The sequence below is a fragment of the Sulfitobacter sp. PR48 genome, assembly GCF_028807335.1.
Lineage (GTDB): Bacteria > Pseudomonadota > Alphaproteobacteria > Rhodobacterales > Rhodobacteraceae > Sulfitobacter.
Genome location: NZ_JARAMM010000004.1, coordinates 167,407 through 282,749, shown reverse-complemented (window position 1 = coordinate 282,749; position 115,343 = coordinate 167,407). Strand labels below are relative to the sequence as shown.

The following is a 115,343-nucleotide window of genomic DNA, read 5'->3' as shown; positions in this document are numbered from 1 at the left end:
GGGCGGCGGAGGAGAGGATAGAAAGTGCCGCTGCAATCGTATCGGGGCGGTGAAAAACCACATCTGTCTGGGTCATGCCGGCAATGTCCTGTTCAGGTTCCGGGTGCGGGGGATCAGGCGGCCCGGCAGGCGGGCCGCCCCGGTATCACGACCAGTGCGAGACCGAGCGTTTCTCGAAACTTTCGCGGAACTGCGCGGTGGATCTGGGCATCAGCTCTCCGGTGCCCCAATCCAGGATCACCGCGTATCTGCGCACCGCGTCCATCTCGTTGATCTTGCCCTTGCGGTACATCTGCGAGACCTCTTCGGGGTCCATCCGGGCCCAGCCGACCCGGTTGGCACGGATATGGGCACGGGCCTTTTCGGTGGCGGCATGGTCGATCTCGTAGTCGAGCATGTCGGCGTCATTGACCCTGATCACGACCCCATAGTCCAGTTCCGCGCGTTTGACGGAGACATATTCGTCGATCACATCGTTCAGGACATGTTCGGGGTCCCGTTCCATCGGGTCGCCGTAGCCGCCGCCGCCTGCGGTGGGGCGGGTGAACTTGTCGCCGCTCTTGATCTTGTAGTTGGAAAAGACCGAGCCCAGCCATTCTTCCTCGCCGGTGTCGACATGTTCGACCATCAACCCGTGCGGCATGGAGGGCAGGCCGCCTTCGACGCCCCAGACCACCGCGCGTTCGCGGTCGCAGATGTAGGACATGACGGTGTTTTCCGCCTCAAGCAGGGTCGAAGCCTTGATCACCCCTGCCCCGCCACGCCATTTGCCGGGGCCGGGGCTGTCCTGCTTGATCTGGAATTCATCCGCACGGGTCGGGTTGACCCTTTCGTTGCCTTCGGAGGGCTGGGACATCAGGCCGGTGCCGAAACAGGCGGTGGTCACGTCGCTGCCGTCCTTGCCGTTGCGCCCGCCCCAGCCGCCGGGGAGCCATTCGTAGAACATGTAGATCGGCTTGTCCGGTTTGCGCAGGTCGTTGCCGCCCGCCAGCAGGTATTCCAGGTTGAAGGCACAGGCGATGGCGCGTTCCGGCATGATCTGCGACCACATTTCGAAGATCGCGTTCATGATCTTTTCGAACGGCATCAGGAAGCCGGTCACCGCCACCGGCCACTGGGCGCTGACGACGCTGTTGGCGGGGGCCTTCACCTCTACCATCCGGTAGAAGCCGCTGTTCAGCGGCAGGTCGGGAAAGAAGGTCTTCATGCCCGCCACCACGGCGGAGAAGGTCGCGCCGGGGGCCGAGTTGTAGATCGAGGCGATGGTGGCGTGGCTGCCTTCGAAATCATAGGTGATCTCTTCGCCCTTGATGGTCATCTTGATGTGGATCGGGATCATCCCCTCGCCCGCACCCGGATCGCGGTCGATGTAATCCACGGCCTCCCAAGTGCCGTCCGGCAGGTCGCGGATGCGCTGGCGCACGGCACGTTCGACGTAATCCTGAACCGCATCCATGCCCTGGGTGACCTGATCGCGACCATATTTGCCCACCAGCCGCTGCAATTCGCGTTCGGCCACCTGGGTGGCCTGGGCCTGTGAATGAATGTCGCCGATGATCGAGGCCGGGTCGCGGGTGTTGGCGGCGATCATATTGGCCACGTCGGCGCAGAACCTGCCCTTGTGGAACAGCCGGATCGGGGTGATGCGCACCGCCTCGCCGAACATCTCGTGGGCGGTCACGTTGAACGACCCGGGGACGGAGCCGCCCAGATCGGACCAATGGCCGTTGGACTGCGAAAAGCCGATCAGTTCTTCCTCGTCGAAGATCGGCCGGATCAGGCGCACATCGCTGAAGTGGGTGCCGCCGGCATAGGGATCGTTGATGGCATAGACATCGCCGGGGTACATGTCCCCCTTGAAGAAGCGGATCACCTCCTTGCAGGTATGGTGCAGGGTGCCGACATGGACCGCGATGTCGGAATTGCCCTGGGCCACGCAATTGCCCTCGGCATCGTGCAGCCCGTTGGAGAAATCGCGGTTGTAGATCACGAAGGAATAGCAGGTCCGCAGCATCTGTTCGGCCATCTGGTCGACCGAAGTGATGAAGGAGTTCTTGAGCACCTCGAAGGTGACCGGGTCCAGTTCCTGTTTTGGCATCATGTTCATGTCTCAGTCCTTCACGCGGATCAGAATGTTCATATATTGGTCGATCTTCGCGGTGGCGCCGGGGGGGACCACCACGGTTGAATCGACCTGTTCGACGATGGCCGGGCCGGTGAATTCCGCGCCCGCCTTCATGGTGGCGCGGTCATAGACATCGGTGCGGCAGCTTTTCCCCTTGAACCAGACATCGCGCTGGCTGGCGGGGTCCGGCGCATGGGGCGTCACCTCGAAGGAGGGCAGCTCGGCCTTTTGCACCATGCCGGTGGCCTTGACGCCCACCCGGAATATGCTGACCGGCGCATCCTCGCGGCGGAAGTTGTATTCGCGTTCGTGTTCATCGTGGAAACCGCGCACGAGGTCTTCGGTGCTGGTGATCGTCGCGGGGGCGGAGACGGCGAGCGAGCGCCACTGGCCCTGATACATCATCTCTACCGTGCGCTGCAGGACGGTGTTTTCGGGGGCGACATCCTCGTGACGCAGCCGGTCGACGGCTTCCTTTTCGATCCGCGCAAAGGCGGCTTCGAGGTCTTCGGGCGCGGTTTGCGAGGCATCGGCCATGAAGCTGTCGGAAAAGTCGTGCTGGATGTCGACCAGCAGGCAGCCCATCGCCGAGGTCACGCCGGGGTTCGGCGGCACGATCACCACCGGGATGGAAAGCTCCTTGGCCACGGCGGCCCCGTGCAGGGCACCCGCGCCGCCAAAGGCCACCAGGGCAAAGTCGCGGGGATCGTGGCCGCGGCTGATCGAGAGCAGGCGCACGGCGTTGGCCATGTTCGCATTGGCCACGTCGATGACCGCCTCTGCGGCCTCGTGCAGTTCCATGTCGAAAGGCGCGGCCACGGTTTCGCGGATTGCCTTTTCGGCCAGACCCGCGTCCAGCGTGATGTCGCCCCCCGCCAGGCTGTGGCCCAGACGGCCCAGCACCACATTGGCATCGCTGTTGGTGGCGACCTCATTGCCGTTGGAATAGCAGGCGGGGCCGGGGAAGGCCCCTGCCGATTGCGGCCCGTTGCGCAGCGAGCCGCCTTCGTCCTTCCAGGCCAGCGAGCCGCCGCCGGCGCCGATGGTCAGCACTTCGATGGAGGGGAAGCGGATCGGGTAGCCGTATTCGATGTACCAATCCTTGGTCACCGTCGAATTGCCCTGAAAGCAAAGAGAGACATCGGTGGAGGTGCCGCCCATGTCGAAGCCGATGGAGTTTTCGTAGCCGCAGAGGTTGCCGATAAAGCGGCTGGCCAGCGCCCCCGCCGCAATGCCGGACCCGGCCAGACGCGCGGCAAAATCCTTGACGCTGGCCGGGGTCATCACGCCGCCGCCGGTGTGCAGCAGCAGCAGATCGCGGGTATAGCCGCCCTCGGCCAGCTTGTCGCCCAGCCGGGAGACGTAATCGACCACGACAGGCGAGACCACGGCATTCACCATGGTGGTTGAAAAACGCTCGTGTTCGAAGATTTCCGGCATGATCTGCGAGGAGATGGAGATATGCACATCCGGCATTTCCGCGCGCAGGATGTCGCGCATCCGGACCTCGTGGTCGCCGTTGACGTAGGAATTGATGAAGCAGACCGCGATGGCCTTTACGTCCCGCTTTTTGAGGATCCGGGCCACGCGGCGGGCCTCGGCCTCGTCCAGTTCGGTGATGACCTTGCCTGCCGCGTCGATCCGTTCCTTCACGGTCAACCGGTCGCGGCGCGGGATATAGGGTTTGGCGACATCCTTGTAGGTGTCCCAGAGATCCTCCTTGTTGGAGCGGCGGATCTCGACCACATCGCGGAAGCCTTCGGTGCAGACCATCGCCGCGCGGGGCAGTTTGCGGGTGATCAGCGCATTGGTGGCCACCGTGGTGCCATGGGAAAACATCGTGACATCCGCGAGGTCGATCCCGGCATCCGAAATGCCCGTCATGATGGCGCGCATCGGATCATCGGGGGTCGAAGGGGTCTTTTCGATCCGGATCTGGCCGGTGTCTTCGTCCATGATGCAGACATCGGTGAAGGTGCCCCCGACATCGACTGCGACTCTCGTTTTTGTCATCTCTGCTTTCCTACTTCGGTTGAGGCCACAGGTGCCGGCAAGCCGGTATCGGTCACCCGAAAGCACAGCTTTGGGTGGTGGCGCATTTTACTTTCGGGTGCGTCAGCTTCGGGCCATGGCCTCCAGCCGGGTCTGTTTTCGGGTGTCGGTCGGGGTGCAGCCGAACCGGGCTCTGTAGTGTTTGCAGAACTGCGCCTGGTCGTAGAACCCCCATTTATGGGCGATCTGGGCCATGGTGCTGGTGTTGTTCACCATGCGCAGCATCTCGTGGCAGCGGGTCAGCCGCTTGTCGCGGATGTAGCCAACGACGGAATGGTCATTCTCGGCAAAGAGCCGTTGCAGATAGCGCAGCGAGATGCCGCAGGATTCCGCCACGACCTGGGAGTTCAGGTTGGGGTTGGCGAGGTTGTCGCGGATGAATTGTTCGGCCCGCTGCAAATGCGCCGCGCGGATCGTCGAGGCGGTGCTGTCGAGGATGCGGTTGTCGCTGCGCATCGACAGGCACAGAAGGTCCAGCAGGTGCTGTCCGGCCATTTCCCGGGCGGCATCGCCGATCAGTTCAATGCTTTCGATGGTATTGCGCACCGACCCCAGGAAATAGGAACCCACCCCCGAGCTGGCGTCAAAGGTCAGCGCGCCAAGCCGGTCGGTGGCGCCCAGCCGCGAACGCACGCTGGCGGTGGGCACCTTGAGCACCCAGAGCTTGTTGGCCTGCCCATGGGAGAACTCATAAGGCAGGTCTCCGCGTTCCACCAGGAAGCTGCCGGGGCTGCAGCTGGTGTCGCGGGCCCCCTGCTGGAAGCAGACGTCCGATTTATGCGGGATGGTGATCAGCAGGCTGCTTTCCTGCTCGTTGGTGAAATGCGACCTGGTGCGGATGTATTTGACGCCGTCGCAGTTCATCTCGGACAGGCCGAGGTTGCCCAGCCGCCAGGACTGCAAGGAGCCCTTGAAGGTTTCGGGCCGGGCGCATTTTGCCGAGAGCGGGAAATAGGTGTCGGACAAGGTCCGGGTCCAGACTTCGTCCTTGTTCATTGTACCGCAATGGTCCGTCGAAAAATACATCGTCTTCTCCCCTGTCGGCCGTGTTCCGGCGTGAACCTGCCGACTCGTTGAATTCAACCTATCTTATCGCCATTCGAATACTTGGCGATTTGCGCATAAAGCTTTGCCCCGCGCCCGGCGCCCGGCAAAGCGCCATTCGGTCACGCGGGTCCGGTCGTTCCGGATAAGGACCTTGCCGACGGCGGCTCCGGCTGCGGCTGTGTCACACATGATCTGTCCTTTCCTTACCGTCCACGGGTTCGATAGGCGTCGAGTGCTGCGCCGAATATCAGGATTGCCCCGATCACCACCGGCTGCAAGGAGCCGTTGATCTGTTGCAGGTTCATCCCGATCGACAGGCAGGTGATCAGCAAGGCACCGTAGATCGGGGCGGAGATCGTCCCGGTGCCGCCGCGCAGGGATGCGCCGCCGATGACCGCCGCCGCGATGCTGCTGAGGACCAGCGAGGTGCCCAGGTTCGGTTCCCCCGATCCGGTCTGCGCGGTCATCAGCAAGCCGGCAATCGCGGCCAGGATGCCGCTGGTGACATAGGCAAAGAACAGGTGTTCGCGCACCCGCCGTCCGCCGACATGGGCGACCTCGTTGCTGTCGCCGAGCACATAGAGAACCCGGCCATGTACGGTGCGCGTCAGCATGAAATGCAGCGCCCAGGCCACCGCGCCCGCAATCACCAGCGGGATCGGCAGCGCCAGGATCTTCATCTGGTTCAGGGCAAAGCTGAACCCTTCGGGCAGGTTGAAGATCGGGAAGCCGCCCGAAACCGTTGTGGCGATGCCGGTGAAGATGCTCATCGTCGCAAGGGTGACGATGAAGGGGTTGATCCGCGCATAGGCGACAAGCGCCCCGTTGATCGCGCCCAGGGCCGCGCCGATGGCCAGGCCGGTACAGACCCCTGCAAAGACGCCGATCCCGGTGCCGAGACCGGGCAGCAGGCTGGTCATCACCATAGAGGACACCACCGACACCAGCGAGACATTGGCCCCCACCGACAGGTCAAAGCCCCGGGTGATGATGACAACAAGCTGTGCCGCCGCAACAAAGAAGAACAGCGAGGATTGCTTCATGATGTTGACGACATTGCCGCCGGAGATCATTGCGGGTTGCAGGGCGGCAAAGAACACCACCACCCCGATGATCGCCAGCGGCAAGAGCAGATGCGGGGCGATGGCGCGCATGTCCAGCGGGGTGCTTTGGGTCTGGTCAGCCATGTCCGGCCCTCCGGCGTTCGCGGTAGCTTTCGGCGGCCACCGCGATGACGATCACGATGCCGATGATGATGATGTGGTATTTGCTGTCGATGCGGATCAGGCTCATCCCGTTGCTGAGCACCGACAGGAACAGCGCGCTGAGGGCGACCATCGGGATGCGCCCCACCCCGCCTTTCAGGGCCACGCCGCCGATGACGGCCACGGAAATGCTTTCCAGCATCAGGTTGCTGCCAAGGGTCGCCTCGCCCGAGCCGACCCGCGCGGTCAGAAACAGCCCGACGATGCCCGCCAGCAGCGCGCTGAGGACATAGGCGGCCCAGATGTATTTGCGGGTGTTCAGCCCGGACAGCCGCGCCGCCTTTTCATTGCCGCCGACGGCATAGAAATAGCGGCCCAGCCGGGTCTGGGTCTGCATGTACCACAGCAGGCACAGCACAAGTGCCGCCGCATAGACGATATAGGGCAACCGGAACAGGCTGCCGCGCCCGATCTCGCGGGTGAAAAGTTCTGGCAGGTCATAGATCGGCGTTCCGCCGGTCACATATCCGGCAATGCCCGCCGCCATGGTCATCGTGCCGATGGTCACCATGAAGGGCGAGATTTTCATCACGCTGACGAAAAACCCGTTGGCGAAGCCGACCAGGATGCCGGGGATCAGCCCCAGCAGGCATCCGAGGGCGACGACCATCGCCGTGCTTGCGATGCCGAGGTCCGCCAGCCAGACGATGGACAGGGCCGAGCTGACCGAGGTCAGCGCCACGATGGCCCCGACCGAGATGTCGAAACCGCCGACGATGATCACCAGCATCTGCCCGGCAGAGATGATCGACAGGAAAGAGGCATTGCGCAGCACGTTGATCAGGTTCGAGCTGCGCAGGAACCGGGGTTCATAAAGGGCAAGCAGCCCGCAGGTCACGATCAGCACGATGGGCAGGATACCGATGGAGGCAAGTATGCGGTTGCGGCGCGCGGTGGTCCGGATGGTTTGAACGGTCATCTTAATTCACCTCCCCCGCCGCTTGCGCCGCAGGTTCTTCATGGGCGAAGAAATGCGACAGCAGGGCCTGTTCGGTCACCTCGTCGCCGTCCAGCTCTCCGACGATGGCGCCTTCGCGCATCACGATGACCCGGTGCGACATATGCATGACCTCTGCCAGTTCGGAGGAGGCGATCACCACCGCCTTGCCTGCTTCGGTCAGCGTCTTGATCACATCGTAGATTTCCAGCTTGGCCTGGATGTCGACGCCGACGGTCGGTTCATCGAAGAGAAAGATGTCGAATTCCCGAGACAGGCCGCGCGCGATCATCAGCTTTTGCTTGTTGCCGCCGGACAATTGATCGGCCCTGGCGTTCAGCCCCGGCGTGCGGATTTTCAGTTTCTCGATGATTTCTTTGGTAAAGGATCGTTCGGCGGGGCGTTTGAGCAACATGCCGCGGCGGGAGAATTTTTCGTCATCAAGGGCGGCGACCGTGCTGTTGCTGATCAGGTTCTGGCTCATCGCCAGACCTTCGGTCGCGCGGTCGGAGGGGAAATAGCAGATGCGGTTGCCCAGCGCCTTGCGGGGGGAGTGGCGTTCAAGCCTTGCGCTGCCGCAGGTGATCTGGCCGCTGGAAAGCGGCTCCAGCCCGAAGGCCGCGCGCAGGACTTCGGACTTGCCGCAGCCCGCCAGACCGGCAAAGCCCAGCACCTCGCCCCGGCGCACGCTGAAGCTCAGGTCGTGGGCCATGCCGCGCTGCAGGGTGACGCCCTCGAACTGCAAGAGCGTGTCGCCTGCAGAGCGGGTGATCTCGGGAAAGAATTCGTCGAAGGTTCGCCCGGTCATCAGTTGAACCAGTTCTTTCTCGCTTGTGTCGGCCATCTGGACAGTGTCGATGTATTTGCCGTCCCTGAGCACCGTGACGCGATCCGCCAGCCGCGAAATCTCGGGCATGCGGTGCGACACATAGACAATGCCCAGGCCATCGGCGCGCAATTGTTCGATGATGTCGAAAAGCTGGGCGGCTTCCTGATCGGTGAGCGAGGCGGTCGGCTCGTCCAGGATCAGCACCCGGCAGTCCCAGAGCAGGGCCTTTGCGATCTCCACCATCTGCTGGTGGGCGCGGCGCAGGTTGCGCACCCTGGCGCGCGGATCAAGGGCAAAGCCCAGACGGTCCAGCACCGCATGGACCTTGCGGCGCATTTCGGTTTTGGCAAGCCGCAGGCCCTGTACCATCTCGTGGCCCAGAAACAGGTTCTCCTCGACGGTCATTTCGGGGATCAGGCTGAATTCCTGAAACACGATGCTGACGCCCTTGTCATGGGCCAGCGCCGGGGTCATCACCGAGACCGGTTCGCCGAAAAGACGGTAGCTGCCGCTGTCAAACCCCTGCACGCCGCAGATGATCTGGATCAGCGTCGATTTCCCCGCCCCGTTCTCACCGAACAGGACGTGGACTTCACCGGCGCGAAGCTCGAACTGCATGCCCTGCAAGGCCTTGAAGGCGCCATAGGATTTGTCGAGGTCGCGCAGTTCGATCAATGTTTCCCCGGCCTTATGCGCGGGATGGCCGGACGCAAGTGCTGCGTCCGGTTCAATCATGTGTTCTGTCATGAGGGGTTACTCGACCGCGTAGACGGGTTCCCAATCCGCGGGGGCGAACGAGCGGCTCATGTCGAAGCTGTCGATGTTGTCCTTGGTCAGCACGGTCATCGAGGGGTTGAGTTCCACCAGGTGATCCTTGCCTTCCAGAATGCGCACGGCGAGGTCCATGGCGATGCGCGCTTCCATGACGGGGGATTCCGTCACCGTCGCGGTCACGACGCCGGATTTGACCAGATCGACCATCCCTTCGTTCGAGTAATAGGCCGCGATCAGGGCATCGTCGTTGCCGGCTTCTTCCAGGGCCTGTTTGGCCACTTCGGCGGTGACAGCCGTGCCATAGATGATGTTCACGTCGTCATAGGCCTGCAGGGCATCCTCGACCAGGCGCAGCTGGATGCTCTTGCCGGTGTCGCCGTATTTGGCTTCCAGCAGTTCGATGCCGCTGCCCTCGATGCCGCGCTCGACCCCTTCGGTCGATGCTTCGGCCCAGCCGGAGCCCTGCGGGCCGGGGAAGTGGACCATGCGCATGGGCTTGCCTTCGGTCATGTCCGCGAGGAATTTCGCGCCCGCCTCTGCGGCATCGTCGTAATTCGCAAAGATCCGCGCGCCTGCGACATCGCTCATCGGATTGATGACACCGACCTGCACGATGCCCTTTTCGTTGCCTTCCGCCATGCTCTTGGCCAGACCCGCTTCGGAGATTGCACCGATCACGATGGCATCGACGCCGAGCGCCACGCAGTCGTTGTACTGGGACACCTGTTTGGCCGCTTCGGTATAGCCGCCCGCTTCGAGGATGGTCGCCTTGACGCCCAGCTTGCGGGCCTGATCGACGATGCCGTAGTTCACACCGACCCAGTAGCTGTCTTTCATATGCGGAAAGAGCACGCAGATGTGCCAGGGTTTCTCAGCCTTCTCCAGCCCCTGATAAGAGACGATTTCGCTGCCGCCACCGGCAGAGTTGACCACGTCGAACGGCCAGATCGCATCCTGCGCGGCTGCCGTGGTGGTCAGACCCGCCGCAATGAGGGCGGCTGTCGAAATGCTGTTGAGTGTTTTCTTCATGTTGGACTCCCAGTCTTGTTGATGAACAGCGCGGGTTGCTTTTTCGCATTATAAGCGCCGATGTGGTGCGCCCGGCCCTCCGGCCCGGTTCGCCAAATTTGGTCGTTGGTTGTAGTTCGCAGTATGAAACGGGCAGCGGACTTATTATTGGTTATAAGCGGCCTTTCATGAAGAGATCAGCGAACATGCCCCTTTGGGCGTTGGGTCGCATTGACGCTTCAGGGCCGTCTGCCTGAGACTAGGCCTCTCCCCGTGATATTGTAAAATACGATTTTCATACTCTTAATATCGGAAAATCGGATATCTTGCCCTGTCGTTTTCCTCCTTCTCCAGATCTCTCGTTCCGGTTGTGGTCTGGTGGCGGTCCGTGAACCGCGCGGCACCTGGCATCTGCGTGATGGGTCGAGGGTGGCGCCGGGCCACCCTCGGTAGTTTCAGGCCAGATGCGCCCGGACCGCATCCAGGGCTTTGGCGCGGTCCCGGCGGGCGGACAGCGCAGTGTCCATGTCCACCTTGACGAAGCGGGTCGGCACATTGGGCTGCAACTGCCCGATCAGGTCCATATCGGCGGAAATCACCGTGCCGATCATGAAGTAGCCGCCGCCGGAGACCGCGTCGCGGTGCAGAATGATCGGTTCTGTCCCGCTGGGCACCTGGACCGAGCCATAGGGATAGCAGGCGTCGGTGATGTTGGAGGGGTCGGAGCCCGCGCCGAAGGGTGGTTCGCGGTCCACGAATTCCAGCGGCGTGCCGCCCTTGAAGCGATAGCCCATGCGGTCCGCTTCGGATGCGACCTTCCAGGTTTCCTCAAAGAACCGGGTGCCCGATGCCTCTGTGATGCGGTGCCAGTAGAGCCCGGGCAGGACCCTGAGTTCGGTTTCCCTTGCCGGCATGCGCCGCAGGTTTTCGGGGATATGCGCGCCGGTTTTCGCCGTGCCGTCAGCCGCCCCCAGAGGCAGCGTATCGCCGGGCTGCACCGCGCGCCCGTCGATCCCGCCGAGGGCACCGATGGGATAGGTGGAGCGGCTGCCCAGATCGAGCGGCGTGTCGATGCCCCCCGAAAAGGCGATATAGGCCCGTGCGCCGGAGCGCAGGTAATCGAACGACAGTTTCTGGCCCGCTTTCACGGGAATTGCTGTCCAGGATTCGAGCACTTCGCCATCCAGCTTGGGGGGCAGGTCGCCGCCGGTCACGGCAAAGGTGCAATCTTCGGTGAATTCCAGTTCCGGCCCCATGAAGACGCATTCCAGGCCTGCGGCACCTTCGTCATTGCCCACCAGCATATTGGCGCAGCGCAGGGCGAAACGGTCCATCGCGCCGCCCATGGGGATGCCGAGGTGATAGTACCCCGGACGCCCAAGATCCTGAATTGTGGTGGCGAAACCGGATGTTATGACATTAATCGGCATAAAGAGCCTCCTCCAGCCTGGCGTTGGTGCCGTTGATATCCGCGTTGAATTCATCAAGGGAAAACACCACCTCGCGGATGCGGGGCGCATAGGTGTTCGCCTCGACCGCGGCCAGGCAGCGGTCATATTCCGCGCGGTCGATCGGCTTCCATTTCACGATGTCGCCGGGTTTGAAGAAGACCATGAAGTCCTTGAGGTAGCCCGTCTTCTGTTCCGGGTCGTAGATCGGCATCGGCGTCACGCCGAACATCTGGTACCCCCCTGCCCCGCGCACGGAATAGATGCAGGAGAAGCAGCCGCCGTATCCCACGGTCAGCTTCGGGGTGTCGGTGCGCGGACGCAGGTATTTGGGCACCTGTATCTGCCGTTCCCGTTCCACCATCTGATAGAGGAAGGGCAGACCGGAGACAAAACCGACCATGGAGACGAACCAGGGCGCGCCGGAATGGGCCGCGATAAAGGCGTCAACGCTGTCGTAACCGTTGATCCGTGCCGCATATTCGATATCCGTCGCCTCCGGGTCCTGATGCCTTTCGCGGAACCGCATCAGGGTCTCGTGGGTCCAGGGATCCTGGTAATAGACCGGGATCTCGATGATCCGGGTTGTCAGCTTCGGCTCCTGTTTGGCGGCGGTTGCCTCCATCGACTTGAGCCTGTCCATCAGCGCATCGGGATGGATCACATCGGGGTCGAACTTGATCTGGAACGAGGCATTGGCCGGGCAGATTTCGGTCACCCCGTCGATTTTTGCGTCGCGCACGGCATTGGTCATCGAAAGCGTGGTGAAGAATGCCTCAAGCGACATTTCCTCGCTGACCTCGACGAACACATGTTCGTCGCCGCCAAAGGTATATCTGGATGTCATGTTATGTACCTTCCTCATCTGAAAATGTCCCGGCATGCTCTGCGAGCCATGGCTCAAGCCATTTTGTGTGGTAGTTCCCGGCCTGCACGTCGGCGTCCTCCGCCAGGGCGAGGAACAGGGGCGCGGTTGTCTTCAACCCGCCTGTGCGCAATTCGCCCACCGCACGTTTCAGCCGGGTGATGGCCGCCGGACGGTCATCTGCGGTGACGATCAGTTTGCCCAGCAGGGAATCGTAGAACGGCGGGATCTGGTAGCCGTCGTAGAGCATGTGATCGAAGCGCACGCCCGGCCCGCCGGGGGCGCGGAACCCATCGACGATGCCGGGGAAAGGCGCGAAATTATTGGCCGGATCCTCGGCGTTGATGCGCACTTCGATGGCATGGCCACGCAGTTGGATGTCCTCCTGACGCACGGAAAGCGGTTTGCCCCCGGCAATGGCAATCATCTCTGCCACAAGGTCCAGCCCGGTCACGCATTCGGTGACCGGATGTTCGACCTGGATGCGGGTGTTCATTTCGATGAAATAGAAGGCGCCGGTTTCATCGTCGTAAAGGTATTCGACCGTGCCTGCGCCGCGATACTTGACCGCCTGCGCCAGCGCCACCGCGCTCATGCAAAGATCGGCGCGCTGGGCGTCGGTCAGGGCCATCGACGGGGCCTCTTCCCAGACCTTCTGGCGGCGGCGCTGCAGGGAACATTCACGTTCGAAACAATGCACGAAGTTGGTGCCGTCGCCGAGAATCTGCACCTCGATATGGCGCGCCCTGGCGATCAGTTTTTCCAGATAGAGCCCGCCGTCGCCAAAGGCCGATTTCGCCTCTGCTGCGGCCTGGGGGGCAAGATTGGCGAAGTCCCGGGCGTTTTCGGCCACGCGGATGCCGCGCCCGCCACCGCCCGCTGTGGCCTTGATCATGACCGGATAGCCGATTTCATCGGCGCTACGGGCCGCCTCTGCCAGGTCGCCGATCACGCCGTCACTGCCGGGCACCGTGGGCACCCCGGCCTTTTGCGCGGCGCGGCGGGCCGAGGCCTTGTCCCCCATCGCGCGGATCATGTCGCCCGTCGGCCCGACAAAGGCGATGCCGGCGGCCTCGACCGCATCGGCGAAATCGGCATTCTCGGCCAGGAAACCATAGCCCGGATGGATACCGTCCGCGCCGCTTTGCCGGGCGGCATCCAGAATGGCGGCGATGTTCAGGTAGGATTTGGAGGCTGGCGGCGGCCCGATCTCGATCGCCTCATCAGCCATTTCGACGGCCAGCGACCCGGCATCCGCTGCACTGTGGACCTGCACGGTGCGGATGCCCATTTCCTTTGCCGCCCGGATGATCCTGACGGCAATTTCGCCGCGATTGGCAATCAGAAGCTTTGTGATCCCCATGATGCGCTCAGCTTTCCAGTTCGGCGATGACCTGGCCGGGCATGATCGCATCCTCGTCCTCGGCCAGGAAGGCGGTCAGCTTTCCATCCGCGTCGGATTTCACCTCGGTATAGGTCTTCATCACCTCGACCAGACCCACGACATCGCCCGCCTTCACGTCGTCGCCGACCTCCTTGTAGTTTTTCTCTTCCGGGGAAGGACGGCGGTAAAAGACACCGGGCAGCGGGGAGCGGATTTCAGATTTGGCCATGTTTTCTCTCCTGTCGGGTTGTTGGGTGTTCAGGCATCCGCGCGTGTCGCCAGCCGGTCGCCGAGGGCGGCGCGCACGGCTTGGGTGATTTCGACGGCACCGGGCGTATCGGAATGGACGCAGATGGTTTCGGCGCGCACATTGCTTGGCTTCTTGGCGGCGCTCAGAACGATGCCTTCGTCCACCGCGCGCAGCACCTTGGCGGCAACTTCCGCCGGGTCCTTGGCATCATGTTCGCGGGTGATGATCAGCTTGCCATTGTCGTCGTAATCGAGATCGGCAAAGAATTCGGCCCGGAAGCCCAGACCGCGTGCGGTATAGATTTCCTCGTGCAATGTCCCGGCAAGGCCGAAGATCGGCACGCCGAGATGTTCGGAGGCATCGCAGATCGCATGGGCAATGTGTTCGTGCCGCGCGGCCATGCCATAGAGCGCGCCATGCGGCTTGACGTGAGACAGGCTGAGCCCCTCGACCGCCAGAAATTCATTCAATGCGCCAATCTGGTAAAGCACGATATTGGCCATCTCGGCCCGGTCGATCACCATTTCGCGGCGGCCGAAGCCGGACAGGTCGGGCAGCGCGACATGGGCGCCGATCCGCACGCCATGCTGCTTGGCCGAGCGCACCGCGTGGCGCATGTGATTGGGGTCCGATCCGTGGAAACCGCAGGCGATATTCGCCTCCGTTATCAGGGGCATCAGAGCGTCATCGTCGCCCAGCCTGTAGAGCGCAAAGCTCTCTCCCATGTCACAATTGATGTCGACAGCCATTTCAGCCTCCCGGAAATGCCAAGGTAAATCACTGATGCGCCGCCAAATCCTGCTGGCCGATGCGTCGTTGCGCCAAGGCTACGCAGGGCATGACTTGATTGTAAAATATGATTTTTCAGGTAGTACATTCTGAAAAACAGATAATGCTATGCCTGCCTGCGGCGCCCGCTTTGGCCCTGCGTTGCGGCGCCGCCCCACAAGGAAACCTGCCATGACCCCAAGCCTGCGCCAGATCCGTTATTTCATCGCCGCTGCCGATGCGGGCCAGATTTCCAAGGCCGCAAGCGAGATCAACGTCTCGCAATCCGCGATCACCACGGCGATCAAGGCGCTGGAAGAGCTGATCGGCACATCGCTGTTCGACCGCCATGCCGGCGGGGTGACCCTGACCTATGAGGGCAGCCTGTTCCTCAACCATGCGCGGGGGATCATCGATTCCGTCGAGGAGGCGATTCGCATTCCCCGGCGGGTTCAGCGTGATGTGATCGGCACCTTCAACCTTGCCGTGACCTATACGGTGGGGGGGTATTTCCTGCCGCCGCTTCTGCTGCGCTTTCAGCAGGCGCTGCCGAACGTCCAGGTGACGCTTGTCGAAGCCGAACGGGTGGCCATCGAAGAGGGGCTGACCAACGGGCGGTTCGATGTGGCGGTCATGCTGACCTCGAACCTCAAGAACCGCAGCGCCATAGATCATACGGTGCTGCTGCGGTCGCGGCGCAGGCTGTGGCTGCAGGCAAACCACCCGCTGTTGTCGGCGAAATCCGTGTCGCTCAGCGATGTGGCCAGGGAACCCTATATCATGCTGACGGTGGATGAGGCATCAGAGACCGCGAAACACTATTGGGATCACCTGCCGACAAAGCCCAACATCATCTTCAAGACCTCTTCGGTTGAAGCGATCCGCAGCATGGTCGCGACCGGCATGGGGGTCTCCATCCTGTCGAACATGGTCTACCGGCCCTGGTCGCTGGATGGCAGCAAGGTCGATGTGATTGATATCACCGACACGCTGCCGACGATGGACGTCGGATTGGCTTGGCCCCGCGCCGCCGAGCTTTGCCCCGCCGCGCTGTCGTTTCTGGAATTCATGAAGCTGGCGGTGCAGGGGTCGGGCGGGCCCTTGTCCAAACCCGCCGAGTAATGCGCAAGCGGGCGTTGATCAGGAAGGGTGTTCCTGCTGACCTGCGCCCCCGGTCGGGCCGCGCTGCTGTTCCTGCGTGCATTCGACCTGCCGGGCGGTCTCGCGCGCAAGCGCCTGCAGCCAGGTGATAAAGACCTTTGCGGCAGGTTTGGCGCGGGAGGCGTGATTGGTGACGATGTAATATTGAAACCCCTCGATCTGCAGATCCCCCAGGCTTTGATGGGTGCCCGCCGAAAGCCGGTCTGCGGCGAGGATGTTGCTGCACAACAGCAGGCCCAGCCCCTGATCCAGCGCCTCGAAAGCCGCGGATTCATCGCTGCAGTTCAGGACGCCCGCCACCGCGAAACTCTGCGCGGAATCATGTGCCCAGCGGGCCCAGACAGGGCCGTCCAGATCTTTGTTGTTCCAGTAAAATCCGATCACCGGATAGGTGCCTGACCCGTTCTCGATCACGTCCTTTCGGCCAATCGGGCGATAGGCATCCGAAAACAGGATGCTGTCGGCGGCGTCTCTGGGGCTCTGGCCATAGCGGATCGCCACGTCGAGCCGGTCCGAAGACAGGTCACGCACCGCATCGTCGGTAACAAGCTCGACCTGAATCCCGGGGTTTTCGGCCAGAAAGCGCGACAGCCGGGGCAGCAGCCAGTTGTCGGCAAAAGCGCGGGTTGTGGTGACGCGCAACACGTTCTTTTCGATGTCCACATTCAGCACCGAAAAGGCCTCGGCCAGCAGGTCGAACCCTTCGCGCAGTTTCGGAAACATCTCTGCGCCCGCGGGGGTCAGCGCGATGTCGCGGGGGTTTCGCACGATCAGCTTGAAGCCCAGATAGCTTTCCAGATGCCGGATCTGGTGGCTGACCGCTGTCGTGGTCACGCCCAGTTCGTCGGCGGCGGCCGAGAAGCTGAGGCAGCGCGCAACCGCCTCAAAGGCGCGGATCGCATTCAGGGGCGGAAGCCGTCGCATCCTTTGTCCTTCGTGAAGTTTTGCTCAAGACCCCCTGAGATAAACGAATTTGTAGCAAATGGGGCGTTTCGCAGAAGGTGGCAGTCACAAAACAGGGAGAAAAACGATATGTCAAATTTTCAATATTCACGCCGCGCGCTGCTGAAAAGCGGTCTGGCTGCGGGTGCCGTGCTGGCCGCCCCATCGGTTGTGCGGGCGCAGGCGCAGCGCGAGCTGACCATGCTGACATGGGCAGGCCACGCCGACCCGGAGGTCGTTGGCCCCTTTGAGCAGGCCCATAACGTGCGCATCCGCGCCAAGGAATATGTCGGCGGTGATCAGATGCTGGCGCAGTTTGCCCAGTCGCCGGCCGGAACCTATGACGTCATCCTGGCCGACGCGGAATATGTCTCGCAGCTGTATCAGGCCGATTACATCGAACAGCTGGATCCGGCGGATTATCCGTTTGATGATTTCTTCCCCGAGTTCCAGAAGTTCGAGGGCCATTGGTACGATGACGGTCTTTACGCGGTGTTCCTGCGCTTTGGCTTTCTGGGGCTGTCGCATCATCTGGACGCGATCAGCCGCTCGGAGGCGCGCAGCTACAGGGCGATGTGGCAGGAAAACCTGCGCGGCAAGGTCGGGCAATTCGACTGGCATCTGCCCAACTTTGGCACCATCAGCCTGATCGAAGGCAATCCGGCCCCCTTTGACCTGGACACAGCCGCCTGGCAGCAGGTGCAGGAGGCGGCGCTGACGCTGCGGCCCCAGGTGCGGGGGTTTTATGACTACGGTGGCACGCTGTCTGCCCTGCGCTCGGGCGAGGTGGCGGCGATGCCGGGGATCGGTGACTGGATCACCGGCGTCCTGCAGCGCGACGGGGCCAATGTTGCCACCACCATTCCCGAACAGGGCGGGCTGCAATGGACCGAGTCGCTGTCCATCGGCAAGGGGTCGCGCAATCAGGATCTGGCCCGGGAATTCATCCGCTACATGATGAGTCCGCGCGGCCAGGTGGCGACAGCCACGCTCAGGGCGTACCCCGCGATGGTGCCGACACGGGCGGGCTGGGCGATGCTGAACGAAACCAACCCGAATGAGGCCGCGCGCCAGAACATGAGCCTGACCGGTGCCAACGCGCTGGATGAAATCCGCGCCGGGCGCATTCAGCTGCGCCGCCTGCCCGTCCAGCAATCGCTGGAAAGCTGGAACGACGCCTGGGTGCGCTACAAAAACGCCTGAGCCGCCCTCAAGGGTCCGTCCCCGCACCGCCATTGACAGGCGCGGGACGGGCCGCCCTTCATTCAAAGGAAATCCGATGTCTGTCTTATCCGCAAAGCTGCGCTTGCGCCGGCGTGGGTGGTTTGCCCTGTGGGCCGCCCCGCTGCCGGTCTGGTTCGCGCTGTTCTTTCTGGGCCCGATGCTGCTGCTGATCGCCATGTCGTTCTGGTCGGTGCAGAACTATCGCCTGACCCCCGACTTTTCGCTGTCGGCCTGGACTTATGTTCTGTCGCTCGATTTTCTGTGGTCCAGCTTCTGGCGCAGCTACGGGCTGTCCCTGCTCAGCGCTGTTCTGGTGTCATTGCTGGCCTTTCCGGCCTCTTACGCGATGGCGTTCCTGATCTCGCCTGCCAGAAGGCTGACCTTTCTGGGTCTTGCGCTGGCACCGTTTTTCACCAGCTATCTGGTCAGGATCTATTCGCTGCAGGTGTTTCTGGGCGAAGGCGGCGTGTTGCCGCAGATGTTCCACAGCGTCGGCCTGTCCGGGGCCAGCCTGCTGAACAGCTATACCGCGCTGTTTCTGGGGCATGCCACCCTGACCCTGCCCGTGGTGCTGGTGCTGCAAACCCTGGCGCTGGGCAATGTCGACCGCACCGAGATGTCGGCGGCGGTCAATCTGGGGGCGCGTCCGCTACAGGTCTTGCGGCATATCATCCTGCCCGCCGCCCGTCCGGGTCTGGCCCTTGGCGCGCTGTTTGCCTTTTTGCTGAGCTATGCCGAATTCGTCAGCGCCACCTATCTGGGCGGCGGCGTCTTCCAGACCCTGCCGATCCTGCTGACCGACCTGATCCGGGGCGGCCAGCAATGGCCCCGCGCGGCGGTGGTGTCGCTGCTGATGATGGCGGTGCTGCTGCTGACGTCGCTGGTCACCGTGGCCTGGGCCTATCGCCAGAAAGGAAACTGAGATGAACAGCCATCTGAAACACGCGCTGCCCGCATGTGTCTGGTTCACGGGGCTGATGCTGGTCTTTGTGATCCTCTATGCGCCGATCCTGTCTGCCCTGGTCTTTTCCTTCAGCGCCGACAGGTTTCCCAGCCTCGACATCACGCGGTTCAGCACGAAATGGTATGCCCAGGTCTTTGCAGATGCCCGCGTGCTGGAGGCGTTGAAAAACAGCCTGACCATCGCGCTGAGCACGGCATTGGTGGCCACCACGCTGGGCTTTGCCGCCGCCTATGCCGACTTCCGGTTCCGGTTCTTCGGGCAGCGCATGGTGCTGGCCTTGGCGCTGCTGCCGCCTACGGTGCCGATTGTGGTGCTGAGCCTTGCCATGCTGGCGTTCTTTTCGCGGATCGGGCTGTCGGGCACGGTGGGGTCGATCATCCTGGCCCATGTGGTTGTCGCCACCCCCTTTGCCATGGCGATCTGCCGTCTGCGGCTGGAACAGATGCCGCAGGAATATGAGACCGCCGCGCAAAACCTGGGCGCGACGCCGGGGCAGGCCCTGCGTCTGATCGTGCTGCCACATGCGGCACCTGCCATCGGGGCGGCGGCGCTGATCACCTTTGCCGTGTCGCTGGATGAATATGCCATCGCCTGGTTTGTCGGCGGGCTGGAACAGACCGTGCCGGTGACCGTACTGAACACATTGCAGGGACAGGTCGACCCGACCATCCACGTGATCGGCACGCTGGCCTTTGCCGCCACGCTCAGCCTGGTCTTTGCCGCGCAGCTGTTGCTGTTGCGCAGCACGAAATCCCACAAAAACAAGGAGGTGTCGCCATGACCCAACCGCTTCTGGAATTGCACAACCTGAACAAATCCTACGGCACCTTCGAGGCCGTCAAGGACATCGACCTGAGTGTGGATGCGGGCGAGTTTCTTGCCATCATGGGCCCCTCGGGCTGCGGCAAGACGACGACATTGCGCATGATGGCAGGGCTGGAGGACCCGACGCGCGGCGATATCCGGCTGGAGGGTCAGCAGATCAACGACCTGCCGGTCTGGCAGCGTGAAACCCCGCTGGTCTGGCAGAACCTGGCGCTGTTTCCCTATATGACCGTGCGGGAAAACGTCGAATTCGGCCTGCGCATGAAAAAGGTGCCCGCCCCCGAACGGCAACGGCGCTGTGCCGAATGGCTGGAGCGGCTGGGCATCGCGGGGTTCGCCGATCGCAATGTGGCCAAGCTGTCGGGCGGGCAGCGGCAGCGCGTGGCGCTGGCGCGGTCACTGGTGTTGCAGCCCAAGGTGCTGCTGCTGGATGAGCCGCTGTCGGCGCTGGATGCGCATATGTCGATCCGGATGCAGGGCGAGCTGAAACGGTTGCAGCGCGAGCTGGGCATCACCTTTGTCTATGTGACGCACAGCCATTCGGAGGCCTTTTCGCTGGCCGACCGCGTGGTGATCATGAACGCGGGCCGGATCGAGCAGCTGGGCACCCCGCAGGATATTTTCCTGCGGCCCCGGTCTCGGTTCGTTGCGCAGTTTGTCGGCGGTATCAGCCTGTTCAGCGGCATGCTGAAAACCACCAAAGAGGGCAAGATCGGGATCGACAGCGCGGACGGGCTGTTGCAGATCGCGGACCCTGCCAGCGCGCAGAGTGGCTCCAGATGCGACCTCGCGGTGCGCGCCGACCGGATCAATGTGACCACTCAGCCCGGCTGGGGCACCAACGAGGTGCCCTGCACCCTGATGTCGGAAGAATTTGCGGGCGCTGTCGTCAACCTGCATCTGGAAACGGCGGCGGGCACCGGGATTGTCGCCCAGCTTCAGCAGCGCGATCTTGAGCGGCTGTCGGCACGGGCGGGGCAACAGGTCTATGCCTCCTGGCACCCGGAGGACGGGGTGCTGCTGGGCGCCCCTGCGTTGAAGGCAGTGGCGTGATGGCCATGCCGCTTGACCGGGCGCTGGCGGCGGCGCGTGCCGCGCCCGATGTCTTTCTGACGGTCACCGGGGAGCGCGCAAGGCGCGAGGCTGACCGTCTTGCGCCAGCAAGCGGACAAGAGGCGCTTTATGGGGCCACCGTGTCATGGAAGGACATGATCGCACTGGAAGGTGTGGTGACCACGGCGGGGTCGAAAACCCGGCTGAACACGCCCGCCGCACCCGAGGATGCCGGGGTGGTGCGCCGCGCGGCGGCGGCGGGGTTGATCACCATCGGCACCACGAACCTGTCGGAATTCGCCTTCTCCGGCATCGGCCAGAACCCGCATTTCGGCACCCCCCTGATCGCGGGGCGGGTGCCGGGCGGGTCCTCTTCGGGGGCGGCGGCATCGGTGGCGCGTGGCATGGTGCGGCTGGCGGTGGGGACCGATACTGCCGGGTCCTGCCGCGTGCCGGCGGCGTTTCACGGGCTGTTCGGGTTTCGACCCACACGCGGGCGTTATCCGATGACGGGGGTGCTGCCACTGGCGCCGGATTATGACACCGTTGGGCTGATCACCTGCACTGCCCGTGATCTGCTTGATCTGGATGCGATCTTGAGCGGCGACGCGGATGAACCGGAAAGCGCGCCACGGATCTGGCTGGACCAATATGCGACGGCGCGGGCCAGATCGGAAGTTGCCGATGCGGTGCGCAGCGCAGTGGAAGCCGCGCACCGCCAAGGGTTTGCCATGGCACAAAAGCCGCGCAGCCTGCTCTCGGATGCGATGGACATGATTGCCCAACACGGCTGGCCCGGCGGGGCCGATGCCGCAGCGCTTTACGACGACCTACTCCAGTCGGAGGCCGTTGCACAGGTCGACCCGCTGGTGGCCGCGCGGCTGCAGAGGGCGGCGCGGCTGTCACCTGACGAAATGGCAAAGCTCCGCACCAGCGCGGCGGATCTGCGCGGGCGCTGGCCTGCCCCCGATACCCTCATCGCGCTGCCGACCGTGCCCTTTGGCGCACCACTGGCTGAACCCTTGCTCTCCGACCCCGAAACCTATGCGCGCATCAATCAGCAGGCGCTGAGCCTGACCATGCCCGCCAGCCTGCTGGACTTGCCCGCTGTCACGCTGCCGGTCGGGCAGACCGCTGCGGGGCAATGGATCGGCCTGCAACTGGTCGGCGCGCCCCATTGTGACCGTGCGCTGTTGATGGCCGCCTGCAAGCTGGAACGCGACCTTGAACTGAAAGGACTTTGCCCATGATCCGCAATCCGATCCCCTGGCCCAATGGCGCGCGCTGTGCCTGTGCCATCACCTTTGACGTCGATGCCGACAGCCTGATCCACATCGCGCGTCCCGCCGACAGCCACCGGCGGTTGTACCCCATCAGCATGGGCCGCTATGGCCCCAACGCCGGTGTGCCGCGGATTCTGGAAACCTATCGCCGGCTGGGGCTGAAGCAATCGTTCTTCATGCCCGGCTGGGTGATGGAAACCTATCCCGATACCGTCGAGGCAATTCTGAAAGACGGTCATGAAATCGGGCTGCACGGCTATCTGCACGAGGACCCTGCCGAGATGTCCGATGCCGAGCAGACCTGTTGGTTCGAACGCGCGCTGGAAGTTCACAAAGGCGCCACCGGCCAGACCCCGCGCGGCTACCGCGCGCCGGTCTACAACGTCACGCCAAAGGTCATCGACCTGGCCATCGCCCATGGGCTGACCTATGATTCATCCATGATGGCCGACGACCTGCCCTATGTCCTGTCCGCGGCCAAGGGGGATCTGATCGAAGTCCCCGTCCACTGGGGCAGCGACGACTGGCCCCCCTTCGCCCATTATGCCGAGATCGGCTATATGATGCCGGTGATGAGCCCCGCGCAGGGGCTGGAAGCCTCCTTTGCCGAGTTCGAGGCGCAATATGAAGCGGGCGGATTATGGGTCGGCATCTGGCACCCGTTCCTGACCGGGCGGCTGGCGCGCTGGCGGGTGGTGGAACGCTGGCTGGAGACCGTTCTGTCCCGCCCCGATGTCTGGTTCGCCCCGCTGGAAGACATCGCCGCACATGTCCGGCAGCAGCGCGACAGCGGCGCCTGGACACCGCATGTGGAACCGGCAGCGCCCTATCCCTCAGCCGTCTTTCAAGGAGTATCAAGATGAGCGATTTCCCCCTTCCCTTCGACCCCGCCCGCCCCGATGGCAGCAACCCTTCGGCCATTGAAACTGTGGGTGATCTGGGCCGGCCGCATCTGGATATTGCCTATGACGTGCCGGCACGTCAGGGCCGCGCCATCCGTGTGAAACAAGGGCAGATGCTGAAGGTCACCAACACCCACGGCAGTCAGGTGGCGGATTTCTGGGCCTTCAGCGCCGCCGACCCCGGTGAGCATCTGTCGATGGAACATATGCGCCCGAACCTGCGCAAACTCTGCCCCGCTGCCGGTGATGCGCTGGTGACCAACCGCAGGCGGGCGATCCTGACGCTGGTCTCTGACAGTTCCGAGGGGGTGCATGACACGCTTGTCGCCTCTTGCGACATTCACCGCTATCACGAGCTGGGTCATCAGGGGTATCATGACAATTGCACCGACAATCTGCGCATGGCCCTGGCGGCGATTGGCCTGGCCCTGCCGCAGGTGCCCTGCCCGTTCAACCTGTGGATGAACACGCCTGCCCGTCCCGGGGGCGAGATGGTCTGGCTGCCGCCGGTCTCGCGGGCCGGTGACGCGGTGATGTTTCGGGCCGAGATGGACCTGATTGCCGTGGTCTCCGCCTGTCCGATGGATCTGTTGCCGATCAATGGCGCAGATGCGGTGCCGCGCAGCCTGTCGGTGACCGTCTCGGCCGCCTGATTCAGCTTTGCCGGCGCAACCAGTCCAGCAGTTGCGCCAGCCGGGTCTGATCCGGATGAGTGGGCAGAAACACCGCCCAATAGGTCAGGCCGGGCAAGGCGATCTCGGAGAGCTGTACAAGCTGACCGGTGTTGAGCAGATCCGCCACCAGAAGCTGCGAGGCCAGCACTGCGCCCTGCCCCGACACCGCCGCGTCAATCGCGTGGATCTCTTCGGAGAAGGTCTGGGCCACAGCGGGCAGTGATGCCCTGACGCCTGCGCGGGCGTGCCAGCGCTGCCAGCTGGGCGCATTCTGCGAGGCGGATTTCCAGCGGTAGTCCAGCAAGGGCAGCGACAAAAGGTCATCCGGGGTCAGCGGCAGCTTCACCAGATCCGGCGCACAGACCGGAATGATCGCATCGTCAAACAGCCGGTGCCATTCCGCCCGGTCATCGGGCTGGCCCGCGTAGCGGATTGCCATGTCGATATCCGAGGCATGCAGATCGGCGGGCAGGTCGGCGGCTTCTACCGTGATCTTCAGCCCCGTCTCGGCACGCAGGCGCGGCAGGCGCGCCATCAGCCAGCGGCTGGCAAAGGCCATGGTCACCGAGAGGCGCAGCGGTGTTTCGGCGGTGGTAACGGCCAGTTGGTCGATTGTGCCTGCAATCTGGTCCAGCGCCTGGCGCAGCACCGGAAACAGCTTTTCCCCCGCCGCCGTCAGGCGCACGGGCCGGGGAAAGCGGTGGAACAATGTCACCCCCAGAATCTCTTCCAATTGGCGCACCTGATGGCTGATCGCGGTCGGCGTCAGGCCCAGTTCCTCTGCCGCATCGGCAAAATGCAGATGCCGGGCAGCAGCCTCAAAGGCGCGCAGGGCGTGTAGGGGTGGCAGTTTGCGCATGGTCGTCCCGCAGGGTGAATCTCATTCATCTTATGCCTGAAATATTCGCTTTGGCCAAAGGTTTTGGCCGCTGCTACCTCCTGCTGTGACGGGGCCACACCGGCCCCCACAAAGGAGAACACCATGACCACCCTGCTTCGTATCGACGCCAGCGCACAGCTGGAAGACCGCTCGCTGACCCGCATGCTGACCGGGCTGTTCACGAGCGAATTTCTGGCCGCCAATCCGCATGCCAGGGTGATCACCCGCGACATCGGGCAAGACCCGGTTCCGGCGATTGATCACCGGTTTATCCACGCGGCCTTCACCCCGCCTGAGGCCCGCGAAGACTGGATGGCCGAGCGGCTGGCCTTGTCGGACCGGCTGATCGACGAGGTCGAAGCCGCGGATATCATCCTGCTGGGCGCGCCGATGTACAACTACGGGATGCCTGCCGCGCTGAAGGGCTGGATTGATCACATCGCCCGGATCGGGCGGACCTTCTCTTTCGATCTGGCGCGGGGCGACGTGCCGATCGAGCCGATCCTGAAGGGCAAGCAACTGGTCGTCCTGTCATCGCGCGGTGAGTTCGGTTTTGAACCCGGCGGGCCACGGGCGCATCTGAACGCGCTGGACCCCGCGATTGCCGCCTGCGCGCATTATCTTGGGGTGAATGCGGCAGATATCGAGACAATCGCCATCGAGTACCAGGAATTCAAGGATGCCCGCCATGCGCGCTCCGTGGCCACGGCAAAAGAGGCGGCGCGCGCCCTGGCGCAGCGGTTCGGGCAGGCAACCGGCCAGGCGCCAGATAACAGCTATCGCGCAGAACCGGCCTTGGTGTCACATTGCTGACCCGTCTCACCAGAGCCGCCTGCGGTGTGGAGGTTCGGAAGGCGCCTTCCTGAACTTCGAAGGCGCAGCGCAGGCCGGGCCCTCGCCTGCCCGGGGCGGGGCGTCAGGCCAGTGCCCGATCCGCAGGTCCATCCACGATCATCACCGGGCAGCCGCGCGAGCAATGTTCGACGCGGCTGTCGATCCCGTAGAGGCGGCGGATCAGGGCGGGCGTGAGCACTTCGAGCGTAGGGCCGCTGGCGAGGATCCGGCCCTCGCCCAGCGCCAGGGTCGCGGCGCAGCACCGCATCGCCTGATTGAGGTCATGCAGCGCCAGGATCATCACAGCGCCGGTTTCCTCGGCATATTGCCGCAATGTTTCCAGCACCTCGTACTGGCGGTTGAGGTCAAGCGCCGAGGTCGGCTCGTCCATCAGCACCACCTTGGGGCCGTTGACCAGCGCCTGGGCGATGGAGACCGACTGCCGCTGACCACCCGAAAGATCGGGCAATTGCTGGTCCGCGAGGTGGGATATCCCGAAACGGTGCAGGACCGCGTCGACGGCGCGGAATTCATCGGCGGACAGACGCCAGCCGCCGCGGTCCTGTTTCAGCGCCAGGATGATGGATTCATAGACGGTGAGTGCCGCGGACATGCCCGTGTCCTGCGGCATGTAGCGCAGCTCATGGGGTTCCGCGCCCGCCAGCCGTACCCGGCCCGCGCCGCGCAGATGTCCGGCGATCCGGCGGAACAATGTTGATTTGCCGGCGGCATTTGCCCCGACAAGGGCGGTCAGCGCCCCGCCCTGCACGGGGGCCGAGACCTCCGTGAGGATGTCGCGCCGCCCGTAGCGTGCGCCGATGTGCTCCAGCGTCAGGCTTACCATGATTTGCGTCCTTTCGTCAGGATCAGGGCGGCAAAGAACGGCACGCCAACCAGTGCGGTGATGATGCCGATGGGCAGGACCGCCCCCGGCAGCAGCGCCTTGGACAGGACCGATGTGGCCGAGAGGATCACCGCCCCCGACAGCATCGCGCCGGGCAGGAAAAACCGCTGATCCTCGCCCAGCAGCAGGCGCGCCACATGGGGCCCGACAATGCCGATGAAGCCGATGGTGCCGACAAAGCTGACCGGCACGGCGGCGAGGATGGAGACCAGCACCAGCGCCTCAAGCCGCAGGCGTTTCACGGGCACGCCCATGGCGGCGGCGCGAACCTCGCCCAGCCGGATCGCCGTCAGCGCCCAGGCACGGCGGGCAAAGAGCGGGGTGCAGATGCACAGGATCAGGGCGGTGATGGCGACCTTGCCCCATGTCGCCTTGGTCAGGCTGCCCATGGTCCAGAAGACCACCGCCGACAGCGCCTGTTCGGAGGCGAAATATTGCAGCAGCGCCAGTGCCGCGTTGAAGGTGAACACCAGCGCGATGCCCAGCAGGATGATGGTTTCGGTGGTCACGCCGCGCAGGGTCGACAGGCCGAAGATCAGCATGGAGGCGGCCATTGCCATGGCAAAGGCATTGATCGGCACCATCAGCGACACCGCGCCGGGAAACAGCGCCACCCCCAGCACCATGGCCAGCGCCGCGCCAAAGCTGGCCGCCGCCGAGAGGCCCAGCGTGAAGGGGCTGGCCAGCGGGTTGGCCAGAATGGTCTGCATCTGAGCGCCCGCCAGCGACAGGCTGGCCCCCACGGTCACCGCAAGCAGCGCCATCGGCATGCGGATGTCCCAGACCACCACGCGCATCTGCACATCGGCGGTCCCGGGCGCAAAGATCGTCTGCAACACCTCCCACACGGCATAGCGCGCAGGCCCCAGTGACACGTCCACTGCCACCGACAGCACCAGGGCGATACTCAGCCCGCCCAGGATGGCGATGCGGCGGGTGGCCATCCCGCGATAGCTTTGTGCGCCTGCGGCCCTGGGGGCATCTGCGTCTGCAATGGTCATGATCTCTCCAACTGCAAGTGGCGGCCCGTCCGGGGCCGCCTTGCTGTGACAGTGACGGGGTCAGTTGGTCGGGGCGCCGTCCAGCGACACCCAGTAGCCGGGGCTGTAGTCCACCGGCAGGAAGCGTTCGTGCAATTCCTTCAGCGTCGCTTCGGGATCAAGGTCGGCGAACAGCTCGGGGTGAAGCCATGTGGCCAGCCGCTGCACGGCGACAAAGCTGTAGGGCGAGTTGTAGAACTGGTGCCAGATGCCGTGCACCTGCCCGTTGTTCACGGCCTTCACCCCGGTATAGGCGGGTCGTTCCATCAGGGCCGCGAGCTTGCGCTTGGCCTCGTCCATGTCCGAACCCGGCCCCATGCCGATCCAGGCACCGCCGGGCACATAGGCGTCCCAGTTGCCGCCGGTGACCACGATCTGGTCCGGGTCCGAGGCGATGACCTGCTCCGCGTTCACGGTGCCAAAGGTGCCGGGGATGAATTCGGAGCCCATGTTGGTGCCCCCCGCCAGTTCCACGAAACGGCCAAAGTTGCCGTTCCCGAAGGACATGCAGCAATCTTCGGTGTAACCGCCTGCACGCTCGACAAAGACCAGCGGGCGCTGCAAATCCGTTTGTGCGGCGATCACATCGGTCACGCGGGCGATCTGCTCTTCGTAAAAGGTCTCGAATTCTGCGGCTTTTTCTTCCTTGCCGAAAAGCTGCCCGATGATCTCCATGGATTGCGCCGTATGCTCGAACGGCTTTTCACGAAAATCGACGTAGACAATCGGGATGCCGACCTTGGCCAGTTTCTCCTCGTAGCCGGCCTCGTCGGTCGCGGCCTTGGATTCCAGGTTCATGATCAGCACATCGGGGTTCAGCGAGACCGCCTGTTCGATGTCGAACGACCCGTCCTTGAAACCGCCAAAGGTGGGGATATCCGCCATTTGCGGGAATTTCCGGGCGTAGATGTCATATGTTTCCGGCGAGGCTTCCTGAAAGTCGTCACGCCAGCCGACCACGCGCTGAAAGGGGTTTTCGGTGTCCAGAACGGCGGTAAAGAACACCTGACGGCCCTCGCCCAGGATCACACGTTCGACCGGTGCGTCGACGGTGACTTCGCGGCCTGCAATGTCGGTCACGGTGACGGGATCGGCTTGCACAAGGCTGGCTGCGAAAAGGCTCAGCGCACATGCGCCGAGGAAGGGTTGAAAGGTCATGGGATGCTCCTTGGAAGGGTCTCTGAGGCTCGCCTATTATTTCCCACTTTTTCAGTCAACTAAAAAGTCGACAAATTTACTCTGTTAAGTCAGATCGTGCCGACATGAGAGATTTTCATATTGTTCTGCAATATTATGAATTTTCCTCTTCTCCCCCGATGACCTATGTGCAGCGCATGACATCCCGAAAACCAGATCCCGCCCAGCAGATCGCTGCCCTTGCACGCGAGCGCATCCTGATCCTCGACGGTGCCATGGGCACGCAGATCCAAACCCTTGGCCTGAGTGAAGAGGACTACGCCGGGCATGGGTCCGGCCATGCCTGCCGCCACCATTCCGAGCATCCGCAGAAGGGCAACAACGACCTTTTGACCCTGACGCAGCCGCAGGCGGTGGAGGATATCCATTTCGCCTTTGCGATGGCCGGTGCGGATATTGTCGAGACCAACACGTTCTCCGCCACCACCATCGCGCAGGCCGATTACGGGATGGAAAGCGCCGTGCACGACCTGAACGCCGAAGGGGCGCGCATCGCCCGTGCTGCGATGAACCGGGCGACGGCCATCGACGGCAGGCCGCGCTTCGTGGCGGGGGCGGTCGGACCGACAAACCGAACCGCATCACTCAGCCCGGATGTGAACGATCCGGGATACCGTGCTGTCACCTTCGACGACTTGCGCCTGGCCTACGGCCAGCAGGTGCGCGGGCTGATCGCGGGCGGGGCCGATCTGATCCTGATCGAGACGATCTTTGACACGCTGAACGCCAAGGCTGCGATTTTCGCCTGCTTCGAGGCCTTTGAAGAACAGGGCAGCAGGCTGCCGCTGATGCTCTCGGGGACGATCACCGATGCCTCCGGGCGCACGCTGTCGGGGCAGACGCCCACCGCCTTCTGGCATTCGGTCAGCCATGCGCGGCCTTTCACCGTGGGTCTGAACTGTGCGCTTGGGGCCAGCGCGATGCGCCCGCATATCGCGGAGCTTGCGGGGGTGGCGGATACGCTGATCTGTGCCTATCCCAATGCCGGGTTGCCCAATGCCTTCGGGCAATACGACGAAGGGCCCGGGGATACTGCGCGCCAGGTGGCCGAATTCGCTGCCGAAGGGTTGGTGAACGTGGTCGGCGGCTGCTGTGGCACCACGCCCGACCATATCGCCGCCATTGCCGAGGCGGTGGCACCCCATGCCCCCCGCCAGTTGCAAGGCAAGGTGGCAGCATGAGCCGCCATCTGCGCCTGTCCGGGCTGGAGCCCTTTGTTCTGACCCCCGATATTCCCTTTGTGAATGTGGGCGAACGCACCAATGTCACCGGCTCTGCGCGGTTCCGCAAGCTGATCACCAACCGTGATTACAGTGCGGCACTGGACGTGGCGCGGGATCAGGTCGAAAACGGTGCCCAGATCATCGACGTCAACATGGACGAGGGGCTGATCGATTCAAAGGCCGCGATGGTCGAATTCCTGAACCTTGTCGCCGCCGAGCCGGACATCGCCCGGGTGCCGGTCATGATCGACAGTTCGAAATGGGAGGTGATCGAGGCAGGCCTGCAATGTGTTCAGGGCAAGTCCGTGGTCAATTCGATCAGCATGAAAGAGGGCGAAGACGCCTTTCGCCACCATGCGCGCCTGTGCCTTGCCTATGGTGCCGCGGTGGTGGTCATGGCCTTTGACGAGGACGGCCAGGCCGACACCTGCGCGCGCAAGATCCAGATTTGCGAACGCGCCTACCGCATCCTGGTGGATGAGGTCGGCTTTCCCCCCGAAGACATCATCTTTGACCCCAATGTGTTCGCCGTGGCGACTGGCATCGAGGAACACAACAATTACGGCGTCGATTTCATCGAGGCGACGCGCTGGATCCGCAGCAACCTGCCCCATGCCCATGTCTCGGGCGGGGTGTCGAACCTGTCGTTCTCCTTCCGCGGCAATGACACGGTGCGCGAGGCGATGCATGCGGTGTTCCTGTATCACGCCATTCAGGCGGGCATGGACATGGGGATCGTCAACGCGGGGCAGCTGGCGGTTTATGACCAGATTGATCCCGACTTGCGCGCGGCCTGCGAAGATGTGGTGCTCAACCGTCGCGACGATGCAACCGAACGGATGCTGGACATCGCCGACCGCTTTCGCGGCGGTGCGCGCACGGAAAAGCTGCGCGATCTGGCATGGCGCGAATGGAGTGTCGAAAAGCGGATGGAACATGCGCTGGTCAACGGCATCACCGAGTTCATCGAAGCCGATACCGAGGAAGCGCGCCAGTCCGCCGAACGCCCCCTGCATGTGATCGAAGGGCCGCTGATGGCCGGCATGAACGTGGTCGGAGACCTGTTTGGCGCGGGCAAGATGTTCCTGCCGCAGGTGGTCAAATCGGCCCGGGTGATGAAACAGGCCGTGGCGGTCCTGCTGCCTTATATGGAAGAGGAAAAGCGGCTGAACGGCGGTGTCGGCCGCGAGACCGCGGGCAAGGTGCTGATGGCCACGGTCAAGGGCGACGTGCATGACATCGGCAAGAACATCGTCGGCGTCGTGCTGGCCTGCAACAACTATGAAATCATCGACCTTGGGGTGATGGTGCCGCCGCAGAAGATCCTGCAGATCGCCCGTGACGAGAATGTCGATGTGATCGGCCTGTCCGGCCTGATCACCCCCAGCCTTGACGAAATGTCTCACCTGGCCGCCGAGCTGGAGCGCGAGGGCTTTGACATTCCGCTGCTGATCGGGGGCGCCACGACCTCAAAGGTACATACCGCCGTCAAGATCGCGCCGCGCTACACCCGGGGTCAGGCGGTCCATGTGCTGGATGCCAGCCGCGCGGTGGGGGTGGTTGGCGAGTTGCTGAGCAAGGACCGCAAGGCCGCCTATATCGACAGGATCAGATCCGAATACATCGAAGTGACCGAGCGCCATGAACGCGCCGAACGCGCCAAGAAACGTGTGCCGCTGGCCGAGGCGCGTGCCAATGCGATGCGGATCGACTGGAGCGGTTATACCGTGCCCGCCCCCAGCTTCACCGGTGCCAGGACCATCGAGGATTGGGATCTGGCCGAGATTGCCGAATATATCGACTGGACGCCGTTCTTTCGCACATGGGAGCTGAAGGGCGTCTATCCGAAAATCCTTGAGGATGAAAAACAGGGCGAAGCCGCGCGGGCACTGTTTGCCGACGCCAGGCAAATGCTGAAACGGATCATTGATGAAAAATGGTTCGGGCCGCGGGCGGTTGTCGGGTTCTGGCCCGCCAATGCACGGGGCGACGACATCCAGCTGTTCACCGACAGCTCGCGCAGCGGTGATCTGGCCAGATTGCACACGCTGCGCCAGCAACATGCCAAACGCGCCGGCCGCCCCAATGTGGCACTGGCCGATTTTGTCGCCCCCGATGGGACCGACGACTGGGTCGGCGGGTTTGTCGTGACCGCAGGTGCGCAGGAGGCCGAGATCGCCAAGCGGTTCGACAAGGAAAACGACAATTATTCCGCGATCCTTGTCAAAGCACTGGCCGACCGCTTTGCCGAGGCCATGGCCGAGATGCTGCACCAGCGCGTGCGCCGCAGCTACTGGGCCTATGCCGCCGATGAAACCTTTGCGCCTGACGAACTGGTCGGCGAGCCCTATCAGGGCATCCGCCCCGCCCCCGGCTATCCCGCCCAGCCCGACCACACAGAGAAGCGGACCCTGTTCAGCCTGCTGGACGCCGAAGCCGCCACAGGTGTCACGCTGACGGAAAGCATGGCGATGTGGCCGGGATCATCGGTGTCCGGCCTCTATATCGCGCATCCCGATAGCTATTATTTCGGCGTGTCCAAGATCGAACGGGATCAGGTGCAGGATTATGCCAGCCGCAAGAACATGCCCTTTGACGAGGTTGAACGCTGGCTTGCGCCGATCCTGAACTATGTGCCTGCCCCACGGGCCGTCATCGCGGCGGAATAGCCGCCGCCGTCAGCTGTGAGGCAAGACCGGCGTTCGAGGCGCATCGCTGAACCGGCTCACCGCGCGCATGCACAGGGGATATTTGTGCCTGGTGCGGCCGGGCGACCTGCGAGCCCTTTCCGCTTTCCCCACGCGCGAATTCGAGACCGCTGTCCGCGCGGCGCGTTCAGAAATCCCAATCGGCGTCTTCTGTCGCCTCGGCCTTGCCGATGACATAGGATGAGCCGGAGCCGGAAAAGAAGTCGTGGTTCTCATCCGCATTGGGGCTGAGGGCCGCCATGATCGCCGGGTTCACCTTGCACAATTCCTCGGGGAACAGCGATTCGAACCCCAGGTTCTGCAGCGCCTTGTTGGCGTTGTAGTGCAGAAAGCTCTTTACATCTTCGGTCAGCCCCAGCGGGTCATAGAGCATCGCGGTATAGCGGGTCTCGATCTCGTAGAGGTCGAACATCAGCGCAAAGGCAAAGTCTTTCAATTCAGCCCGCTCCGCTTCGGTCAGCCGTTCCATGGCGCGCTGGAACTTGTAGCCGATGTAATAGCCATGCACCGCCTCGTCGCGGATGATCAGGCGGATCAGATCGGCGGTGTTGGTCAGCCTGGCGCGGCTGGACCAATGCATTGGCAGGTAAAAGCCGGAATAGAACAGGAAGCTTTCCAGAAACACGCTGGCCACCTTCTTGCGCAGCGGGTTCGATGTGGCGTCATATTCATCTAGGATCAGCCGCGATTTCTGCTGCAGCTGCGCATTCTCTTCCGACCAGCGGAATGCCTCGTCCACCTCGGCGGTGGAACATAAGGTCGAGAAGATGGAGGAATAGGACCGCGCATGGACCGCCTCCATGAAGGCGATATTGGTCAGAACCGCCTCTTCATGCGGCGTGACCGCATCGGCCATCAGCGCAGGTGCGCCGACGGTGTTCTGGATCGTGTCCAGCAGTGTCAGGCCGGTGAACACCCGGATCGTCAGGCGCTGTTCTTCCTCCGACAATTGCGACCAGCTTTGGATGTCGTTCGACAGCGGCATCTTTTCCGGCAGCCAGAAGTTCACCGTCAGACGGTTCCAGATCTCCAGGTCCTTGTCGTCCTGCAAACGGTTCCAGTTGATCGCGCGCGGCACGGGGCGGGAATGGGTCAGATCTTTCATTTCGGTCCTCACAACGAGCAGGAGACGCAGCCCTGCACCTCGGTTCCTTCCAGCGCCAGTTGGCGAAGGCGGATGTAATAGATTGTCTTGATGCCTTTCTTCCAGGCGTAGATCTGGGCGCGGTTGATGTCGCGGGTGCTGGCGGTGTCCTTGAAGAACAGCGTCAGCGACAGGCCCTGATCCACATGCTGCGTGGCGGCGGCATAGGTGTCGATGATCGCCTCCGGCCCGATTTCATAGGCATCCCGGTAGTACTCAAGATTGTCATTGGTCATATAGGGCGCCGGGTAATAGACGCGGCCCAGCTTGCCCTCCTTGCGGATCTCGATCTTCGAGGTGATCGGGTGGATCGACGAGGTCGAATTGTTGATATAGCTGATCGACCCGGTCGGCGGCACCGCTTGAAGGTTGCGGTTGAACAACCCGTCCTTCATGACCTCCTCTTTCAGCGCGTTCCAGTCCTGACGGCTGGGCACTTCGATGCCGAACTGATCGAACAGGGCCTTGATGCGCGCGGTTTCGGGCAGCCAGTCCCGTTCGACATAGGTATCGAAAAAACTGCCATCGGCGTATTTCGACGTTTCGAAACCGGCAAAGCTGCGGCCGCGTTCGCGCGCCAATGCGTTAGATGCGCGCAGACAGTGGAACAGCACCGTGGCAAAATAGATGTTGGTGAAATCCACACCCTCGGCGCTGCCGTAGTGGATATGCTCGCGCGCAAGGAAACCGTGCAGGTTCATCTGCCCGAGCCCGATGGCATGTCCTTCGTCGTTGCCCCGGCGCACGGAAGGCACCGAGTCGATGGCCGACAGTTCCGACACCGCGTTCAACGCCCGGATCGCCGCCTGCACCGTGCCCCCCAGATCGCCACCATCCATTGCCTTGGCGATGTTGAGCGACCCGAGGTTGCAGGAGATATCGGTGCCCAGATGCTTGTAGCTCAGATCGTCGTTGAATTCGGAGGCCTCGCTGACCTGGAGAATCTCGGAACACAGGTTCGACATGACGATGCGCCCCTTGACCGGGTTGGCGCGGTTCACCGTGTCCTCGAACATGATATAGGGATAGCCCGATTCAAACTGGATCTCGGCCAGCGTCTGGAAGAACGCCCGCGCGTTGATCTTTTTCTTTCGGATCCTGGGGTTATCCACCATCTCGTGGTATTTCTCGGTCACCGAGATTTCCGAGAAAGGCACCTTGTAGACCCGTTCCACATCATGCGGCGAGAACAGGTACATATCCTCGTTCTTCTTGGCCAGGGTAAAGGTGATGTCGGGGATGACCACGCCCAGCGACAGGGTCTTGATCCGGATCTTTTCATCCGCATTCTCGCGCTTGGTATCGAGGAAACGCAGGATATCGGGGTGGTGCGCGTTCAGATAGACGGCTCCGGCGCCCTGACGCGCGCCCAGCTGGTTGGCATAGGAAAAGCTGTCTTCCAGCAGTTTCATCACCGGGATCACCCCGGACGACTGGTTCTCGATCCCTTTGATCGGCGCACCATGTTCGCGCAGGTTGGTCAGCAGCAGGGCCACGCCGCCGCCGCGCTTGGACAATTGCAGGGCCGAATTGATGCCCCGCCCGATGCTTTCCATGTTGTCTTCCAGACGCAGCAGGAAACAGGAAATCAGCTCGCCCCTTTGCGCCTTGCCCGCGTTCAGGAAGGTCGGCGTTGCGGGCTGGAACCGGCCTGCGATGATCTCGTTCATCAGGCGCATCGCGTCGTCTTCACTGCCGCGCGCCAGCGTCAGGGCGACCATCACCACGCGGTCTTCGAAGCGTTCGAGATAGCGTTTCCCGTCCAGTGTTTTCAGCGTGTAGCTGGTGTAGTATTTGAACGCGCCCAGGAAGGTCGGAAAACGGAACTTCAGGGCAAAGGCTGCCGCCCAGATCCGGTGCAGGAAACCGCGGTCATATTGCTTCAGCACGGCCTCTTCGTAAAAGCCTTCGCTGACCAGATAGTCCAGCTTTTCATCCAGCGAATGAAAGAACACCGTGTTCTGGTTCACATGCTGCAGGAAGTACTGCCGCGCCGCCATGCGGTCGGCGTCGAAACGGATATGCCCCTGATCGTCATAGAGGTTCAGCATCGCGTTCAGCGCGTGGTAGTCGAGCCCCTGCCATTCGGCAGGCACCGCTGCGGCCGGGGCGCTGTCGGTCAGTTCGCGGTCAAGAGTTGCGTTTTCCAAAATCTGTCCAATCCATCCAGGACACGGGCGACATCACCGTCGGTCCCCGCGAGTTCAAAGCGATACAGCACCGGCACGGCGCATTTTCTGGCGATCACATCGCCCGCCAGCGCATAGGTCGCGCCGAAGTTCCGGTTGCCCGAGGCGATGACCCCGCGCAACAGCGCACGGTTGCGCGCAATGTTGAGAAAGCGGATCACCGGTTTGGGAACCGCGCCACGCCCCTGCCCGTCCGCAAAGGTTGGTGTGACCAGCACAAAGGGCGCGTCGGGAGCGGGCAGCGGCGCTTCGGGGTCCGGCGGAATACGCGCCGCCGCCAGACCGGTCCGGCCCACGAAACGATGCGTGTTCTGCGACCGGGACGAGAAATAGACCAGCCCGCCCATTGCCGCGCCCTCAGATCATCGCGCTGATCTTGTCGGGGCGGAATCCGGCCCAGTGATCATCGCCTGCCACCACGACGGGGGCCTGCCGATAGCCCAGACCCTGCACCAGTGCCATTGCCGCGGCATCCTCGGTCAGGTCGATCAGCTGAAAATCAATGCCGCGCATCTCAAGCGCGCGGGTGGTTGCGGTGCATTGCACGCAGGCCGGTTTGGAATAGACTGTAATGGTCATTTGCCCTGTCCTCACTATGGTGTTGGCACGAAAGGAAGGGCACGGGATCGGGCGCCAGTGGCACCGGAACACGCGCCCCGGCCCTCCGCCGCGGTCGTCATCTATGGTGCTCCGGCAGGTCTCCTGACTCGCAGCTCGGGTGTCGCGGCCCCCTTCCCGGTGCGGCATGCACCAGTGGTAACGGGACGTGACTCGCTGCTTACAGTTGCGGGGGCAGTGCCGGATTTTCACCAGCTTCCCTTTTCACCGGCAAGACGAGTCGCCGGCACCAAAGCAACTGCATATTGGGTGAACTTGAGGCAAACTGTCAATATATAGATGTCGGCCTTTTTACCTTCCCCTTCCGGGAAAATGCGTTGCTGTCTTTTCCAAGAGTGTTTTGGTCGCAAATAAATCTTCATAAAACATGCGTCCGGCCTATCATCACAGGACAAGGTGCGGGCTTCGGTCCGAGAATTGGGAAGCCGGCGAAAATCCGGCACTGCCCCCGCAACGGTAAGATCGTAATGCGGCGCATCAACGGCCACTGGGCAGGAGGAGCCCGGGAAGGCGTTGCGCCTCGGGCCCTCACGGGCTGCGATCAAGTCCGGAAACCAGCCTTGGTGAAGTTGTTCAACCGCGGGTGGCGGTCTTGGCACTGAATTGGCGCGCGGCACCTCCCAGAGGCTGCGGCCCATCGGTGTCTTGTGCTGTCATCTGCCCAAATCGATCCGCGGGGCGCGGCAGGAGACCAGAAAGATGACCCACCCACTCAGCGACCTGCTGGCACGGCGCCGCGCCGGCCATGCGCTGGAACAACCCTTCTACACCGATCCCGACGTCTTTCGCGCGGATATGGAAACGATTTTCTACCGCGACTGGCTGTTCGCCGTCCCTGCCTGCGAACTGACCAAAGCGGGCAGCTATGTCACCCATCAGGTCGGCAGCTACGGCGTGGTCATCGTGCGCGGTTCCGATGGCGTGATCCGCGCCTTTCACAATTCCTGCCGCCATCGCGGTTCGGTCATCTGCAACAAGGCAAAGGGCGTGTCGCCCAACCTGGTCTGCCCCTATCACCAATGGACATACAGTCTGGACGGAAAGCTGTTGTGGGCCCGCGAAATGGGGCCTGATTTCGATCCGTCACAGCATGGGTTGAAACCGGTCCATTGCCGGGATCTGCAGGGGCTGATCTATATCTGCCTTGCCGATGAAGCGCCCGATTTCGAGGCCTTCGCCGCCCTCGCGCAGCCCTATCTTGCGGTGCATGACCTGAGCGACGCCAAGGTCGCGCATGAGACAAGCATCATCGAAGACGGCAACTGGAAGCTGGTCTGGGAAAACAACCGCGAATGTTACCATTGCGGGGGCAACCATCCGGGCCTGTGCCGGTCCTTTACCGATGATCCGACCGTCACCGGCATCGAGGAAGGGGAGACACCGCCGCATCTTCAGGCCCATTTCGACCGGCTGGAAGATCAGGGCTATCCCTCGCAATTCCGCATGGCCGAGGACATGCAATACCGCCTTGCGCGGATGCCGCTTCTGCCGGGTGCCAAGAGCTTTACGATGGACCTGAAACCGGCGGTGACAAAGTTTCTCGGGCGGGTCCGGGACGACACCGCCGGCACTTTGCTGAAATACCATTACCCCACCACCTGGAACCATTTCCTGCCGGATCATTCCATCGTCTTTCGCGTCACACCGCTGACGGCGACGACAACGCAAGTCACGACCAAATGGCTGGTCCACAAGGATGCCGTGGAAGGTGTGGATTACGATCTCCAGCGCCTGACCGAGGTCTGGATCGCCACCAATGACGAGGACCGCCGGGTGGTGGAAGACAACCAGCGCGGCATCAATTCACCCGCCTATGAGCCCGGTCCCTATTCGCCCATCCACGAGACCGGCGTGATCGGTTTTGTCGACTGGTATTGCAACACGATGTCGCGGCGGCTGACCCCGACCCAGATGGCGGCGGAGTAACACGATGAAAGATATCGCCCATCCGTCCAATATCTTCTGGCAGGACGATGAACCGCTGGAATGCGTGTCGGTCATCCCCGAACTGGCCAATACCGCCACATTCACCTTTCGCGCGCCCTCGGGGGCGCTGTTCGACTTCAAGCCGGGTCAGTTCCTGACGCTGGAACTGCCGGTGCCCGGTGGCACCGTGCACCGGACCTATACGATTTCCTCCTCGCCCTCGCGGCCGCGGTCGATCTCGATCACCGTCAAGGCGCAGGCCGACAGCATCGGCACACGCTGGATGCTGGATCACCTGGAACCCGGCATGCGGCTGAAGGTGACGGGACCGGCGGGCTGGTTCACCCATACCGATTTCCCGTCAGACAAATACCTGTTCATCTCGGCCGGGTCCGGCATCACGCCGATGATGTCGATGACCACCTGGATGTTCGATCTGGGCACCGAGCCTGACATCGTCTTTGTGAACTGCGCGCGCCGCCCGTCCGAGATCATCTTTCGCCAGCGGCTGGAGCACATGGCCAGCCGGGTGCCGGGCATCGACCTGCACTGGATCGTCAAGGCGGCCGACCGGTTTGCGCCCTGGACCGGCTATCGCGGCCAGATCAACCAGCTGATGCTGGGCCTCATGGCCCCCGATTATCTGGAGCGCGAAGTCTTTTGCTGTGGGCCCGAGCCCTTCATGCAGACCGTGCGCGAGGCGCTTCAGGGTCTTGGCTATGACATGGATCGCTACCACCAGGAGAATTTCCAGGCCCCCACCCCGAACGAGGCCGAGGCCCCCGCGCTGGACGACATCGTGCCGGACGAGGATACCAGCGCCGAGATCACCTTTGCCACCTCGGGCGTCACTGCCAGGGTCGCACAGACCGACACCGTCCTGGCGGCGGCCAAGGCCAGCGGGCTCAACATCCCGTCGGGCTGCACCTTTGGCATCTGCGGCACCTGCAAGATCCGCAAGACGGAGGGCGATGTTCACATGGTCCATAACGGCGGCATCTCGGAAGATGATATCGCGGAGGGTTATATCCTGGCCTGCTGTTCGCACCCGATCGGCAAGGTCACTGTCGAGGTGTGATTGTATTCACCAGAACGAGAGGTTAACCAGTTTCTGTCGGTTTCCGAAAGGAATCAAAAGGGAATCCGCCACCGCGCAAGCGGTGAACCGGAACTGCCCCCGCAACTGTAGACGGCGAGTGCCAAGCCATAAATGCCACTGTGGTCCAAGGACCATGGGAAGGCAGCCAAGCACAGCGACCCGTCAGTCAGGAGACCTGCCGACATGCAACAGCAACGCGGTCCGGGCGGGGTGTCCGGGGAGGTGCCATATGACGTTTTCCTCAACGGGGCCTTTCGGGGTTTCCGGTAACTGCAACAATGCTCCTGCCCTCACGGCCGGCGCCGTGTTGCTGTCCGAGGTCGGCAATCCCTTCCTGTCTCCGGTCGCTTCATCAACCGGAGATCACATATGTCCCTCAAATCCCTGAGCGGCGCCGCCCTGACGGCAATGGTGCTGGCGCTGCCGGCATTGGCCAAAACCGACTATCCGCTGACCATCGACAATTGCGGCATAGAACTGGTGTTCCCGAAGGCCCCCGAGACTGTGGTTTCGCTTGGCCAGCGGGGCACCGAGATCCTGTATCAGCTGGGGCTGGCCGACCGGGTCAGGGCGACCTCGGTCTGGCGCAGTCCGGTGCTGCCGCAGTTCGCGCAAGTGGATGCCGGGATCGAAAGGCTGGACAACAACAACCCCTCCTTCGAGGCGGTGATCGAACGCCGCCCCGACCTGGTGACGACTGACCTGCAATATTACATCGGGATAAAGGGGTCCGTCGGCACGCGCCAGCAATTCGCGGACCTCGGCATTCCGGCCTACAACCTGCCGTCGGATTGTGCCGACCGGCCGCAGATGGAAACCTCGGACGGCCCGCGCCCGGTGCCCTTCGAGATGGACCTCGTTTATCGTGACATTGCCGAGCTGGCCGAGATTTTTGACGTTCAGGACCGGGGCGCGGCGCTGATCGCGGATCTGCGCAAGCGTGAAGCAGCGGCAAAGGCAAAGGTCGGCGCGGTCTCCGGAGATGTCAGCGTCGTCTTCTGGTTCTCGTCGGCAACCACGGAGGCCGACCCCTATGTCGCCGGGCAGAACGGCGCACCGGGCTACATGGCGCGGCAACTCGGGATGACCAACATCATCTACAGTTTCGAGGACTGGCCGACCGTGAGCTGGGAGACCATCGCCCGGAAAAACCCGACGATCATCGCCATCGCCGACATGAGCCGCCGCCGCTATCCGATGGATTCGACCGAGGCCAAGATGGCGTTCCTGACCGGCGATCCGGTGGCCAGCCTGATGGAGGCGGTCAGCGAGGGCCGGGTGCTGCCGATGGACGCGATGACGCTGAACCCTTCGACCCGGATCATCGACGGGCTTGAGGCACTGGCCGAAGCGATGGAGGCGCAGGGCCTGAAATGACCTGTGCCGCCGCCCCTGCCGCGCAGCTGCGACCCGTCGCGCTCCGGGCTGTGGTTGAGCGGCCCGAGATCGGCGATTGCGGCTGCGGAAATTGCTGGCTAGAACAACGCCTGTCGGTTTCCGCAAGGAATCAAAAGGGAATCCGCCACCGGTCCGCCGGTGAACCGGAACTGCCCCCGCAACTGTAGGCGATGAGCGTGCAGCGATCATGCCACTGTGGCCCCGTGCCATGGGAAGGCCGCTGCCGTGACGACCCGCCAGTCAGGAGACCTGCCGACAGCAAACGTAACGCGGCCCGGGCGGGGAGTCCGGGGAGGTGTCGAATGAACTTTGTCCAGCGGTGCATCCATGCACCCTCCATCGCCAACCTGCAGATGTCAGCCGCCCCGGTTGCCGTGCAGGCCAGCCATGGGTTCGCCATACCCTCTTTGTCTCCGGGCCCATCACACTCCGGAGACATAGGATGTATCACAAGACACTAAGGGCGGCCCTGCTGGGCGCGGTCTGTTTCGCGCCGGTGGCGCAGGCCCAGACGGCCTATCCCCTGACGATCGAGAATTGCGGCGTCGACGTCACCTTTGACGCGTCCCCTGAAACGGCGGTGACTGTCGGTCAGGCCGGAACCGAACTGATGTATGCGCTGGGGCTTGGCGACAGGGTTGCCGGCACCTCGGTGTGGTTCACCGAAGTGTTGCCGGAGTTCACCGAATTGAACGCTGGCATTGAACGTCTGGCCGACAATGACCCCAGCTTTGAATCCGTGGTCGAGAAGCGCCCCGATGTGGTTGTCGTGCAATATGAATGGCACATCGGCCCGCAGGGCATCGTCGCCACCCGCGACCAGTTTGCCGACCTTGGCATCCCGACCTTCGTACTGCCCGCCGATTGCTGGGCCAAGGACAACAGCACCGGATCGGACGGCACCCGTCTGGCCATGTTCGAAATGGACAGCATCTATGCCGGTGTCACCCAGTTGGCACAGATCTTTGACGTGTCCGAAAAAGGCGCGGCTCTGGTCGCGGATCTGAAAGCCCGCGAAGCGGCGGCCATCGAAAAGGCGGCGGCGCTGGATCTTGACGATGCTTCGGCCGTGTTCTGGTTCTCCTCCGCCGAGATGGACATCGACCCCTATGTCGCGGGCCGCAAGGGACCTCCGGGTTACATGATGGAGAAGCTCGGGCTGCGCAATGTCGTGGAAAGCGACGAGGAATGGCCGGTTGTCAGCTGGGAAAGCATCGCCCGCGCCAACCCTTCGGTCATCGTCGTCGCCGAAATGGACCGGCGCCGTTTCGAGGCGGATGATGTGGAGAAGAAGCTGGAATTCCTGCGCAGCGATCCGGTGACCAGCCAGATGGACGCGGTCAGGAATGACCGCATCGTGATCCTGAACGCGCATTCGATGGACCCCTCGATCCGCAATGTCACAGCGCTTGAGACATTGGCCGAGGCCCTGCCGGAGTTTGATCTTCAATGAGTGATCTGGCTGCCCCCCGCGTTTTGCGGCGCACATATGGGCTGCGGGTCGCGCAGGGGGCGGCCATAATGATGCTGGCCGTTCTGGGCGGTGTCGTCATTGGTGAGACGCCGCTGCCGCTTGCGACGGTGGCGGCGGTCTTTGCCAATAACATCTGGGACGCCGGGCTGATCGTCGATCCTATCGACGCCGGCATTATCTGGAGCTACCGGCTGCCGCGCACCCTGCTGGCTGCCGCCTGTGGAGCGGGCCTTGCCCTGTCGGGTGTCGTTCTGCAGGCTTTGGTGCGCAATGCGCTGGCCGATCCCTATTTGTTGGGCGTGTCCGCAGGGGCCGGAGCCGGTGCGGTTGCGGTCACCATTCTGGGCGTTGGCGGTGGTCTGCTGGGGATCTCGGGCGGGGCCTTTGTCGGGGCGACGCTGGCCTTTGCCGTGGTGGCAATGCTGGCGCGCGCGGCGGGTGGCGGTTCTGCGCAGCTGGTGCTTGCGGGCATCGCCGGTTCGCAGCTTTTCAACGCGCTGACATCCTTTCTGATCGCCAAATCGGCAAATGCCGAACAGGCGCGCGGGATCATGTTCTGGCTGCTGGGCAATCTGTCGGGGGTGCGCTGGCCCGATGTGGTGCTGGCGGCCCCCGTCACCGCGGTCGGCTTTCTGATCTGCCTGTGGTTTGCGCGGGCAATGGATGCGTTTTCCTTCGGCGTGTCCTCGGCGGCCTCGCTTGGCATCGCGGTGCGTCGGGTGCAGATCATGCTGATCGGTGCCGTGACCCTGATGACCGCCACCATGGTCAGCCTGGTCGGCTCCATCGGGTTCGTGGGCCTTGTGATCCCCCATGCCATGCGTTTCGTCGTCGGGCCACGGCATGCGCGGCTTGTGCCTGCCTCCGCCCTGGCGGGGGCGGTCTTTCTGATCCTGGCGGATATCGCATCGCGCATGCTGATCCCCGGTCAGGTTGTCCCGATTGGTGTGGTCACGGCGCTGGTTGGCGCGCCGGGCTTTGCGCTGATCCTTGTGCGCAACAGGAGATGGTCATGAGGCTTGAGGCAAGATCCCTTGGCTGGGCGGCAGGGTCGCGGCCCATTGTCGAGGACGTCTCGCTTGAGGTTGCGCCGGGTGAGACGCTTGGCCTGATCGGCCCGAACGGTTCCGGCAAATCCACGCTGCTGCGCCTTTTGGCGGGGCTGCTGACGCGCCGCACCGGCACCGTGCTGCTGGACGGCGCGCCCCTGACCACGCTCAGCAGGCGCGACATCGCCCATAAGATTGCGGTTGTGGAACAGATCGCCGAAACCTCCGAGGCACTTTTGGTGCGCGATGTGGTCGAGCTGGGACGCACGCCCTGGCTGTCGGCGCTGGCCCCTTTCGGTGCGCAGGACCGGGCCATCGTGACCGATGCGCTGGAGGCCGTGGGCATGGCCCAGATGGCAGGGCACCGCTGGGCCACGCTGTCGGGCGGTGAACGCCAGCGGGTCCAGATCGCACGGGCACTGGCGCAGCGGCCGCGCATCCTGATCCTGGATGAGCCGACCAACCATCTGGATATCCACCACCAGCTGTCGCTGCTGCGGCTGGTGGCCAATCTGCCGGTGACGGTGGTCATGGCGCTGCATGATCTCAACCAGGCGATGGGCTGTGACCGCCTGGCGGTGATGGAGGGCGGGCGGATGGTCGCCTGCGGGCCGCCCGATGAGGTGCTGAGCACCGCGCGGCTGGCCTCGATCTTTCGCGTTCAGGCCACCCGGCTCCGCGACCCCGCCGACAATGCAACTGTCTTTCGCTTTCTATGTCACGAGGTGTGAACCGATGAAGCATATTGCGCTGCTGACGATCCTGTCCGCCCTGCCCCCCTTGGTGGCCCTTGCCGAAACGCATGAGGTGCAGATGTACACACGCAACGGTCAGGGGGCGATGATCTATGAACCGGAATTTCTGAAAATCGCCCCCGGCGACGCGGTGCGTTTCATCCCAGTGCAATCGGGGCATAATGCCGCGATCATCGACGGGATGCTGCCGCTGGGTGCCGTGCCGTTCAAAAGCCAGATCAACGAAGAGTTCACCGTGACATTGACAGTGCCGGGCAGCTACGGAATCAAATGCTCGCCGCATTTCGCGATGGGAATGGTCATGTTGATTCAGGTCGGAGACATTCCCCAAGCCGATTTTCCAGCCGATCTTCCGCGCCGCGCCAAAGATCGTTTCACCGCCATCCTTGCCCGGGAAACCGAATGACCCTGAACCACGATCTGACCGAGGAAATCCGCGCCCATTGGTCCCGGCGCGCTGCAACCTTTGATATGTCCTTCGGGCACCGCATCGAGCCGGGCGCGGAAGCGGCGGCCTGGGCAGCCCCGATGCGCGAACATCTGGGACCGGCCCCCAGGCGTGTGCTTGAGCTGGCCTGTGGCACGGGCGAGGTCACCAGGCTGATCCATGATCAGGGCCATGACGTCACCGCGCTTGATTTTTCCGAAGCCATGCTGGCCCGGGCGCGTGAAAAACACGCAGGCAAGCCGCGTTTGCGGTTCCTTCATGCCGATGCCACACGCACGCTGGAGCCTGACAACAGTTATGACGCCGTGCTTTGCCGCCATCTGGTCTGGACATTGGTCGAGCCGGAGGCCGCCTTTGCCGATTGGTATCGCGTTCTGCGCCCCGGCGGACGGCTGCTGATCTATGACGGTGACTGGGCGAACCTGCCGCTTGCCGGGCGGGTGGCCGCCCGGGTTCTGGCGCTGTGGAACAGGATTTCGCCCGAGCCGCATATTGACGGGGCGGTGGGCGAACAGCATCGCGCGATCATGCGGCGTCTGCCCTTTGCTGGGGGGCTGAGGGCCGAACAGCTGGTGCCGATGCTGGAGGCGGCCGGGTTCTCGCCAATCCGGCAACTCTCCCATGCGCCGATTGCGCGGGCGCAGCGGCAGACCACCGGGTTGCGCAACAACCTGCGGACCCGGCTTTACGACCGGTTCATCCTGCTGGCCGAAAAACCGCCGATCGCCTGATTTATCCCAGCGGTCAAAATCATCGGGGCGCTCTGACGCAACCGGGTAAAGCGCGCGGCCTTGAACATGAAGCGCCAATACCCTGCCGCGCTTCGCGCTCTCGGGACATCGGCGATACGGCGAGTATCAGGTTAAAGGCGGGACGCTGTATCGTCAGTCGCTTCTGCGGCGGCTGTCGTGCGGCAGGTCCCCTTCGTCCAAAGGAAGCGCGAGCAGCACAGCCGTCCCCTCCGATATGTCGAGCAGCCTGAGCGACCCGCCGTGGTTTTCCATCACCCGCGCCGCGATGGGCAGGCCCAGCCCGCTGCCCGGGCCGCCATTGGCCTGACCGAAACGGCTGACCGCTTCGACGAATTTTTCGCGCGGGATGCCGACGCCGTTGTCCTTCACCTCGATCACGGCCATCTCGCCCTCTCTGGCCAGGTTGACCGCGATGGCTGACATGCCGGGGCCGCCATGCACCACGGCATTCATCAACAGGTTCAAAAAGGCCTCCTGCAGCATGAATTCGTCGCCCTTAATCACGACCGCCCTGTCGGGAAGCGCGAGGGTCAGTTCCACTTGCCTCGGCGCGATCTGGGCCTTGAAGCGCTCGGTGATCTGGCTCAGCAGGTCGCGCAGGTCGATCCGGGTGCCGGAGCGGTCAACATCTGTGCCGCTCGCCCGCTCAAAGGATAAAAGCTGGTTTGTCAGGCTGCTCGCCTCACGGGCGGCATCGACCAGTTCGGCGCTGCGCGCGATGGCGGATTCGCGGCTCGGGGCGTTCTGCACCGCCTCGGCCAGGGCGAGCACACCGGCGACAGGGTTTCGCAACTGATGGGCGGCGTTGGAGATGAATTCATCCTTCGAGCTGATCCGGCGAGAGACGCGGTCCAGCAGGGTGTTCAGCGTTTCGACAAGTTTGCGGGCCTCTATCGGCACCGGACGGCGGATCGGCTCCAGGTCGGTGGGGGTCCTGCGGGCAATGGCCATTTCCAGATCCAGCAGCGGGCGCAGGCCAAGGGCGACGCCGAACCAGACGACAAGGGCCACCGAGGCCACGAGCAGGCCGATGACAGCGAATGATCGCGTCACGACTTCATGCACGAAGTTGTTGCGCACATCGGCATTCTGCCAGACCGTGATGTTGAAAACCCCGCTGACACCGCTGATCGTCGTGCCATCCTGAAACCGCAGGACCCGCACCTCCTCGCCCCGGTAGCGGGCGTCGTAATAATAGGGTTCGGCCCGATTCTGGGGGGCCGACGGGGGTTGCACCGGCGGGGTTGCGTAGCCGGTGACAAAGACGCCGTCGGGCGCATAGACGTGGTAGAAAATCTCGCCCCCCGAGGTATCGCTGAGGATGGCGCGGGTCGGCGGGCTCAGCGCGTCGCCATCCGAAACCGCGATATCGCGCGAAATTGCGAGGGCCGCAGAGAGAAGACCCCGGTCAAAGATGCCTTCGGCCCTGAGTGTCGTTGTCCTGTATTGCCAGATCCCGGTGATCAGGGCGATCAGCAGCAAAGGGGTCAGGATGATCAGGATCAGCCGGGAGCGGAGCGAATGCGGCCTCATTCCGCCTGCCCGGTCAGGAGTTGATAGCCCAGACCGCGCTGGGTCTTGATCTGGATGCCATGGGGGCTGAGCCTGCGGCGCAGGCGCGAGACATAGACCTCGACCACCGTATCGGCCACATCGGTGCCGACACCATAGGCATGGTCCAGCAGGGTGCTTTTGGTCACCAGCCTGCCATTGGCGGCATAGAGGCATTCGAACATGGACATCTCACGGCGTGGCAGGTCGATCTCGGTTTCACCGTCGAACAACTGCCGACCGGCGACATCATATTGCAGGGCGCCCACGGCCTCGCGCTGTTGCTGGGGAATGGCGCGCCTGCGCAGCAGGGCGCGCACGCGGGCTTCCAGTTCCGCCATGTCGAAGGGTTTGATCAGATAATCATCGGCACCGGCATCAAGCCCGAGCACGCGGTCCTCGGTCTCTGCCCTTGCGGTCAGCAGGATCACCGGCCGGGTATCGCCCCGCTGGCGCATCTGGCGCAGCAGCGTCAGCCCGTCCACCCCCGGCAGGTTGATGTCGAGGATGACCAGATCGGCCCCGTCGGCCTGCAGGTAGGTTTCCGCTTCGGCGCCATCGGCCAGATGATCCACGGCATGGCCTGCGTCTTGCAGACGGTATCCGATGCCCTTGGCCAGGCTTCCATTGTCCTCGATCAGCGTAATCCGCACGGCACTTATTTTCCCGCATGCAAGTTTCATGAAAGGTTCGCAGTTCACTCAGCGTAGATCAACAGGGGGCGGACACCCCCTCGTGATTCTAATTTGGTCCCTCCAATACCAGGGACTACATTCAAGGGAGGAAGATATGTCCACTTTCAAAACCACGCGTCGCGTGGCCGTTGGTCTCGTCGCCGCTGCCGCTGCAACATTCTCGGTCAAGGCACATGCCGAAGGCCAAACCATGGATATGGCGGGCAAGACCGTCGAATGGATCATCCCGTTCTCGGAAACCGGCGGCTCGGCCAAATGGGCCAACTTCTATGCCCCGCTTCTGTCCGAGGCGCTGCCGGGTCAGCCCACGGTGGTCGTGAAGTTCATGCCGGGTGCCGGTTCGACCAAGGGTGCGAATTATTTCCAGTCGCAGACCTTTGAGGACGGCACCACCATCTTCGGCTCCAGCGGCTCCACACAATTCCCGTTCCTGCTGGGTGATCCGCGCGTCAAGTTCGACTATGCCGACTGGAACGTTGTCCTGGCCTCGGGGACCGGCGGTGTCGCTTATCTGCCGCCCGACCTGGCGGCGAAGATGGACGGCATGGACGCCAGCGCCCTCAAGGAAGTCGATTTCATCTATGGCAACCAGGGTGCCACGCGCCTTGACCTCGTGCCGACACTGGCCTGGGAAATGCTGGGCCTGAATGTCGAAAGCGTCATGGGCATCAAGGGCCGTGGTGATGGCCGCCTGATGTTTGAACGGGGCGAAGCCAACATCGACTATCAGACATCCTCCTCCTACCTGTCGGGCGTGACGCCGCTGGTCGAGGCGGGCACAGCCGTGCCGATGATGACCTGGGGCGCGCTGGATGACGATGGCAACATCGTGCGCGATCCGACCTTCCCCGACATCCCGACCTTCAAGGAAGTCTGCGAAGCCACCGAGGGCTGCGAAACCTCCGGCGAGAGCTGGGATGCCTGGAAAGCGTTCTTCATCGCCGGTTTCCCGGCGCAGAAGATGGTCTTCCTGCCCAATGGCGCCTCCGAAGCGGCGATTGCGACCTATACAGCCGCCTTCGAGGCCATCAAGGCGCGTCCCGATTTCGCCGCGATTTCGGAAAAGCGTCTGGGCAAATACCCCCAGATGACCGGCGTGCCTGCGCAAAAGGCGCTTGCCAGCGCCACCAAGGTCACACCCGAGGCCAAGGCCTTCATCCAGAACTGGCTGCAGGAAAAATACGGCGTGTCGCTGAACTGAGACCCGCTTTGCGAGCGCCCCGCCGACAGGCGGGGCGTTTGACCAAGCGGATCGGGAGGATTTGTCATGGAAGTCATCATGGAGGCGCTGCCGGCGCTGGGCAGTGCGTGGGGGCTGATCTTGCAGCCCGTCGTACTGGGTTACCTCACACTTGGTGTTCTGATGGGCCTTTGCATCGGGGTGTTTCCCGGTCTGGGCGGCATCGCGGGGCTGTCGCTGCTCTTGCCGTTCATGTTCGGGATGGACCCGATTCTGGGGCTTGCGCTCATGGTGGGGATGGTGGCCGTGGTGCCGACATCGGATACTTTCGCCTCTGTTCTGATGGGCATTCCGGGATCGTCTGCCAGCCAGGCAACGGTGCTGGACGGCTTTCCCATGGCCAAGAAGGGACAGGCCGCGCGCGCGCTGTCCGCCGCCTTTGCCTCATCGCTGTTCGGCGGTCTGGTCGGCGCGAGCTTCCTGACGATCTTCATCCTGATCGCCCGGCCCATCGTGCTGGAGTTCCGCACGCCTGAATTGCTGATGATCACCATCTTCGGCCTGTCAATGGTCGGCATTCTTGCAGGGCGCGTCGCCATCAAGGGCATCGTCGCCGCCGGTCTGGGCATGCTGATCGGCACCATTGGCGAGGGTGCCTCTTCGGGCGATCTGCGCATGTCGTCCTATGATTTCCCCTATCTGGCGGACGGGCTGAAACTGGTCATCGTCGGCCTTGGCATCTTTGCCATTCCCGAGATCATCTCGCTTCTCCGGCAGGACCGCGCCATTGCACGCGAACCGCAGCTTGGCGGCGGCTGGCTGGAGGGTGTCAGGGACTGGTGGGCCAACATCTGGCTGTCGGTCCGCTGTTCCATCATCGGCGTGATCGTGGGTGTCATCCCCGGCCTTGGCGGGTCTGTCGTTGACTGGATCGCCTATGGCCATGCGGTGCAGACCACCAAAGACAAGTCGCAGTTCGGCAAGGGCGAAGTGCGTGGCGTGATCGGGCCGGAAAGCTCGAACAATGCCAAGGAAGGCGGCGGGCTAGTCCCGACCTTGCTGTTCGGCATCCCGGGGTCCGGGTCCATGGCGATCTTCATCGGCGCGATTGCCCTGCTGGGCTCCGGCCAGATCGAGGTCGGCCCGGCCATGCTGAAGAACAACCTTGATATCACCTATTCCATCGTCTGGCTGCTGGCCCTTGCCAATGTGGTCGGTACGGTCATCTGCATCGCGGCTTCGGGCGGGATTGCCAAGCTGACGACGATCCGGTTCGCGCTGCTGGCCCCGTTCCTGTTCATGATCATCAGCTTTGCCGCCTTCCAGTCCGGCCAGAACCTGATGGACCTGGTGGCGCTTCTGGGCATCGGTTTCCTTGGCATCATGATGCGCCGCTTTGACTGGTCGCGCCCGGCCTTCCTGATCGGTTTCGTGCTGGCCCGCCCGGCCGAGACCTATGCCAACCAGGCCGTGCAGATCGCGCAAAGCCAGTTCCGCAAGAGCTTTGGCGAAGGCATCGAATATATCTTCTCGCCCATCGTCATCATCCTTTTGATCATCACGGTGATCTCCGTCGTGCTCGGGCTGCGTCAGGCCAAGAACATCCTGGCCGAGGGTGACGTGCAATCCGGGTCCAAGCGGGCACCCTTCGTGTTCCTGCTGATCATCACCGGCTACATCGCCTATGCCTACTACGATGCGGCGTCGATCCCGGAGTACAGCCGCGACCGGACTTTCCCGATGTTCGTGGCCGGGGTCTGTCTGCTGGGCTGTGCCGCGCTGATCATCCGCATGATGCTGAAGCCCGAGACCGACACGATCTTTGCCGACCGCGAGTTGAACGGCGAAGACGCCAGTGCGACCCATGGGCTGTGGCCGACACTGTCGTGGTTTGCAGGCCTTCTGGTGCTGACCGCGCTGTTCGGCTTTATCCTGGCACTTGGCCTGTTCCTGTTTGCCTTCATGAGGTTCCGCGCGGGTGTCAGTACGCTTTATGCCGTGATCTACACGGGCGCCGGGATCGCCTTCATGTGCGGCATGGCGTGGTTGCTGAACCGTGATTTCCCGCCGGGACTTTTGCAGGAATACACCAACTTCCCCTGGCCCTTTAACTGAGAAGACTGACATGACGCAGACCGCAATCCCTTTCGTCTTCATGCGGGGCGGCACCTCGCGCGGGCCCTATATGAACCGCGCCGACCTGCCCGAAGATCTTGAAGCCCTGGCCGAAACGCTGATCGCGATCGTGGGTTCGGGGCATCCACTGAACATCGACGGTGTGGGCGGCGGGGCCGCCGTGACAACGAAGGTGGCGATGCTTTCGCGCTCGGATGATGAATGGGCGGAGGTTGACTACTTTTTCGCGCAGGTCAGCGTCGAGGACCGGCTGGTCGATTTCAAACCCACCTGCGGCAATATCCTGTCCGGTGTCGGCCCTGCCGCCATCGAAATGGGGCTGGTCGAGGCGCAGGAGGGCCAGACAACCGTCAACATCCGCGCCGTCAACACCGGGGCAAGGGTGGCCGCCATCGTGCAGACGCCCGGCAAGGTGGTCAGCTATGACGGTGCCGCGCAGATTGACGGCGTGCCGGGAACATCCGCCCCCGTGGCGTTGCAATTCATGGATACCGTTGGGGGTGTCACGGGGGCATTCCTGCCGACCGGCAACCTGATCGACACGATAGACGGGATCGAGGTGACCTGCGTGGATGTGGCCATGCCGATGGTCATCGCCAGGGCCGCAGACTTTGGCCTGACCGGCTATGAGACGGCCGCCGAGTTGGACGAGAACGCCGGTTTCTACGCCCGGATGGAGGCCATCCGGCTGGAGGCGGGCAAGCGCATGGGGATGGGGGACGTTTCCAGATCCGTCACGCCGAAATTCGGGCTGCTGGCCCCCGCAACGCAGGGCGGCACCATTGCGACGCGCTATTTCATGCCGTGGAAATGCCATCCCACGATGGCGGTGACCGGTGCGCAATGCCTCGCCTCATGTGTGCTGACGCCCGGCACGGTGGCCGACGGCCTGGCCGCGATACCGAAGGAGACTCCCGCGACGATCACGCTTGAGCATGCCAGCGGCACCATAGATGTCGTTGTGGATTTCGAGAATACCGCGCAGGGCTTCAACCTGAAATCAGCCGGGCTGGTGCGCACGGCGCGCAAACTGGCCGCCGGAGAGGTCTTTGTTCCCCGCGCGATCTGGACGGGGCATTGACCTCGGCGCATTTCGGTATACAATGGTATACAATAAAAGAGGGCGGCGAGAATGATGGAAGACTACGAAGAATGTCTGGCGATTGCCCGGTCGGAGCTGACCCTGGCGCGCCAAAGCCTGAACGCTGAGATCGCAAACTATCCGACACCGATTTCCGGGTGTGACGCACAGTTCAATCACCTGCTGGCGGAGCGCGAAAAGGTGCGCCGCACCCTGCAAACGCTGGATGATGCCGTTTTCGTGCCTACACCGCGATCACCAACGCCGAATGCCGGTGTCGAAAGCCGATGAAGGTTCATATCCTCGACGATTGGTTCGATACGCTGCGCGGGCTGGCGTGTTTCTCGATGCTGGATGGTCATGACGTGACGGTCTGGACCGATCATCAGCCTGACCCCGCCGCCCTTGCCGCGCGCGTGCAGGAGGCCGAGGCGCTGGTGCTGTTCCGCGAACGCACCCCCATCGGCGCGGACCTGCTTGCGCTTTTGCCAAAGCTCAGGCTGATTTCGCAGCGCAGTGTCTATCCGCATATCGACGTGGAGGCCTGCAGCGCGCACAACGTGCTGCTCTGTTCGAACATGCACGGCGGTACGCCATCCTATGCGGCGGCGGAACACACGCTGGCGCTGATCCTTGCCAGCTATCGCCAGATCCCGCAGCAGGCGGCCTCGCTCAGGGCCGGAAACTGGCAGTCGGGCGTCGGGCGCACCCTGCGCGGCCGCACCCTTGGCCTTTACGGCTATGGCCGGATTGCCGGTGCCGTTGCGGGTTACGCCAGGGCACTGGGCATGAAGGTGCAATGGTGGGCCTCCGAAGCGGGCCGTGCGCGGGCCGCACAGGACGGAGAGACTGTCGCCCCCTCCCGCGAGGCCTTCTTTGCCTCTTCCGATATCGTGAGCGTTCACGTCCGCCTGAAACCGGAGACACGCGGGATCATCACCGCTGCGGATCTGGCCGCGATGCAGCCAAGGGCGCTTTTCGTGAATACCTCGCGTTCGGGGCTGGTCGGCAAGGGTGTGCTGGAGGCGGAGATTGCCAGGGGCCGGATTTACGCGGCGGTCGACGTCTTTGATCACGAACCGCTGAGGGATGTCTCTGACCCGCTTCTTACCCATCCCAACGTCCTGGCGACGCCCCATATCGGTTATGTCACCGAGGACGAGTTCGATCTGCAATTCACGGATATCTTCGAACAGATCAACGCCTATGCCAATGGCGCACCGATCCACATGATCAACGAAGCGGTCTGGACCGGGCGCTGACCCCGCAGGTTCAGCTGGCGGCGGCCACAAAGCCATCGGCAATCGCGCGCGCGACAAAATCGTCCAGCGCGCCGATCAGCGGGTGGTCCGCGCGTGGCAGAACCATCGCCTGCCGCACCGAGGTCAGCACGCCCGGCAGGATCCGCACCGCCGGATCATCGCCGAAAAAGCCCACCAGCGATTCACGGACCCCGGCAACCGCATCGCAGCGCCCGGCGCGGAATTCGGCAAAGCTTTCGGGCGGGGTGCCGGAGCGTTCCAGCGTGGCATGCTGCAGCGATTTGGTCAGATGCATGTCATAGGCGGAGCCGGTGGAGGTCAGCACGCGCAGCCCTGCCCGGTCCACTGCGCCGACCTCTGTCAGGTCCGAGGAGGCGCGCACCGCAAAGGTGGCCTCGATCACCTTGTAGGGCCGGGTGAATGCAATCTTTCTGGCCCGTTTCTCATCAATGGCAAGAAATCCCACATCCCATTTGTCATGCTCCGCATCGTCAAAGACCTTTCCCGCACCGTCGTAGATCACCGGCACCATCTGCGCGCCGATCTCTGTCGCGAGGCGTCGCGCCAATGCCGGGCTGATCCCGTTCAGGACGTCTCCGTCCTGTTGCACCAGCGCCCGATTGCCTGTGTTGATCGCGACCCGCAAACGGGTGTCGCGCGCGAGAGTGTCCAGGGTTGAAGTCATCTTTGAAGGTTCCTTTGGGTCATGGGTCGGTCGCCGTGGTCTTGAACAACCGCGCGAAAAGCGGCGCACCGATGATGACAACAAATATGCGTAACACATGATGCGCCACCACAAAGGCCATATCGGCACCAACGATCAGGGCCAGCACCGTCAGTTCGGCCTGCCCGCCGGGTGCGAAGGCGAGGATGGTCTCCATCGCGGGGGCGAGGCCCAGCAGATGGATGGTCTCGGCCATGATGATGGTCAGAATGATCAGAACGACACAAAAGCCGAGCGCCGCCGTGACAGACGTCCGGATCTCGGACATGGTCACGCCGCCGTATTTGGTGCCGACCCCCATGCCGATGAAGAACTGTGCCGCCCATACCGCCTCTGCCGGGGGGCGGTGCTGCAGCAAGCCCGTCAGGGCGCAGCCCGCAGCCAGGATCAGCGGCCCCAGGATAGATGCCCCGAACATGCCCGCCCGCTTCGCGACCTGCCAGCCGACAAACCCGCAAAAGACCATCAGGGCCAGCTGCGACAGGGGGATCGAGGCCGCAGGCTGGCCCGGCGGATTGCTGAGGTCTGCATCCCAGGCCCATCGAAGCAGGAAGGGCAGGACAACGACGATGACCATGACCCGCGTCGCATGGATCAGCGAGAGGGCGCGGACATCTGCGCCTGCTTCTTCTCCGAACAGCACCATGTCCTGAAATCCGCCCGGCATGGCGCTGTAATAGCTGGTTGGAAAATCATATCCCCAAAGCCGTTGAAAATACGGCACGCCGACCGCCCCGATGGCAAGTACCATCACCGGGATCAGCACCAGTGTCGGCCACATCGCCCCCATGGATACCAGCAAAGAGACCGTGAAGGTCGCCCCGACAGCAACGCCCAGAATGGTGCGCATGCCATCGCCCAGCAACTTGTTGCCGCGCATCGGCACCCCGGCGAGCGAGGCGATCAGGCAGGCAAGGATCGGCCCCAGCAGCCAGGGCAAGGGCAGGCCCAGAAGGTGAAAGGCGGCAACGCCACCGGCCGCCACGCCAAGTGCGGTGATTAAACGGATCATGCGCCCTGTGCCTTCAGCCTGTGGCGCAGCGAGGTTTCCAGGTGAAGTGCGGCGGCTGCCCCGGCGGCCTTCGCATCGCCGCTCCGGATCGCCTCGATGATGTCACCGTGCTGCTGGCAGACCGTTTTGATCCGCGCTTCATCTTCCAGCGTTGTGGGCCCCAGCAGCATCAGGGCGTTGTTCAGCGCCTGAGCCGAGGCCAGCAGGAACCGGTTTCGCGCCGCAAGGCAGATACACCGGTGGAAGTCCTGATTGATCGCGGAGGCTGTGCGCGCATCGTCGCGCGCCGCGAATATCCGGTCGTTCATATCCACCATCGTGTCGATCTCTGCCGGGCTGGCGTGTTTGGCCGCCATCTCTGCCGCCGTGCGTTCCAGCACCACGCGCATCTCGTAAAGCTCCACGATCTCGGGGTGTGTCAGGGTGCGGATGACGGCGCCGATCCGTGCACGGTGCTCGACGATCCCGTCACTCTCCAGCTTGCGCAGCGCTTCCCGCACGGGTGTGCGCGACAATGCCAGACGTTCGGCAACTTCCACTTCGCGCAGCCGGTCGCCGGGTTGATAGGTCCCTGACCGGATCGCGGCGTGGAGCTGCTGGTAGGCCGCCTCGCCTTGGGACAGCCCTTGCGTTTCAACTTTCTGCACGGTATTGCCTCATATTGTATCCACTCGGATACAATGCAGCCATTCGAGGTGAGATTCAATGCCGAAATCAGTTATCGTCGTCGGAACAGGAAACGCAGCGCTATGCGCCGCCATTGCCGCCCTGGAAAAAGGCGCGCAGGTTCTTTTGCTGGAAAAGGCGGACGAGGCGCTGGCAGGCGGCAACACCAAGTATACTGCCGGTGCCATGCGCTTTGCCTATCAAGGCAAGGAGGATCTGATGCCGCTTCTGCGCGATCCCGAAGATCCGCGTCTGGATGTCACAGATTTCGGCAGCTACACGGTTGAAAAGTTCAGCGAGGACCTGCTGGGCTTCAACGATGGCCGTCCCCTCTCTGCCGAGCAGCAGAGCCTGGTCACCACATCGGGCGAGACGATGAAATGGCTGGCGACACATGATGTCACCTTCGAGCCGATCTACAGCCGCCAGAGCTTTGAAAAGGACGGGCGGCATGTGTTCTGGGGCGGTCTGACCCTGGCTGCCCGGAATGAAGGCGTTGGCCTGTTTGACATGGAACTGGCGGCGGTGCGCCGTCTGGGGGGCAAGGTCCGCTTTGACAGTGCCGTGACCGGGTTGCTCCGGGAGGGCGACCGTGTCACCGGCGTGAAAGTCGGTGAGGAAGAGATACGGGCCGATGCCGTCATCCTCGCCTCGGGCGGGTTCGAGGCCAGTGAGGACCTGCGCGTGCGCCACATGGGGCCGAACTGGAAAGCGGCCAAGGTGCGCGGCACGCCGCATAACACCGGCGACGGGCTGACCCTGGCGATGGCGGCGGGTGCAGAGGCCTATGGCCTTTACAGCAGCGGGCACGCAACCCCGATGGACCTGCATATGGCTGACTTCGGCAACCTCGACCTGGCGCCGGGCGAGCGCAAGAACTACCGGAAAATCTGCTATTTCCTGGGGGTCATGGTAAACGCCGAGGGGAACCGTTTCGTCGACGAAGGCGCGAATTTCCGCAATTATACCTATGCGCAATACGGTGCCGCGATCCTTGACCAACCGGGGCAATTCGCCTGGCAGGTGTTCGACAGCAAGGTGTTCGATCTGCTTTATGCCGAATACCGCTTCGACGACGCGCATTTTGTTGAGGCCGATACGCTGGAGGATCTGGCCGCACAGATGACCGGCGTCGACGGTGCAGGCGCGCTGGCGACCCTGCAAAGCTACAATGCGGCGGTCGATGAAACCCGGCCATTCGATCCGACCAGGCTTGACGGCAAGGGCACCCCTTCCCTCGCCTTGCCCAAATCGCATTGGGCCCAGAAGATCGACACCCCGCCCTTTCGCGCCTATCCGGTGACGGGCGGGATCACCTTTACCTATGGCGGGTTGAAGGTGAACGAAGACGGCAATGTAATGCGCCAAGACGCAACGCCGATTGCGGGGCTCTACGCCTGTGGCGAGCTTGTGGGCGGTGTCTTCTTTGCAGGCTACCCCGGCGGTTCGGGCCTGACCTCAGGCGCTGTCTTCGGCCGTCGCGCAGGCTATGGCGCTGCGCTGTCCTGAGGGTTGCGCGGCGCGATCCGGATCGCAATGCCCGGACAGCGCGCCCGCAGGCTATCTGTCAACCCGACCTTTGCGGACCAGATGCGCGACAACGGTTGAGACGCGGGCGGGCAGCGCCGCCGCTTTTCCGAGGTAGACGACATGGAATTCCTCGCGGGCGACGGGTGCGTCAGGCACAAGCTCCAGGCGGCCTGTCGCGAGTTCTTCCCTGACAAGGAACCGGCCCACGCGGGCCGTGCCGTTGCCATGCAGCGCCAGCGCCGCCAGGGTATTGCCGTCGGTTGCCCTCAGCCGTGATGCCGCCTCGCGCCAGATCGGGTCGCGGCGGGCATAGGCAAATCCGATGGGGTCGTGAGGGCCACCGGCGGCCCTGACGGTTATCACCTCGCTGACGCCAAGGGATTGCGCCCGCATTGTCGAATCCGGCAGCGGCCCGGCCCTTACCCCCAGATCGACCGGCTGACCGCCCATGTCGATCAGACCATCCCCGATCAGCAACTCGATCTCCAGGTCCGGATACTGGCGCAGCAAGGCAGGCAGGATCGGCGCAAGGATGTGGTTGGCATAGGCGGCACTGGTGGCGATGCGGACAATGCCCGCGACCGGGCCGCAGCCGACCTCGCGCTCGGCCTGATCAAGGGCTGCAAGGATCCCGCGGGCGGACCGCGCAAAGGCTGTCCCCTCGTCGGTGATGGTGATGCTGCGCGTGGTGCGCCGCATCAATGTGACGCCAAGCCGCTGTTCCAGCCGGGTCATCATCTTGGACACCGCAGAGGGCGTCATGCGGCGCGCCAGCGCAGCGGCAGAAAAGCTGCCCTCGTCGACGACGGCAAGGAAGACATCCATTTCCTGCAGGCGATTGGTATCTCGCATCGGCACAACCTGTGAATTCACGGCATAGGTATTGTTATGCTTTGACGTATTAATTCACAAGGCAGGCACTGCCAGTTTCCCCTGAGCCAGGACGTTCATCACAAGGAGACTGCCAGATGGCCTTTTCAACACAGGTGGAGCAGGCGGAGACACCCGCGCGCCTGCTGCCGCTCATCGCGCTCGGGATCGGGGCCTTCGGGATCGGGCTTACGGAATTCATCATCATGGGCCTGCTGCCGCAGGTGGCGAGCGATCTCGGCGTCGGCCTGCCGTCGGCCGGGCTGCTGATCACGGGCTATGCGCTTGGCGTGACCATCGGCGGGCCGGTTCTGGCGATTGCCGCCAGCCGTCTGCCGCATCGGGCGGTTCTGGTGCTGGTGATGGCGATCTTTACCGCCGGGAACCTGCTTTGCGCCCTCGCCCCGGGTTTCGGGCTTGCGCTGGCGGCACGGGTGATCACCGGCTTCGCCCATGGCACGTTTTTCGGCACCGGATCGGTCGTGGCACAGGCCATCGTGCCGCCGCATCGCAAGGCCTCGGCGATTGCCACGGTGTTCACCGGGCTGACCCTGGCCACCGTTCTGGGCCTGCCCTTCGGCACCTGGCTGGGGCAGATCTTTGGCTGGCGCGCCACCTTCTGGGCGGTTGCGGGGATCGGAGCCGTGGCCCTTGCCGCCATCGCCCTCTTCGTGCCGCAGACCGATGCGGGCACACCGCTGAAGCTGCGGCAGCTGGCGCTGTTCCTGCGGCCCGCACCGCGGCGGGCGCTGACGATGACGGCGCTGGGATATGCCGGGGTGTTCATGGTCTTCACCTATATCACCCCGCTGCTGACCGAGGTGGCCGGCGTGCCGGAGCGGCATGTGGCGCTTTACCTGTTGCTCTTTGGACTGGGGATTGTCGGTGGCAATGTCGCGGGCGGGCGGCTTGCCGACCGCTGGCCCGGTGCATCGGTGCCGGTGGTGCTGGCGGGGCTTGCCGCGGGGCTTTTCATCCTGCGCGTCGCGCTTGCCCTGCCGGTCCTTGCGGCCCCGGCGATGCTGCTGCTCGGCATGCTGGCCTTTGCCACCCTTGCCCCGCTTCAGAACCACATGATGGCCCGCAGTCCCGCCGGGGCCGACACGCTTGGCGCCACTTTGAACATTTCCGCCTTCAACCTCGGCAATGCCATCGGCGCATGGCTTGGCGGTCTTGCCCTCACGACAGGCTTCGTCCTGTCCTCCCTGCCGCCCCTCGCGGCCCTGTTGCCCCTGGCCGCCCTGGCGCTGGCCTTCCTTCCCGAAAGGACCTGACATGCGCACTTTTTCCCAAGCAACCGCGACCCTGCTGACCATGAGCCTCGCAACCCCCGCGCTTGCCGAAAGCTGGACCCCGGCCTGGATGGCCAGCCCGCAAGCGGTCTGGCGCGATACTTCCGTCTTTGAGACCGGCCTGCCGGACGGCATTGCCGGTGCGACGATCCGCCAGCCGCTGACGCTTGGCTATGGGGCGGCGCACCTGCGGCTGGTGTTGTCGAACCTGCACGGCACCCAGCCCCTTCCGATCGACGCCGTGAGCCTGGCGCAGAGCGCAGGTGCGGCCAGGGCCGAGGCACCGCAGCCCGTTCTTTTCGGCGGCAGGCCCGGCACATTCATCGCGCCGGGGGCAACATTCGTCTCGGACCCGGTGCATTTTCCAGCCGAGGCCGGGGCCCGGATCGCCGTCACATTGACCTTTGGACCGGGGGCCGTGGCCGAGGATTTTCACTGGGACGCCCGCGAGACCAGCTATCTGGTCGATGCCGACCGCCCTGACCCGGCGGTCCTGAGCGAGATCCCGGCGCGGCTGACCCTGAGCGCGGTGCTGTCGGACCGGCCCGCGCGACAGGTGGTCGTGGCGATGGGGGATTCAATCACCGACGGCAACGGCGCGCCGATGGATGCCATGGCACGCTGGCCCGATTTCCTCGCCCGCGCCCTTTCGGCCAGAGGGATTGCCGTGGTCAATGCGGGGATCTCGGGCGCACGGCTGCTGAGCGATGGCATGGGGCGCAGCGTGCTGGCACGGCTTGAGAGCGACGCGCTGGCGGTGCCCGGGGCCGATACGCTGGTGCTGCTGATCGGCACCAATGACATCGCCTGGCCCGGCACGCCATTCGCGCCCGAAGAGCCGCCGATGCGCCTTGACCGCCTTCAGGCCGGGCTGCTGCAGGTCGCGGCGCGCGTCCAGGCGCAGGGCATGCGCCTGATCCTCGGCACCGTCCCGCCCTTTGACGGCGCGCTGCCGGGCACACCGATGGAAACGCGCTACTGGAGCCCCGAAAAGGACGCCCTGCGCCGCGCGTTGAACAACTGGCTGCGCGGTGCCGATTTTCACGATGGCCTTGTGGATTTCGACCAATTGCTTGCCGACAGGGATGACGACATGCGCCTGAACCCGGCCCATGACAGCGGCGATCACCTGCATCCGGGGGCGGAGGGCAACCGGGCCATGGCCGACGCCGTGGCAGAGACACTTCTGAAAGGACTGGACCAATGAAGATTGATCTTGGCGGCAAGACCGCCCTCGTTACCGGCTCGACCAAGGGCATCGGGAAAGCCACGGCAAAGGCGCTGGCACAGGCCGGGGCCGATGTCATCCTGCATGGCCGGAACCCGGAGGAGGTCACCGAACTGGCAGCGGCGCTCGGCACACGTGGCATCGCCGCCGATCTGGGCACGGCGCAGGGCTGTGCCGAACTGGCGGCAGCCGCCGGAGACATCGATATCCTCGTCAACAATGCGGGGATCTTTGTGCCATGTGACTTTTTCGAAACCGAAGACGCGGAATGGGACCGGCACTGGCAGGTCAACGTGATGAGCGCCATGCGCCTCAGCCGTGCCCTGGCCCCTTCCATGGTCGCAAAGGGCTGGGGACGGATCGTCATGCTCGGCTCGGAATCCGCCTTCAACATTCCGGCCGAGATGATCCACTATGGCGTGAGCAAGACGGCTGACGTGGCACTGGCGCGCGGGCTGGCCAAGCGCCTTGCCGGAACTGGCGTCACGGTGAATTCGGTCCTGCCCGGCCCGACACTGAGCGACGGGCTGCGCGAGATGCTGGCCGAACGCGTGGCGCAAACGGGCCGTACCCTCGAAGAGGTCGCTGCCGATTTCACGATGGAGGCCCGGCCAGGTTCGATCATCCGCCGTGCGGCCAGCGTGGAAGAGGTCGCGCATATGATCGTCTACGCCTGTGCCCCGCAGGCCTCGGCCACCACCGGTGCCAGCCTCAGGGTTGACGGCGGGGTGGTTGAAACGCTGTAGCGCCTTCGCGCTGGTGAATGGACGTTAGCCCGTCAGGCCAGAACACCTGCCGCCACTCCGCGACATGCGTTTCCCGGCGGCAGGGCATTCAGGAAGGGATGGCGCTGGCGCTTGCCCCCTCTGCCCGCTGGACGCAGGTGTTCCCGCGCGACCGAGCCATTGGCACCTTCTGTCAAGGGGGCCCGCAAAGATCGCCCGTGCGTTGGAATACATGTCCGCCCATGTGCAAGATCCGCTCACGGTGCCGGGTATCGCCGAGGCTGTCGGTGCCCCGACCCGGCGTCTTCAGGATGCCTTCAGGGTTGCGACGGGTCAGCGCCCCTGGGAAATTCTGACGGCGATGCGGCATGAACGCGCGCGGGCGCGGCTTCTGGCGGGGGCTGGTCGCTCTGTCACGGCGATTGCGCTTGACTGCGGATTTCCTACCTTGGCCGTTTCGCACAGGCGTACCGGGCTGCCTATCACGAGCCGCCTTCGGTGACGCTGGGCCGCTCGAAACGCGAGGCCGGGGTCAGCGGCTGAACGCCTCACGGTCGCGCAAAGCGGATAACCCGCGCGCAGATCGGATAGAGGGGTTCTCATGGGTCCCGTAGACTAGAACAGCACGGCTGTCGTGCGCGAAAGGACCGAAGCTATGCCCATGCTTGCGGACCAAACCGTTTCAGCATCGCCTGATTTCTTTGGTTTCGAGCGGGCGCAATGCGATCTGCCCCGCTACCGGGGCGGTGCGGGCGGCTTTGGCCTGACGCGTGTGTTTGTCATGTTCTGCGCGACAGCCGGCGCATTCGCTGTACTCATGAAGGCGCAGCAATCGTTTGACAGCGGCCAGATGGTGATCTGCGGCAATGTCTCCGTGCCCATTGATCACCGCAGACCGGACAGCGACCGGATCACCATTGCCTTCAACCCCTGCAAGGCGCATGCGCTGACGCCCGAAGCCGGTCCGGTCTGCGCCGAAGCCTATCCCGACATCACCGCGCGGACCCTTCCGTCGACGGGCTGCTGACCCTGATCGAGACGCATCTCGAAGGCTCCGCCGCCACGGATCTTTCGGCGCGCGCCTGGCGCACAAGGTCGGCGTTCAGGGCAGCGGAACGTGCAGCACGTAACGAAAGAGCGCGAAAAACGCTATCATGACCGCCGCGCCGCTTCCCGCGTAGAGCGCCGCCGTCGTTACCGTCCACCGGTCATGCATTGCCGCGATGAGCCCGCCGGCAAAGGCAATCGCGCCGCTGGCGAGAAAACCGATATGCGGGATGGCGAGGCTTGCCGCGAACATGGCCAGGATCAGCAGAACCCGCCGCCACCAGGTGCCGGTGCCGAAGCCGCCGCTTTCGCGCGGATGCAGGAAGCGGGTGACGAGGGACAGCCCCGCCGTCAGGATCATCAGGAGTGCGACGGTGCGTGGAAAGACCTGGCTGTCGCGGTCGTAGTACCCCGTGGTGTCGTAAAGTGCGACGATCCCCATGATCACGAAGAGCGCGGAAATCACCAGCGATCCCACATGGCCTTCCGGCTGGCGTTGCTGGTCCGGCATCAGCTTTGCTCCGGTGGTTTCTTACGCTGCCGCCACGCGGTATAGAGCGGCAGGAACAGGCTGAGCAGCGTGAAGGCGATGATCCCCTGCGCGATGGGCCGCCCGAAGAACATGCCGAAGAGGTTGCCGGTGGCCGAGCCGATGGTCCAGCCCTGCACAAAGCCCTGTTCGGCGATGGGGCCAAGGATCAGGCCCAGCACGATGGGCGAGGCTGCAAAACCGAAGCGCCCCACGACCCAACCGAAGACACCGAGGCCCAGCATCAGGATCACATCCGTGACGCTGTTGCGGATGGAGAAGGTGCCGATGATCGTCATGAAACCCACCGTCGGGACAAGGACGGCCTTGGGAATGTTCACGATCGACTTGTAGGCATAGCGCCCGATCAGCAGGCCCGCGGGCAGCATCAGCACCGTGGCAATCAGCAACCCGTAGATGAAGGTATAGACGATGGAGCCGCTCTGGCTGAACATCGTGGGGCCGGTGCGCACGCCCTGCACCAGCAGCGCGCCCAGCACGATGGCATCGGGCGGTGTGCCGGGGATGCCCAGCACCAGCGTCGGGATGAAACCCCCGCCGACGGTCGCGTTGTTGGCGGATTCCGTGGCAAGGATGCCGTCAGGCTCGCCCTGCCCGAACTTCTGGTCGGGCAGGGCGCTGCGCTTGGCCTCGGAATAGGCGACAAGACCGGCAACGGACCCACCCGCGCCGGGCAGAATGCCGATCAGGGTGCCGATGACGGACGATCTGATCAGGTTGAACTTGGACCGCGCGGCGATGCGGAACGCCTCTCCGATGCGGACGGAACGCACGTCTTCCTCGACCTTGAGGTGCCGGTCCGGCGTCGCCACAAGGTCGATCAGCACGGGGATACAGTATAGCCCGATCAGCGCGCCGATCACGCCAAAGCCGCCGACCAGCATCTGGCTGCCGAAAGTCAGGCGAATATCGGCAGAAACCTCCGCCACGCCAACGGTGGAAAGCAGCATGCCGAAAGCGCCCCCCGCCAGCCCCTTCATCAGGTTGCCGGTAGAGAGCGAGGCAATCAGCGACAGGCCGAAGATCGACAGCCAGAAATATTCTATCGGGCCGAAGGCCAGCGCCACCTTGGACAGGGGCGGCGCCAGAAGCAGCAGCGCGAAGGCCCCCACGAGCCCGCCGACAACGGAGGCAAAGCAGGCAAGGGCGACCGCAAGGTCACCGTCGCCGCGTTTCGCCATCGGATAGCCGTCAAAGGTGGTGGCGATGGCAGAGGGCGTGCCGGGCGTGTTCAGCAGGATCGCCGCATAGGCCCCGCCATAGATCGCCCCGGTATAGATCGCGCCCAGCAGGATCAGCGCCGAGGCGGGGTCCATGCTGAAGGTGATCGGCACCAGCACGGCCAGCGCCATGGTTGCGGTAAGGCCCGGGATCGAGCCGACAATCGTGCCCGCCACCACACCGAACAACGCCAGAACCAGGTTGAACGGTGTCAGGGCGGACAGGAAATGACCGAATTCCATGATATAAGGCCTATGCGCGGATCAGCTTACTCGATCAACCCTGCCTCGCGGGCGTCATTGAGGTATTCCTCGCTGCGCGCGGCCATGAAATCCTCCATGCCAGCGGCCTCCACATCCAGCATCGCAAAGCCGTTATCCAGCATCTGCTGACGGAAAGCGGGGTCATTGTTGATCTCGGCGATCATGTCGGACCACATGCCTGTGACCTCGTCGCTGGCCGATTTCGGCAAAGCGATGCCGCGATAGGCGCCGCCCACCATGTCATAGCCCAGTTCCTTGAAGGTCGGGACATCGGGGAACAGCGGGTGACGTTCCTCCATCGCGACGGCCAGCATGCGCACCTCTTCGCCCTGAGTCGCAGCCACGGTGGAATAGCCCCACTCGGCCTTCACCTGGTTGCCCAGAAGTGCTGTGACAGCGGCCCCGGTGCCCTTGAACGGCACATAGGTCGTCTGGATATCGGCCATCTTGTCGAACTTGATATGTGCAAGGTGGTTGGCCGTGGCCTTGCCCGAGCCGGAGATGGTGACCTGCGCCGGGTTCGCCCTGGCATCCTCGACCAGATCTTCCAGCGTCATATAGGGGCTGTCGGCGCGCACGATGATCGCATCCGGCGTGAAGTGGAACATGTGAAAGACCTTCAGGTCCTCGGTCTTGAAGCCGACATCCTTCTGTGCCGGCTTGATGATGATATGGGGCAGGTTCACGCCCATGATCGTCTGGCCGTCATCGCTCAGCCCGTTCAGCGTGGCCCAGGCCACCGCACCGCCGCCGCCGGGCTGGTAGGAGATCACCAGGTCCTGGCCGAACTTGTCCTTGAAGAAGGGTTGCTGGAAGCGGGCGGAAATGTCGGATTCGCCCCCCGGTCCGAATGGGATGATATAATTGACCGGCCCGTTGAGTTCGGCCGCGCTGGCACCACTTGCCAGCGATGCGGTCACGGCAAGGGCTGCGCCCATCTTCAGAAATGTTCTTTTCAGCATGTGTTCCTCCCAGAGCTGCTTGCTATCGGCGTTTGCGCCGTCTTGATTACGCGTTGGCCTCCTTCAACGCGTTCATGAACCGGTCGCGGATCACGACCGGATCGGTCGTGATGACCGATACGGGGATGTTCCCGCTTTCGCATTTGCACACGATGATGGTCATCCTGTCACTGGCCAGCGCGGCTTTCATGACATCTGCACATTCCTCGGCCTGACATTCGATGACATTCTCGCAGCCGCAGGCCACGGCCACCTTGGCCAGCGAGGTTTTCATGCCCGCATAGGTCGGCTGATCCCCGGTGGAGCCGTAGCTGCCATTGTCGATGATCAGCAGGATGAAATTGTCGGCCACGTTGTTGGCGATGGTCGGCAGCGTCCCGAAGTTGGTCAGCACGGAGCCGTCACCGTCTATCGAGATCACCTTTTTCGACTGGGCCAGCGCCACGCCCAGCCCGATGGAAGAGGCAAGGCCCATCGTGCCCAGCATGTAGAAGTTCGTGGGCTGGTCATCCAGCATGTGCAGTTCCTGGCTGGGCAGGCCGATGTTGCAGACCACGAAATGGTCGGAAATCACCGGGACCAGCGTGCGCAGGACGTCAGATCGGATCATGTCAGTACCCTTTCCAGAAAGTGGCATCCGTCAGGATCGCGACCGGTTTGTTGCACATGAAGGTGTACTGCAAGATCTTGTCCAGTTCCTCCGCGTCGGATTCATGATGGAAATGATAGGTCGGGATGTGAAGCTGATTGAGCAGCGCCTTGGTATGCACCGCCATTTCGACCTGGCAGGCCACCGGCTCCCCCAGTTCGCCGCGATAGGAAATCAGCATGGGCAGCGGCATCCGGTAGAACTGGGTCAGCGTGACCAGCGTGTTCACCGTCACACCCAGGGCGGTGTTCTGCATGATGATCGCGGCGCGTTTGCCCCCCATGAAGGCACCGGCGCAGATGCCGATCCCCTCGTCTTCCTTGTTGGCGGGAATGTGATAGATGTCTTCGGACCGGTCCACTTCGGCGATCACCCCTGCAAGCTGCTTGCAGGGAACTGTCGTCACCAGTTTCACGTCATTCTTGACCAGATCGGCGACGATCTTTGCGTCGATGCTCAAGTGCAGGCCTCCCCCTGGATAGGTTCATACTTCCCGATCTTGCGCGATAAGAGAACCTTTAACAAACCAACATTCTTTTCCCATTTGTAAATTAATGCTTTAGTAAATCCTCTGTTCAAACGTTTCGTGAAAGCTGCGCAAGTGTCCATCGTCCTGTTCAAAACCCTGATCGCCGTCGCAGAAGAAGGCAGTTTCAACGCGGCGGCGGACCGTGTCTGCGTCACCCATGCGGCAGTCGGCCAGCAGATGAAGCGGCTGGAAGAGACCCTTGGCGTCGCCCTGTTCGACCGGTCGCAGAAGTCGCCGCGCCTGAACCAGCTGGGGCGCGCGATGGTACCCAAGGCCAAGGAGGTCGTTGCCGCCTATGAGACGATTCTCGATGACCTGACAGGTGATCCGCGCCTGATCGGGGACATGGTGCTGGGGGCGGTGCCATCCACGCTGCGCGGGCTTGTCCCCAAGGCGATGAAGGGGCTGATCGGGCAATATCCCGACCTGCGCATCCGGGTTGTGCCGGGGTTAAGCCCTGCCCTGCAGGAGATGGTGGAGAACGGAACCGTCGATGCCGCGCTGGTGAGTGAACCGAACCGCACCCCCGCAACGATGACATGGACCCCTTTCGTGGCCGAGAAACTGGTGCTTTTGACCTCGGTCGAGGTGACGGAAACCGATCCCGTGCGCATCCTTGAAACCAAACCCTTCATCCGCCACAGCGCGCTCTCTGCCATCGGGATCATGGCGGAAGACTGGCTGGCCCGCCGCAAGCTGAAAGTGCGCGACATGATGGAGATGAGCTCGCTCGATACCATCGCAAGCATGGTGGCGCATGATCTGGGCGTCTCCATCGGGCCGGATTTCTGCGTGCCGGACCCGATCTTTGGCAGCCTGCGCAAACTGGCGCTGGGGCCCACGGCCCCGTCGCGGACACTGGGGATCCTGAGCCGCGCCGATTGCTCGAAATACCGTCTGGTGGCACGGTTCCTGGAGGAGCTGATCGGGACGGTCGAGGCCGCTGGCGGGCGGGCATTTCCTAAAGAGATGGCTTAGATAATCGCAAATTATCTTGCCTTGCTAAAGATCGCTTTTGCCACAGAATGAGCCCGTACCACGAACCAGAAGACAGGAGTACCGGGCAGTTGGTGGCACTGAAAACGCCGGAAGACAGAATTTTGAATGATATCAGGAGCATCGTCGGGGATGCCGCCTGCAGGTCCGGGGCGGATGCCGCGCGTTACTTCGAAGACCCGCGCGGCAGCTTCACCGGCAGGGACTGCCTTGTTGTCCTGCCCGAGACGACGGCGCAGGTGTCACAGATCGTCCGGCTGTGCAATGCAAACGGCATCGCGATCATCCCCTATGGCGGCGGCACGGGCGTGGTGGCCGGGCAGCTTTCGCTCGACAGCAACGATGCCATCATCCTGTCGCTGGAGCGGATGAACCGGGTGCGCAGTGTCTCGCCGGACGATTTCGTGATGGTGGCCGAGGCGGGCTGCGTGCTGGAGAACATCCATGCGGAGGCTGCGCGGCACGACCTTATGTTCCCGCTCAGCATGGCGTCAAAGGGCAGCTGCACCATCGGCGGCAACCTGGCCACCAACGCAGGCGGGATACAGGTGCTGCGCCATGGCAATGCCCGCGATCTCTGCCTGGGGATCGAGGCGGTGATGCCTTCCGGCGAAGTCCTGGAGGAACTGAGCCCGCTGCGCAAGAACAACACGGGATATGACCTGCGGCACCTGCTGATCGGCAGCGAGGGCACCCTGGGCATCATCACCGCCGCCAGCCTGATGCTGAAGCCGCGTGACCCGGAAGCCGTGACCGCCTTTTGCGCCATCACCTCACCGGCGGATGCCCTGCGGACATTGCGCGCCCTGCGCCGGGCCATCGGCAACCGCATGAACGGCATGGAACTGATGAGCGGGTTCGGCGTGGGCCTTGTGTGCAGGCATTTCCCGACATTGAGGAAACCCTTCGCCGGGGACCATGATTGGTATCTGCTGATCGACACCGCGGGCAACCGGGGCCTGCGTGATGAAACCGAGGCGGCGCTGGCGGATTGTATCGAGCAGGGTTTTGTCATCGACGTGGTGATGGCCGAATCCGAGGCGCAGCGCGACGCGCTCTGGACACTGCGCGAGCATACGCCCGAGGCCAACCACAGGACCGGCGCCTTCTGCAGCAGCGATACCGCCGTGCCGATCGGCCGGATCGACGCCTTCGTGTCCCGGACCCATGCGGCAGTCACCGCTGTGCATCAGGGGCTGCGCACAAACAGCTATGGCCACATCGGCGATGGCAACATTCATCACAACGTCTTTCCGCCCGAGGGGATGGCCAAGTCGGATTTCCTGCAGGCCCATCCCGGGATCGCCAATCGCGTGCGCGAGGCAATCAACGAGGCGACCCTGTCGCTGGGCGGATCAATCAGCGCGGAACACGGGATTGGCCGTTTGAAACGAAATGACCTGAAGAAACACGCAAGCGCGAGCAAGATGACCGTGTTGCGCCAGATCAAACAGGCCATCGACCCCAACAACATCATGAACCCCGGCGCGCTGCTCGACTGACCCGCCGCTGGAGCGGCTGTGACGTCAGACCTGGCAAGAGGATCATAGGATCCTCAGGTCAGCTTCGGGCACCCGGGTCGGGGCCGCCCTGCTCTTTTCGTTTTTACCGCAATGCATTGCGTCAGTGCTGGCGCTGCACCCTGGACCGCCGCGCATGGCTTATTCTCTCATAAATCATTGATAAAATGAAACCACCGACTGCTTTGGCTGGGTGAAACGTGGTGGGCTGCGCTCTGTCGCCGCGTTCAGTTCGGTTTGAAATATTGAAAGATCGCCAACACGACGCGAGCGACGTGAACCAATCGGTGCCCATGGGAATCATGCAGCCTGATCCGAGCGGCAAGAGCCTGAGTTCTCGATTGAATATATACTTAAGTTATGATTTATATTCTTTAGAATGCAACTTACGACACCCTCGCGTGGGGTGTGGAGAGGACGTGCCCCATGGCCAACACTGTTTTACAAGCAGGACAAGAGATTAACATTCGAATCGATGCGCTTCAGTCGGACATCGCCCGTTACACTCGGCAGGGCGATGTGCTGACTGTCGAATTGAAAAATGGCGATACGATTGTCATCAAGGATTACTTCAAGCCTGCAAAGGACGGGTCCCTGCACAGCCTGACGCTTGGCGACGATACCAATGTTGATATCGAAGGTAAGCAGGATGAAGGGCTGAGCGAAGAAGAACAGGCTGGCCTGGTCGCGGCAGGTTTGGCGGGCCTGGGGCTGGCAATGTCTGCCGGTGGCGGCGATAGCGACGACGGAGACGCGGATGCCGACGCAGATGCGGATGCCGACGCTGATGCAGATGCTGACGCCGATGCCGATGCTGACGCCGATGCGGATGCTGACGCGGATGCGGATGCCGACGCTGATGCAGATGCCGATGCTGACGCCGATGCGGATGCCGACGCTGATGCAGATGCTGACGCCGATGCTGACGCCGATGCGGATGCTGACGCGGATGCGGATGCCGACGCTGATGCAGATGCGGATGCCGATGCTGACGCCGATGCGGATGCAGACGCGGATGCTGACGCCGATGCGGATGCTGATGCGGATGCTGACGCAGACGCCGATGCAGACGCTGATGCGGATGCGGATGCTGACGCTGATGCCGATGCTGACGCGGATGCGGACGCCGATGCTGACGCAGACGCAGACGCAGACGCCGATGCGGATGCTGACGCCGACGCGGATGCAGACGCCGACGCCGATGCGGATGCAGACGCCGATGCCGATGCAGATAGCGAACAAGGTTTCCTTGATCCGCTTCTCTCAGACGATGGTCTTCTCGGGGGCCTGACCGGAAATGACGGGCTTCTCGGGGCTGTCACAGGCTCGGACGGTTTGCTTGGAGATCTGCTCGGCGACGACGGTGTCCTGGGTGACGCCGGCAACGATCTGTTGGGCCAGCCGGTCGTCGGTGACGGCACAATCTCCGACGAGACCGGCCTGCTGGATGGTGTTGTGGGCAACGATGGATTGCTTGGTGCCGTCACCGGAAACGACGGCGTCCTTGGGGATGTCACGGGTTCCGATGGCTTGCTTGGCGATCTGGTAGGCAACGATGGTGCCTTGTCGGATCTCACCGGCGCTGATGGCCTGGTCGGTGATCTGGTTGGAACCGGGTTGCTTGGGACAACTGACGGAGATGGCGGAACCGGCGGCCTGCTGGACGGCGTGCTCGGTGAAGATGGCATCGTTGGTGGCCTGCTCGGCGGCGACGGTGGTCTGCTGGACGGCGTGATTGGCGACGAAGGCATTGTTGGTGGTCTGCTCGGCGGTGACGGTGGCCTGCTGGACGGCGTGATTGGCGACGAAGGCATTGTTGGTGGTCTGCTCGGCGGTGACGGTGGTCTGCTGGACGGTGTGCTCGGCAACGAGGGTATCGTTGGCGGGTTGCTCGGCGGCGACGGTGGTCTCCTGGACGGCGTGATCGGCGACGAGGGTATCGTTGGCGGGTTGCTTGGCGGTGACGGCGGTCTGCTTGATGGCGTGATCGGCGATGAAGGCATCGTTGGCGGGTTGCTCGGTGGCGACGGCGGTCTGCTGGACGGTGTGCTCGGCGACGAGGGTATCGTTGGTGGCCTGCTCGGCGGCGACGGCGGTCTGCTGGCAAGCATTGGTGCCGAAGATGGCCTGCTCGACCCGGTGATCGCGGACGGTGGTCTGCTCGGTGACGTGACCGGGAACGAAGGCCTGCTCGACGATGTGACCGGGTCCGACGGTCTGGCCGGCGATCTTGTCGGTGACATGGGCCTGCTGGGTGACGTGACCGGGGAGAACGGGCTGGTCGGTGACCTGACCGGTGTCGGCCTGCTGGGCGACGGCAGTGATGGCGGCCTTCTCGGTGGCGGCCTGCTGGATGGTGTGCTCGGTGACGAAGGCATCGTTGGCGGCTTGCTTGGCGGTGACGGCGGCCTTCTCGGTGGCGGCCTGCTGGACGGTGTGCTCGGTGACGAAGGCATCGTTGGCGGGTTGCTCGGCGGTGACGGCGGTCTGCTGGATGGTGTCCTCGGCGATGAGGGTCTCGTTGGTGGCCTGCTCGGCGGTGGCGACGGCCTGCTGGACGGTGTAGCCGGTGAAGACGGGCTGCTGGGCGGGTTGCTCGGTGGTCTGGGCGGTGGAGCAGACGACATCGTCTAACCGGTGGTTCGATAGAACAACGAAACAATCTCAAGCCCCGCATTAAATGTGGGGCTTGTTTGCATTTCAGCCGGCTGTCGCGATGGGAGAGCGCATTTGCCCCGCACTCAGGGTTGGAACTTTATGGCGGTCCCCGAAAGCGTTCAGCGCTCCAATGCCGGTTTTCCGAGCTGCCTTTGTTTTTGCTGATCGCATAGGGCGATAAAACCGTCCCGCTCTTTCAGATACGCCCGATATGCGATCAACCCGGACAGATAATGTTCGACATCGTCGATGCGCACCCGAAAGCCGTGATGGCGAATGAAAAAGCTTCCGGTGACAGAAGCCGGATTTCGGAAATACATCGCAACTTCGGGAAAAAAGAACCCATTGGTCAGATATTGCGCCCGGTGTTCCATCGCTTCGCGAAACGCATGGAGATCCAGCGCGTCGATGACCGGGGCCAATGATGCGTCCTGCAGCGCTCTTTGCAGCAGCAGCCGGGTGGCACAACACAGTTCCAGCAGGGTCGGAAAGGTGGTGATCCGCTCGCGGATAAAGGGCAGGTAGTCCCGGACGTTGCGGATGCCGAAAGCGATGTATTTCGGGTCGGTGTAATGACGCGACAATTCGTTGACGCAATAGGCCAGCCAGTGATCGTTGTACTGCCAGTAATCCTTGTCGATGAAATAATCGACGGCACGCCGGGTCGCATCCAGCCAGCGCTGATCGCCCGTGGCACCGTAAAGCCGCATCAGCCCGAATGCGGCTTCTCCGTCATAATAGACCGTGCGAAAGTCCTCTTTCGGGGTCAGGGTGTCCGCATCCAATACGTGGCAAAAGCTACCGTCCGCCCGTTGCATCGACAAGATGCCGTTGCCCAGCCGACGCGCCAGCTCAAGAACGGTTCTGTCGCCTGTCACTTCGAAAAACTTGCAGCACGCCAGAATCGCAACGGCGTTGCCGCCAAGTTTAACTTCCCTGCCCGTGTCCATCAGAAAGGCGGAAGTGCCGTCCGGTCCCTTGCTGTATTTGACAAGGTTTTTCGCGATCTGCCTTAAAGACCGGTCAATGGCCGCGCGAAGATCATCTCTCTGCGTCAACTCATAGGCTTCACACAGCGCATAGGTGCTGCTGGCATGACGCAATGTGTTGTAGTGGTTGATCGGACGGTCAAAGCAGGGATGCCTGCCATAATGGAACATGCCGTTCTCGTTCACCTGAGCGGCAAGATACCCGGCGCTTTCATTTATCATAAAATCGAGATTGGCAGGCTGCATGATGTCGAAAATGCGCCGGCCACCATTCGGCCCGGACGGTTCGAGGCTGACAATATCGCCGCTGTCACGATCACGAAACATCCCGTCAGTTGAGAAGAGATGGACGGTGTCGGCGTCTTTGGGAACTTCAAACGTTTTGCCAAACCGCCTTTTCCAGTAGATCCCGAAGTTGTTGAGGTTGATTTCGCAATACGGGACCTGCGCGCCCTGATAAAGCAGGGCGCTGCCGTTCAGTTCACCTTCGGTGATCGCATGCTGGAAATCCGCATCCAGAGACAGCCCCTTGCGGCTGTAGTTGCGTTTCACCTTCTGCATCGCGGCCTTGTAGGTGGCAAAGGATACCGCCTGTACCGAGGTCGCCCAGTCCAGGCGCAGATGACGCGCGCCAAGCATCTGCAAAGGGCCTTTTTCCTGCAGCGCTTCGCGCAATTCATCCAGCGATGAAGCCGTGATTGTCCTGACCCGCGCCCGGCTGTCCCCATCCGTCGCAGAAACAAAGACAACAAAACGCGGATAAGGCGCTGGAAGAGCGGATACCCGCGAGGCGAACTCATCCAGAAATTTCGATACGCCTGTGGTTTTCATAAGGATTCAGCGTTCGCGGTTGGGATTTTTATCAGCTTGGGAATGTAAACACACATACCGCATGACCTGCACCCCTGAAAGGTCCGCGATTTGAGCTTGGCCTGTTCTCCAGCCGGGGAGACAGAGGATGAAGAGAGGCCGTATCAGCGATGGACGGTTCATTCACTGCCCGGCAGCGCATTGCGCGGCAATGTCACGAAAGGGGGCGATACGACATTCACCGATAACATCGGGGGTGAAACAGACCGCCGTTCACCAGTCCCCACCACATACGCAATCGGCCCCGGATTGCTCCGGGGCCGCTTTCTCACCATCTCAGCCAAAATGACATTGTGAGACGGTCAGGTCATGTCGCGTGGCACATCACAAACAACAGGCACCCCCACCCCTACCCGCATTTGGAATGACCGCAGGAAGCGCAGGTCATGCAGCCTTCGATCATGCGCATGTCGAACTGCCCGCAGGACGGACAGGCCTTGCCACGGGGGGCGTCGAGGCCGACCACGCGGGCCTGGGGATCGGTTTTCAGGCCCAGCCCCTCGCCCGCGATGAAGCCTGTTGCAATCATATGCTGTTCGATCACGCCGCCGATGGCCGCCAGGATCGAGGGGATGTATTTGCCCTTCATCCAGGCCCCGCCGCGCGGGTCGAAGACGGCTTTCAGCTCCTCCACCACGAAGGACACGTCGCCGCCACGCCGGAACACCGCCGAGATCATCCGCGTCAGCGCCACGGTCCAGGCGAAATGCTCCATGTTCTTGGAATTGATGAAGACCTCGAAGGGGCGGCGGTGCCCGTTCAGCACGATGTCGTTGATGGTGATGTAGAGCGCATGCTCGCTGTCGGGCCATTTGACCTTGTAGGTATTGCCTTCCAGCTCGCTCGGCCGGTCCAGCGGTTCGGACATATAGACGACCTCGCCGCCTTCCCCGACCAGCACCGGCTTGTCCCCGGACTTGGTGTCGCTGACCGACAGCACCGATCCCGTCACCTCGTTCGGGCGGTAGGTCGTGCAGCCTTTGCAGCCCTGATCCCAGGCTGCCATGTAGACATCCTTGAAGGCGTCAAAGCTGATGTCTTCCGGGCAGTTGATGGTCTTGGAGATGCTCGAATCCACCCATTTCTGCGCCGCCGCCTGCATCTTGACGTGGTCCAGCGGGGCCAGTGTCTGGGCGTTGACGAAATAATCGGGCAGTTCTGCGTCGCCTTTCAGCTCGCGCCACATCTGCACCGCGTAATCGACAACCTCCTCCTCGGTCCGGCTGCCGTCCTTTTGCAGGACCTTGCGCGAATAGGCATAGGCAAAGACCGGCTCGATCCCCGAACTGACGTTTCCGGCATAAAGGCTGATTGTGCCGGTGGGCGCGACGGAGGTCAGCAGCGCGTTGCGGATGCCGTGTTCGCGGATCGCGTCGCGCACATCCTCGTCCATCATCTGCATGGTGCCCGAGGCAAGATAGGCATCGGCGTCGAACAGCGGGAAAGGCCCCTTCTCTCTGGCCAGCTCGACACTGGCGAGATAGGCGGCACGGGCGATCTGCTTCATCCATTCTTCGGTCTGTGCGGCAGCCTCGTCAGAGCCATAGCGCAGGCCGGTCATCAGCAATGCATCCGCCAGACCGGTGACACCCAGCCCGATGCGCCGCTTGGCCTGCGCCTCGCGCGCCTGCGCTTCCAGCGGGAATTTCGACGCGTCGACGACATTGTCCATCATCCGCACCGCTGTCGCCACCAGTTCGCCCAGCGCCTCAAGGTCCAGACCGGCGTCCGGCTCAAAAGGGTTGCTGACCAGCCGCGCCAGGTTGATCGACCCCAGCAGGCAGGCACCATAGGGCGGCAGGGGCTGTTCTCCGCAGGGGTTGGTTGCGGCGATGGTCTCGCAATAGCTCAGGTTGTTGGCCTGGTTGATCCGGTCGATAAAGATCACGCCCGGTTCGGCGAAATCATAGGTGGCGCGCATGATGCTGTTCCACAGGTCGCGGGCCTGCAGGGTGCGATAGACCCTGTCGTCAAAGCGCAGCTCCCAGGGGCCGTCCGCTTTTACCGCCTCCATGAAGGCATCGGTGATCAACACGGACATGTTGAACATGCGCAGGCGCGCGGGGTCGGATTTGGCGGCGATGAAATCCTCAACATCCGGGTGATCGCAGCGCATGGTGGCCATCATCGCGCCCCGGCGCGATCCCGCCGACATGATGGTGCGGCACATCGCGTCCCAGACATCCATGAAGGACAAGGGGCCGGAAGCATCGGCGGACACGCCTTTGACATCCGCCCCCCTGGGCCGGATGGTCGAGAAATCGTAACCGATGCCGCCGCCCTGCTGCATGGTCAGCGCGGCCTCTTTCAGCATGTCGAAAATGCCGCCCATGCTGTCCGGCACCGTGCCCATGACAAAGCAGTTGAACAGCGTCACCCGCCGCGCGGTGCCTGCGCCTGCGGTGATGCGGCCTGCGGGCAGATACTTGAAATCCTCCAGTGCGGCGTAGAACGGCTTTTCCCACTCGGCGGGGTTCTTCTCCACCTGCGCGAGGTCGCGGGCGATGCGCAGCCAGGTGTCCTCCACCGTCACATCGCGCGGCGTGCCATCGGCGTCCTTGAAGCGATACTTCATGTCCCAGATCTGTTCGGCGATGGGGGCGGAAAATCGGGACATGTCGAATCTTTCGGCTGGATCAGGAAGGAGACCAAGATAACTCATCCAGCGCCAAACCACCACCACACTTTGAAGGTGCCGCCCGATGCACTACCTTATATCGTGGCTCTGGGGTGAGTCTGGGGAAAAGCCTGTGGATAAATACGTCAACCTGATCAAGCTGAGTGTCGGGACCGAAAGCATCGAAGGTCTGGAGGACTGGCAACGCCAGCGGTCCAGGCAGATCAAGGATGGGAAATACTACCACGTCACCCGGATGTGGCCCAAGCGCGAGGCCGAGGTGCTGAACGGCGGGTCGATCTATTGGGTGATCAAGGGCGAGGTGCAGGCGCGCCAGCGCATCCTGGGTTTCGATGAAATGATCGGCAATGACGGCATCCGCCGCTGCGGCATCGTGCTGGATCCGGAAATCATCCGCGTCTCACCCGCGTTGCGGCGGCCGTTCCAGGGCTGGCGCTACCTTGACCCCGCCGACGCCCCGCCGGACCTGCGCAAGGGACAGGAAGGCGACACCGCCCTGCCCAGCGAGCTGAACCGCGCGCTGGCCGAGATCGGGGTGATCTGAAGGATCAAATCCGCCACCGGCCGTGCCACCGCGCGCAGGTCCGGCCGGTAGAATACGGATGTCAGCGGCAGCGGCCTTACCGTCAGACCCGCGCCGGCACCCGGGTAATTTTTGCACCCAGGGCGTTCAGCCGCTCGTCAATCCGCTCATAACCCCGCTCAATCTGCTGAGCGTTGTTGATGCGCGAGGTCCCCTCGGCCCCCATCGCCGCGATCAGCATCGCCATTCCGGCGCGAATATCGGGGCTTTCGACACGGGCACCGCGCAATCTGGTCGGCCCGGACACGACGGCACGATGCGGGTCGCAGAGCACGATCCTCGCGCCCATCGAGATGAGCTTGTCGGTGAAGAACATCCGCGATTCGAACATTTTCTCGAACATCAGCACCATGCCTTCGCATTGCGTTGCGGCAACCAGGGCGATGGACATCGCATCCGCGGGGAATGCCGGCCAGGGCTGATCCTCGATCTTGGGCACGTGGCCGCCGAAGTCCGGTTCGATCGTGAGTTTCTGGGCCGCCGGGACAATCAGATCGTCGCCTTCGATGCGGCAATGGATACCCAGACGCTCGAACCCCATCAGCGTTGAGCGGAGATGTGTCACACCGGCATCGCAGATCCGCAGTTCCGATCGCGTGACCGCAGCCAGACCGATGAAGGAGGCAACTTCGATGTGGTCAGGGCCTATGCGATGGGAGGCGCCCCCCAGGGTACGGCCCCCGTGGACCGTCATGCAGTTGGTGCCGATCCCCTCAATCTTTGCGCCCAGCGCCATCAGGAAGCGGGCGAGATCCTGGACATGCGGCTCTGACGCGCAGTTGCGCAGAACGGTCAGGCCACGCGCCGCGACAGCGGCACACAGCGCGTTCTCGGTCGCGGTAACAGAGGGTTCGTCCAGAAACACGTCAGCACCCGTAAGGGCGCGCGCCCGGAAGACATAGGCGTCATTGACCGAGATATCGGCACCAAGTTCCCGAAGGGCAAGGAAATGCGTATCGAGACGCCGCCGCCCGATCACGTCACCACCGGGCGGCGGCAGCGTAAGCTCACCGCAACGGGCAAGCATCGGACCAGCCAGCAGGATCGACGCTCTGATCCGCATGCAAAGATCGGGGTCAAGATCGGTCGGGCTGAGCGTATGGGCGTGTATCCGCAGGGTGTTGGGACCGGTCCAGGTTGTCTCGGCACCGATCGAGGCGATCAGTTCAAGCAATGCCTCAACATCGCGGATGCGCGGGACGTTGGACAATTCAACGGGCTGATCGGTCAGCAAGGTTGCGGCAATGATCGGTAGCGCCGCGTTCTTGTTCCCGGCTGGCGTGATGCTGCCAGCAAGCCTGTGTCCACCTTCTACGATATATTCGACCCGCTCGTGCGGTTGCGCCACTGCCATAACTGCCTCATCTGTTTTCAACGGAGGGTAACGCACTGACCGCCGAGCACAAGCGCTGAGGTTCATCAGCCAGCGCCTCTATGCACCGGGGCTGCATCCATAAGCCGGAGAGGAAAGGCGGATTTGCATCGCCACCGGCTGCGGCAGGCGATGGCACGGCCACCCTACCCCAGCCGCGCTTCCAGTTCTTTCAGCGTCTTGCGGATCCGTTCATCCATCGGGGCTGTCCGGCTGCGCCAGAGCGTCGCCTGAGAGCGCAGCACCATCCCGTCACAGAGAATCTTGAGGTGATTGGCGCGCAGGGTCTCGCCGCTCGACGTGATGTCGGCAATTGCCTCGGCGGTTTCATTGGCCACCGTGCCTTCGGTCGCGCCCTGGCTGTCGACCAGCGCATAATCGGCCACGCCGCTGTCGCGCAGGAAGTTGCGGACCAGCCGGTGATATTTGGTGGCGATCCGCAGGCGGAATCCATGCGCCGCGCGAAAGGCGGCGGCGGCGGCATCCAGATCGTCCAGAGTGTCCACGTCGATCCAGGCCTTGGGCACCGCGATGATCAGATCCGCATGGCCGAACCCCAGTTCCTCCACCGGTTCGACCAATTGTTCCCAAAGCGCCAGCTTTTCCTGCACCAGGTCGGTGCCGGTGACCCCCATGTGAATGCGCCCCGCGGCCAGTTCGCGGGGGATTTCACCGGCAGACAGCAGGATCAGGCTGACCCCCTCGATCCCTGCGACCGCCCCGGCATATTCCCGGTCAGACCCGGTGCGTTGCAGAGTGATTCCGTGTTGTGCGAACCAGTCAAAGGTCTTTTCCATCAGCCGCCCCTTGGACGGCACCCCGAGCTTGAGCGTCATGGCGCGCCCTCCAGTACCAGCATCAGGCCCGGACGCATCACACCGCCCACCGCCGGAATCTCGCGCCCCTGCCCCAGCCGCCGGGTCAGCGCGTCATAGCGCCCGCCACTGGCAATCGTCGGCAGGTCCGCGCGCGCCTCGGCCCGGAAGCCAAAGACAAACCCGTCGTAGTATTCCATCGACGACCGGCCATAGCTGGCCTCGAACATCAGGTTGTCGGTGTCCACGCCCCGCGCCCGCAGCGCCGCCTCGCGCGCGGTGACACGGGCCACTGCCGGGGCGATGTCGGGCATGTCCACCGCCAGGTCGTGCAATTGGCTGAGCGCATGTGGCATCACCTCGCGCACCTCCAGCAAGGCCTCGATCTGTTCCACCTCGCGACCCGACAGCGGCGGCGTCGCCGCATCTTCTTGCAGGGCCGCGATACGCTCCTCGATGTCGGCGCGGCTGCGCAATCCGATCAGCGGGGCGTCATTGCTGGCCTGTCCGGCCAGCAGCGCGGCACGGCTGGGCGGCATCGGCGTGCGCCCGGAAAACCGGTCCAGCAGCGCACGGAACCGGCGCGGCCGCCAGATGTGCCGCATCAGCGCATGCCTGCGCCGGGCGCTGGTCTGCAATCCTTCCACCGCCGCCATCAGCACGCCGATGTCGCCGGTCACCGCGCGCAGGGGCAGGCCCCGCAATGCCTCGGCAATCAGGGCAAAGACCTCGGCATCCGCCGCCGCCGGATCGGCGCGGTCAAACACCTCATAGCCGACCTGGATGTATTCATTGGCGCGGTCCGGGTCTTCCTCCTGCCGGCGAAACACCTCGCCGGAGTAGGTATAGCGCGCGGGTTCGGCACCCTCGGCCATATGCATCTGCACCACCGGCACGGTGAAATCGGGGCGCAGCATCTGCTCCCCCCGCAGCGCGTCCGAGGTGACATAGGCACGCGCGCGCATGTCCTCGCCGTAAAGCTCCAGCAGGGTAGTTGCCGGCTGCAGGATCGGCGGTTCCACCAGCGCCGCACCCTTCGCCTCGAACATCGCGCGCAGGGATGCTGCGCGGGTCAGGGTTTCGGAACGTGTGGGCATCACTGGTCGTCCAGAATTTCGCGGACCTTCGCGACCAGTTGGTCGCGCGGCACTTCGTACTGGCTGGGCCGGTCCTTCCATTCCTCATGGGTGGCACTTTCGGCGATCTTCGCGCCCAGGATCAGGTCCTTGATCTGCACCACGCCCCGCGCGTTTTCATCCCCGCCCTCGATCACGGCAACGGGGCTGTTGCGCTTGTCCGCATATTTCAGCTGGTTGCCAAAGTTCTTGGGGTTGCCCAGATAGACCTCCGCCCGGATGCCCGCCTGCCGCAACTCGGCCACCATCGCCTGATAATCCGCCATGCGGTCACGGTCCATCACGGTGACGACCACGGGGCCGGGATCGGCCGCCACGCCCGCGCCCTTCATCGCCAGCGCCGCCAGCAGCCGGTCCACACCGATGGAGACACCGGTGGCCGGCACTTCCTGCCCGGTGAAGCGTTTCACCAGATCGTCATAACGCCCGCCCCCCGCGACAGAGCCGAAGTTCCGGGTGCGGCCCTTTTCGTCCTGGATTTCGAAGGTGAGTTCAGCTTCGAAAACCGGGCCGGTGTAATAGCCCAGGCCACGCACGACGGAGGGGTCAATCTCAACCCGGTCCGGCCCGTATCCACCCGCTTTCAACAGATCAGAGATCAGGTTCAGTTCATCCACGCCCTGCATCCCGACATCGGATCCGGTAACAAGGCCGCGAAGCCGGTCGACCGTCTCAGCGCCCGACGCGCCTTTGGCCTGCATGAAGCCCATCACGACATCGGCTTGTGGGCCGTCCAGCCCCGCACCTTTCGTAAAGTCACCGCTCTCGTCCTTGCGTCCTTCACCCAGGAGCGCGCGAACACCCTCCGGGCCCAGCCGGTCCAGCTTGTCGATCGCGCGCAGCACGATCCCGCGCTCGGCTTCCTTGTCGTCCCCCGAGAGGCCCGCCACTTCCAGCACGCCATTGAGCACCTTGCGGTTGTTCACCCGCACGATGTAGTCGCCGCGTTCGATCCCGACCTCTTCCAGACAATCCGCCAGCATCGCGCAGATCTCGGCATCCGCCGCCACCGACGGCGCGCCGACGGTATCGGCATCGCATTGGTAGAACTGGCGGAACCGCCCCGGTCCCGGCTTTTCATTGCGCCAGACCGGGCCCATCGCATAGCGCCGGTAGGGGGTCGGCAGATCGTTGCGGTGTTGCGCATAGACCCGCGCCAGCGGGGCGGTCAGGTCATAACGCAGCGCCAGCCAGTCGCCGGGCCTGTCGCCCTCGGCGTCCTCCTGCCAGGCGAACACCCCCTCGTTGGGGCGGTCCACATCGGGCAGGAACTTGCCCAGCGCCTCGACGGTCTCCACACCGGAACTTTCCAAGGCATCAAAGCCATAGCGGTGATAGACAGAAGCAATCTTGCGCAGCATCTCGGCCCGATGCGTGACCTCGGCGCCAAAGTAGTCGCGGAACCCCTTCGGGGTCTCGGCCCTGGGGCGGGGGGTCTTCTTGGGCTTGGCCATGATACCTGTTCCTGTCAGCGCTGCATCTGCGCCTGCCTCTACCCCAGCCCCCTTGCAAGGGCAAGCGACGCAAGGGCTGCTTGCCCCCTGCTCTTTTTGGCAATCAAATATCCCTGCACAACATCCATTCCAAGCGCGCCGTCGACATGTTACAGCGCAGCCATGGAAAAACTCGAAGAACAGATCGCCCATCTGACCCGCATCGTCGACGACCTGTCCGAGATCATTGCGCGGCAGGAGACGGAAATCACCACCCTGAACCGCCGGGTGCACATGCTGATGCAGCGCGAGGGCGAAAGGGAAGCGAGCCAGGGCAGTGGCGTGGTGCTGGGTGACGAACGCCCGCCGCACTACTGAGCCGACCCCTGCCACGGGCGCCAAAATTCTTCAAAGAATTTTGCCCGGAATTTTCGAAAATTCCGGCCCCTCAGCCGCTGGTCTTGACCGCGGCGGCGATCACCGCGCCGTCATGCACCAGCAACTCGGTCCAGCGGCTGGAATTGCCGAAACTGTCATAGGCGCTGACAAAGAAGGTGCTGCGGTCCATCCGGTCGATCTTTGACCCGCAGGGCTTGCCTTTGCGCGCGCCGCAGACATCGCGCTTCACGGTTTCATAGGCCTTGTCGGTGGCACCCACCGGCAGGTTCTCGCCCCCCGGTCCATAGTGCAGCTGCTCATACAGCGATGCGGCCCCCAGCAGGACATTGGCCGCCGTCAGCTGGCGCGGGCAGCCATCCGCAAAACCGGTGATATAGAAGGTCCGCGCAACCGCCGAACCGGATGCGGAATCATAAAGAGCATAGCCCCGCGCGGGGGCGCTTTCGATTTTCTGGCCCATCGGTTTGCCTTTGGCCTCGCAGACCCGCGCAACGACCCCATAGGGCAGGACCGTGCCATAGGCCACATCACGCGCATCGGGACCGTCACGGGGTGTCTCGCGGTTTGACCCGCCGCCAAGCCCGAAAAGCCCGCCGCGCTGACGTTCCGACTGTGGCGCATCCTCGGGGCTGAGGGCGGCGACTTCAACCCCGGCCTCCTGCCCCACTTCCGTGCGCTCAGGGTCCTGCACGGGCTGCGCCGCCCCTCCGGCACGCCGGAACAGGCCCAGAAAACCGCCACGTGCCGCAGGTTCCTGCGGTGCGCGCGCCTGCTCTGCCGGGATCACAGCCGCATCACCGCCCGAGGCGGCGCTGCTGCCAAAGAACCCTTCACGCGCGACTTCCGCCTCGCCCGGCAGGGCCTGCGCCGCCGGATCCTCATCCGACAGTTCCACATCGGAAATGCGGTCAACGCCGGCCAACGGGTCGCCGCAGGCGCCCAGGGCCAGCAGAATGCTGACAAGAATAGCTGATCGAAACATGACACATCTCCCCGATGTGGGGTCTTTTATCCCAGCGGCGAGGCTTCGTCCACTCGACCGGCAGGATGTGGCGGCGGCAGGCGTGAACCGGCTCAGATTTCCTGCACTTCCAGCACGCCGCCCAGGGACCGGATCGCCCCCTTGATCTGGGGAGTCACGGGGTATTCGAACCCCAGGTCCACCTCGACCTCACCCGGCAGGGAGGGGTCCATCAGACAGAGCTGGATCGGCCCTTTGCCCGCGGCCCGCGCCGCCGAGCGCGCGCCCTCCAGCACCTGCGCCACAGCCGCAACCGCCTCCGGCGCATCGACAAAGACCCGCAAGCCGATGCTGCCCGCATCCGCCACGGCCATGTCCACCGGCGCCACGGACCGGCCCAGCAATTTCAACTGGTCGCTTTCCATCGTCGCCTCGACCGTGACCACCACCTTGGATCCCGTCTCCAGGTGGTCACGGGCAAGTTCCAGCGTGTCGGAGAAAAGCGTGACTTCGTAGCCGCCGGTGGGGTCAGACATCTGGGCAAAGGCAAACCGGTTGCCGCGCGCGGATTTGCGTTCCTGCCGCCCGGCGACCACACCCGCAAGCCGCGCGTTCATCGCCCCCCGTTCGCTCACCTTTTCGGTCAATTCGTCCAGCGTCAGGAACGGCACGCCCCGGTCATTGCCCCATTTGCGCTTGAGCGGAGTCATGTAGTCGTCCAGCGGATGCCCCGACAGGTAGAAACCCACCGCCTTGAATTCCTCTGTCAGCCGTTCGGCGGGCAGCCAGTCGTCGCAGGGCAGCATGCGCGGCTCGGGCAGGTCATCGCCCGCCTCGCCGAACAGCGACACCTGGTTGCTGGCCTTCTGTTCATGGATCGCCGCCGAATAGCCGACCAGCGCATCCAGCGCCTGAAACACCCGCCGCCGGTTCGAATCCAGCTGGTCGAAGGCTCCCGACCGCGCCAGCATTTCCAGTGGCCGCTTGCCCACGCGCTTCAGGTCCACCCGCCGCGCCAGGTCGAACAGCGTCGCAAAGGGCCGCTCCTGCCCCTCGACCCGCCGGCCTTCGGTGATCAGCTTCATCGCCTCGACACCGACGTTCTTGAGCGCACCCAGCGCATAGACCAGCGCACCGTCCACCACCTTGAATGTCGCGTCCGAGCGGTTCACGCAGGGCGGCACCCAGGGCAGTTCCAGCCGCTTGCGCACTTCTTCGAAATAAACCGCCAGCTTGTCGGTCAGGTGGATGTCGCAGTTCATGACACCGGCCATGAACTCCACCGGATGGTTCGCCTTGAGCCATGCGGTCTGGTAGCTGACCACGGCATAGGCCGCGGCATGCGACTTGTTGAACCCGTAGTTGGCGAATTTCTCCAACAGGTCGAAAACCTCGGTGGCCTTTTTCTTGTCGACCCCGTTTTCCATCGCACCCTTTTCGAACTTGGGGCGTTCCTTGGCCATCTCCTCGGCGATCTTCTTGCCCATGGCGCGGCGCAGCAGGTCGGCGCCGCCCAGCGAATAGCCCGCCATGACCTGCGCGATCTGCATCACCTGTTCCTGATAGACGATGATGCCCTGGGTCTCTTCGAGAATGTCGTCAATCAGCGGATAATTCGATTCCAGCTCGCGCTTGCCGTTCTTGACGTCGCAATAGGTCGGGATATTCTCCATCGGGCCGGGACGGTACAGCGCCACCAGCGCCACGATATCCTCGATGCAGGTGGGTTTCATGCGTTTCAGGGCATCCATCATGCCGCTGGATTCCACCTGGAACACCGCCACCGTCTTGGCGCTTGCGTAAAGCCTGTAAGACGCCTCATCATCCAGCGGGATTGTCGAGATATCGTCCAGCACCCCCTCTGGCGGGGTGAACAGCTCGGTCCCGTCGGCGGCAAGGTGCAGGTGACGCCCGGATGCCTTGATCTGGTCCACCGCGTTCTGGATCACGGTCAGCGTCTTGAGGCCCAGGAAGTCGAACTTCACCAGCCCGGCCTGTTCCACCCATTTCATGTTGAACTGGGTCGCGGGCATGTCGGAACGCGGATCCTGATAGAGCGGCACCAGATGATCCAGCGGCCGGTCCCCGATCACCACACCGGCGGCGTGGGTGGAGGCATTGCGCAACAGCCCCTCGACCTGCTGGCCATATTCCAGCAGGCGCGCGACGACCTCCTCGTTCTTGGCCTCCTCGCGCAGGCGCGGCTCATCCGCCAGCGCCTTTTCGATGGAGACGGGTTTCACCCCCTCCACCGGGATCATCTTGGACAGCCGGTCCACCTGTCCGTAAGGCATCTGCAAGACCCGCCCGATGTCGCGCACCGCCGCCTTGGACAGAAGCGCGCCGAAGGTGATGATCTGACCCACCTTGTCGCGCCCGTATTTGCCCTGCACGTATTGGATCACCTCCTCGCGACGATCCATGCAGAAGTCGATGTCGAAGTCGGGCATGGACACCCGTTCGGGGTTCAGGAACCGCTCGAACAGCAGTGAATAGCGCAGCGGGTCAAGGTCGGTGATCAACAGCGCATAGGCCACAAGCGAGCCCGCGCCAGAGCCGCGCCCCGGCCCCACCGGAATGTCGTGATCCTTGGCCCATTTGATGAAATCCGCCACGATCAGGAAGTAGCCGGGAAAGCCCATCCCCTCGATGATCCCAAGCTCGAATTCGAGCCGCTTCTCATAGTCCGCCACCGGCGCGGCATGGGGGATGATCGCCAGCCGCGCGCGCAGCCCCTCCTGCGCCTGACGGCGCAGTTCGGCCACCTCGTCATCGGCGAACTTCGGCAGGATCGGGTCGCGCCGATAGGCCATGAAGGCGCAGCGGCGGGCGATTTCAACAGTGTTTTCGACAGCCTCCGGCAGATCGGCAAACAGGGTCACCATCTCCGCCTCGGATTTGAAATAATGCTGGGCGGTCAGCCGCCGCCGCGCCTCCTGCTGATCGACATAGGCCCCTTCGGCGATGCAGATCAGCGCGTCATGCGCTTCGTACATCTCTGTCTTGGGGAAATAGACGTCGTTGGTGGCGACCAGCGGCAGGTCCATCGCATAGGCCATCTCGACCAGCCCGCGTTCCGTCAGCCGCTCCGCTTCCGGCTGGCCATCCTCGCCCGGATGGCGCTGCAGCTCCACATAGAGCCTGTCGCCGAAAGACGCCGCCAGCCGTGCCATCAGCGCCTCTGCCGCCGGGCGCTGGCCATTTTGCAAAAGCATCCCCACCGGCCCGCCCGGCCCCCCGGTCAGGCAGATGATGTCGCCGCTCAATGCCTCCAGTTCCTCCAGCGTGACCTGCGGCCGCGCGTCGCCCTTGTCGATGTAAAGGCAGGAGTTCAGCTTCATCAGGTTCTCATAGCCTGCCTCGTTCTGCGCCAGCAGAACCACCGGGGCCGGATCACGCGGGCGTTCCCCCGGCTGGACCGCGACATAGGCCAGATCGACCTGGCAGCCGATGATCGGCTGAACCCCGGCCCCGGCCATCCCGACAGAGAATTCCAGCGCCGCGAACATGTTGTTGGTGTCGGTCAGCGCCAGCGCAGGCATCCCCGCATCACGGCACATCTGCGGCAGTTTCTTCAACCGCAGCGCGCCTTCCAGCAGTGAATATTCCGAATGGGTGCGCAGGTGGATGAATCGGGGGGCATGTTTCATGGGCCAACCGTATCCAGCCGACCCGCCGGGGGCAATCGGCGGTGTGCCGCGCAAGCGAAGTTAACACTTAGCATAACAACTAAGCATCAATTGACGCCCGGGCTGACAGGCCGATATTCAGCCGCATGGCCAATAAACGACTCGATCTTGTTTTCTCGACCCTCTCGGACGCCACCCGCCGCGCGGTGGTGGAGCGGCTTGCAGGCGGTCCGGCATCGGTCTCCGAACTGGCGGCGCCCCACGACATGGCCCTGCCCACCTTCATGCGGCATCTCAAGGTCCTTGAAACCGCGGGACTGGTGCGCTCGGTCAAGAAGGGCCGCGTGCGCACCTGCCATATCGAGGCGGCGCCGCTGATGGAAGTGCAGGGTTGGCTGGCCTGGCAGCGACAGGTCTGGGAACAACGGCTCGACAGGCTCGATGCCATGACGCGCGCCTCGGACACGGACGAGGACAAGGACGAGCGCACGGCTTGACCGGTCACGATCCGAAACGCGCCCCCGAACGGATCCGAAACATCGCTGCCTCCGCCATGGCTCTCACGGCGCGCCTTACGGGTCGCGTGAACGCCGCCTTCGCGGGCAACAGCCCCCCGCGGGTGGAAAATTCACGGGGTGGCCGCGTGCTTTTGCTTGCCAGAGCCCCGGAAATCTCCCTAGTCTGCTTCCAGTAAACGGGCCGCTCCCCTTCTACGTCGCATCGAGGGGGCCGCATCAGGCCCCCACATACGTAACGCGACGGGTTTCAGGCATGGACATCACGTTTCTTCTGAACGGAGAACCTGTGTCACCAACCGACGTATCCCCCACCACCACGCTGCTTGACTGGCTGCGCGAAGCGCGCGGCCTGACCGGCACCAAGGAGGGCTGCAACGAGGGCGACTGCGGGGCCTGCACGGTGATGATCACCGACGAAACGGGATCGCGCGCGCTGAACGGCTGCATCCTGTTCCTGCCGCAGGTGCATGGCAAACATGTCACCACGGTGGAAGGCATCAGCGCCCCCGACGGCAGCCTGCACCCGGTGCAGCAGGCGATGGTGGACCACCACGGCAGCCAATGCGGCTTCTGCACACCGGGCTTCGTGGTCTCCATGGCCTGCGCCCATCTCAACCGGGCCAGGGACCATGACACGCAGCTTGCGGGAAACCTCTGCCGCTGTACCGGCTATGCCCCGATCATCCGGGCGGCCCGGGCGGCAGAGGCCGCACCTATCCCCGCCCATCTCGAAAACCTGTCGCTTCATTGTTCCGAAAATACCACCGGGGGGTCCGGGGGGCTGGCCCCCCGGGTTCTGCAGCCGACCCATTCCGACGATCTGGCGCGCTGGTACGCCGCCAACCCCGGGGCCACCCTGATTGCAGGGGCCACCGACGTGGGCCTCTGGGTCACCAAGCAATTCCGCGATCTGGACCAGATCGCCTTTCTCAACCAATGCGCCGATCTGCGCGGCATCACGGATGCGGGCGATCACTGGCGCATCGGGGCGATGACCAGCCTGACCATGCTTGAGGCCCATATCGCCCCGCACCATCCCAGCCTCGGCGCCATGCTGCGCCGCTATGGCTCGGTGCAGGTCCGCAATGCCGCGACCATTGGCGGCAATATTGCCAACGGCTCGCCCATCGGCGACGGGCCGCCCGCGCTGATCGCCCTGGGAGCCACCCTGCATCTGCGTCACGGCGAGACGCGCCGCAGCCTGCCGCTGGAGGATTTCTTTCTCGCCTATGGCAGGCAGGACCGCGCTCCGGGCGAATTCGTCGAGGCGGTCAGCGTTCCGAAACAACCCGATACCCTGCGCTGTTACAAACTCTCGAAACGCTTCGATCAGGACATCTCGGCAGTCTGCGGCTGTCTCAACATCACCCGCCAGGACCAGACCATAACCAGCGCCCGCATCGCCTTTGGCGGCATGGCGGGCACCCCGAAACGCGCAGCTGCGACCGAGGCCGCGCTGACCGGCGCGTCTTTCACTGCCGACAGTTTCCAGGCCGCGATGGCGGCAATGGCGGCGGATTTCGAACCCATGTCCGACATGCGCGCCTCTGCCCGCTACCGGATGCAGACGGCGCAGAACATGCTGCTGCGGTACTTCCATGACCTCTCCGGCCTGACCACCGATGTCAGCAAGGTGCGCGCATGAGCATCGCGCAGCCCCTGCCCCATGACGCCGCCGAGCTGCATGTGACCGGCGCCGCGCGTTATGTCGATGACATTCCGGTGCCGGGCAATACACTGCATCTGGCTTTCGGGCTCAGCCGGCACGCCGCCGGAAAGATCACCGCCATGGACCTTGACGCGGTCCGGGACGCCCCCGGCGTGGTCGCCGTGCTGAGTGCCGGGGATCTGCCCTTCGAGGCCGATTGTTCCCCCTCCAACCATGACGAGCCCCTGCTGGCGACGGGCGAGGTCCATTACCTTGGCCAGCCGCTGTTTCTGGTCATCGCCACCTCGCATCTGGCCGCGCGCCGGGCGGCGCAGCTGGGCAAGGTCGGGATTGCGGCGCAGAAACCGGTCCTGAGCATCGCGGAGGCCCTTGCCGCCGACACAAGGTTCGAGGAAGGGCCGCGCATCTATCAAAAGGGCGAACCGGAGGCGATGCTGCCCCGGGCGGCACACCGCCTGTCGGGCAGCATCGGGATCGGCGGGCAGGAGCATTTCTATCTGGAGGGGCAAGCCGCCCTTGCCCTGCCGCAGGAAGGCGGCGACATGCTGGTGCACAGTTCCACCCAGCACCCGACAGAGATCCAGCACAAGGTTGCCCATGCCATCGGCAAGCCGATGCATGCCGTGCGCGTGGAGACCCGCCGCATGGGCGGCGGTTTCGGCGGCAAGGAAAGCCAGGGCAACGCGCTGGCCATCGCCTGCGCGCTGGCCGCGCGGCAGACCGGGCGGCCCTGCAAGATGCGCTATGACCGCGACGACGACATGATCGTGACCGGCAAGCGGCACGATTTCCGCATCGACTATGACGTGGGCTTTGACGATGCGGGCCGCATCGTGGCGCTGGATTTCACCCAATACGCGCGCTGCGGCTGGGCCATGGACCTGAGCCTGCCGGTGGCAGACCGGGCGATGTTGCATGCCGATAACGCCTATCACCTGGAACACATCCGCATCACCTCGCACCGGTTGCGCACCAATACGCAATCGGCCACGGCCTTTCGCGGCTTTGGCGGGCCACAGGGGATGGTCGGGATCGAAAAGGTGATGGACCATATCGCCCATGCCCGCGGGCTGGACCCGTTGGCGGTGCGGCGGGCCAATTACTATGCCGATCATGTCGCTCCGCCGCCAAAGGTCGAAACCGGCAGCGCGCCGGTCACCGCCTCACCGGCAGAGGACAATACCTCGCGCGGGGCGCGGCCTGCACCGGCCAGAACGCCCCCGGCCCCGGCCGAAGGCCAGCAGACAACGCCCTATCACCAGCCGGTCACCGATTGCGTCATCAATGCGCTGACCGACCGGCTGGCGCAAAGCTGCGACTATGACAGGCGGCGCGCCGCGATTGCGGCGTGGAACGCAGGCCAGCCACTGCTGAAACGCGGCATCGCGCTGACCCCGGTGAAATTCGGCATTTCCTTCACCCTCACCCATCTCAACCAGGCGGGGGCGCTGGTGCATGTCTATCAGGACGGGTCGATCCACCTGAATCACGGTGGCACGGAGATGGGCCAGGGTCTGTTCCTCAAGATCGCGCAGGTGGCTGCCAGCCGCTTTGGCGTGCCGCTGGAAGCGGTCAGGATCACCGCGACGGATACCGGCAAGGTGCCCAACACCTCCGCCACGGCGGCCTCCTCCGGGTCGGACCTGAACGGCATGGCGGTGCAGAACGCCTGCGACGAGATCCGCGAACGGATCAGGGCGCATCTGGCGGAACGCTACCAGACCTCCGAGATCCGTTTTGCCGGGGGCATGGTGCGCGCGGGCGGCGAGGAGATCACCTTTGCCGAGGCCGCCGCCTCTGCCTATCAGGCGCGGGTCAGCCTGTCGGCCACCGGGTTCTACAAGACACCGGATATCGAATGGGACCGGATCCGGGGCCGGGGGCGGCCGTTTTACTATTTCGCCTATGGCGCGGCCTGCACCGAAGTGGTGATCGACACGCTGACCGGCGAAAACCGCATCCTGCGCACCGACATCCTGCATGACGCGGGTGCCTCGCTGAATCCCGCCATCGACACCGGCCAGATCGAGGGCGGCTACGTGCAGGGCGCGGGCTGGCTGACGACGGAGGAACTGGTCTGGGATGACAAGGGCGCGCTGAAGACCCATGCGCCCTCGACCTACAAGATACCCGCCTGCGGCGACCGCCCCGAGGTGTTCAACGTGGCGCTCTGGGATCAGCCCAATCCGGCGCAAACGGTTTACCGGTCCAAGGCCGTGGGGGAGCCGCCGCTGATGCTGGGCATCTCCGCCCTGATGGCCCTGTCGGATGCGGTGGCAGCCTGTGGTCCGGGTTATGGCGACCTGCAGGCCCCCGCGACGGCGGAACAGGTCCTGGCCGCCGTGGAAAGGACCCGGGCATGAGCGACGCGGTCTATGTCCAGATCACCGCCACGCGCGGTTCCGCGCCCCGCGATGCGGGCACGGCGATGAAAGTCACCCTGCGGGACATCACCGGCACCATCGGCGGCGGTGCGCTGGAGCTTCAGGCGATTGAAACGGCCCGCAGGATGCTGGCGGAGGATGCCCCCGAACGGGAAGAGACACTGCCCCTGGGTCCGGGCCTCGGTCAATGCTGTGGCGGTGCGGTCTCGCTGAGGTTCACCCGCGAGACATGTGCAACCGACCTAGCGCAGGTTCATGCCCATCCGGATGTCACATACCGCCATCCGCCTGCTGACCTCTGGCTGTGGGGCGCCGGGCATGTGGGCCGCGCGGTGGTGCGGGCCTGCCCGCCCCAAGCCTTCAACATAACCTGGGTAGATACAGGTGCCGACCGTTTCCCACCGCAGGTGGGAAGCCATGTCACGACGGTCCCGGCGGCGGACATGCCGCGGCTTGCCGCGCGCGCGCCGGTGCAGGCGCATCACCTGATCTTTACCTATGCCCATGACCTCGACCTCGCGCTTTGCGCCGCGCTGCTGACACGCGGCTTTGCCTCCTGCGGGCTGATCGGGTCGGAGACCAAATGGGCGCGGTTCAGCAAGAGATTGCGCGCGCTGGGGCTTGATCCCGCGCCGATCACCTGCCCCATTGGGGACAAATCGCTTGGCAAGGTCCCCGATGACATTGCCAGGGGCTGTGTAAACGGGCTTCTTGCCCTGATGCCCGAAGGGGAAACCGCATGACCGATACACCCCTGCTGGACCTGTCCGGCCTGACCAAGGCCTATCCCGGTGTCGTGGCCAATGACGGTGTGTCGCTGCGCATCGCGCCGGGCGAAGTGCATGCCCTGCTGGGCGAAAACGGCGCGGGCAAATCGACCCTGGTCAAGATGATCTACGGGTTGGTGAAGCCGGATGCGGGAAAAATGCAGATGCATGGCGCGGCTTTTGCCCCGGCGGAGCCCCGCGCGGCGCGGGCGGCGGGTGTGGGCATGGTGTTCCAGCATTTTTCGCTGTTCGATGCGCTGACCGTTGCCGAGAATATCGCACTGGGGATGGAGGACGCGCCGAAGCTGCGCGCATTGAGCCAGCGCATCCGCGAGGTCTCCGATACCTATGGTTTGCCGCTGTCGCCCGACCGCGTGGTGGGCGACCTCTCGGCAGGCGAGCGCCAGCGGGTCGAGATCATCCGCTGCCTGTTGCAGGACCCCAAGCTGCTGATCATGGATGAGCCTACATCCGTGCTGACCCCGCAGGAGGTGGAGATCCTGTTCAAGACCCTGCGCAAGCTCTCCGCCGAGGGCACTGCGATCCTGTATATTTCGCACAAGCTGGAGGAGATCCGCGCGCTCTGTGACAGCGCCACGATCCTGCGGCTGGGCAAGGTGGTGGGCCATTGCACCCCCTCAGAGACATCGGCCCGCGACATGGCGGAAATGATGGTGGGCACGGTGTTGAAAACCCCCACACGGGCCGGCAAGACGCCGGGTGACGTGGTGCTGGCGCTGACTGGCCTCTCCGCGAAGTCGCCCAGCGCCTTCGGCATGCCCCTGCGCGACATCAATGTCGAGGTGCGCGCGGGCGAGGTGCTGGGCATCGGCGGGGTGGCGGGCAACGGCCAGGACGAATTGCTGGCAGCCCTTTCCGGCGAAACCCTCAGCGCGCCAGGGATGATCGCCTTTCAGGGCCGCGACATCGGCGTGCTGGGCCCGACCCCGCGCCGCGCGATGGGCATCCTGACAGCGCCGGAGGAGCGGCTGGGCCATGCCGCCGCCCCCGACATGTCGCTGACGGAGAACGCCATGCTGACCGGGGCGGCGCGCGAAAATCTGGACCGGGGCGGCATGCTGGACTGGGGCGCCGCAAGGGCCTTTGCCGAAAGGATCATCAGCACCTTCGACGTGCGCACGCCCGGCCCGGGCAATGCGGCGCGCTCCCTGTCGGGGGGCAACCTGCAGAAATTCGTGATCGGGCGCGAGGTCCTGCAACGCCCCGACCTTCTGGTGGTGAACCAGCCGACCTGGGGGGTCGATGCCTCTGCCGCCGCCGCGATCCGCCAGGCCCTGCTGGATCTGGCGGAAAACGGCGCGGCCATTATTGCAATCAGCCAGGATCTGGACGAGTTGATGGAAATTTCCGACCGTTTCGCCGCCTTGAACGAAGGCCGCCTGTCACCTCCCCGCCCCGCGCAGGGGCTGACGGTGGATGAGATCGGGATGATGATGGGTGGCGCCCATGGAATGGAGGTGGCGCATGTCTGAACCGGTTCATTCGTGTATTTCGGGAACAATGAAGCCAGGGGGCGGCGCATGATCCGGCTGGAGAAACGACCGCAGCCGAGCCGGGCTTTTTCGCTGGCCACGCCCCTGCTGGCGGTGCTGGCAACCATGGTGTTTGGCGGGTTGATGTTTGCCCTGCTGGGCAAGGACCCGGTCACCTCGATCATCACGATCTTCTGGCAGCCGCTGTTCGGCGAATTCGCCTTTTATTATCGGCCGCAACTGCTGATCAAGGGGGCGCCGCTGGTGCTGATCGCCATCGGGCTGAGCCTGGGCTTCAAGGCGGGGATCTGGAACATCGGGGCGGAAGGGCAGTACATCATGGGTGCGCTCTTTGGTGCGGGCGTGGGGCTGGCATTTTATCCGTTGGACAGTTTCATCGTCTTTCCGCTGATGGTTTTGGGCGGCGCCTTTGGCGGCTGGATCTGGGCAATGATCCCGGCCATGTTGAAGGTAAGGTTCGGCACCAACGAGATTCTCGTATCCTTGATGCTGGTCTATGTGGCCGAGCAATTCCTTGCCTCGATGTCGCTGGGGCTGATGAAGAACCCCGAAGGTTTCGGCTTTCCCGGATCGCGCAACCTGCAGCAATACGAAAGCGCCTTCAACGCCGACCTGATCGAGGGATCGGGCATGCATTGGGGCGTTGTGGCGGCACTGATCGCGGTGATCTTTGCCTATGTGCTGCTGACCAAACACCGGTTGGGCTTTGCCATTCGCGTCACCGGCGAGGCGCCGCGCGCCGCGCGTTTCTCTGGTGTGAACCCGACGCGGCTGGTGTTGTTCTGCCTTGGCACATCGGGGCTGCTGGCCGGTCTGGCCGGGCTGTTCGAAGTTGCAGGGCCTGCGGGCCAGGTGACGATTGATTTCAACGTGGGGTATGGCTTTACCGCGATCATCGTTGCCTTTCTGGGCCGGTTGCACCCTATCGGCATCCTGCTGGCGGGCGGGCTGATGGCGCTGACCTATATCGGCGGGGACATCGCGCAATCGCAGCTTGGCCTGCCCGCTGCCGCGATACAGGTGTTCCAGGGAATGTTGCTGTTCTTCCTGCTCGCCTTTGACCTGTTGACGAATTACCGGCTCCGCTTTGGCCGGACGGAGGTGGCGTGATGGACCTTTCTGCAATCAACCCGATCCTCTTCGTCGCCGGTTTCCTGGTCGCGGCGACGCCGCTGATCTTTGCCGCCATCGGCGAACTGGTGGTCGAGAAATCCGGTGTCCTGAACCTTGGCGTCGAAGGCATGATGATCACCGGCGCGATCTGCGGCTTTGCTGTTGCGGTGGAAACCGGCTCACCCCTGCTGGGTTTTGCCGCCGCCGCTGCAGGCGGGGCGCTGCTGTCGCTGCTTTTTGCCTTCCTTACCCAGATTGCACTGGCCAACCAGGTCGCTTCCGGCCTGGCACTTACGCTCTTCGGGCTCGGGCTCTCGGCGCTCCTGGGCCAAAGCTATGTCGGGGTGAAACCGCCGCGCCTGGGCGATATCGACTTCGGCCCGCTGGCGGATATTCCGGTGATCGGGCCCATCGTCTTCACCCATGACGTCATCCTGTACCTCGGTCTCGCGCTTGTCGCGGCCACATGGGCCGTGCTGAAATTCACCCGCGCGGGGCTGGTGCTGCGCGCCGTGGGCGAAAGCCATGATGCCGCCCATGCACTGGGCTATCACGTCAAGCGCATCCGGACATTTGCCATCATGTTCGGCGGCGCCTGCGCGGGCGTCGGCGGGGCCTACATCAGCCTGATCCGGGTGCCGCAATGGACCGAAGGCATGACCGCCGGCATCGGCTGGATCGCCCTCGCCCTGGTTGTCTTCGCCTCCTGGAAGCCCGGGCGCCTGCTGCTGGGTGCTTATCTTTTCGGCGGCATCACACAATTGCAGCTCAATCTGCAGGGCGCGGGCGTTGCCATTCCGGTGGAGTATCTGGCAATGTCGCCCTATCTCATCACGATCATCGTCCTGGTGATCCTGTCAGCGGACAAATCGGCGGCACCTGCCTCCCTTGGCCGCACTTTCCATGCCTCTCAATAGGGGCCAATTCAGCCCGACAAGGGCATCAAACGGGGACTTCACATGAAACTCACCAAACTACTGACCAGCGCTGCCATCGCCCTGGGTCTGGCCACGGCAGCCCATGCCGATGGCCATGAAAAGACCAAGGTCGGCTTTGTCTTTGTCGGCCCTGTCGGCGACGGCGGCTGGACCTACGAACACAACCAGGGCCGCCTGGCCGTCGAAGAGGAATTCGGCGATGCGGTCGAAACCGTCTTTGTGGAAAACGTGGCCGAAGGCCCGGACAGCGAGCGGGTGATGACGCAGATGGCGCTGGACGGCGCCGACCTGATCTTCACCACCTCCTTCGGCTACATGGACCCGACCATCAACGTCGCCAAGAAATTCCCGGACGTGAAGTTCGAACATGCCACCGGTTACAAGCGCGCCGACAACGTCAGCACCTATTCCGCGCGCTTCTACGAAGGCCGCGCCATCCAGGGCCATATCGCGGGCAGCATGACCAAAAGCAACATCATCGGCTACATCGGCTCCTACCCGATCCCCGAAGTGATCCGCGGCATCAATTCCGCCTATATCCACGCCAAGAAGGTGAACCCCGACGTCCAGTTCAAGATCGTCTGGGCCTACACATGGTTTGACCCCGCCAAGGAAGCGGATGCGGCCAAGGTGCTGATCGAACAGGGCGCCGACGTGGTGCTGCAGCACACCGATTCCACCGCGCCCCAGGCCGCCGCGCAGGAAGCCGGTAACGTGATCACCTTCGGTCAGGCCTCCGACATGGCGCAATATGCCCCGACACCACGGGTCTCTTCGATCATCGACAACTGGGCACCCTATTACATCGCGCGCACCAAGGCCGTGATGGATGGCACCTGGGAATCGACGGACACCTGGGACGGCATCGGTCCGGGCATGGTCGGCATCGGCGAGATCACCGACGCGGTCCCCGCAGAGGTCAAGGAACAGGCCCTGGCGCTGAAGGAAAGCATCGCCTCGGGCGCATACCACCCCTTCACCGGGCCGATCAACAAACAGGATGGCAGCGCCTGGCTGGCCGAGGGCGAAACCGCCGATGACGGCACGCTGGCGGGCATGAACTTCTATGTCGAAGGCATCGAAGGCGATATCCCGCAATAACCCGACCAGATCCCAATCAAAGGAGGCAGGCCCCCACACCTGCCTCCTTTTTCGTTTCATTGTTCCTAAAATACACCTGCACTGCCCCCGCAAAGGAATATCCGGCCGATCTCCCGGGCTCAGCGTGCCACAGGCGCCCGGCATGACGTCGCGGCGTCAGCCGCGTCCGCCGGATCACCGCAGCGCTTCTCGCTTTTCCTTTTGCGGCCACCCGTTACACTGGCTCCGGAACCGCCGCGAAAGGCCAGATCATGATCCACGTCCACCACCTCAACCGCTCCCGCTCGCATCGCATCCTGTGGCTGCTGGAGGAAATCGGCCATCCCTACACCATTGCGCACTACAAGCGTGACGCCAAAACCAACCTCGCCCCGCCGGAGCTGCGCAGCGTGCACCCCTTGGGCAAATCGCCCATGGTGGAACTGGACGGCAAATTGATCACCGAAAGCGCCGCGATCACCGAAGTGCTTTGCGCCCGGTTTGCGCCCGAGATGGTTCCGGAGCGCGACGATGACGCCTACCTGCGCCATCTCGAACTGATGCATTTCGCCGAAGGCTCTGCCATGACGCCGATCCTGCTGAACCTCTATGTGGGTCGCCTGGGCGAGGCGGGCGCGCCGCTGCATCCGCGCATCTCGGAGGAGCTGACCAGCCATTTCGCCTATATGAACAGCCTTGTGCGCCCCTCCGGCCATTTCGTGCTGGACCGGTTGTCCGCCGCCGACATCATGCTCAGCTTTCCGGCGGAAATCGCCATGCGGATGGAGCGCGGCGCGGAATTTCCGGCACTGAAGGGGTTTGTCGAAATGATCCACGCCCGCCCGGCCTACCAGCGCGCAACGGAAAAAGGCGGCGAATGACGACTGGCTGAGCAGCGGGGCAAAGCGCCATTGCACCGGACCTTTCTCCGTGCCACCAAAGCAGTCATGAAACAGACCCTGACCAGCCTCAACGGCACCCCGGCAAGCCGCCTTGCCTTTGGCACCATGCAATTCGGCGGAAGGGCGGATGCCGCCGCTTCCGCCGCGATGTTCGAAGCCTGTATCAATGCGGGCATCACCCATTTCGACACGGCACATGTCTATACCGACGGGGCGTCGGAAACCCTGTTGGGGCAGTTCCTGGGCAGCCGCCGCGACGAGCTGATCGTCGCGACAAAGGCGGCCTACTCGGGCGGTGCGGGGCGCGAGAACATCGTGAATTCCGCCGAAACCTCACGCCGACGGATGCAGCTGGACACGCTCGACGTGCTTTATCTGCACCGTTTTGATCCGGAGACGGACATGGCCGAAAGTTTTGAAACCTTCGCCCGGCTCAGGGAAAAGGGCCATATCCGCCACATCGGCCTGTCCAACTTTGCCGCCTGGCAGGTGGTCAAGGCGGCAGGTGTCGCTGCGGCATTCGGCCTCGACATCGCCGTGATCCAGCCGATGTACAATCTGGTCAAACGCCAGGCAGAGGTCGAGATCCTGCCGATGGCGGATGACCTTGGCATTCTGGTCGCACCCTATTCGCCTCTGGGCGGCGGGTTGCTGACCGGGAAATACGGCGCTGGCGGCAGTGGCAGGCTCAGTGAGGATGACCGCTATGCCGCGCGCTACGGACAGGCACAGATGCATGAGGCCGCGCAGGGGCTGACCAAAATCGCCGGGGAGGCAGGCCTGCATCCCGCCACGCTGGCGGTGGCCTGGGCCGCGCGGCATCCGACCGGGCCAAGCCCGATCATCTCGGCCCGGTCGGTCGAACAGTTGCAGCCCTCGCTGGATGCGCTGAATTTCGAAATGTCTGATGAGCTTTACGCCCGGCTGAGCGCCCTCAGCCCGACGCCGCCGCCTGCTACGGACCGGCTGGAGGAACAGACATGAGCGATATCATAGTCATCGGGGGCGGCATCGCAGGTCTCTCCGCGGCTGCGCGCCTGTCTGCCGATGCAAAGGTGACCGTGCTGGAAAGCGAAACCGCTCTGGGCTTTCACGCATCGGGCCGCTCCGCCGCCCTGTTCGAGCAGAACTACGGCCTGCCCAGCACGGTTGCGCTGAACAAGGCCAGCGCCGAGTACCACTGGCATGCGAACGGCGGCTACCTCAGCCCGCGTGGTTTCCTGCTGGCGGCCCGTGCCGGGGAACGCGCGGGATTTGAAAAGGATGCCGAGACGCTGGGCATCGCAGAGATCAGCCCGGAACGGGCGCTGGAACTGATACCGATCCTGAATCCGGCCGAGCTGGCCTTTGCGGGCTATCACGAAGAAGCCTATGACATCGACACCGACCGGATGATGCAGGATTTCGCCCGCGAGATCCGCCGCAACAGCGGTGAGGTCATGACCGATGCGCGTGTCACCGCGATCACCCGGCAGGGCGGAACCTGGCAGGTCACCTCCACCCGGGGAAACCATACCGCCGCGCGGCTGGTCAATGCGGCGGGGGCCTGGGCCGATCAGATCGCCGGGATGGCCGGAATCGCCCCCTTGGGCATCGTGCCGCACCGCCGCTCCATGGCGCGGCTGCCGGCGCCGGGTGGCCATGATGTCAGCCAATGGCCCATGTTCTTTGGCGTGGGTGAATCCTGGTACGCCAAGCCCGACGCCGGCGCGCTGCTGGTGTCCCCTGCCGAGGAAGACCCGGTAGAGCCGCACGACGCCTGGGCCGATGACATGGTCCTGGCCGAAGGGCTGGCGCGCTACGAGGAAATGGTGACGGAACCGGTGACCCGGCTCTTGACCTCCTGGGCCGGGCTGCGCAGCTTTTCCCCGGACCGTGCGCTGGTGCTGGGCCCGGAACCGGGTGATCCGGCCTTTGTCTGGTGCGCGGCCCAGGGCGGTTACGGATTTCAGACTGCCCCCGCCGCGTCGCAACTGCTGGCCGACCTGGTGATGGGGCGCGCGCCCGCGCTGCCCGGCGCGGTTGTGGCCAGCCTGACACCGGACAGGTTCCGCAGGTGAGCCGCAAACTGCCGGCCAGCGCCAGCGTCGCCAACCACCGGGAGAACGGCAAGCTCTTTGCCCCTGCTGCCGCGCGCAATGCCGAAGCGATCTGCGCCGTGCTGGCCCAACATGCCCCGGCCACGGGCCGCGCACTGGAAATCGCCAGCGGTACGGGACAGCATGTGGTGACCTTTGCCGGCACCCTGCCCGGCCTCACCTGGCAGCCGACGGAAATCGACCCGGCGCGCCGTGCCAGCATCGACGCTCATGTGGCAGAGGCGGGCCTGACCAATATCGCCCCGGCAAGGCACCTCGACGCCTGTGCGCCCGACTGGGGCACAGACACCGGCCCCCGGGATCTGATCGTGCTGGTGAACCTGCTGCACCTGATTTCCGACACCGAGGCGCAACAGCTGCTGCAAGGCGTGTCGCAGGCGCTGGCCCCCGGTGGTGTCTTTCTTCTTTACGGGCCTTTCAGGCGGTCCGGAGAACTGATCAGCGAAGGTGACCGCCGGTTCGATGCAGAACTGCGCGGCGCCGATCCGCTGATCGGCTACAAGGACGACCTTGAAGTCGAGGGATGGCTGCGCAACTCTGGGCTGGAGCCGAACGGCGGCATCGAGATGCCCGCCAACAACCTTGCCCTTGTCGCGCGAAAGCCTGTTTGATGATCCAGTTCCGCCGCCTTATCTTCCTGTGCCTGCTCGCCCTTGCCGCCTGCGGGGGCGCGCATGATACCGGGGTGCCGCCCGCCCCGCCCGGCGTGCTGTTCGCGCCGGATTTCGGCGACAGCGATCCGGCCTCTTTCAACGCACCACGCCCTGCCGCCTTTGCCGTGCACGGCATTGACGCCGCACGTTTCCAGCATAGCGTCGATTGGGGCAGGGCACGGGCCAGCGGCGTGAACTTTGCCTTCATCAAGGCGACAGAGGGCGGTGACCTGCTCGATTCCGCCTTTCACGAGCACTGGCGTGCCGCAGGCAGTGCCGGCGTGGTCCGCGGGGCCTATCACTTCTATTACTTCTGCACCCCGCCCGAGGATCAGGCCCGCTGGTTCATCCGCAACGTCCCGCGCAGCGCGGGCATGATGCCTCCCGTGCTCGACATGGAGTGGAACCCCTTCTCGCCGACCTGCGCCACCGTGCGCCCCCCGGGGGCGGAAGTGCGCGATCAGATGCGGCGCTGGCTGCGGATCGTCGAGGCGCATTACGGACAGCGCCCGATCATCTATACCACGCCGGAATTCTACCGGCAGAACGGCCTGGACCAGTTCGGCGGATACGAATTCTGGCTGCGTTCCACCGCCAAGACCCTGGGCGAGGCCTATCCCGGCCAATCCTGGAAATTCTGGCAGTATACCGCCACCGGTATCGTGCCCGGCATCGCCGGCGGGGTGGACCTGAACGCTTTCAACGGCAGCCGGTCGGACTGGCAGGCATGGCTGGCGCGCCGGGCTGTCCGGTAGCCGCTTCTTCGAAAAAAACGGGCCGGAGTTTTGAAAACTCCGGCCCCCGGTATCAGGTGTCGCCGCCCATCAGGCAGCCGATTGCTTATCCGTCGACCCGGATGTTCGCGTTCTTGGGATCATAGGGGCTGTCCTCAACCACCTCTGCATCCCAAAGCTGATCGAACATCTTGATCTTCAGCTTCGTGCCCACCTCGGCATGTTCCGGCTTCACATAGCCCATGCCGATGCTCTTGCCGAAGGCCACCGAATAGCCGCCGGAGGTCAGGCGCCCGGTGCGGGTGTCGCCTCCATACAGCACTTCGCGGCCCCAGGGGTCTGCATCATCCGGCCCGTCAATCAGCAGGGTCACGCATTTCGCACGGATGCCGTGATCGGCCATCGCCTGCTTGCCGTGGAACTCCTTGTTCAGATCGACAAAGCGCGGCAGATCGGCTTCCAGCGGGGTGGCGTCACGGCCCAGCTCGTTGCCAAAGGCGCGGTAGCTCTTCTCCTGCCGCAGCCAGTTCTGCGCCCGCGCGCCGACCAGCTTCATGCCGTGCTTCTCGCCCGCTTTCTCAAGCTGGTCGAAGAGGTAGTTCTGCATCTCGATCGGGTGGTGCAATTCCCAGCCAAGTTCGCCGGTATAGGCCACGCGGATGGCGCGCACCGGGCACATGCCCAGTTCGATGTTGCGCATGGTCAGCCAGGGGAAACGCTTGTTGGACAGCACAGTCTCGGGGTCCGCATCCTTGACGATCTCCTTGAGAACATCGCGCGATTTCGGTCCCGCAATGGCAAAGACACCCCATTGCGTGGTCACATCGTGGCATTCGATATAGCCGAACTCCGGCGCCTTATCCTCAATTGCCTTGCGCAGATAATCGCTGTCATAGGCGGTCCAGGCGCCGGCGGAGACGAGGTAATATTCATCCTCGCCCAAGCGCACGATGGTATATTCCGTGCGCGTGGTCCCGGCCCCGGTCAGCGCATAGGTCAGGTTGATACGGCCAACGCTGGGCAGCTTGTTGCAGGTGAACCAGTCGAGGAACTGCGTCGCCCCCGGCCCCTTGACCAGATGCTTGGTAAAGGCGGTGGCGTCGATCAGGCCCACACCCTCGCGGATCGCCTTGGCCTCTTCCACGGCATATTGCCACCAGCCGCCGCGGCGGAAGCTGCGGGCATCGTGGTCGCTGAACCCTTCCGGCGCGAAATAGTTCGGGCGTTCCCAGCCGTTGACCCAGCCGAATTGCGCGCCGCGTGCGGCCTGCCGGTCATAGGCAGGCGAGGTGCGCAGGGGGCGGCAGGCGGGGCGTTCCTCGTCGGGGTGGTGCAGGATATAGACGTGCTCGTAGGCTTCCTCGTTCTTGCGCGCGGCAAACTCGGTGGTCATCCAGTCGCCATAGCGTTTGGGGTCGAGCGACGCCATGTCGATCTCGGCCTCACCCTCGACCATGAGCTGCGCGAGGTAATAGCCGGTGCCACCCGCCGCGGTGATGCCAAAGGAGAAGCCTTCAGCCAGCCACATGTTGCGCAGACCGGGCGCGGGGCCCACCAGCGGGTTGCCGTCAGGGGTGTAGCAGATCGGCCCGTTGAAATCGTCCTTCAGCCCGCAGTTCTCGGCCGAGGGGATGCGGTGGTTCATCGCCATGTATTGATCTTCGATCCGGTCCAGATCCAGCTGGAACAGATCGGCGCGGAAGCTGTCCGGCACGCCGTATTCGAACCGCGCGGGCGCGTTGGGCTCGTAAACCCCGAGGATCCAGCCGCCGCGCTCCTCGCGGACATAGGACTGCGCATCGGCATCACGGATCACCGGGTGCTCGACATTGCCTTCCTGCTTGCGGAATGCGACCAGCTCGGGGTCCTGATCCATCACGATGAACTGGTGCTCCACCGGAATCGCAGGCATCTTGATGCCCAGCATCTTCGCAGTGCGCTGCGCGTGGTTGCCAGATGCCGTCACCACATGCTCCGCCGTGATCACAATCTGCTCGTCGGAGGGCACAAGGTTGCCGCCCTTTTCGACCATCTTCGTCGCGGTCACTTCCCAGGCTTCGCCGTTCCAGTGAAAGGCATCCGCCTGCCACTTTCGCTCGATCATCACGCCCCGCTGGCGCGCGCCCTTGGCCATCGCCATGGTCACATCGGCCGGGTTAATATAGCCGTCGGTCTGGTGATAGATCGCGCCCTTCAGGTCCTCGGTGCGGATCAGCGGCCATTTCGCCTTGATCTGATCCGGCGTCAGCCACTCATAGGGCACGCCGCAGGTCTCGGCGGTCGAGGCATAGAGCATATATTCGTCCATGCGTTCGTCGGTCTGCGCCATCCGCAGGTTGCCCACCACGGCGAAACCGGCGTTCAGCCCGGTCTCTTCCTCCAGCGTCTTGTAAAACTTGATCGAATAATCATGGATATGCGTGGTCGCGAAAGACATGTTGAAATAGGGCAAAAGGCCCGCCGCATGCCAGGTGGAGCCAGACGTCAGCTCGTCGCGCTCCAGCAGCATCACATCTTCCCAGCCCGCGCGCGCAAGGTGATAGGCGATGGATGTTCCCACGGCACCGCCGCCGACAACCAGTGCTTTGACGTTTGTTTTCATGTCCGGGGCTCCCCTGCTGGATCTGCCCCCCTTTTAGTCAGGACACTGGAATTCCACCATTCCGCGCCGACGCAAGACAGCGCAAAACCGACCTGCGCCATGCGAATTTTCAACCGCGCTTTCCACCACCGACCCAAAGCGGCGAATCCACCGGACAGAGGCGCGGAATCACGCCCCTCCCTTCATTGTTCTTCAAATACACATTCCCCCGTGCCACTGGCGCAAAGCCCCGAGAGAAAGGCTCAGCCCGCCACAGGCACCCGGAATGTCATGCGGCGCAGCCGTGCCTTTGGATCACGCGGGCAGGATCTTGCCGGGGTTCATGATGTTGTCCGGGTCCAGCGCCACTTTGATCGCCCCCATGACGCTGAGCGCCTCCGGCCCCAGCTCCTTGATCAGGTAGGGCCGCTTGCCCTGCCCCACACCATGTTCCCCGGTGCAGGTGCCATCCATGGCAATCGCCATCTCGTTCAGCCAGCTGATAAAACTTTCCGCACGGGCCACCTCCCCGGCGTCCTCCATGTCCAGCAACAGCGAGGCGTGGAAATTCCCGTCGCCCGCGTGGCCCACCACCGGCGCGATCAGCCCCAGTTCGCGCGCCTTGGCGTCGCTGGCCGCAACCGCCTCGGCCAGACGCGAGATCGGCACGCAGACATCCGTGGCGACCGCCTTGCAGCCGGGCCGCAGCGCCATCACGGCCCAATAGGCGTCATGCCGGGCCTGCCAAAGCTTGTTGCGCTCTTCCAGGGATGCCGTGGCCCGATAGCCGGTGCCGCCTTCTTCCTCCGCCAGCATGCCAAAGGTCTCCGCCTGTTCGGCAACACCCGCTTCGGAGCCGTGGAATTCCAGCAGCAACAGCGGCGTTTCCGGCAGGTCCAGCTTGGAATAGGCGTTCACCGCCTTCACCACCATGGCATCCAGCAGCTCGATCCGCGCCACCGGCACCCCGTATTGAATCGTTGCCATCACCGCGCGCGAGGCCGCTTCCAGCGTTGGAAAGGAACAGCGCGCGGCGGAAATCGTCTCGGGAATGCCCTGCAATTTCAGGGTGATCTCCGTGATCAGCCCCAGCGTCCCCTCGGACCCCACCATCAGCCGGGTCAGGTCATAGCCGGCAGAGGATTTCCGCGCCCGGCTGGCGGTGCGCATGATCCGCCCGTCCGCCAGCACCACCTCCAGGCTGAGCACATTGTCCTTCATGGTGCCATAGCGCACCGCATTGGTGCCCGAGGCCCGCGTCGCCGTCATCCCGCCAAGCGAAGCATTGGCGCCGGGATCAATCGGAAAGAACAGCCCCTGGTCACGCAGGTGGGTGTTCAGCGCCTCCCGCGTCACACCGGGCTGCACCCGGCAATCCAGATCGCCTGCATTGACCTCAAGCACCTTGTCCATCTGGCTGAGATCAACCGAGATGCCCCCGGCGGGCGCGTTGACATGCCCCTCCAGCGAGGTGCCGGTGCCATAGGGGATGACCGGCACCTTATGTTCCGCACAGACCTTCACGATCTCGGAGACTTCCTGCGTCGATTGGGCAAAGACCACACCATCAGGCATCTGGTTCTCGATCCAGGTGGTGGTATGGCCGTGCTGTTCGCGGATCGACTGGCCGGTCTGGAACCGCTCGCCGAAGCGCTGTTTGAGCACGCCCAGAACCGATCCGATCCCGTCTTCGTTGCGCGCCAATGTGGTTATTTTTGCCATATCGTTCCCTTTTCCGCCAAGCGCGGTCCCTTATTGTCCATATGCGATGCCCTCGCGGCGCGGATCCGCGCCACCCTGCAGGTCATCGCCGATGGCGATCAGATGCAGACCCGAGGTCAGCTCCCGGCTGCCCACTTCGAACCCCATCGCGCCCAGCGCATCTGTCAGTTCGACCGCCGCAGTCCCCTCTTCAAGATCATAGGCCCCGAACCGGTTGACGGCATGGGGGATGCCTGCAGCCTGCTGCACATCCAGCCCCCAGTCGATCACGCCGATGATCGCTTCGGCCACATATCCGATGATCCGGCTGCCGCCGGGGCTGCCAACCGCCAGCACCGGCTTGCCGTCCTTCAGCACGATGGTGGGCGCCATCGAAGAGCGCGGCCGCTTGCCCGGCTCGACCCGGTTGGCGATCGGCACGCCTTCGCTGTGGGAGCTGAAAGAGAAATCCGTCAGCTCATTGTTCAGCAGATAGCCGTTCACCATGATCCGGCTGCCAAAGCCGTTTTCGATGGTGGTGGTCATGCTGGCAACATTGCCCGCCGCATCGACGATGGAGACATGCGAGGTCGAGGGCAGTTCGAGCGAGATATCATCGGCCCGGAGCAGCGCATGGTCGAATTCCGGTTCGCCCGGTGCCACCTCGGCCAGTGCCGCATCGCCTGACAGCAGGGTCGCGCGCTGCGCCAGATAGGCTTCATCCAGCAACCCTTTCACCGGCACCGGCACAAAATCGCTGTCCGCCAGATAACGCCCGCGATCGGCAAAGGCCAGCCGCGCGGCATCCCCCATCAGGCGGCGCACCTGCGCGTCCTGCGGTCCCGCGCTCAGGTCATATCCTTCGAGCAGGCCCAGGATCTGCCCCACGGCCACCGCCCCGGAAGAGGGCGGCCCCATCCCGCAGACCTCATGACCCCGATAAGGCGCACAGACCGCCGCGCGCTCCTTGACCTGATAGATGCTCAGATCCACGGGCGAGAGCATGCCCGCCCCTTCCATTGCGCCGTTGACCGCATCGACGATGGCCTGCGCATTGGTCCCCGTATAGAAGGACGCCGCACCGCCGTTCAGCATCCGCAGCGTTTCCGCATAGGCCGGGTTCTTCAGCAGGTCACCCGCCGCCAGGGGTGCGCCACCCGGCATGAAATATGCCGCTGTATCGGCAAAACGGCCCAGCCGTTCCTGGTCGCCCTGGATCAGCCCGGCCAGCCGGGGCGAAACCGAAAATCCTTCTTCGGCCAGGGCAATCGCCGGGGCCGTCAGATCGGAGAAAGGCAGTTTGCCCCAGCGTTCATGCACCGCCTCCATCAGCGCAGGCGTGCCCGGCACCCCGACAGAGCGCCCGCCCACCACCGCGTCAAAGAATTTCAGTGGCGCGCCATCCGCGTCCTGGAACCGGCGCGGTGTCGCGGCCAGCGGTGCTGTCTCGCGCCCGTCCAGTGTCGTCACCTCGCCCGTCGCGGCATCATACCAGACCAGAAAGGCCCCGCCGCCCAGACCGGAACTTTGCGGCTCGACCAGCCCCAGCATCACCTGCACCGCCACCAGCGCATCCGCCGCCGTGCCACCCGCGGCCAGCGCATCGGCCCCGGCCTTGACCGCATGGGGATTGGCTGCCGCGACCATCCAGTTTTGCGCCTTGACCGGCTTGCCCTGAACCTTTGCCGCCATGGCGCCGGCATATTCGGGGCCCATATCCTCGAACACGCCCGCCCCTGCTGCTTCCGGTGCCACCGCATCCGCAACCTGCTGGGCCGACACCGCCCCCGCAAACAGGACCGTCAGAACTGAAACCACTTTCCACATCGCGCAACACCTCTCTCTTTTTGGGCTCAAATATCCCAGGGAGTTTGAGGGACAGCGTCCCTCATCCCCAAATAGATCGCGTGCGGCACAGCCGCGCCTGCGGATCACGCCCGCAACGGATCACAACATCGACGGCACCACCTGATCGGGCGGACGATGGCCGTCGTCGAAGGTCTTGATGTTGATGATGACCTTCTCGCCCATCTCGATCCGCCCCTCCAGCGTGGCCGATCCCATGTGCGGCAGCAACACCACGTTATCCAGCTCGCGCAGGCGCGGGTTGATGTCGGTGCCACGCTCATAAACATCCAGCCCCGCGCCCTTGATCTCGCCCGCGCGCAACATCCGCGTCAGCGCATTCTCGTCGATCACCTCACCCCGCGAGGTGTTCACGATCACCGCATCGGGCTTCATCAGCTTCAGCCGCCGCGCGTTCATCAGGTGGAAGGTCGAGGGCGTATGCGGGCAGTTGATCGAAATCACGTCCATCCGTGCCACCATCTGATCGAGGCTTTCCCAATAGGTCGCATCGAAACTGCGCTCGGTCTCGGCGTGCAGCCTGCGCCTGTTGTGATAGTGGATCTGCATCCCGAAGGCGCGGGCCCGCGTGGCCACCGCCTGCCCGATGCGCCCCATGCCGAGAATGCCCAGCCGCCGCCCGCTGATCCGCCCGCCCAGCAGCGCCGTGGGGGCCCAGCCGGTCCAGTCGCCCTTTTGCATCAGGGACATGCCTTCCGGCATCCGGCGTGTCACCGCCAGAATCAGCGCCATGGTCATGTCGGCGGTATCCTCGGTCAGCGCGCCGGGCGTGTTGGACACAAGAATGCCGCGCTGCCGGGCTGTCGCCACGTCGATATTGTCGACCCCCGCGCCATAGTTCGCGATCAGCTTGAGCTGCTCGCCCGCCTGGCCGATCAGCGCCGCATCCACGGTATCGGTGATTGTCGGCACCAGAACATCTGCGCTTTTGACCGCTTCGGCCAGCTCGGCCCGGGTCATCGGCACATCATCCGTGCGCAGCGTCACGTCAAACAATTCGGACAGCCTCGTCTCCACCGCATCGGGCAACCGTCGCGTGACTACAACACTCAACCGTTTCTTTGACATTTCGTCCTCCCCAGACTTGGCGACCTTCGTATTCCCGCGCATGGTGTCCCAAGCAGCGACGAGGCACAAGAACCTCGCGGTGTAAAAGAGCAAACAAAACCAAACAGAAGACAGTGCAGGCAGCACCAATGATCCTTCTATTCAAAAACGCCGCAAAGGCGTTTGCAGTACTGACGATTCTGACGGCGCCCGTGCTCAACCCCCCGGCTCTTGCCGACGGGGTCGGGCCCGTCACCAACCTTCCCCTGCCAAGATTCGTGTCCATGAAGGCCTCCGAAGGCAACGTGCGCCGCGGCCCCTCGCTGTCGCATCGCATCGACTGGGTGTTCAAACGGCGCGACATGCCGCTCAGGATCACGGCGGAGCACGGCCATTGGCGCCGGGTGGAGGACCGCGACGGCATGGGTGGCTGGGTGCATTATTCGCTGTTGTCCGGCACCCGCACGGTTCTGGTTGAACAGGACATGCTGGCGCTGCATGTGCGTCCGGACCCGAATGCACCGGTCTCTGCCGCGCTTGAGCTGGGTGTGGTGGCCAAGCTGGGCGAATGCATTCCCGAATGGTGCGAATTGCGCACGGGCGGATTTTCGGGCTGGGCCCCCAAGGCCCGGATCTGGGGCGTATCAGCCAGCGAAGTCCACGACTGATTGCAACCGGCCCGGGCATCTGCCGCCCGCTGATTGCCCGTGATCCGGTTTTGCGTCACACTGCCCTTACCCGCCATGAGGACCACAGATGCAGGCCATCACCTATGACAGATTCGGCGCGGCACGGGATGTGCTGCGCCTGCAGGACATCGAAAGCCCGCCCCCCGGCCCCGGCGAGGTCCGGGTGAAACTGGCGCTTTCCGGTGTGAACCCCTCGGATGTGAAGGCGCGCGCGGGTCTGCGGCCCGGCGTCACCAAACCCGATTATCCCCTGATCGTGCCGCACAGTGACGGTGCCGGAGAGATTGAGGCCGTAGGTCCCGGCGTGGACAGGGCCCGCATCGGCCAGCCTGTCTGGATCTGGAACGGTCAATGGCAGCGCAGCCAGGGCACGGCGGCCAGCCACATCACCCTGCCCGCCCATCAGGCGGTCCCGCTGCCGAAAGGTGTCGGCTTCGAGGTGGGCGCCAACCTTGGCATTCCCGGCCTGACCGCCTGCCACGCGGTATTCGGCGGCGGTGGCGTGGCCGGTGAAACCGTGCTGGTGCAGGGCGGCGCGGGAACGGTCGGCCTGCTGGCGGTGCAGCTGGCCAAATGGGGCGGGGCAAGGGTGATTGCCACCTGCAGCGACGCTGACCGTGATGTCGTCACTGCAGCCGGTGCTGACGTGGTGCTGAACTACCGCGCCGGGGATCTTGCCGCGCAGGTGCTGGCGGCCAATGGAGGCAAACAGGTGGAAACGATCGTGGAGGTCGAATTCGGCCTGAACATCGGGACCGATGCGGCGCTGATCGCACCCAACGGGCGCATTGCCCCCTATGGCTCCGCCAAGGAGATGGAACCCGCGCTGTCCTTCGGCCCGCTGCTGTTCAAGGCGGTGACCATCGACATCATCCTGATCTACCTCTTGCCCGCAGCCGAACGTGACGCCGCAATCAGCCGGTTGCATCACGCCCTGGAGGATGGTGCGCTGACCTGCCCGACCGAGCGGATTTACCCGCTGGCCGAGACAGCCGCCGCCCATGAAGCCGTCGAAAGCGGTCGGCGCAATGGCGCCATCCTGATCGACTGCCAGGGCTGAGCGACGGGCAGTTTCCCGAGATAGCGACGCGGTTTCCGGCAGGCTCCGGCACTCCTGCCTCCTTTCCGCATGATTGCCAGGGCAGCGGCACCGGCCTAGGGTAGTGCAATTGCACCACCACGGATTTTCAGATCATGCGTTTCATTGCCCTTCTGCTCTGCCTTTTCCTGCCATTTGCCACCCTCGCCCAGACCAGCGATCAGCCGACCGGAACCATCGCGATCCAGGATGATGCCGCATCGGACGCGGCCATCGCCAACCGCATCCGCGACATCCTGCGCGAGCTGGAAGGCTATGAGGATATTTCGGTGACCGTCTCCTCCGGGATCGTGACCCTGCGCGGCACAACGCTGGACATGGCCTCTGCCACGCGGCTGACAGAACTGGTGGGCCGGGTCGAGGGGGTGGTGGCCATCGAGAACGAGGTTTTCGAGACGACGGATGTGGCACGGCGGCTCAACCCCGCTGTGGAACGGTTCAAGTCACGCGGCTATCAGTTTGTCGCCTTCCTGCCGCTGGCGATGATCGCACTTGCGGTGTTCTTTGCCGTCGTTCTGTTCGGCTTTTTCATTGCGCGGCGCAAGCAGCCCTGGGACCGGATGTCGCCCAATGCCTTCATTGCCGACATCTACCGCCAGATCGTGCGGTTGTTCTTCATCGTGGCCGGGCTTGTCATCGCATTGGACATCGTGGGCGCAACGGCGCTGCTGTCGGGCATTCTGGGCGCTGCGGGGATCGTGGGCCTGGCCATCGGTTTCGCCGTGCGGGACACGGTGGAAAACTTCATCGCCTCGATCATGCTGTCGATCCGCCAGCCGTTCCGCCCCAATGACACCGTGGAGATCGAGGGCGACACCGGCAAGGTCATCCGCCTGACCAGCCGCGCCACCATCCTGCTGAGCTTTGACGGCAACCATATCCGCATCCCCAATGCCACGGTCTTCAAGAGCCGGATCGTCAACTTCTCGCGCAATGCGGAGCGGCGGTTCACCTTTGCCCTCTCCGTGGCCTCGGATGCGGACCTGGACCAGGCGCGCCACATGGCCGAGGACACGTTGAACGCCCTGCCCTTCGTGCTGGACAGCCCCGAGGTTTCGGTCTGGATTCAATCGGTCGATGACTTCTGGGTCACCCTGAACATGGCCGCCTGGATCAACCAGAATGACACCTCCATCGTCCTGGCCCGGTCGGAGGCCATCCGCCTGACCCAAGCCGCGTTTGACGCGGCGGGAATCGCCGCCCCCCTGCCCAGCTACCGGATCGAGAACCTGCCGGGCGCCCCCACCCCCGCGCAAGAACCCGGGCCTGGCGCCCAGCGGCAGGACACAGCCGCCCCCGCCCCGGTACAGGACGTAGAGGCAACCGCAGAAAAAGAACTGGAAAAGATCGTGGATCAGGAACGCGCCGAACTGTCGCGGCGCGATCTGTTGAATGTGAACGCAACAGAGGAATAGGATTTTTGCCAAAACGGGTCTTGCGTTGACCGCCCAAGGCCCTTAATTAGCGGCTCACGTTGGGATGTAGCCAAGTGGTAAGGCAACTGTTTTTGGTACAGTGTACCGTAGGTTCGAATCCTACCATCCCAGCCACTTTTCCTGAAAGTCTGTATCGCCCGCCGCGCAGCTGTAGCGCGCAACAAATGTTGGCAGATTAACGCACCTCGGCACATAGATGTCGTCGGGGGCGGTCACATCATCAAGGCCTGTCAGACGCGACCATTGGAAATGACGATTCCCTCATAGGTCTTGAACACGCCCGCATCGACTCGCGACCAGACCGCAACACACCTGTGCCTCGACAGTCTCAGGCGTCTCAATCAGCGGCGGCGGGCCTGCTTTGCCCTCCCCCGCGACCGGCGCCAGTCAGCTCGGGGACATGCCCCGCAGCCGCTCGGACCGGCGGCGCAGCAATTCCAGCGTCGTCAGCAGCAGGACAGAGATTACAACCAGCAGTGTCGCGACCGCCAGAATGGTCGGGCTGATCTGTTCACGCAGCCCGATGAACATCTGCCAGGGCAGCGTCTTTTGACCCGCTGAGCCGACAAAGAGCACCACCACCACCTCATCGAACGAGGTGATGAAGGCAAACAGCCCGCCGGAGATCACGCCAGGCAGGATCAGCGGCATCTGCACCTTGAAGAAGGTCCGGATCGGCGAGGCCCCCATGTTGGCGGCGGCCCGCGTCAGCGAACGGTCAAAGCCCACCAGGGTCGCCGTCACGGTGATGATCACGAAGGGAATACCAAGCGCCGCATGGGCCAGTACCACACCGATGTAGGTGCCCTGCAGCCCGATGCGGCTGTAGAAGAAGTACATGCCCGCCGCCGAAATGATCAGCGGCACAATCATCGGAGAGATCAGGATCGCCATGATGGCCCGCCGGAACGGGACATGCGGCTGGCTCAGCCCGATGGCCGCCAGCGTGCCGAAGCCGACCGAAAGCAGTGTCGCGGCCGGTGCGATCATGACCGAGTTGCGCAGCGCGTTCTGCCAGTCGGAACTGTTGAAAAAGGCGCGGTAGTGCTTCAGCGAATAGCCCGCCGGATCAAAGCGCAGCATTTCGGGCGTGAAGGTAAAGAAGTTCTCGGCGTTGAAGCTGAGCGGCATGACCACAAGGATCGGGGTGATCAGGAACACCAGGATTGCCCCGCAGATCACCCGGAAGGCAAAGTGCCACAGCACCTGACCCGGTGTCAGATAGGGCGGCAATTTGCGCCGGTAGCGGCCTTCGTAGAGCCAGAAACTGAACCAGGCAAAGAACCAGCCGAACAGCGCGCCGATGACCAGCGCCGGGATACCCCCCAGCAGGAAACCGATGACCGCCAGCAGCACGACACTGCCCCAGATCCCGGGTTTCTCGGCCTTGATGACCTGCGTCAACACGAAAGCCAGCGCGCCCATGGCGATTGCGCCGATGATGATGCCCAGCAACCCGCTGCCCTGTGCGGTGCCCACAAAGAGCCCGGCCAGGGCCCCCGCAGCAGCTACGACAGAGGCATAGAAGGACACCGGCGTGCGGCTGATCGGCGTGAGTGCAGTCATGGTCCTAGCCCCCCAGTTTCACGTTATCGATGCCGACGATCTTGTCGTAGGCCCAGTAGAGCGCCAGCACGACCGCCAGCAGGATCGCCCCAAGTGCGGCCGCGAGGCCCCAGTTGAGCGAGCTGGAAATGTGATAGGCGATCCGGTTCGAGATAAACGTGCCTGTTGTACCGCCCACGATTTCGGGTGTGATGTAATAGCCGATGGACAGGATGAAGACGAGGATCGACCCCGCACCGATGCCCGGCACCGACTGCGGGAAATAGACCCGCCAGAAAGCCGTCCAGTTGGTTGCGCCAAGGCTCTTGGCGGCGCGCAGAAAGGCGGGCGGAATCGTCGCCATCACCGAATAGAGCGGCAGGATCATGAAGGGCAGCAGGATATGCGTCATCGCGATGATCGTACCGGTCTGGTTGTTGATCAGCGCCAGACGGTTCGCATCGGACACGATCCCGAGCCAGACCAGCGTGTCGTTGATCACACCCTGTTGCTGCAACATCACCTTCCAGGCCGAGGTCCGCACCAGCAGCGAGGTCCAGAAGGGCAGCAGGACCAGGATCATCAGCAGGTTCGCGGTGCGCGCGGGCAGGTTCGCCAGCAGCCAGGCCACCGGATAGCCCAGCAGGATGCAACTGCCGGTGATCATCAGCGACATGAACAGCGTCCGCAGGAACAACGTGCCATAGATGCGCTGGTTTTCGGGGCGCAGTTCGGCGCCATCCGGGCTCTTTTGCATATCGACCGCATTCAGGAAGTAGCCGTTGGTGAATGGACCCGAATAGGTCTGGATTGTCTCCCAGATCGGGGTCTCGGCCCAATCCTTGTCGATCTCCGCAAAGGCGGCGGCGTAATCCACGGTTTCGAAACCTGCGGCGGCAGCGGAGGCCGCCTTGATCTGCGCGGCGGCGGGGCCGTCATATGCCGCGATCTGTGGCGCAGTGGGGCCGGTCAGGTCATCATAGAATGAGGAATAGATCAGCGCCCAGGGGTCTTCCTTGTACAGGTTGTCGCCATCCTCGTATTGCACGAAGTCGGCAAAAATCTCGTATTTGGCAGCGGTCTGGGGGAACAACTCTTCCATGCCGTCGCGCATTTCAAAGGCAGGCTGGTCGTCGCCCGAGGCCTTGTCCCATGCCTGAATCTCGGCCAGCCATTCGTCGGAGCCGAGGAAGGCGTTCCAGTTCTCGCCCTTCTTCCAGAAATCGTCAAAATCCTCGAACTGGTCTTGATAGACCTCGCCCATGTCGCCCACGCCGCGTCCGGATTTGCGGAACAGCGAGGATGCGCCGGTCAGTTCGTAATTGAGCCGGGAACCGAGACGGGTATGCAGCTTGCGCTCCTGCGCGATGAATATGTCTTCGTAGAGTGCCTTGTAGACCGGCGCGCCGGGGGCCTGCCCGGAGTCGGCTTCCCAATCGGCCAGCGCTTCGGTCGTGCGTGGCAGGGTCTGTGCGACGATCTGGTTCTCGACCGAGCGGAACAGCATGTCCGCGATCGGGGCGATGAAGGTGACCAGGACAAAGATGAGCAGCGGGGCGATCAGGATCAAGGCCCGCAGCTTCTGACGCCGCAGGGCGCGGTTCAGGCTGCGTTTCAGCGACGTGCCGTCCGCGGCGCGAATCTTTCCGTCAGATTTTTTGCCCCCCTGTTCGGGAGAATCCTGGGGGATCGTCTCGGTCACATCGCTCATCGGGCTGTCCTTCGCGGGGAATTCGGGCAGGCCGGACCAGGGATCCGGCCTGCGAAGGGCGGGCCATCAGTGGCCCGCCCGGGTTCAGTTTATTGCGCGAGCCACGCCTGGAATTTCGCGTCGATGTCGTCGCGATAGTCAGCCCAGAACTCGTAGTTGTAGAGGAAGGTGTTGCCAGCGTTTGCCGGATCGGTCGGCATGTGCTGCTTCATGTCCTCGGGCACCAGCGGTGCGGACGACAGGCGTGCCGGACCATAGGAGATGTACTTGGCCTGATCGGCCAGACGCTGGGTGTCGGTGGCGAACTTGATGAAGTCCTTCACACGGTTCAGGCGCGCTTCGTCCAGGCCTTCGGGGATGATCCAGCCATCCAGGTCAAAGACCTGAGCGTCCCACATCATGCCGACGGGCTGGTTCTGCTCTTCGATGACAGAGAACAGGCGACCGTTGTAGGTGGAGCCCATGAAGACTTCGCCGTCTGCCAGAAGCTGGGGCGTATCCGCACCGGCCGACCACCAGATCACGTTGTCCTTGATGGTGTCGAGCTTGGCCAGCGCCTTCTCCTGACCTTCCGGTGTCGCCAGCACGTCATAGACTTCGTCCTTGGCAACGCCGTCACACAGCAGCGCCCATTCCATGTTGTTGATCGGACGCTTTTCCAGCGCACGCTTGCCGGGATAGGTTTCCAGGTCAAACACCGAGCAGAT

At 63.5% G+C, this 115,343-nt stretch carries 99 protein-coding genes, 1 tRNA gene, 1 pseudogene and 4 riboswitches (2 of these 105 only partly in view); of the genes and pseudogenes, 53 read left to right on the top strand and 48 right to left on the bottom strand.

All coding sequences use genetic code 11. The features are described from left to right. The 13 genes from PVW51_RS07690 to pxpA form a co-directional block, all read right to left on the bottom strand. On the bottom strand, positions 1–76 hold the 5' portion of the coding sequence (locus PVW51_RS07690) for an FAD binding domain-containing protein (RefSeq protein WP_274574375.1). 803 nt of this gene lie to the left of the window's left edge; the window shows 76 of its 879 coding nt (coding positions 1–76); it begins with the start codon at positions 74–76; its stop codon lies beyond the left edge, outside the window. Between the two features lie 69 nt (positions 77–145). After that, the gene (locus PVW51_RS07685) at positions 146–2,107 is read right to left on the bottom strand and encodes a hydantoinase B/oxoprolinase family protein (protein ID WP_274574374.1); all 1,962 of its coding nucleotides are present in this window, start codon (positions 2,105–2,107) and stop codon (positions 146–148) included. A 3-nt stretch (positions 2,108–2,110) separates the two neighbouring features. After that, positions 2,111–4,138, bottom strand: coding sequence for a hydantoinase/oxoprolinase family protein (locus PVW51_RS07680; RefSeq protein WP_274574373.1), 2,028 nt, complete (start codon positions 4,136–4,138; stop codon positions 2,111–2,113). Between the two features lie 102 nt (positions 4,139–4,240). Further along, positions 4,241–5,203: a helix-turn-helix domain-containing protein gene (locus PVW51_RS07675; RefSeq protein WP_269362319.1), complete on the bottom strand. Its 963-nt coding sequence runs from the start codon at positions 5,201–5,203 to the stop codon at positions 4,241–4,243. Positions 5,204–5,427: 224 nt separating this feature from the next. Then, positions 5,428–6,411 (bottom strand): ABC transporter permease, encoded by a 984-nt coding sequence (locus PVW51_RS07670; protein WP_269362323.1) that lies wholly within the window; start codon positions 6,409–6,411, stop codon positions 5,428–5,430. Beyond that, a complete protein-coding gene (locus PVW51_RS07665; RefSeq protein ID WP_274574370.1) occupies positions 6,404–7,408 on the bottom strand; it encodes an ABC transporter permease in 1,005 nt (334 codons plus the stop codon). Before PVW51_RS07665 ends, PVW51_RS07670 begins: the two co-directional genes overlap by 8 nt. Position 7,409: 1 nt before the next feature. Then, positions 7,410–8,990, bottom strand: coding sequence for a sugar ABC transporter ATP-binding protein (locus PVW51_RS07660; protein WP_274574368.1), 1,581 nt, complete (start codon positions 8,988–8,990; stop codon positions 7,410–7,412). Between the two features lie 18 nt (positions 8,991–9,008). After that, positions 9,009–10,058: a TMAO reductase system periplasmic protein TorT gene (torT, locus tag PVW51_RS07655; protein ID WP_269362329.1), complete on the bottom strand. Its 1,050-nt coding sequence runs from the start codon at positions 10,056–10,058 to the stop codon at positions 9,009–9,011. A 434-nt stretch (positions 10,059–10,492) separates the two neighbouring features. Next, positions 10,493–11,467, bottom strand: a complete 975-nt coding sequence (locus tag PVW51_RS07650) for a biotin-dependent carboxyltransferase family protein (RefSeq protein WP_274574366.1) — start codon at positions 11,465–11,467, stop codon at positions 10,493–10,495. Further along, positions 11,457–12,332 carry a 5-oxoprolinase subunit B family protein gene (locus tag PVW51_RS07645; RefSeq protein ID WP_269362333.1) on the bottom strand — a complete coding sequence of 292 codons (876 nt, stop codon included), beginning with the start codon at positions 12,330–12,332 and terminating at the stop codon, positions 11,457–11,459. Before PVW51_RS07645 ends, PVW51_RS07650 begins: the two co-directional genes overlap by 11 nt. Before the next feature lies 1 nt (position 12,333). Then, complete coding sequence (locus PVW51_RS07640; protein ID WP_269362335.1) at positions 12,334–13,713, bottom strand: acetyl-CoA carboxylase biotin carboxylase subunit; 1,380 nt, start codon at positions 13,711–13,713, stop codon at positions 12,334–12,336. Positions 13,714–13,720: 7 nt separating this feature from the next. Beyond that, entirely contained in the window at positions 13,721–13,963 is a 243-nt protein-coding gene (locus tag PVW51_RS07635; RefSeq protein ID WP_114274825.1) for an acetyl-CoA carboxylase, read from the bottom strand. A 29-nt stretch (positions 13,964–13,992) separates the two neighbouring features. Next, the gene (gene pxpA / locus PVW51_RS07630) at positions 13,993–14,733 is read right to left on the bottom strand and encodes a 5-oxoprolinase subunit PxpA (protein ID WP_274574363.1); all 741 of its coding nucleotides are present in this window, start codon (positions 14,731–14,733) and stop codon (positions 13,993–13,995) included. Between the two features lie 211 nt (positions 14,734–14,944). Between pxpA and PVW51_RS07625 the strand changes: the two genes are divergently transcribed. Further along, positions 14,945–15,874, top strand: coding sequence for a LysR family transcriptional regulator (locus PVW51_RS07625; protein ID WP_114275040.1), 930 nt, complete (start codon positions 14,945–14,947; stop codon positions 15,872–15,874). Positions 15,875–15,892: 18 nt separating this feature from the next. Here PVW51_RS07625 and PVW51_RS07620 read toward each other — a convergent pair whose 3' ends face one another. Further along, entirely contained in the window at positions 15,893–16,837 is a 945-nt protein-coding gene (locus PVW51_RS07620; RefSeq protein WP_274574362.1) for a LysR family transcriptional regulator, read from the bottom strand. 108 nt (positions 16,838–16,945) lie between these two features. Between PVW51_RS07620 and PVW51_RS07615 the strand changes: the two genes are divergently transcribed. From PVW51_RS07615 to PVW51_RS07585, 7 genes are all read left to right on the top strand, one after another. Next, a complete protein-coding gene (locus PVW51_RS07615) occupies positions 16,946–18,058 on the top strand; it encodes a polyamine ABC transporter substrate-binding protein (protein WP_274574361.1) in 1,113 nt (370 codons plus the stop codon). Between the two features lie 76 nt (positions 18,059–18,134). Next, positions 18,135–19,001, top strand: coding sequence for an ABC transporter permease (locus PVW51_RS07610; RefSeq protein ID WP_274574359.1), 867 nt, complete (start codon positions 18,135–18,137; stop codon positions 18,999–19,001). 1 nt (position 19,002) lies between these two features. Next, positions 19,003–19,824: an ABC transporter permease gene (locus PVW51_RS07605; RefSeq protein ID WP_274574358.1), complete on the top strand. Its 822-nt coding sequence runs from the start codon at positions 19,003–19,005 to the stop codon at positions 19,822–19,824. After that, the gene (locus tag PVW51_RS07600; protein WP_274574357.1) at positions 19,821–20,921 is read left to right on the top strand and encodes an ABC transporter ATP-binding protein; all 1,101 of its coding nucleotides are present in this window, start codon (positions 19,821–19,823) and stop codon (positions 20,919–20,921) included. The genes PVW51_RS07605 and PVW51_RS07600 overlap by 4 nt, the downstream gene beginning before the upstream one ends. Continuing rightward, entirely contained in the window at positions 20,921–22,171 is a 1,251-nt protein-coding gene (locus tag PVW51_RS07595) for an amidase family protein (protein ID WP_274574356.1), read from the top strand. Before PVW51_RS07600 ends, PVW51_RS07595 begins: the two co-directional genes overlap by 1 nt. Continuing rightward, positions 22,168–23,067, top strand: a complete 900-nt coding sequence (locus PVW51_RS07590; protein WP_274574355.1) for a polysaccharide deacetylase family protein — start codon at positions 22,168–22,170, stop codon at positions 23,065–23,067. The genes PVW51_RS07595 and PVW51_RS07590 overlap by 4 nt, the downstream gene beginning before the upstream one ends. Next, the gene (locus PVW51_RS07585) at positions 23,064–23,759 is read left to right on the top strand and encodes an urea carboxylase-associated family protein (RefSeq protein WP_274574354.1); all 696 of its coding nucleotides are present in this window, start codon (positions 23,064–23,066) and stop codon (positions 23,757–23,759) included. Before PVW51_RS07590 ends, PVW51_RS07585 begins: the two co-directional genes overlap by 4 nt. A 1-nt stretch (position 23,760) precedes the next feature. On the opposite strand, the gene PVW51_RS07580 is transcribed toward PVW51_RS07585, so the two are convergent. After that, complete coding sequence (locus PVW51_RS07580; protein ID WP_274574353.1) at positions 23,761–24,639, bottom strand: LysR substrate-binding domain-containing protein; 879 nt, start codon at positions 24,637–24,639, stop codon at positions 23,761–23,763. Positions 24,640–24,762: 123 nt separating this feature from the next. Between PVW51_RS07580 and PVW51_RS07575 the strand changes: the two genes are divergently transcribed. Continuing rightward, the gene (locus PVW51_RS07575) at positions 24,763–25,473 is read left to right on the top strand and encodes an FMN-dependent NADH-azoreductase (protein WP_274574352.1); all 711 of its coding nucleotides are present in this window, start codon (positions 24,763–24,765) and stop codon (positions 25,471–25,473) included. Between the two features lie 103 nt (positions 25,474–25,576). Here PVW51_RS07575 and PVW51_RS07570 read toward each other — a convergent pair whose 3' ends face one another. Genes PVW51_RS07570 through PVW51_RS07560 form a run of 3 tightly spaced genes read right to left on the bottom strand, consistent with a single transcriptional unit; the run spans position 25,577 to position 28,596 of the window. Then, positions 25,577–26,338 (bottom strand): ABC transporter ATP-binding protein, encoded by a 762-nt coding sequence (locus PVW51_RS07570; protein ID WP_274574351.1) that lies wholly within the window; start codon positions 26,336–26,338, stop codon positions 25,577–25,579. Next, positions 26,332–27,399, bottom strand: coding sequence for a FecCD family ABC transporter permease (locus tag PVW51_RS07565; RefSeq protein ID WP_274574350.1), 1,068 nt, complete (start codon positions 27,397–27,399; stop codon positions 26,332–26,334). The genes PVW51_RS07570 and PVW51_RS07565 overlap by 7 nt, the downstream gene beginning before the upstream one ends. Before the next feature lie 60 nt (positions 27,400–27,459). Next, positions 27,460–28,596, bottom strand: coding sequence for an ABC transporter substrate-binding protein (locus PVW51_RS07560; protein WP_274574347.1), 1,137 nt, complete (start codon positions 28,594–28,596; stop codon positions 27,460–27,462). A 176-nt stretch (positions 28,597–28,772) separates the two neighbouring features. Here PVW51_RS07560 and PVW51_RS07555 point away from each other — a divergent pair, with 176 nt between their 5' ends. Together PVW51_RS07555 and metH are read left to right on the top strand one after the other, a co-directional pair. Then, positions 28,773–29,816 carry a homocysteine S-methyltransferase family protein gene (locus PVW51_RS07555; protein ID WP_274574346.1) on the top strand — a complete coding sequence of 348 codons (1,044 nt, stop codon included), beginning with the start codon at positions 28,773–28,775 and terminating at the stop codon, positions 29,814–29,816. Next, positions 29,813–32,527 (top strand): methionine synthase, encoded by a 2,715-nt coding sequence (gene metH, locus PVW51_RS07550; RefSeq protein WP_274574345.1) that lies wholly within the window; start codon positions 29,813–29,815, stop codon positions 32,525–32,527. The genes PVW51_RS07555 and metH overlap by 4 nt, the downstream gene beginning before the upstream one ends. A gap of 166 nt (positions 32,528–32,693) precedes the next feature. On the opposite strand, the gene nrdF is transcribed toward metH, so the two are convergent. The 4 genes from nrdF to nrdH all read right to left on the bottom strand — a co-directional run bounded on the left by nrdF (position 32,694) and on the right by nrdH (position 36,478). Then, positions 32,694–33,671, bottom strand: coding sequence for a class 1b ribonucleoside-diphosphate reductase subunit beta (gene nrdF / locus PVW51_RS07545; RefSeq protein WP_269362372.1), 978 nt, complete (start codon positions 33,669–33,671; stop codon positions 32,694–32,696). Positions 33,672–33,679: 8 nt separating this feature from the next. Beyond that, the gene (nrdE, locus tag PVW51_RS07540) at positions 33,680–35,761 is read right to left on the bottom strand and encodes a class 1b ribonucleoside-diphosphate reductase subunit alpha (RefSeq protein ID WP_338019750.1); all 2,082 of its coding nucleotides are present in this window, start codon (positions 35,759–35,761) and stop codon (positions 33,680–33,682) included. A 68-nt stretch (positions 35,762–35,829) separates the two neighbouring features. Then, entirely contained in the window at positions 35,830–36,246 is a 417-nt protein-coding gene (gene nrdI / locus PVW51_RS07535; RefSeq protein WP_269362374.1) for a class Ib ribonucleoside-diphosphate reductase assembly flavoprotein NrdI, read from the bottom strand. Between the two features lie 10 nt (positions 36,247–36,256). Continuing rightward, entirely contained in the window at positions 36,257–36,478 is a 222-nt protein-coding gene (nrdH, locus tag PVW51_RS07530) for a glutaredoxin-like protein NrdH (protein WP_114274842.1), read from the bottom strand. 96 nt (positions 36,479–36,574) lie between these two features. After that, positions 36,575–36,766, bottom strand: a riboswitch (cobalamin riboswitch). Between the two features lie 129 nt (positions 36,767–36,895). Continuing rightward, a riboswitch (cobalamin riboswitch) is annotated at positions 36,896–37,094 on the top strand. A gap of 122 nt (positions 37,095–37,216) precedes the next feature. Between nrdH and PVW51_RS07525 the strand changes: the two genes are divergently transcribed. The 8 genes from PVW51_RS07525 (at position 37,217) to PVW51_RS07490 (ending at position 45,397) form a co-directional block, all read left to right on the top strand. Further along, complete coding sequence (locus PVW51_RS07525; protein ID WP_274574343.1) at positions 37,217–38,443, top strand: aromatic ring-hydroxylating oxygenase subunit alpha; 1,227 nt, start codon at positions 37,217–37,219, stop codon at positions 38,441–38,443. A 4-nt stretch (positions 38,444–38,447) separates the two neighbouring features. Further along, a complete protein-coding gene (locus PVW51_RS07520) occupies positions 38,448–39,521 on the top strand; it encodes a hybrid-cluster NAD(P)-dependent oxidoreductase (RefSeq protein ID WP_274574342.1) in 1,074 nt (357 codons plus the stop codon). A gap of 20 nt (positions 39,522–39,541) precedes the next feature. Continuing rightward, positions 39,542–39,740: riboswitch (cobalamin riboswitch) on the top strand. Between the two features lie 171 nt (positions 39,741–39,911). Beyond that, positions 39,912–40,919: an ABC transporter substrate-binding protein gene (locus PVW51_RS07515; RefSeq protein WP_274574340.1), complete on the top strand. Its 1,008-nt coding sequence runs from the start codon at positions 39,912–39,914 to the stop codon at positions 40,917–40,919. Positions 40,920–41,016: 97 nt separating this feature from the next. Then, a riboswitch (cobalamin riboswitch) is annotated at positions 41,017–41,211 on the top strand. A 171-nt stretch (positions 41,212–41,382) separates the two neighbouring features. Next, on the top strand, positions 41,383–42,393 hold the full coding sequence (locus PVW51_RS07510; protein WP_274574339.1) for an ABC transporter substrate-binding protein: 1,011 nt from the start codon (positions 41,383–41,385) through the stop codon (positions 42,391–42,393). Continuing rightward, on the top strand, positions 42,390–43,430 hold the full coding sequence (locus PVW51_RS07505; protein ID WP_274574338.1) for a FecCD family ABC transporter permease: 1,041 nt from the start codon (positions 42,390–42,392) through the stop codon (positions 43,428–43,430). Before PVW51_RS07510 ends, PVW51_RS07505 begins: the two co-directional genes overlap by 4 nt. Further along, positions 43,427–44,194: an ABC transporter ATP-binding protein gene (locus tag PVW51_RS07500; RefSeq protein ID WP_274574337.1), complete on the top strand. Its 768-nt coding sequence runs from the start codon at positions 43,427–43,429 to the stop codon at positions 44,192–44,194. Before PVW51_RS07505 ends, PVW51_RS07500 begins: the two co-directional genes overlap by 4 nt. A gap of 4 nt (positions 44,195–44,198) precedes the next feature. Next, a complete protein-coding gene (locus tag PVW51_RS07495) occupies positions 44,199–44,624 on the top strand; it encodes a pseudoazurin (protein WP_274574335.1) in 426 nt (141 codons plus the stop codon). Beyond that, complete coding sequence (locus PVW51_RS07490; protein WP_274574334.1) at positions 44,621–45,397, top strand: class I SAM-dependent methyltransferase; 777 nt, start codon at positions 44,621–44,623, stop codon at positions 45,395–45,397. Before PVW51_RS07495 ends, PVW51_RS07490 begins: the two co-directional genes overlap by 4 nt. 153 nt (positions 45,398–45,550) lie before the next feature. Here the strand turns inward: PVW51_RS07490 and PVW51_RS07485 are convergent, their stop codons facing one another. Beyond that, a complete protein-coding gene (locus PVW51_RS07485; protein ID WP_274574333.1) occupies positions 45,551–46,951 on the bottom strand; it encodes a sensor histidine kinase in 1,401 nt (466 codons plus the stop codon). After that, positions 46,948–47,622, bottom strand: a complete 675-nt coding sequence (locus tag PVW51_RS07480; RefSeq protein WP_274574332.1) for a response regulator transcription factor — start codon at positions 47,620–47,622, stop codon at positions 46,948–46,950. Before PVW51_RS07480 ends, PVW51_RS07485 begins: the two co-directional genes overlap by 4 nt. Positions 47,623–47,758: 136 nt before the next feature. Here PVW51_RS07480 and PVW51_RS07475 point away from each other — a divergent pair, with 136 nt between their 5' ends. From PVW51_RS07475 to PVW51_RS07455, 5 genes are all read left to right on the top strand, one after another. After that, entirely contained in the window at positions 47,759–48,865 is a 1,107-nt protein-coding gene (locus PVW51_RS07475) for a tricarboxylate transporter (protein ID WP_274574331.1), read from the top strand. Positions 48,866–48,931: 66 nt separating this feature from the next. Further along, positions 48,932–50,959, top strand: coding sequence for a tripartite tricarboxylate transporter permease (locus PVW51_RS07470; protein WP_274574330.1), 2,028 nt, complete (start codon positions 48,932–48,934; stop codon positions 50,957–50,959). A 10-nt stretch (positions 50,960–50,969) separates the two neighbouring features. Continuing rightward, positions 50,970–52,061, top strand: a complete 1,092-nt coding sequence (locus PVW51_RS07465) for a 4-oxalomesaconate tautomerase (RefSeq protein ID WP_274574329.1) — start codon at positions 50,970–50,972, stop codon at positions 52,059–52,061. A 51-nt stretch (positions 52,062–52,112) separates the two neighbouring features. Then, positions 52,113–52,352 carry a hypothetical protein gene (locus tag PVW51_RS07460; RefSeq protein WP_274574328.1) on the top strand — a complete coding sequence of 80 codons (240 nt, stop codon included), beginning with the start codon at positions 52,113–52,115 and terminating at the stop codon, positions 52,350–52,352. Beyond that, entirely contained in the window at positions 52,349–53,323 is a 975-nt protein-coding gene (locus PVW51_RS07455; RefSeq protein WP_274574326.1) for a D-2-hydroxyacid dehydrogenase family protein, read from the top strand. The genes PVW51_RS07460 and PVW51_RS07455 overlap by 4 nt, the downstream gene beginning before the upstream one ends. Before the next feature lie 10 nt (positions 53,324–53,333). On the opposite strand, the gene PVW51_RS07450 is transcribed toward PVW51_RS07455, so the two are convergent. Genes PVW51_RS07450 through PVW51_RS07440 form a run of 3 tightly spaced genes read right to left on the bottom strand, consistent with a single transcriptional unit; the run spans position 53,334 to position 55,706 of the window. Beyond that, a complete protein-coding gene (locus PVW51_RS07450) occupies positions 53,334–54,008 on the bottom strand; it encodes a transporter substrate-binding domain-containing protein (protein WP_274574324.1) in 675 nt (224 codons plus the stop codon). Between the two features lie 19 nt (positions 54,009–54,027). Then, positions 54,028–55,059, bottom strand: a complete 1,032-nt coding sequence (locus PVW51_RS07445; protein ID WP_274574323.1) for an AbrB family transcriptional regulator — start codon at positions 55,057–55,059, stop codon at positions 54,028–54,030. Next, complete coding sequence (locus PVW51_RS07440) at positions 55,056–55,706, bottom strand: GntR family transcriptional regulator (RefSeq protein WP_274574322.1); 651 nt, start codon at positions 55,704–55,706, stop codon at positions 55,056–55,058. Before PVW51_RS07440 ends, PVW51_RS07445 begins: the two co-directional genes overlap by 4 nt. A 58-nt stretch (positions 55,707–55,764) precedes the next feature. Between PVW51_RS07440 and tcuA the strand changes: the two genes are divergently transcribed. Beyond that, complete coding sequence (gene tcuA / locus PVW51_RS07435; protein WP_274574320.1) at positions 55,765–57,234, top strand: FAD-dependent tricarballylate dehydrogenase TcuA; 1,470 nt, start codon at positions 55,765–55,767, stop codon at positions 57,232–57,234. Positions 57,235–57,285: 51 nt separating this feature from the next. Here the strand turns inward: tcuA and PVW51_RS07430 are convergent, their stop codons facing one another. Beyond that, a complete protein-coding gene (locus PVW51_RS07430; RefSeq protein WP_274574319.1) occupies positions 57,286–58,107 on the bottom strand; it encodes a LysR family transcriptional regulator in 822 nt (273 codons plus the stop codon). A gap of 116 nt (positions 58,108–58,223) precedes the next feature. Here PVW51_RS07430 and PVW51_RS07425 point away from each other — a divergent pair, with 116 nt between their 5' ends. From PVW51_RS07425 to PVW51_RS07405, 5 genes are all read left to right on the top strand, one after another. Next, positions 58,224–59,399 carry an MFS transporter gene (locus PVW51_RS07425; RefSeq protein WP_274574318.1) on the top strand — a complete coding sequence of 392 codons (1,176 nt, stop codon included), beginning with the start codon at positions 58,224–58,226 and terminating at the stop codon, positions 59,397–59,399. A 1-nt stretch (position 59,400) separates the two neighbouring features. Then, the gene (locus PVW51_RS07420; protein WP_274574317.1) at positions 59,401–60,624 is read left to right on the top strand and encodes an SGNH/GDSL hydrolase family protein; all 1,224 of its coding nucleotides are present in this window, start codon (positions 59,401–59,403) and stop codon (positions 60,622–60,624) included. Beyond that, positions 60,621–61,391 (top strand): SDR family NAD(P)-dependent oxidoreductase, encoded by a 771-nt coding sequence (locus PVW51_RS07415; RefSeq protein WP_274574316.1) that lies wholly within the window; start codon positions 60,621–60,623, stop codon positions 61,389–61,391. Before PVW51_RS07420 ends, PVW51_RS07415 begins: the two co-directional genes overlap by 4 nt. 64 nt (positions 61,392–61,455) lie before the next feature. Then, entirely contained in the window at positions 61,456–61,872 is a 417-nt protein-coding gene (locus tag PVW51_RS24270; protein ID WP_338019749.1) for an AraC family transcriptional regulator, read from the top strand. Positions 61,873–62,025: 153 nt separating this feature from the next. Beyond that, positions 62,026–62,397, top strand: a complete 372-nt coding sequence (locus PVW51_RS07405; protein WP_274574315.1) for a hypothetical protein — start codon at positions 62,026–62,028, stop codon at positions 62,395–62,397. Between the two features lie 75 nt (positions 62,398–62,472). Here PVW51_RS07405 and PVW51_RS07400 read toward each other — a convergent pair whose 3' ends face one another. Genes PVW51_RS07400 through comD form a run of 5 tightly spaced genes read right to left on the bottom strand, consistent with a single transcriptional unit; the run spans position 62,473 to position 66,522 of the window. Next, complete coding sequence (locus PVW51_RS07400) at positions 62,473–62,928, bottom strand: tripartite tricarboxylate transporter TctB family protein (protein WP_269362409.1); 456 nt, start codon at positions 62,926–62,928, stop codon at positions 62,473–62,475. Then, positions 62,928–64,430 carry a tripartite tricarboxylate transporter permease gene (locus PVW51_RS07395; RefSeq protein ID WP_274574314.1) on the bottom strand — a complete coding sequence of 501 codons (1,503 nt, stop codon included), beginning with the start codon at positions 64,428–64,430 and terminating at the stop codon, positions 62,928–62,930. The genes PVW51_RS07400 and PVW51_RS07395 overlap by 1 nt, the downstream gene beginning before the upstream one ends. 26 nt (positions 64,431–64,456) lie before the next feature. Next, positions 64,457–65,413 carry a tripartite tricarboxylate transporter substrate binding protein gene (locus tag PVW51_RS07390; RefSeq protein WP_269362411.1) on the bottom strand — a complete coding sequence of 319 codons (957 nt, stop codon included), beginning with the start codon at positions 65,411–65,413 and terminating at the stop codon, positions 64,457–64,459. A 46-nt stretch (positions 65,414–65,459) separates the two neighbouring features. Beyond that, a complete protein-coding gene (gene comE / locus PVW51_RS07385; RefSeq protein WP_274574312.1) occupies positions 65,460–66,023 on the bottom strand; it encodes a sulfopyruvate decarboxylase subunit beta in 564 nt (187 codons plus the stop codon). Between the two features lies 1 nt (position 66,024). Next, positions 66,025–66,522, bottom strand: coding sequence for a sulfopyruvate decarboxylase subunit alpha (comD, locus tag PVW51_RS07380; RefSeq protein ID WP_114274869.1), 498 nt, complete (start codon positions 66,520–66,522; stop codon positions 66,025–66,027). Between the two features lie 141 nt (positions 66,523–66,663). On the opposite strand from comD, the gene PVW51_RS07375 reads away from it, so the two are divergent. The 4 genes and pseudogenes from PVW51_RS07375 to PVW51_RS07360 all read left to right on the top strand — a co-directional run bounded on the left by PVW51_RS07375 (position 66,664) and on the right by PVW51_RS07360 (position 71,741). Next, positions 66,664–67,569 (top strand): LysR family transcriptional regulator, encoded by a 906-nt coding sequence (locus PVW51_RS07375; protein ID WP_269362414.1) that lies wholly within the window; start codon positions 66,664–66,666, stop codon positions 67,567–67,569. A 122-nt stretch (positions 67,570–67,691) separates the two neighbouring features. Next, on the top strand, positions 67,692–69,089 hold the full coding sequence (locus PVW51_RS07370) for an FAD-binding oxidoreductase (protein ID WP_274574311.1): 1,398 nt from the start codon (positions 67,692–67,694) through the stop codon (positions 69,087–69,089). Between the two features lie 444 nt (positions 69,090–69,533). Further along, positions 69,534–69,683: pseudogene (locus PVW51_RS24290) on the top strand (BapA prefix-like domain-containing protein); the annotation flags it as partial. 816 nt (positions 69,684–70,499) lie between these two features. Further along, the gene (locus tag PVW51_RS07360) at positions 70,500–71,741 is read left to right on the top strand and encodes a hypothetical protein (RefSeq protein ID WP_274574309.1); all 1,242 of its coding nucleotides are present in this window, start codon (positions 70,500–70,502) and stop codon (positions 71,739–71,741) included. Between the two features lie 143 nt (positions 71,742–71,884). On the opposite strand, the gene PVW51_RS07355 is transcribed toward PVW51_RS07360, so the two are convergent. Both PVW51_RS07355 and PVW51_RS07350 read right to left on the bottom strand, forming a co-directional pair. After that, entirely contained in the window at positions 71,885–73,585 is a 1,701-nt protein-coding gene (locus tag PVW51_RS07355; RefSeq protein WP_274574307.1) for a hypothetical protein, read from the bottom strand. Positions 73,586–73,973: 388 nt separating this feature from the next. Beyond that, on the bottom strand, positions 73,974–76,241 hold the full coding sequence (locus PVW51_RS07350; protein WP_274574306.1) for an adenosylcobalamin-dependent ribonucleoside-diphosphate reductase: 2,268 nt from the start codon (positions 76,239–76,241) through the stop codon (positions 73,974–73,976). Positions 76,242–76,374: 133 nt separating this feature from the next. On the opposite strand from PVW51_RS07350, the gene PVW51_RS07345 reads away from it, so the two are divergent. After that, entirely contained in the window at positions 76,375–76,806 is a 432-nt protein-coding gene (locus PVW51_RS07345) for a DUF1489 family protein (protein WP_269367269.1), read from the top strand. An 82-nt stretch (positions 76,807–76,888) separates the two neighbouring features. On the opposite strand, the gene murA is transcribed toward PVW51_RS07345, so the two are convergent. The 4 genes from murA to hisS all read right to left on the bottom strand — a co-directional run bounded on the left by murA (position 76,889) and on the right by hisS (position 81,622). Further along, entirely contained in the window at positions 76,889–78,199 is a 1,311-nt protein-coding gene (gene murA / locus PVW51_RS07340) for a UDP-N-acetylglucosamine 1-carboxyvinyltransferase (protein ID WP_274574305.1), read from the bottom strand. Positions 78,200–78,363: 164 nt separating this feature from the next. Beyond that, positions 78,364–79,053: an ATP phosphoribosyltransferase gene (gene hisG, locus PVW51_RS07335; protein ID WP_269367267.1), complete on the bottom strand. Its 690-nt coding sequence runs from the start codon at positions 79,051–79,053 to the stop codon at positions 78,364–78,366. Next, complete coding sequence (locus PVW51_RS07330; protein WP_274574303.1) at positions 79,050–80,129, bottom strand: ATP phosphoribosyltransferase regulatory subunit; 1,080 nt, start codon at positions 80,127–80,129, stop codon at positions 79,050–79,052. The genes hisG and PVW51_RS07330 overlap by 4 nt, the downstream gene beginning before the upstream one ends. Beyond that, the gene (gene hisS / locus PVW51_RS07325; protein WP_274574302.1) at positions 80,129–81,622 is read right to left on the bottom strand and encodes a histidine--tRNA ligase; all 1,494 of its coding nucleotides are present in this window, start codon (positions 81,620–81,622) and stop codon (positions 80,129–80,131) included. Before hisS ends, PVW51_RS07330 begins: the two co-directional genes overlap by 1 nt. Before the next feature lie 162 nt (positions 81,623–81,784). On the opposite strand from hisS, the gene PVW51_RS07320 reads away from it, so the two are divergent. Further along, positions 81,785–81,979: a SlyX family protein gene (locus tag PVW51_RS07320; RefSeq protein WP_269367264.1), complete on the top strand. Its 195-nt coding sequence runs from the start codon at positions 81,785–81,787 to the stop codon at positions 81,977–81,979. 70 nt (positions 81,980–82,049) lie between these two features. Here PVW51_RS07320 and PVW51_RS07315 read toward each other — a convergent pair whose 3' ends face one another. Both PVW51_RS07315 and dnaE read right to left on the bottom strand, forming a co-directional pair. Next, complete coding sequence (locus PVW51_RS07315; protein WP_274574300.1) at positions 82,050–82,982, bottom strand: hypothetical protein; 933 nt, start codon at positions 82,980–82,982, stop codon at positions 82,050–82,052. Positions 82,983–83,074: 92 nt separating this feature from the next. Further along, positions 83,075–86,611 (bottom strand): DNA polymerase III subunit alpha, encoded by a 3,537-nt coding sequence (gene dnaE, locus PVW51_RS07310; RefSeq protein WP_274574299.1) that lies wholly within the window; start codon positions 86,609–86,611, stop codon positions 83,075–83,077. Between the two features lie 125 nt (positions 86,612–86,736). On the opposite strand from dnaE, the gene PVW51_RS07305 reads away from it, so the two are divergent. The 13 genes from PVW51_RS07305 (at position 86,737) to PVW51_RS07245 (ending at position 100,982) form a co-directional block, all read left to right on the top strand. Next, the gene (locus PVW51_RS07305; protein ID WP_274574298.1) at positions 86,737–87,087 is read left to right on the top strand and encodes an ArsR/SmtB family transcription factor; all 351 of its coding nucleotides are present in this window, start codon (positions 86,737–86,739) and stop codon (positions 87,085–87,087) included. 274 nt (positions 87,088–87,361) lie between these two features. Continuing rightward, positions 87,362–88,753, top strand: coding sequence for a xanthine dehydrogenase small subunit (gene xdhA, locus PVW51_RS07300; RefSeq protein ID WP_274574297.1), 1,392 nt, complete (start codon positions 87,362–87,364; stop codon positions 88,751–88,753). Next, positions 88,750–91,140, top strand: coding sequence for a xanthine dehydrogenase molybdopterin binding subunit (gene xdhB / locus PVW51_RS07295; RefSeq protein WP_274574296.1), 2,391 nt, complete (start codon positions 88,750–88,752; stop codon positions 91,138–91,140). Before xdhA ends, xdhB begins: the two co-directional genes overlap by 4 nt. Next, positions 91,137–91,904: a xanthine dehydrogenase accessory protein XdhC gene (gene xdhC / locus PVW51_RS07290; protein WP_274574293.1), complete on the top strand. Its 768-nt coding sequence runs from the start codon at positions 91,137–91,139 to the stop codon at positions 91,902–91,904. Before xdhB ends, xdhC begins: the two co-directional genes overlap by 4 nt. Next, positions 91,901–93,421, top strand: a complete 1,521-nt coding sequence (locus PVW51_RS07285) for an ABC transporter ATP-binding protein (RefSeq protein WP_274574292.1) — start codon at positions 91,901–91,903, stop codon at positions 93,419–93,421. Before xdhC ends, PVW51_RS07285 begins: the two co-directional genes overlap by 4 nt. Before the next feature lie 48 nt (positions 93,422–93,469). Further along, positions 93,470–94,552: an ABC transporter permease gene (locus tag PVW51_RS07280; protein ID WP_274574290.1), complete on the top strand. Its 1,083-nt coding sequence runs from the start codon at positions 93,470–93,472 to the stop codon at positions 94,550–94,552. Further along, the gene (locus PVW51_RS07275) at positions 94,552–95,472 is read left to right on the top strand and encodes an ABC transporter permease (RefSeq protein WP_269367255.1); all 921 of its coding nucleotides are present in this window, start codon (positions 94,552–94,554) and stop codon (positions 95,470–95,472) included. The genes PVW51_RS07280 and PVW51_RS07275 overlap by 1 nt, the downstream gene beginning before the upstream one ends. 42 nt (positions 95,473–95,514) lie before the next feature. After that, positions 95,515–96,594 carry a BMP family ABC transporter substrate-binding protein gene (locus tag PVW51_RS07270; protein ID WP_114274928.1) on the top strand — a complete coding sequence of 360 codons (1,080 nt, stop codon included), beginning with the start codon at positions 95,515–95,517 and terminating at the stop codon, positions 96,592–96,594. Between the two features lie 251 nt (positions 96,595–96,845). Continuing rightward, complete coding sequence (locus PVW51_RS07265) at positions 96,846–97,454, top strand: glutathione S-transferase family protein (protein ID WP_274574288.1); 609 nt, start codon at positions 96,846–96,848, stop codon at positions 97,452–97,454. A gap of 66 nt (positions 97,455–97,520) precedes the next feature. Beyond that, positions 97,521–98,459: an aldo/keto reductase gene (locus tag PVW51_RS07260; RefSeq protein ID WP_274574286.1), complete on the top strand. Its 939-nt coding sequence runs from the start codon at positions 97,521–97,523 to the stop codon at positions 98,457–98,459. Beyond that, positions 98,456–99,535, top strand: a complete 1,080-nt coding sequence (locus tag PVW51_RS07255; RefSeq protein WP_269367252.1) for an NAD(P)/FAD-dependent oxidoreductase — start codon at positions 98,456–98,458, stop codon at positions 99,533–99,535. Before PVW51_RS07260 ends, PVW51_RS07255 begins: the two co-directional genes overlap by 4 nt. Continuing rightward, entirely contained in the window at positions 99,532–100,185 is a 654-nt protein-coding gene (locus tag PVW51_RS07250; RefSeq protein ID WP_274574285.1) for a DUF938 domain-containing protein, read from the top strand. The genes PVW51_RS07255 and PVW51_RS07250 overlap by 4 nt, the downstream gene beginning before the upstream one ends. After that, entirely contained in the window at positions 100,185–100,982 is a 798-nt protein-coding gene (locus PVW51_RS07245; RefSeq protein ID WP_274574284.1) for a glycoside hydrolase family 25 protein, read from the top strand. Before PVW51_RS07250 ends, PVW51_RS07245 begins: the two co-directional genes overlap by 1 nt. 85 nt (positions 100,983–101,067) lie before the next feature. Here the strand turns inward: PVW51_RS07245 and PVW51_RS07240 are convergent, their stop codons facing one another. The 4 genes from PVW51_RS07240 to PVW51_RS07225 all read right to left on the bottom strand — a co-directional run bounded on the left by PVW51_RS07240 (position 101,068) and on the right by PVW51_RS07225 (position 108,177). Beyond that, the gene (locus tag PVW51_RS07240; protein WP_274574283.1) at positions 101,068–103,563 is read right to left on the bottom strand and encodes a GcvT family protein; all 2,496 of its coding nucleotides are present in this window, start codon (positions 103,561–103,563) and stop codon (positions 101,068–101,070) included. Positions 103,564–103,857: 294 nt separating this feature from the next. Further along, on the bottom strand, positions 103,858–105,264 hold the full coding sequence (locus PVW51_RS07235) for an FAD-binding oxidoreductase (RefSeq protein ID WP_274574282.1): 1,407 nt from the start codon (positions 105,262–105,264) through the stop codon (positions 103,858–103,860). Between the two features lie 30 nt (positions 105,265–105,294). Next, entirely contained in the window at positions 105,295–107,070 is a 1,776-nt protein-coding gene (gene ggt, locus PVW51_RS07230) for a gamma-glutamyltransferase (RefSeq protein WP_274574281.1), read from the bottom strand. Positions 107,071–107,190: 120 nt separating this feature from the next. Further along, the gene (locus tag PVW51_RS07225; protein ID WP_274574280.1) at positions 107,191–108,177 is read right to left on the bottom strand and encodes a 2-hydroxyacid dehydrogenase; all 987 of its coding nucleotides are present in this window, start codon (positions 108,175–108,177) and stop codon (positions 107,191–107,193) included. Between the two features lie 128 nt (positions 108,178–108,305). Here PVW51_RS07225 and PVW51_RS07220 point away from each other — a divergent pair, with 128 nt between their 5' ends. The 4 genes from PVW51_RS07220 to PVW51_RS07205 all read left to right on the top strand — a co-directional run bounded on the left by PVW51_RS07220 (position 108,306) and on the right by PVW51_RS07205 (position 111,494). Next, positions 108,306–108,824 (top strand): SH3 domain-containing protein, encoded by a 519-nt coding sequence (locus tag PVW51_RS07220; RefSeq protein ID WP_274574279.1) that lies wholly within the window; start codon positions 108,306–108,308, stop codon positions 108,822–108,824. 88 nt (positions 108,825–108,912) lie between these two features. Then, the gene (locus tag PVW51_RS07215) at positions 108,913–109,905 is read left to right on the top strand and encodes an NADPH:quinone reductase (RefSeq protein ID WP_274574278.1); all 993 of its coding nucleotides are present in this window, start codon (positions 108,913–108,915) and stop codon (positions 109,903–109,905) included. 134 nt (positions 109,906–110,039) lie between these two features. Further along, on the top strand, positions 110,040–111,359 hold the full coding sequence (locus PVW51_RS07210) for a mechanosensitive ion channel domain-containing protein (RefSeq protein WP_274574277.1): 1,320 nt from the start codon (positions 110,040–110,042) through the stop codon (positions 111,357–111,359). Positions 111,360–111,419: 60 nt separating this feature from the next. Beyond that, positions 111,420–111,494, top strand: a tRNA-Gln gene (locus PVW51_RS07205). A 273-nt stretch (positions 111,495–111,767) separates the two neighbouring features. Here the strand turns inward: PVW51_RS07205 and PVW51_RS07200 are convergent. The 3 genes from PVW51_RS07200 to PVW51_RS07190 form a co-directional block, all read right to left on the bottom strand. Next, entirely contained in the window at positions 111,768–112,946 is a 1,179-nt protein-coding gene (locus PVW51_RS07200) for an ABC transporter permease (protein WP_274574276.1), read from the bottom strand. 4 nt (positions 112,947–112,950) lie between these two features. Further along, complete coding sequence (locus tag PVW51_RS07195) at positions 112,951–114,636, bottom strand: ABC transporter permease (protein ID WP_274574275.1); 1,686 nt, start codon at positions 114,634–114,636, stop codon at positions 112,951–112,953. Positions 114,637–114,725: 89 nt separating this feature from the next. Further along, positions 114,726–115,343, bottom strand: the 3' portion of a protein-coding gene (locus PVW51_RS07190) for an extracellular solute-binding protein (RefSeq protein ID WP_274574273.1). It continues 477 nt past the right edge of the window; only the last 618 of its 1,095 coding nucleotides appear in the window; the start codon falls outside the window, past its right edge; it ends in the stop codon at positions 114,726–114,728.

Coding starts and splice junctions, on each gene's coding strand:
- PVW51_RS07685 (WP_274574374.1), bottom strand. CDS start 2,107: ATGAACATGATGCCAAAACAGGAACTGGACCCGGTCACCTTCGAGGTG.
- PVW51_RS07680 (WP_274574373.1), bottom strand. CDS start 4,138: ATGACAAAAACGAGAGTCGCAGTCGATGTCGGGGGCACCTTCACCGAT.
- PVW51_RS07675 (WP_269362319.1), bottom strand. CDS start 5,203: ATGTATTTTTCGACGGACCATTGCGGTACAATGAACAAGGACGAAGTC.
- PVW51_RS07670 (WP_269362323.1), bottom strand. CDS start 6,411: ATGGCTGACCAGACCCAAAGCACCCCGCTGGACATGCGCGCCATCGCC.
- PVW51_RS07665 (WP_274574370.1), bottom strand. CDS start 7,408: ATGACCGTTCAAACCATCCGGACCACCGCGCGCCGCAACCGCATACTT.
- PVW51_RS07660 (WP_274574368.1), bottom strand. CDS start 8,990: ATGATTGAACCGGACGCAGCACTTGCGTCCGGCCATCCCGCGCATAAG.
- torT (WP_269362329.1), bottom strand. CDS start 10,058: ATGAAGAAAACACTCAACAGCATTTCGACAGCCGCCCTCATTGCGGCG.
- PVW51_RS07650 (WP_274574366.1), bottom strand. CDS start 11,467: ATGCCGATTAATGTCATAACATCCGGTTTCGCCACCACAATTCAGGAT.
- PVW51_RS07645 (WP_269362333.1), bottom strand. CDS start 12,332: ATGACATCCAGATATACCTTTGGCGGCGACGAACATGTGTTCGTCGAG.
- PVW51_RS07640 (WP_269362335.1), bottom strand. CDS start 13,713: ATGGGGATCACAAAGCTTCTGATTGCCAATCGCGGCGAAATTGCCGTC.
- PVW51_RS07635 (WP_114274825.1), bottom strand. CDS start 13,963: ATGGCCAAATCTGAAATCCGCTCCCCGCTGCCCGGTGTCTTTTACCGC.
- pxpA (WP_274574363.1), bottom strand. CDS start 14,733: ATGGCTGTCGACATCAATTGTGACATGGGAGAGAGCTTTGCGCTCTAC.
- PVW51_RS07625 (WP_114275040.1), top strand. CDS start 14,945: ATGACCCCAAGCCTGCGCCAGATCCGTTATTTCATCGCCGCTGCCGAT.
- PVW51_RS07620 (WP_274574362.1), bottom strand. CDS start 16,837: ATGCGACGGCTTCCGCCCCTGAATGCGATCCGCGCCTTTGAGGCGGTT.
- PVW51_RS07615 (WP_274574361.1), top strand. CDS start 16,946: ATGTCAAATTTTCAATATTCACGCCGCGCGCTGCTGAAAAGCGGTCTG.
- PVW51_RS07610 (WP_274574359.1), top strand. CDS start 18,135: ATGTCTGTCTTATCCGCAAAGCTGCGCTTGCGCCGGCGTGGGTGGTTT.
- PVW51_RS07605 (WP_274574358.1), top strand. CDS start 19,003: ATGAACAGCCATCTGAAACACGCGCTGCCCGCATGTGTCTGGTTCACG.
- PVW51_RS07600 (WP_274574357.1), top strand. CDS start 19,821: ATGACCCAACCGCTTCTGGAATTGCACAACCTGAACAAATCCTACGGC.
- PVW51_RS07595 (WP_274574356.1), top strand. CDS start 20,921: ATGGCCATGCCGCTTGACCGGGCGCTGGCGGCGGCGCGTGCCGCGCCC.
- PVW51_RS07590 (WP_274574355.1), top strand. CDS start 22,168: ATGATCCGCAATCCGATCCCCTGGCCCAATGGCGCGCGCTGTGCCTGT.
- PVW51_RS07585 (WP_274574354.1), top strand. CDS start 23,064: ATGAGCGATTTCCCCCTTCCCTTCGACCCCGCCCGCCCCGATGGCAGC.
- PVW51_RS07580 (WP_274574353.1), bottom strand. CDS start 24,639: ATGCGCAAACTGCCACCCCTACACGCCCTGCGCGCCTTTGAGGCTGCT.
- PVW51_RS07575 (WP_274574352.1), top strand. CDS start 24,763: ATGACCACCCTGCTTCGTATCGACGCCAGCGCACAGCTGGAAGACCGC.
- PVW51_RS07570 (WP_274574351.1), bottom strand. CDS start 26,338: ATGGTAAGCCTGACGCTGGAGCACATCGGCGCACGCTACGGGCGGCGC.
- PVW51_RS07565 (WP_274574350.1), bottom strand. CDS start 27,399: ATGACCATTGCAGACGCAGATGCCCCCAGGGCCGCAGGCGCACAAAGC.
- PVW51_RS07560 (WP_274574347.1), bottom strand. CDS start 28,596: ATGACCTTTCAACCCTTCCTCGGCGCATGTGCGCTGAGCCTTTTCGCA.
- PVW51_RS07555 (WP_274574346.1), top strand. CDS start 28,773: ATGACATCCCGAAAACCAGATCCCGCCCAGCAGATCGCTGCCCTTGCA.
- metH (WP_274574345.1), top strand. CDS start 29,813: ATGAGCCGCCATCTGCGCCTGTCCGGGCTGGAGCCCTTTGTTCTGACC.
- nrdF (WP_269362372.1), bottom strand. CDS start 33,671: ATGAAAGATCTGACCCATTCCCGCCCCGTGCCGCGCGCGATCAACTGG.
- nrdE (WP_338019750.1), bottom strand. CDS start 35,761: ATGCTGAACCTCTATGACGATCAGGGGCATATCCGTTTCGACGCCGAC.
- nrdI (WP_269362374.1), bottom strand. CDS start 36,246: ATGGGCGGGCTGGTCTATTTCTCGTCCCGGTCGCAGAACACGCATCGT.
- nrdH (WP_114274842.1), bottom strand. CDS start 36,478: ATGACCATTACAGTCTATTCCAAACCGGCCTGCGTGCAATGCACCGCA.
- PVW51_RS07525 (WP_274574343.1), top strand. CDS start 37,217: ATGACCCACCCACTCAGCGACCTGCTGGCACGGCGCCGCGCCGGCCAT.
- PVW51_RS07520 (WP_274574342.1), top strand. CDS start 38,448: ATGAAAGATATCGCCCATCCGTCCAATATCTTCTGGCAGGACGATGAA.
- PVW51_RS07515 (WP_274574340.1), top strand. CDS start 39,912: ATGTCCCTCAAATCCCTGAGCGGCGCCGCCCTGACGGCAATGGTGCTG.
- PVW51_RS07510 (WP_274574339.1), top strand. CDS start 41,383: ATGTATCACAAGACACTAAGGGCGGCCCTGCTGGGCGCGGTCTGTTTC.
- PVW51_RS07505 (WP_274574338.1), top strand. CDS start 42,390: ATGAGTGATCTGGCTGCCCCCCGCGTTTTGCGGCGCACATATGGGCTG.
- PVW51_RS07500 (WP_274574337.1), top strand. CDS start 43,427: ATGAGGCTTGAGGCAAGATCCCTTGGCTGGGCGGCAGGGTCGCGGCCC.
- PVW51_RS07495 (WP_274574335.1), top strand. CDS start 44,199: ATGAAGCATATTGCGCTGCTGACGATCCTGTCCGCCCTGCCCCCCTTG.
- PVW51_RS07490 (WP_274574334.1), top strand. CDS start 44,621: ATGACCCTGAACCACGATCTGACCGAGGAAATCCGCGCCCATTGGTCC.
- PVW51_RS07485 (WP_274574333.1), bottom strand. CDS start 46,951: ATGAGGCCGCATTCGCTCCGCTCCCGGCTGATCCTGATCATCCTGACC.
- PVW51_RS07475 (WP_274574331.1), top strand. CDS start 47,759: ATGTCCACTTTCAAAACCACGCGTCGCGTGGCCGTTGGTCTCGTCGCC.
- PVW51_RS07470 (WP_274574330.1), top strand. CDS start 48,932: ATGGAAGTCATCATGGAGGCGCTGCCGGCGCTGGGCAGTGCGTGGGGG.
- PVW51_RS07465 (WP_274574329.1), top strand. CDS start 50,970: ATGACGCAGACCGCAATCCCTTTCGTCTTCATGCGGGGCGGCACCTCG.
- PVW51_RS07460 (WP_274574328.1), top strand. CDS start 52,113: ATGATGGAAGACTACGAAGAATGTCTGGCGATTGCCCGGTCGGAGCTG.
- PVW51_RS07455 (WP_274574326.1), top strand. CDS start 52,349: ATGAAGGTTCATATCCTCGACGATTGGTTCGATACGCTGCGCGGGCTG.
- PVW51_RS07450 (WP_274574324.1), bottom strand. CDS start 54,008: ATGACTTCAACCCTGGACACTCTCGCGCGCGACACCCGTTTGCGGGTC.
- PVW51_RS07445 (WP_274574323.1), bottom strand. CDS start 55,059: ATGATCCGTTTAATCACCGCACTTGGCGTGGCGGCCGGTGGCGTTGCC.
- tcuA (WP_274574320.1), top strand. CDS start 55,765: ATGCCGAAATCAGTTATCGTCGTCGGAACAGGAAACGCAGCGCTATGC.
- PVW51_RS07430 (WP_274574319.1), bottom strand. CDS start 58,107: ATGCGAGATACCAATCGCCTGCAGGAAATGGATGTCTTCCTTGCCGTC.
- PVW51_RS07425 (WP_274574318.1), top strand. CDS start 58,224: ATGGCCTTTTCAACACAGGTGGAGCAGGCGGAGACACCCGCGCGCCTG.
- PVW51_RS07420 (WP_274574317.1), top strand. CDS start 59,401: ATGCGCACTTTTTCCCAAGCAACCGCGACCCTGCTGACCATGAGCCTC.
- PVW51_RS07415 (WP_274574316.1), top strand. CDS start 60,621: ATGAAGATTGATCTTGGCGGCAAGACCGCCCTCGTTACCGGCTCGACC.
- PVW51_RS24270 (WP_338019749.1), top strand. CDS start 61,456: ATGCGTTTCCCGGCGGCAGGGCATTCAGGAAGGGATGGCGCTGGCGCT.
- PVW51_RS07405 (WP_274574315.1), top strand. CDS start 62,026: ATGCCCATGCTTGCGGACCAAACCGTTTCAGCATCGCCTGATTTCTTT.
- PVW51_RS07400 (WP_269362409.1), bottom strand. CDS start 62,928: ATGCCGGACCAGCAACGCCAGCCGGAAGGCCATGTGGGATCGCTGGTG.
- PVW51_RS07395 (WP_274574314.1), bottom strand. CDS start 64,430: ATGGAATTCGGTCATTTCCTGTCCGCCCTGACACCGTTCAACCTGGTT.
- PVW51_RS07390 (WP_269362411.1), bottom strand. CDS start 65,413: ATGCTGAAAAGAACATTTCTGAAGATGGGCGCAGCCCTTGCCGTGACC.
- comE (WP_274574312.1), bottom strand. CDS start 66,023: ATGATCCGATCTGACGTCCTGCGCACGCTGGTCCCGGTGATTTCCGAC.
- PVW51_RS07355 (WP_274574307.1), bottom strand. CDS start 73,585: ATGAAAACCACAGGCGTATCGAAATTTCTGGATGAGTTCGCCTCGCGG.
- PVW51_RS07350 (WP_274574306.1), bottom strand. CDS start 76,241: ATGTCCCGATTTTCCGCCCCCATCGCCGAACAGATCTGGGACATGAAG.
- murA (WP_274574305.1), bottom strand. CDS start 78,199: ATGGCAGTGGCGCAACCGCACGAGCGGGTCGAATATATCGTAGAAGGT.
- hisG (WP_269367267.1), bottom strand. CDS start 79,053: ATGACGCTCAAGCTCGGGGTGCCGTCCAAGGGGCGGCTGATGGAAAAG.
- PVW51_RS07330 (WP_274574303.1), bottom strand. CDS start 80,129: ATGCCCACACGTTCCGAAACCCTGACCCGCGCAGCATCCCTGCGCGCG.
- hisS (WP_274574302.1), bottom strand. CDS start 81,622: ATGGCCAAGCCCAAGAAGACCCCCCGCCCCAGGGCCGAGACCCCGAAG.
- PVW51_RS07320 (WP_269367264.1), top strand. CDS start 81,785: ATGGAAAAACTCGAAGAACAGATCGCCCATCTGACCCGCATCGTCGAC.
- PVW51_RS07315 (WP_274574300.1), bottom strand. CDS start 82,982: ATGTTTCGATCAGCTATTCTTGTCAGCATTCTGCTGGCCCTGGGCGCC.
- dnaE (WP_274574299.1), bottom strand. CDS start 86,611: ATGAAACATGCCCCCCGATTCATCCACCTGCGCACCCATTCGGAATAT.
- PVW51_RS07305 (WP_274574298.1), top strand. CDS start 86,737: ATGGCCAATAAACGACTCGATCTTGTTTTCTCGACCCTCTCGGACGCC.
- xdhA (WP_274574297.1), top strand. CDS start 87,362: ATGGACATCACGTTTCTTCTGAACGGAGAACCTGTGTCACCAACCGAC.
- xdhB (WP_274574296.1), top strand. CDS start 88,750: ATGAGCATCGCGCAGCCCCTGCCCCATGACGCCGCCGAGCTGCATGTG.
- xdhC (WP_274574293.1), top strand. CDS start 91,137: ATGAGCGACGCGGTCTATGTCCAGATCACCGCCACGCGCGGTTCCGCG.
- PVW51_RS07285 (WP_274574292.1), top strand. CDS start 91,901: ATGACCGATACACCCCTGCTGGACCTGTCCGGCCTGACCAAGGCCTAT.
- PVW51_RS07280 (WP_274574290.1), top strand. CDS start 93,470: ATGATCCGGCTGGAGAAACGACCGCAGCCGAGCCGGGCTTTTTCGCTG.
- PVW51_RS07275 (WP_269367255.1), top strand. CDS start 94,552: ATGGACCTTTCTGCAATCAACCCGATCCTCTTCGTCGCCGGTTTCCTG.
- PVW51_RS07270 (WP_114274928.1), top strand. CDS start 95,515: ATGAAACTCACCAAACTACTGACCAGCGCTGCCATCGCCCTGGGTCTG.
- PVW51_RS07265 (WP_274574288.1), top strand. CDS start 96,846: ATGATCCACGTCCACCACCTCAACCGCTCCCGCTCGCATCGCATCCTG.
- PVW51_RS07260 (WP_274574286.1), top strand. CDS start 97,521: ATGAAACAGACCCTGACCAGCCTCAACGGCACCCCGGCAAGCCGCCTT.
- PVW51_RS07255 (WP_269367252.1), top strand. CDS start 98,456: ATGAGCGATATCATAGTCATCGGGGGCGGCATCGCAGGTCTCTCCGCG.
- PVW51_RS07245 (WP_274574284.1), top strand. CDS start 100,185: ATGATCCAGTTCCGCCGCCTTATCTTCCTGTGCCTGCTCGCCCTTGCC.
- PVW51_RS07240 (WP_274574283.1), bottom strand. CDS start 103,563: ATGAAAACAAACGTCAAAGCACTGGTTGTCGGCGGCGGTGCCGTGGGA.
- PVW51_RS07235 (WP_274574282.1), bottom strand. CDS start 105,264: ATGGCAAAAATAACCACATTGGCGCGCAACGAAGACGGGATCGGATCG.
- ggt (WP_274574281.1), bottom strand. CDS start 107,070: ATGTGGAAAGTGGTTTCAGTTCTGACGGTCCTGTTTGCGGGGGCGGTG.
- PVW51_RS07225 (WP_274574280.1), bottom strand. CDS start 108,177: ATGTCAAAGAAACGGTTGAGTGTTGTAGTCACGCGACGGTTGCCCGAT.
- PVW51_RS07220 (WP_274574279.1), top strand. CDS start 108,306: ATGATCCTTCTATTCAAAAACGCCGCAAAGGCGTTTGCAGTACTGACG.
- PVW51_RS07215 (WP_274574278.1), top strand. CDS start 108,913: ATGCAGGCCATCACCTATGACAGATTCGGCGCGGCACGGGATGTGCTG.
- PVW51_RS07210 (WP_274574277.1), top strand. CDS start 110,040: ATGCGTTTCATTGCCCTTCTGCTCTGCCTTTTCCTGCCATTTGCCACC.
- PVW51_RS07200 (WP_274574276.1), bottom strand. CDS start 112,946: ATGACTGCACTCACGCCGATCAGCCGCACGCCGGTGTCCTTCTATGCC.
- PVW51_RS07195 (WP_274574275.1), bottom strand. CDS start 114,636: ATGAGCGATGTGACCGAGACGATCCCCCAGGATTCTCCCGAACAGGGG.